Annotated in this window: 100 protein-coding genes, 4 tRNA genes and 1 pseudogene (2 of these 105 cut by a window edge); 64 read left to right on the top strand and 41 right to left on the bottom strand. The window is 35.1% G+C overall.

Features of this window, described 5'->3' with window-relative positions; all coding sequences use genetic code 11:
- The 3 genes from ACHRWY_RS18715 to ACHRWY_RS18705 form a co-directional block, all read left to right on the top strand.
- A protein-coding gene (locus ACHRWY_RS18715; RefSeq protein WP_395356705.1) for a PA2928 family protein crosses the window boundary here: on the top strand, nucleotides 1-770 show its 3' portion. 358 nt of this gene lie to the left of the window's left edge; only the last 770 of its 1128 coding nucleotides appear in the window; its start codon lies beyond the left edge, outside the window; it ends in the stop codon at nucleotides 768-770.
- Nucleotides 771-1098: 328 nt separating this feature from the next.
- Nucleotides 1099-1287: a SymE family type I addiction module toxin gene (locus tag ACHRWY_RS18710; RefSeq protein WP_395356704.1), complete on the top strand. Its 189-nt coding sequence runs from the start codon at nucleotides 1099-1101 to the stop codon at nucleotides 1285-1287.
- 282 nt (nucleotides 1288-1569) lie between these two features.
- Entirely contained in the window at nucleotides 1570-1977 is a 408-nt protein-coding gene (locus tag ACHRWY_RS18705; protein WP_395356703.1) for a hypothetical protein, read from the top strand.
- Between the two features lie 119 nt (nucleotides 1978-2096).
- On the opposite strand, the gene ACHRWY_RS18700 is transcribed toward ACHRWY_RS18705, so the two are convergent.
- From ACHRWY_RS18700 to ACHRWY_RS18685, 4 genes are all read right to left on the bottom strand, one after another.
- The gene (locus tag ACHRWY_RS18700) at nucleotides 2097-3257 is read right to left on the bottom strand and encodes a thiol-activated cytolysin family protein (RefSeq protein ID WP_395356702.1); all 1161 of its coding nucleotides are present in this window, start codon (nucleotides 3255-3257) and stop codon (nucleotides 2097-2099) included.
- Nucleotides 3258-3331: 74 nt separating this feature from the next.
- Nucleotides 3332-3814 (bottom strand): hypothetical protein, encoded by a 483-nt coding sequence (locus ACHRWY_RS18695; RefSeq protein WP_395356700.1) that lies wholly within the window; start codon nucleotides 3812-3814, stop codon nucleotides 3332-3334.
- Between the two features lie 243 nt (nucleotides 3815-4057).
- Nucleotides 4058-4471: a hypothetical protein gene (locus tag ACHRWY_RS18690; RefSeq protein ID WP_395356699.1), complete on the bottom strand. Its 414-nt coding sequence runs from the start codon at nucleotides 4469-4471 to the stop codon at nucleotides 4058-4060.
- 174 nt (nucleotides 4472-4645) lie between these two features.
- On the bottom strand, nucleotides 4646-5485 hold the full coding sequence (locus ACHRWY_RS18685; protein ID WP_395356698.1) for a hypothetical protein: 840 nt from the start codon (nucleotides 5483-5485) through the stop codon (nucleotides 4646-4648).
- Nucleotides 5486-5789: 304 nt separating this feature from the next.
- Between ACHRWY_RS18685 and ACHRWY_RS18680 the strand changes: the two genes are divergently transcribed.
- From ACHRWY_RS18680 to ACHRWY_RS18620, 13 genes are all read left to right on the top strand, one after another.
- The gene (locus tag ACHRWY_RS18680; RefSeq protein ID WP_395356696.1) at nucleotides 5790-6698 is read left to right on the top strand and encodes an arginase family protein; all 909 of its coding nucleotides are present in this window, start codon (nucleotides 5790-5792) and stop codon (nucleotides 6696-6698) included.
- 123 nt (nucleotides 6699-6821) lie between these two features.
- On the top strand, nucleotides 6822-7466 hold the full coding sequence (locus ACHRWY_RS18675) for a suppressor of fused domain protein (RefSeq protein WP_395356695.1): 645 nt from the start codon (nucleotides 6822-6824) through the stop codon (nucleotides 7464-7466).
- A 206-nt stretch (nucleotides 7467-7672) separates the two neighbouring features.
- Nucleotides 7673-8062 carry a DUF1801 domain-containing protein gene (locus tag ACHRWY_RS18670; protein ID WP_395356728.1) on the top strand — a complete coding sequence of 130 codons (390 nt, stop codon included), beginning with the start codon at nucleotides 7673-7675 and terminating at the stop codon, nucleotides 8060-8062.
- A 33-nt stretch (nucleotides 8063-8095) separates the two neighbouring features.
- Nucleotides 8096-8650: a hypothetical protein gene (locus ACHRWY_RS18665; protein WP_395356693.1), complete on the top strand. Its 555-nt coding sequence runs from the start codon at nucleotides 8096-8098 to the stop codon at nucleotides 8648-8650.
- A gap of 2 nt (nucleotides 8651-8652) precedes the next feature.
- The gene (locus ACHRWY_RS18660) at nucleotides 8653-9309 is read left to right on the top strand and encodes a DUF2306 domain-containing protein (protein WP_395356692.1); all 657 of its coding nucleotides are present in this window, start codon (nucleotides 8653-8655) and stop codon (nucleotides 9307-9309) included.
- A gap of 83 nt (nucleotides 9310-9392) precedes the next feature.
- Nucleotides 9393-10295, top strand: a complete 903-nt coding sequence (locus ACHRWY_RS18655; RefSeq protein ID WP_395356690.1) for a PhzF family isomerase — start codon at nucleotides 9393-9395, stop codon at nucleotides 10293-10295.
- Between the two features lie 38 nt (nucleotides 10296-10333).
- Nucleotides 10334-10765, top strand: a complete 432-nt coding sequence (locus ACHRWY_RS18650) for a GNAT family N-acetyltransferase (RefSeq protein ID WP_395356688.1) — start codon at nucleotides 10334-10336, stop codon at nucleotides 10763-10765.
- Nucleotides 10766-10776: 11 nt separating this feature from the next.
- Complete coding sequence (locus ACHRWY_RS18645) at nucleotides 10777-11736, top strand: hypothetical protein (protein WP_395356686.1); 960 nt, start codon at nucleotides 10777-10779, stop codon at nucleotides 11734-11736.
- A gap of 49 nt (nucleotides 11737-11785) precedes the next feature.
- Nucleotides 11786-12415: a hypothetical protein gene (locus ACHRWY_RS18640; protein ID WP_395356685.1), complete on the top strand. Its 630-nt coding sequence runs from the start codon at nucleotides 11786-11788 to the stop codon at nucleotides 12413-12415.
- Between the two features lie 12 nt (nucleotides 12416-12427).
- Entirely contained in the window at nucleotides 12428-12994 is a 567-nt protein-coding gene (locus ACHRWY_RS18635; RefSeq protein WP_395356683.1) for a DUF3592 domain-containing protein, read from the top strand.
- Between the two features lie 139 nt (nucleotides 12995-13133).
- Nucleotides 13134-13589 carry a hypothetical protein gene (locus ACHRWY_RS18630; RefSeq protein WP_395356682.1) on the top strand — a complete coding sequence of 152 codons (456 nt, stop codon included), beginning with the start codon at nucleotides 13134-13136 and terminating at the stop codon, nucleotides 13587-13589.
- Between the two features lie 10 nt (nucleotides 13590-13599).
- Nucleotides 13600-13989 (top strand): hypothetical protein, encoded by a 390-nt coding sequence (locus ACHRWY_RS18625; RefSeq protein WP_395356681.1) that lies wholly within the window; start codon nucleotides 13600-13602, stop codon nucleotides 13987-13989.
- Between the two features lie 23 nt (nucleotides 13990-14012).
- Nucleotides 14013-14426: a hypothetical protein gene (locus ACHRWY_RS18620; protein ID WP_395356680.1), complete on the top strand. Its 414-nt coding sequence runs from the start codon at nucleotides 14013-14015 to the stop codon at nucleotides 14424-14426.
- Nucleotides 14427-14610: 184 nt separating this feature from the next.
- On the opposite strand, the gene ACHRWY_RS18615 is transcribed toward ACHRWY_RS18620, so the two are convergent.
- Nucleotides 14611-17118: a M14 family zinc carboxypeptidase gene (locus ACHRWY_RS18615; protein WP_395356679.1), complete on the bottom strand. Its 2508-nt coding sequence runs from the start codon at nucleotides 17116-17118 to the stop codon at nucleotides 14611-14613.
- 215 nt (nucleotides 17119-17333) lie between these two features.
- Between ACHRWY_RS18615 and ACHRWY_RS18610 the strand changes: the two genes are divergently transcribed.
- Genes ACHRWY_RS18610 through ACHRWY_RS18600 form a run of 3 tightly spaced genes read left to right on the top strand, consistent with a single transcriptional unit; the run spans nucleotide 17334 to nucleotide 18961 of the window.
- Complete coding sequence (locus tag ACHRWY_RS18610; protein ID WP_395356677.1) at nucleotides 17334-18113, top strand: hypothetical protein; 780 nt, start codon at nucleotides 17334-17336, stop codon at nucleotides 18111-18113.
- A gap of 9 nt (nucleotides 18114-18122) precedes the next feature.
- Nucleotides 18123-18575 carry a cbb3-type cytochrome c oxidase subunit I gene (locus tag ACHRWY_RS18605; protein ID WP_395356676.1) on the top strand — a complete coding sequence of 151 codons (453 nt, stop codon included), beginning with the start codon at nucleotides 18123-18125 and terminating at the stop codon, nucleotides 18573-18575.
- A gap of 47 nt (nucleotides 18576-18622) precedes the next feature.
- A complete protein-coding gene (locus ACHRWY_RS18600; RefSeq protein WP_395356675.1) occupies nucleotides 18623-18961 on the top strand; it encodes a nuclear transport factor 2 family protein in 339 nt (112 codons plus the stop codon).
- A 55-nt stretch (nucleotides 18962-19016) separates the two neighbouring features.
- On the opposite strand, the gene ACHRWY_RS18595 is transcribed toward ACHRWY_RS18600, so the two are convergent.
- Nucleotides 19017-19250 (bottom strand): hypothetical protein, encoded by a 234-nt coding sequence (locus tag ACHRWY_RS18595; protein WP_395356673.1) that lies wholly within the window; start codon nucleotides 19248-19250, stop codon nucleotides 19017-19019.
- 756 nt (nucleotides 19251-20006) lie between these two features.
- Here ACHRWY_RS18595 and ACHRWY_RS18590 point away from each other — a divergent pair.
- The 13 genes from ACHRWY_RS18590 (at nucleotide 20007) to ACHRWY_RS18530 (ending at nucleotide 30378) form a co-directional block, all read left to right on the top strand.
- Nucleotides 20007-20903 (top strand): NmrA family NAD(P)-binding protein, encoded by an 897-nt coding sequence (locus ACHRWY_RS18590; RefSeq protein ID WP_395356671.1) that lies wholly within the window; start codon nucleotides 20007-20009, stop codon nucleotides 20901-20903.
- Between the two features lie 12 nt (nucleotides 20904-20915).
- Entirely contained in the window at nucleotides 20916-21830 is a 915-nt protein-coding gene (locus ACHRWY_RS18585; RefSeq protein WP_395356670.1) for a helix-turn-helix domain-containing protein, read from the top strand.
- Nucleotides 21831-21880: 50 nt separating this feature from the next.
- A complete protein-coding gene (locus tag ACHRWY_RS18580) occupies nucleotides 21881-22096 on the top strand; it encodes an ArsR family transcriptional regulator (RefSeq protein ID WP_395356668.1) in 216 nt (71 codons plus the stop codon).
- A gap of 9 nt (nucleotides 22097-22105) precedes the next feature.
- Nucleotides 22106-22786, top strand: a complete 681-nt coding sequence (locus tag ACHRWY_RS18575; protein ID WP_395356666.1) for an aspartate/glutamate racemase family protein — start codon at nucleotides 22106-22108, stop codon at nucleotides 22784-22786.
- Between the two features lie 17 nt (nucleotides 22787-22803).
- Nucleotides 22804-23502, top strand: coding sequence for a hypothetical protein (locus tag ACHRWY_RS18570; protein WP_395356665.1), 699 nt, complete (start codon nucleotides 22804-22806; stop codon nucleotides 23500-23502).
- 14 nt (nucleotides 23503-23516) lie between these two features.
- The gene (locus tag ACHRWY_RS18565; protein ID WP_395356663.1) at nucleotides 23517-24122 is read left to right on the top strand and encodes a hypothetical protein; all 606 of its coding nucleotides are present in this window, start codon (nucleotides 23517-23519) and stop codon (nucleotides 24120-24122) included.
- A gap of 72 nt (nucleotides 24123-24194) precedes the next feature.
- Nucleotides 24195-24563 carry a nuclear transport factor 2 family protein gene (locus ACHRWY_RS18560; RefSeq protein WP_395356662.1) on the top strand — a complete coding sequence of 123 codons (369 nt, stop codon included), beginning with the start codon at nucleotides 24195-24197 and terminating at the stop codon, nucleotides 24561-24563.
- Between the two features lie 216 nt (nucleotides 24564-24779).
- Nucleotides 24780-25826, top strand: a complete 1047-nt coding sequence (locus tag ACHRWY_RS18555; protein WP_395356661.1) for a serine hydrolase domain-containing protein — start codon at nucleotides 24780-24782, stop codon at nucleotides 25824-25826.
- A gap of 6 nt (nucleotides 25827-25832) precedes the next feature.
- Complete coding sequence (locus ACHRWY_RS18550) at nucleotides 25833-26258, top strand: DUF1801 domain-containing protein (protein ID WP_395356660.1); 426 nt, start codon at nucleotides 25833-25835, stop codon at nucleotides 26256-26258.
- Between the two features lie 8 nt (nucleotides 26259-26266).
- The gene (locus ACHRWY_RS18545) at nucleotides 26267-27364 is read left to right on the top strand and encodes an MBL fold metallo-hydrolase (protein ID WP_395356658.1); all 1098 of its coding nucleotides are present in this window, start codon (nucleotides 26267-26269) and stop codon (nucleotides 27362-27364) included.
- 208 nt (nucleotides 27365-27572) lie between these two features.
- Nucleotides 27573-28697 (top strand): lactonase family protein, encoded by a 1125-nt coding sequence (locus tag ACHRWY_RS18540; protein WP_395356657.1) that lies wholly within the window; start codon nucleotides 27573-27575, stop codon nucleotides 28695-28697.
- A gap of 160 nt (nucleotides 28698-28857) precedes the next feature.
- Nucleotides 28858-29394 (top strand): GNAT family N-acetyltransferase, encoded by a 537-nt coding sequence (locus tag ACHRWY_RS18535; protein ID WP_395356656.1) that lies wholly within the window; start codon nucleotides 28858-28860, stop codon nucleotides 29392-29394.
- A gap of 402 nt (nucleotides 29395-29796) precedes the next feature.
- On the top strand, nucleotides 29797-30378 hold the full coding sequence (locus ACHRWY_RS18530; RefSeq protein WP_395356654.1) for a TIGR00730 family Rossman fold protein: 582 nt from the start codon (nucleotides 29797-29799) through the stop codon (nucleotides 30376-30378).
- A 14-nt stretch (nucleotides 30379-30392) separates the two neighbouring features.
- Here the strand turns inward: ACHRWY_RS18530 and ACHRWY_RS18525 are convergent, their stop codons facing one another.
- Both ACHRWY_RS18525 and ACHRWY_RS18520 read right to left on the bottom strand, forming a co-directional pair.
- Nucleotides 30393-31226 carry a helix-turn-helix domain-containing protein gene (locus ACHRWY_RS18525; protein ID WP_395356653.1) on the bottom strand — a complete coding sequence of 278 codons (834 nt, stop codon included), beginning with the start codon at nucleotides 31224-31226 and terminating at the stop codon, nucleotides 30393-30395.
- 37 nt (nucleotides 31227-31263) lie between these two features.
- Nucleotides 31264-31455: a hypothetical protein gene (locus tag ACHRWY_RS18520; RefSeq protein ID WP_395356651.1), complete on the bottom strand. Its 192-nt coding sequence runs from the start codon at nucleotides 31453-31455 to the stop codon at nucleotides 31264-31266.
- A gap of 68 nt (nucleotides 31456-31523) precedes the next feature.
- Between ACHRWY_RS18520 and ACHRWY_RS18515 the strand changes: the two genes are divergently transcribed.
- The 6 genes from ACHRWY_RS18515 to ACHRWY_RS18490 all read left to right on the top strand — a co-directional run bounded on the left by ACHRWY_RS18515 (nucleotide 31524) and on the right by ACHRWY_RS18490 (nucleotide 35849).
- Nucleotides 31524-31706, top strand: a complete 183-nt coding sequence (locus ACHRWY_RS18515) for a hypothetical protein (protein ID WP_395356649.1) — start codon at nucleotides 31524-31526, stop codon at nucleotides 31704-31706.
- 5 nt (nucleotides 31707-31711) lie between these two features.
- Nucleotides 31712-32662 carry a polysaccharide deacetylase family protein gene (locus ACHRWY_RS18510; RefSeq protein ID WP_395356648.1) on the top strand — a complete coding sequence of 317 codons (951 nt, stop codon included), beginning with the start codon at nucleotides 31712-31714 and terminating at the stop codon, nucleotides 32660-32662.
- Between the two features lie 224 nt (nucleotides 32663-32886).
- Nucleotides 32887-34086, top strand: a complete 1200-nt coding sequence (locus ACHRWY_RS18505) for a tRNA modification GTPase (protein ID WP_395356647.1) — start codon at nucleotides 32887-32889, stop codon at nucleotides 34084-34086.
- 144 nt (nucleotides 34087-34230) lie between these two features.
- The gene (locus ACHRWY_RS18500; RefSeq protein WP_395356646.1) at nucleotides 34231-34698 is read left to right on the top strand and encodes an SRPBCC family protein; all 468 of its coding nucleotides are present in this window, start codon (nucleotides 34231-34233) and stop codon (nucleotides 34696-34698) included.
- A 95-nt stretch (nucleotides 34699-34793) separates the two neighbouring features.
- Nucleotides 34794-35156, top strand: a complete 363-nt coding sequence (locus ACHRWY_RS18495) for an iron chaperone (RefSeq protein ID WP_395356644.1) — start codon at nucleotides 34794-34796, stop codon at nucleotides 35154-35156.
- A 6-nt stretch (nucleotides 35157-35162) separates the two neighbouring features.
- Nucleotides 35163-35849, top strand: coding sequence for a mutarotase (locus ACHRWY_RS18490; protein WP_395356642.1), 687 nt, complete (start codon nucleotides 35163-35165; stop codon nucleotides 35847-35849).
- 120 nt (nucleotides 35850-35969) lie between these two features.
- On the opposite strand, the gene ACHRWY_RS18485 is transcribed toward ACHRWY_RS18490, so the two are convergent.
- From ACHRWY_RS18485 to ACHRWY_RS18470, 4 genes are read right to left on the bottom strand one after another with little or no spacing between them, the layout of a single operon-like run.
- Nucleotides 35970-36332, bottom strand: coding sequence for a VOC family protein (locus tag ACHRWY_RS18485; protein WP_395356641.1), 363 nt, complete (start codon nucleotides 36330-36332; stop codon nucleotides 35970-35972).
- 47 nt (nucleotides 36333-36379) lie between these two features.
- Entirely contained in the window at nucleotides 36380-37075 is a 696-nt protein-coding gene (locus ACHRWY_RS18480) for a VanW family protein (RefSeq protein WP_395356640.1), read from the bottom strand.
- Nucleotides 37072-37734, bottom strand: coding sequence for a class I SAM-dependent methyltransferase (locus ACHRWY_RS18475; RefSeq protein ID WP_395356639.1), 663 nt, complete (start codon nucleotides 37732-37734; stop codon nucleotides 37072-37074). Before ACHRWY_RS18475 ends, ACHRWY_RS18480 begins: the two co-directional genes overlap by 4 nt.
- A gap of 57 nt (nucleotides 37735-37791) precedes the next feature.
- Nucleotides 37792-39939 carry a cation:proton antiporter gene (locus tag ACHRWY_RS18470; protein ID WP_395356637.1) on the bottom strand — a complete coding sequence of 716 codons (2148 nt, stop codon included), beginning with the start codon at nucleotides 39937-39939 and terminating at the stop codon, nucleotides 37792-37794.
- Nucleotides 39940-40258: 319 nt separating this feature from the next.
- Here ACHRWY_RS18470 and ACHRWY_RS18465 point away from each other — a divergent pair, with 319 nt between their 5' ends.
- The 9 genes from ACHRWY_RS18465 (at nucleotide 40259) to ACHRWY_RS18425 (ending at nucleotide 52464) form a co-directional block, all read left to right on the top strand.
- Nucleotides 40259-41686 (top strand): L-serine ammonia-lyase, encoded by a 1428-nt coding sequence (locus tag ACHRWY_RS18465; RefSeq protein ID WP_395356635.1) that lies wholly within the window; start codon nucleotides 40259-40261, stop codon nucleotides 41684-41686.
- An 87-nt stretch (nucleotides 41687-41773) separates the two neighbouring features.
- Nucleotides 41774-42970, top strand: coding sequence for an SH3 domain-containing protein (locus ACHRWY_RS18460; protein ID WP_395356634.1), 1197 nt, complete (start codon nucleotides 41774-41776; stop codon nucleotides 42968-42970).
- A 49-nt stretch (nucleotides 42971-43019) separates the two neighbouring features.
- A complete protein-coding gene (gene panB, locus ACHRWY_RS18455; protein WP_395356633.1) occupies nucleotides 43020-43838 on the top strand; it encodes a 3-methyl-2-oxobutanoate hydroxymethyltransferase in 819 nt (272 codons plus the stop codon).
- 109 nt (nucleotides 43839-43947) lie between these two features.
- Nucleotides 43948-44298, top strand: coding sequence for a four helix bundle protein (locus ACHRWY_RS18450; RefSeq protein WP_395356631.1), 351 nt, complete (start codon nucleotides 43948-43950; stop codon nucleotides 44296-44298).
- Between the two features lie 78 nt (nucleotides 44299-44376).
- Entirely contained in the window at nucleotides 44377-45066 is a 690-nt protein-coding gene (locus ACHRWY_RS18445; protein ID WP_395356629.1) for an RluA family pseudouridine synthase, read from the top strand.
- A gap of 74 nt (nucleotides 45067-45140) precedes the next feature.
- Nucleotides 45141-46469 (top strand): aldehyde dehydrogenase, encoded by a 1329-nt coding sequence (locus ACHRWY_RS18440; RefSeq protein WP_395356628.1) that lies wholly within the window; start codon nucleotides 45141-45143, stop codon nucleotides 46467-46469.
- Nucleotides 46470-46592: 123 nt separating this feature from the next.
- Nucleotides 46593-47381 carry a hypothetical protein gene (locus ACHRWY_RS18435; protein ID WP_395356627.1) on the top strand — a complete coding sequence of 263 codons (789 nt, stop codon included), beginning with the start codon at nucleotides 46593-46595 and terminating at the stop codon, nucleotides 47379-47381.
- A 90-nt stretch (nucleotides 47382-47471) separates the two neighbouring features.
- Nucleotides 47472-51524, top strand: a complete 4053-nt coding sequence (locus tag ACHRWY_RS18430) for a PAS domain S-box protein (RefSeq protein WP_395356625.1) — start codon at nucleotides 47472-47474, stop codon at nucleotides 51522-51524.
- A 91-nt stretch (nucleotides 51525-51615) separates the two neighbouring features.
- Complete coding sequence (locus ACHRWY_RS18425; protein WP_395356624.1) at nucleotides 51616-52464, top strand: neutral zinc metallopeptidase; 849 nt, start codon at nucleotides 51616-51618, stop codon at nucleotides 52462-52464.
- Nucleotides 52465-52599: 135 nt separating this feature from the next.
- On the opposite strand, the gene ACHRWY_RS18420 is transcribed toward ACHRWY_RS18425, so the two are convergent.
- The 4 genes from ACHRWY_RS18420 to ACHRWY_RS18405 form a co-directional block, all read right to left on the bottom strand.
- Nucleotides 52600-52673: transfer RNA gene (locus ACHRWY_RS18420), tRNA-His, on the bottom strand.
- Nucleotides 52674-52739: 66 nt separating this feature from the next.
- Nucleotides 52740-53456, bottom strand: coding sequence for a bacillithiol biosynthesis deacetylase BshB1 (bshB1, locus tag ACHRWY_RS18415; RefSeq protein ID WP_395356623.1), 717 nt, complete (start codon nucleotides 53454-53456; stop codon nucleotides 52740-52742).
- Between the two features lie 130 nt (nucleotides 53457-53586).
- Nucleotides 53587-54654, bottom strand: a complete 1068-nt coding sequence (locus ACHRWY_RS18410; protein WP_395356621.1) for a chorismate-binding protein — start codon at nucleotides 54652-54654, stop codon at nucleotides 53587-53589.
- Between the two features lie 3 nt (nucleotides 54655-54657).
- A complete protein-coding gene (locus tag ACHRWY_RS18405; protein WP_055096087.1) occupies nucleotides 54658-55089 on the bottom strand; it encodes a PaaI family thioesterase in 432 nt (143 codons plus the stop codon).
- 234 nt (nucleotides 55090-55323) lie between these two features.
- Here ACHRWY_RS18405 and ACHRWY_RS18400 point away from each other — a divergent pair, with 234 nt between their 5' ends.
- The 3 genes from ACHRWY_RS18400 (at nucleotide 55324) to purL (ending at nucleotide 63185) form a co-directional block, all read left to right on the top strand.
- Nucleotides 55324-56841, top strand: coding sequence for a hypothetical protein (locus ACHRWY_RS18400; RefSeq protein ID WP_395356619.1), 1518 nt, complete (start codon nucleotides 55324-55326; stop codon nucleotides 56839-56841).
- 434 nt (nucleotides 56842-57275) lie between these two features.
- Complete coding sequence (locus tag ACHRWY_RS18395; RefSeq protein WP_395356617.1) at nucleotides 57276-59144, top strand: endonuclease; 1869 nt, start codon at nucleotides 57276-57278, stop codon at nucleotides 59142-59144.
- Between the two features lie 387 nt (nucleotides 59145-59531).
- Complete coding sequence (gene purL, locus ACHRWY_RS18390; RefSeq protein ID WP_395356616.1) at nucleotides 59532-63185, top strand: phosphoribosylformylglycinamidine synthase; 3654 nt, start codon at nucleotides 59532-59534, stop codon at nucleotides 63183-63185.
- A 57-nt stretch (nucleotides 63186-63242) separates the two neighbouring features.
- On the opposite strand, the gene ACHRWY_RS18385 is transcribed toward purL, so the two are convergent.
- The gene (locus tag ACHRWY_RS18385) at nucleotides 63243-63527 is read right to left on the bottom strand and encodes a hypothetical protein (protein ID WP_395356615.1); all 285 of its coding nucleotides are present in this window, start codon (nucleotides 63525-63527) and stop codon (nucleotides 63243-63245) included.
- 235 nt (nucleotides 63528-63762) lie between these two features.
- Here ACHRWY_RS18385 and ACHRWY_RS18380 point away from each other — a divergent pair, with 235 nt between their 5' ends.
- The 7 genes from ACHRWY_RS18380 to ACHRWY_RS18350 all read left to right on the top strand — a co-directional run bounded on the left by ACHRWY_RS18380 (nucleotide 63763) and on the right by ACHRWY_RS18350 (nucleotide 76626).
- Entirely contained in the window at nucleotides 63763-66168 is a 2406-nt protein-coding gene (locus ACHRWY_RS18380) for a TonB-dependent receptor domain-containing protein (RefSeq protein ID WP_395356613.1), read from the top strand.
- A 133-nt stretch (nucleotides 66169-66301) separates the two neighbouring features.
- Nucleotides 66302-66733 carry a hypothetical protein gene (locus tag ACHRWY_RS18375; protein ID WP_395356612.1) on the top strand — a complete coding sequence of 144 codons (432 nt, stop codon included), beginning with the start codon at nucleotides 66302-66304 and terminating at the stop codon, nucleotides 66731-66733.
- A gap of 167 nt (nucleotides 66734-66900) precedes the next feature.
- Nucleotides 66901-68679 (top strand): AMP-dependent synthetase/ligase, encoded by a 1779-nt coding sequence (locus ACHRWY_RS18370; protein WP_395356611.1) that lies wholly within the window; start codon nucleotides 66901-66903, stop codon nucleotides 68677-68679.
- 327 nt (nucleotides 68680-69006) lie between these two features.
- Nucleotides 69007-69465 carry an RNA methyltransferase gene (locus ACHRWY_RS18365; RefSeq protein ID WP_395356610.1) on the top strand — a complete coding sequence of 153 codons (459 nt, stop codon included), beginning with the start codon at nucleotides 69007-69009 and terminating at the stop codon, nucleotides 69463-69465.
- Nucleotides 69466-70094: 629 nt separating this feature from the next.
- Complete coding sequence (locus ACHRWY_RS18360; protein WP_395356609.1) at nucleotides 70095-71609, top strand: reverse transcriptase family protein; 1515 nt, start codon at nucleotides 70095-70097, stop codon at nucleotides 71607-71609.
- A 19-nt stretch (nucleotides 71610-71628) separates the two neighbouring features.
- Nucleotides 71629-74976, top strand: a complete 3348-nt coding sequence (locus tag ACHRWY_RS18355; RefSeq protein ID WP_395356608.1) for a WGR domain-containing protein — start codon at nucleotides 71629-71631, stop codon at nucleotides 74974-74976.
- Between the two features lie 3 nt (nucleotides 74977-74979).
- Entirely contained in the window at nucleotides 74980-76626 is a 1647-nt protein-coding gene (locus ACHRWY_RS18350) for an SWIM zinc finger family protein (protein WP_395356607.1), read from the top strand.
- Between the two features lie 69 nt (nucleotides 76627-76695).
- Here ACHRWY_RS18350 and ACHRWY_RS18345 read toward each other — a convergent pair whose 3' ends face one another.
- The 13 genes from ACHRWY_RS18345 to ACHRWY_RS18285 all read right to left on the bottom strand — a co-directional run bounded on the left by ACHRWY_RS18345 (nucleotide 76696) and on the right by ACHRWY_RS18285 (nucleotide 88907).
- A complete protein-coding gene (locus ACHRWY_RS18345) occupies nucleotides 76696-78417 on the bottom strand; it encodes a histidine kinase N-terminal domain-containing protein (protein WP_395356606.1) in 1722 nt (573 codons plus the stop codon).
- Nucleotides 78407-80953 carry a ribosomal protein L7/L12 gene (locus tag ACHRWY_RS18340; protein WP_395356605.1) on the bottom strand — a complete coding sequence of 849 codons (2547 nt, stop codon included), beginning with the start codon at nucleotides 80951-80953 and terminating at the stop codon, nucleotides 78407-78409. Before ACHRWY_RS18340 ends, ACHRWY_RS18345 begins: the two co-directional genes overlap by 11 nt.
- A gap of 7 nt (nucleotides 80954-80960) precedes the next feature.
- Nucleotides 80961-81659, bottom strand: a complete 699-nt coding sequence (locus ACHRWY_RS18335) for a hypothetical protein (RefSeq protein ID WP_395356604.1) — start codon at nucleotides 81657-81659, stop codon at nucleotides 80961-80963.
- 1 nt (nucleotide 81660) lies between these two features.
- A complete protein-coding gene (locus ACHRWY_RS18330) occupies nucleotides 81661-82791 on the bottom strand; it encodes an AAA family ATPase (RefSeq protein ID WP_395356603.1) in 1131 nt (376 codons plus the stop codon).
- A 37-nt stretch (nucleotides 82792-82828) separates the two neighbouring features.
- Entirely contained in the window at nucleotides 82829-83455 is a 627-nt protein-coding gene (locus tag ACHRWY_RS18325; RefSeq protein WP_395356602.1) for a hypothetical protein, read from the bottom strand.
- Nucleotides 83456-83701: 246 nt separating this feature from the next.
- Nucleotides 83702-84247, bottom strand: a complete 546-nt coding sequence (locus ACHRWY_RS18320; RefSeq protein WP_395356601.1) for an exonuclease domain-containing protein — start codon at nucleotides 84245-84247, stop codon at nucleotides 83702-83704.
- 162 nt (nucleotides 84248-84409) lie between these two features.
- Nucleotides 84410-84898, bottom strand: coding sequence for a hypothetical protein (locus ACHRWY_RS18315; protein WP_395356600.1), 489 nt, complete (start codon nucleotides 84896-84898; stop codon nucleotides 84410-84412).
- A 329-nt stretch (nucleotides 84899-85227) separates the two neighbouring features.
- On the bottom strand, nucleotides 85228-86325 hold the full coding sequence (locus tag ACHRWY_RS18310; protein WP_395356599.1) for a slipin family protein: 1098 nt from the start codon (nucleotides 86323-86325) through the stop codon (nucleotides 85228-85230).
- A 465-nt stretch (nucleotides 86326-86790) separates the two neighbouring features.
- Nucleotides 86791-86840: transfer RNA gene (locus tag ACHRWY_RS18305), tRNA-OTHER, on the bottom strand.
- A gap of 283 nt (nucleotides 86841-87123) precedes the next feature.
- Complete coding sequence (locus ACHRWY_RS18300) at nucleotides 87124-87909, bottom strand: hypothetical protein (RefSeq protein ID WP_395356598.1); 786 nt, start codon at nucleotides 87907-87909, stop codon at nucleotides 87124-87126.
- Between the two features lie 32 nt (nucleotides 87910-87941).
- Entirely contained in the window at nucleotides 87942-88511 is a 570-nt protein-coding gene (locus ACHRWY_RS18295) for a DUF5565 family protein (RefSeq protein WP_395356596.1), read from the bottom strand.
- Between the two features lie 230 nt (nucleotides 88512-88741).
- Nucleotides 88742-88814 (bottom strand) — tRNA-Asp (locus ACHRWY_RS18290).
- A 20-nt stretch (nucleotides 88815-88834) separates the two neighbouring features.
- Nucleotides 88835-88907 (bottom strand) — tRNA-Asn (locus tag ACHRWY_RS18285).
- 918 nt (nucleotides 88908-89825) lie between these two features.
- Here ACHRWY_RS18285 and ACHRWY_RS18280 point away from each other — a divergent pair.
- From ACHRWY_RS18280 to ACHRWY_RS18265, 4 genes are all read left to right on the top strand, one after another.
- Nucleotides 89826-92912: a DUF6493 family protein gene (locus ACHRWY_RS18280; protein WP_395356595.1), complete on the top strand. Its 3087-nt coding sequence runs from the start codon at nucleotides 89826-89828 to the stop codon at nucleotides 92910-92912.
- A 181-nt stretch (nucleotides 92913-93093) separates the two neighbouring features.
- The gene (locus ACHRWY_RS18275; protein ID WP_395356594.1) at nucleotides 93094-96198 is read left to right on the top strand and encodes a DUF6493 family protein; all 3105 of its coding nucleotides are present in this window, start codon (nucleotides 93094-93096) and stop codon (nucleotides 96196-96198) included.
- Nucleotides 96199-96204: 6 nt separating this feature from the next.
- Nucleotides 96205-97533 (top strand): SWIM zinc finger family protein, encoded by a 1329-nt coding sequence (locus tag ACHRWY_RS18270; protein WP_395356593.1) that lies wholly within the window; start codon nucleotides 96205-96207, stop codon nucleotides 97531-97533.
- Nucleotides 97534-97573: 40 nt separating this feature from the next.
- A complete protein-coding gene (locus tag ACHRWY_RS18265; RefSeq protein WP_395356591.1) occupies nucleotides 97574-98197 on the top strand; it encodes a hypothetical protein in 624 nt (207 codons plus the stop codon).
- Nucleotides 98198-98297: 100 nt separating this feature from the next.
- On the opposite strand, the gene ACHRWY_RS18260 is transcribed toward ACHRWY_RS18265, so the two are convergent.
- The 8 genes from ACHRWY_RS18260 to ACHRWY_RS18225 form a co-directional block, all read right to left on the bottom strand.
- Nucleotides 98298-103370 (bottom strand): DUF4132 domain-containing protein, encoded by a 5073-nt coding sequence (locus ACHRWY_RS18260; protein ID WP_395356590.1) that lies wholly within the window; start codon nucleotides 103368-103370, stop codon nucleotides 98298-98300.
- A gap of 368 nt (nucleotides 103371-103738) precedes the next feature.
- On the bottom strand, nucleotides 103739-104173 hold the full coding sequence (locus ACHRWY_RS18255; RefSeq protein WP_395356589.1) for a hypothetical protein: 435 nt from the start codon (nucleotides 104171-104173) through the stop codon (nucleotides 103739-103741).
- Between the two features lie 219 nt (nucleotides 104174-104392).
- Nucleotides 104393-105868: a tyrosinase family protein gene (locus ACHRWY_RS18250; protein ID WP_395356587.1), complete on the bottom strand. Its 1476-nt coding sequence runs from the start codon at nucleotides 105866-105868 to the stop codon at nucleotides 104393-104395.
- Between the two features lie 40 nt (nucleotides 105869-105908).
- Complete coding sequence (locus tag ACHRWY_RS18245; protein WP_395356586.1) at nucleotides 105909-106337, bottom strand: hypothetical protein; 429 nt, start codon at nucleotides 106335-106337, stop codon at nucleotides 105909-105911.
- Nucleotides 106338-106355: 18 nt separating this feature from the next.
- Entirely contained in the window at nucleotides 106356-107318 is a 963-nt protein-coding gene (locus tag ACHRWY_RS18240; protein WP_395356584.1) for a multicopper oxidase domain-containing protein, read from the bottom strand.
- A gap of 181 nt (nucleotides 107319-107499) precedes the next feature.
- Entirely contained in the window at nucleotides 107500-108567 is a 1068-nt protein-coding gene (locus ACHRWY_RS18235; protein ID WP_395356582.1) for a DNA polymerase beta superfamily protein, read from the bottom strand.
- The gene (locus ACHRWY_RS18230; RefSeq protein WP_395356726.1) at nucleotides 108564-108728 is read right to left on the bottom strand and encodes a hypothetical protein; all 165 of its coding nucleotides are present in this window, start codon (nucleotides 108726-108728) and stop codon (nucleotides 108564-108566) included. Before ACHRWY_RS18230 ends, ACHRWY_RS18235 begins: the two co-directional genes overlap by 4 nt.
- Nucleotides 108729-108861: 133 nt before the next feature.
- Nucleotides 108862-108942: a hypothetical protein gene (locus ACHRWY_RS18225; protein ID WP_395356725.1), complete on the bottom strand. Its 81-nt coding sequence runs from the start codon at nucleotides 108940-108942 to the stop codon at nucleotides 108862-108864.
- A 197-nt stretch (nucleotides 108943-109139) separates the two neighbouring features.
- Between ACHRWY_RS18225 and ACHRWY_RS18220 the strand changes: the two genes are divergently transcribed.
- On the top strand, nucleotides 109140-109541 hold the full coding sequence (locus ACHRWY_RS18220; protein WP_395356581.1) for a helix-turn-helix domain-containing protein: 402 nt from the start codon (nucleotides 109140-109142) through the stop codon (nucleotides 109539-109541).
- Nucleotides 109542-109692: 151 nt separating this feature from the next.
- On the opposite strand, the gene ACHRWY_RS18215 is transcribed toward ACHRWY_RS18220, so the two are convergent.
- On the bottom strand, nucleotides 109693-110529 hold the full coding sequence (locus ACHRWY_RS18215; RefSeq protein WP_395356579.1) for a thioredoxin family protein: 837 nt from the start codon (nucleotides 110527-110529) through the stop codon (nucleotides 109693-109695).
- A 112-nt stretch (nucleotides 110530-110641) separates the two neighbouring features.
- On the opposite strand from ACHRWY_RS18215, the pseudogene ACHRWY_RS18210 reads away from it, so the two are divergent.
- Both ACHRWY_RS18210 and ACHRWY_RS18205 read left to right on the top strand, forming a co-directional pair.
- Nucleotides 110642-110719: pseudogene (locus ACHRWY_RS18210) on the top strand (transcriptional regulator); the annotation flags it as partial.
- A gap of 265 nt (nucleotides 110720-110984) precedes the next feature.
- A complete protein-coding gene (locus ACHRWY_RS18205; protein ID WP_395356577.1) occupies nucleotides 110985-112010 on the top strand; it encodes an AAA family ATPase in 1026 nt (341 codons plus the stop codon).
- Here ACHRWY_RS18205 and ACHRWY_RS18200 read toward each other — a convergent pair.
- Entirely contained in the window at nucleotides 112007-114496 is a 2490-nt protein-coding gene (locus tag ACHRWY_RS18200; protein WP_395356575.1) for a S8 family peptidase, read from the bottom strand. The genes ACHRWY_RS18205 and ACHRWY_RS18200 overlap by 4 nt on opposite strands.
- Before the next feature lie 387 nt (nucleotides 114497-114883).
- Nucleotides 114884-115343: the final stretch of a hypothetical protein gene (locus ACHRWY_RS18195; protein ID WP_395356574.1), read on the bottom strand. It continues 692 nt past the right edge of the window; 460 of the gene's 1152 nt are visible here — the last part of the coding sequence; the start codon falls outside the window, past its right edge — the gene reads right to left on this strand; the stop codon is at nucleotides 114884-114886.

The raw sequence follows: 115343 nt of genomic DNA, 5'->3' as shown, positions 1-115343 counted from the left end.
CAACAGGAAAAATAGTAGCCGAAACGAAAGACCTGGAAAAAGAAAATCCCGCACAAAAAGAAAATTTTCCTTCTCGCCTGGACAAATACTATTTTAACGAACCTGAACAAGCTCTCTTCTTTACAGGCAATGATGCGTTAGGTTATGCGCTGAACCTAAATACACTAAAAACCACTGTTACTTCAAATAATAAAATACCACAGCGCATCCCGTTATATGACAATGTTTATTTAGATAATACTATTTGTGGATATGATACTGCAAGCGGAAAATTTATCGGCATATTGGGTGAAGTGGATAAAAAACAGCTAAAAAGCGGATACTATTATGGTGGCAGTACTGACGACAATGCACGACGTTATTTATACAAAAGCAGTTACACAGGGCTAAACAAAACAGGCCACGGATTTATTATGGATAGCCTGATAAAAATAAACGACGAGCCATTTATTTACGGTACTTTTTTAACCAGTACACCACTTCCTGATAATGTGGTACGCGAAAACCCACCTGTGCTGCACCTCGCCCATCCTGATGCTTATATAATGATACACCAAACAAGCCTTGCAACTGATGCCAAAATGCTGATTAGTATTGTACAACCCAACGGAAAAATAATCAGGACCATAAAAACGCCTTTGCAGGGAATAAGCAGTTATCATCTTTATAATACACACCTGGCCCTGGCAGGAACTCAAAAATCCGGAAAAATATCTGATCTCTTATACCTTGACCTCACCAACGGAACTGTAAAGGAATTTACTTTTTGACAATCAGAAAACATACGAAATACAGTAAGAGAGCGCTATGTAATCTTACAGATAAAACAAGGAAAAAATACCCTTTCAGGTAACAAAAAACGGCGAAGTAAAAAAATTGGTTATAATTAAAGAACAGCAATTAACATGCAACTTTAAAAAAGAACCTTGATGTAAATCCGGTTTGCGAAAGCAAGTCGGATTTTTTATTCCTACACATAAAATTGTTAATAAAATTACGGTTTGTCAGCATATAATCTGACAACATTCTAACCTATTCGTTAGACATTTGGTTTATTACAAATCATCGCTTTTGAATTAACAGTAAAGACCTGCGACAATGAAAAATCTTAGAAAACTAAAAATTCATACCAAATACAAACCTGGAATTCGTACCTATACCACAATTCCCGTAGTAAAACTGGAAGGAAAATGGCTTAACAAACTTGGCTTTAACGAAGGACAAATGGTAAACATCGAACAAAAGAATAAAAAGCTGATCATTACGATTGATAAACAACAGGAATAACCAGACCTGACCAAAGTCTGTCCCTATATTTAGGAATAAACTTCAATCTAAAAATGTTATTTGCTTTTTACGATCTAGTCCTATTTTAATATAAAATTGTCTTTTAAAACCTTTAATTTTTTTTAAAATACTTTATTTTGTTGTTTTATATTATCTGAAATAAAAGCAAAGAAGACCCTGAAAAATTAGATCGTATATTTCGGTTTCTAATGACGAAGAAACTTTAATTTTGAACTTATCGAATTATTTATTAAGATAGAAAAACCTTAAAATCAGAAAACAATGGCACATACTTCCTACTCTAACCTGGCATTTATTGCACCTTCTTCAAATGCAGACCTGACTCTTTTAAAAAATAATTTAGAAGCTTTTTATAACAGGCCGGTAATAAAAACCAAACCGGAAATTGTAAGCGATCATCACAAAATCACGATCACATTTAATGATGGTTATCGCTTGTACATTGTATTTAATGATGACGAATATGTCAATACAGAAGCAAAAGAAATGGCGGATATTTTTGCACTGGATTGGAATGATAACTCTTTTGATAAAGAAAAATTAAAAACCTGCAATAAAAGATTTGAAGTTTGGGGTGATAGTGATTTTGATATGGAATACTTCAATGATAGTTTGTTTGTACTAGAAGAAATAGAGCAATTCCATGATGTTGTTATATTTACCATGTAAGAAGAGATAAAGCACTATTGTATTATTTCTTGTAAAGATGTATTGCTATCATCATCTAAAATCAAAATATTTTAAAATACAAAGCCAATCTAATAGACTGGCTTTTGCATTTTAAATTCTTACTTCGCTTTTAGTTCCTTAAATTGCTCAGTATACATATCTTTTACTTCTACTTCGGTATTGTCTTTTAATCTGCGTATTTTATATGATATTGGGGCTGAAGACCCTACTAATGATGCATTATCAGGAGTTTGTAAAAATTTCACAAAGCTATTATAATCAGTTACTTTTCCGCCAAGTGAATTTGGTCCCCCAACAATCATAACTTTCACTTTATTTTGCGCAAATAATTTTTTAAACTCCTCAGAATAATTTACATCTACAGCAATATCGACCACTTTTAGTGCCACACCCACTGATGCCTTAACCATCATATTATTGTAAGCCTCATCTTTAGTTGTTTCAATGAGTATATAAGCAACCCGGCCATAATCTACATTACTTACATAAACAGGTTCATGAGATCCAAAGTTGTTCGCATTTATATCCCCATCTATCCAGTCTGTATAATATTTGGGGTCAATGGTCATACTGTACAAACGTTGCCTTACTTTTACCATTACATAAGACTTTGTATTGGTTGAGCCGCTATTTTGTGTGTAACCAAAATTTACTTTTACTAAACCGCCTAATACGTTTACATTTAAATGCGCATCAAGTGCTTTTTTAAAACTATTTTCTGTTGTAATCTCATCACTTTGATATTCATAGTAAGTTGGTATTGCATTATAATCAATAAGATTTTTATTTTTGTTGACTAAAATATTTGTAGCATTTGTTATCTCACTATACGTTGGCAGAATGTTCGCACTAACAGACAAATCACCTCTTAAAGACATTGATAAAGTAACAGGCTTAAAAGAGTTTTTAAGCACTAACGGATCATACGTTGCATTCATGAAACTTGAACCACGCAAAATACTTCCGGGATAAATTACGTCTAGATTTGCCTCGTTTATAATAGAAAGGGGCGAAAGTGTAGTTTGCTTTTCTACTTCTGTAAGATAAACGTATTCGTTGTTACCTGTTATAGGATTTAATTCCTGTAACCCGGTTTTTTTAGAACTAAGCACATTATCCGGTTTTGTTGCGAAAACTACGGGTTGCAAATCTTCTAAACTACCACCCGTAGCATTGTTTTTATCATCACTACTACAAGAAGTAAATAATCCGGCGCTAATGGCTAGCACTAAAATGGGCATTATTTGACTATTCATCATTATCAATAAATCGGATGCACTACCCGTTTTTGAAGACTGGCAAAATTACTTATCCACTACAGTTCAAAATTTAATCACACATCATTTATCGAAAAAAAATCATTCTCTTTCAAAAAAATGAACCACCTATCGTTATCGGCATTTACAACAATATTTTTATATTTAACACCAAAAACATAATTTATGATTAAATTATAAAAATCATCAAAGATATACATTGGCATGTCATTAAGTTCATTCTTGCTAAAAAGATAGACTTTTCCGTCTTGTTTACTCAGCATAAGTGGTTCATACAATATTTGCCCAATGCATAACCAAGCATCTTGCATTCCTTGTATTTCTGAAACATAAAATTGGTTATTAGGTATGCTATTAGTGTCCCAAAGGTCGATATCCCCACAACGAGCCCCATTGCATACACTAAGAAACTCACTATAGGCGGTGTAACTTTTCAACCCATCAGGGATACTGGTAGCCTTGTTTCCTAACTTACAAAACAATATTGACTTTGGTCTTTCGCTAAGCTTTTCTCTTACTGTGTCAATAATTTTTGGCAACTTATTACTCAAAATTCACATCCTTTCCTTCTACATCTAACACTCTAATTGTTATAGGAGTACTGGACTCAAGATTTCTTATCTGTGGCCATATTTGCAATGACCCAATATCATAATTAGTTTGTGAATGTAAGAATCTAAGATTAGATACATCATCCGACCCTCCCAGCTGAAGCTCCCAAATATGATCTGGTTGCATTTCACTTGTTACGCGTTGAAATCGGATCACTGCTAATGTTGTGTTCATTGCTTTAAAAAATTATTTTTCTGTGGGTCAAATAAAAAAACACCCTCTATATCTTCCAAAAAAGAAATAATATGAATTATTTGATTTGTATACTCTTTTTTATCATCAGAACCAAATACAACTCGAACTCTTTTATCAATTTTTGATACATCATATGCAATGTCACTGCCCGCATTTTTTTGAATTTCCGATGAGTCACTTTGCACAAAAATACCTTCTTCATAATGCACTCTAGTCTTCCATCCCACCCATTTCAGAAGTACATTTTTATTTTTTTTAAAAGGTATTTTTTCAAATTCCAATGAAAATTCATTATCATTTTTAAAAAACTCCTTAAGTTCAAAAAATAGTGACTCAATAGAGATTTTTGGCGATTTATCACTAAGTAACGCACACAAAACAAAACTCATAAAACTAATCCTTATTCATTTTTTCCATCGTTTAATACTACAGGCTCTAATTTGTCTAAAGCAGCCTGACTTCATCATTTTTATTGTTGTCACTACTACAAGAAGTAAATATTGCCGTGCCAATGGCCAGAGCCATAATTACATTTTTTTTCATTTGGTTTTTCATGTTAGTTATTATTTCTGTTTAATATTCAAATTGCTATATGTAATAATATTATCAGGTTCATGATTTCTTTTTTGTGTACTTTTAAGTTCAGACAATATCCAGTCAGGCACTATCTGGGGGCCTTTTTCAGTATTTACCTTTTCACTAAATGTCATCACAGTATTTATAGCAATATTTCCGTCATATTTTTTACCGTTGTATAATGCTGTATAACTATTTTGTTTAGTATCACTGTCTGTTAAGTAGAGGTCGTTGGTCTGATCTCCATCATCAATAGTAAATTCGTAATAACGGCTGTGTTTCGAACTTGAAAACATCGTCGAATTATCTGTTTGCACACTTCTGGTATAAGCTTCGATTTTTACTGCAGAAAACAACATTTCCTGCGTAGATGCAGCAACATATTTATTCGATTGCATCTTATGAAGGGCATATCCCTGCACAAAATTTCCGGGTTTTAAAATCGAAACAAAAAAAGAAGAATTTGCTTTTTTAAGAATAATGCTGTCCCGCGTTATTTTAGCAACAATACTGTCTTTTACCAAGAGACCTGAAGGAAGTACTTTTATTTCTTCCTGAAAATTATAATCAATTTTGTTTTGTTGGTGTTTGGTAGCATCTGTCGTTATTGGTTTTAACACATATACTACACCCGCTGACGAATCGAAGTCTTTGATTTTAAGATCAAATTTTAAAACTTCTCCTACCTGAATGTTGTTCCAGGCTGACCGTTCACTATTTTTAGATATAGTAAAATTGGCTTCGTTTTGATGAATAGTTTCTGATGAACTATTTTCCTCGCTACAAGAAGCAAGGCAGACAAGGATAAAAATAAAATATTTTTTCATATTACTTTTTTTTCTTACAAATTAAACCCTTTACTATATCGTTTTCGTTCACTATAAGTTTTTAAAGTAACAGAATAAGCTTTTTTTTGAGGTGCTTGAAAAATGCATGTATGACTTATTAAAAATAAGTACACTTTACGATCATACACATCGGGGTCTACAGCTACAGATAATTTTAAAATTAGAAAGAGACACAATTTGCTTTTACAAGTCGGTTTTCTTTTTTTAATTTAACCTTTATTTATTTTCTATAATTTCTTCCCAAACTTTATTTTCATAACTTTATAACGCAATACACAAGATTATGAAAGAGATAACCATTGTTGAATTTCCATCAAATTTGGGTTTAAAAGAACCTCAACCGGGCAAAGAACCCGGAGTAAAAAATTTACCGGATTGGTTATGGAGACATAATTTACATAAAGCTATTTATCCTAAAAACAGCATCAGACTTGATCCGCCCAGGTATAGCCATGTTCGGGATCATCAAACTCAAATTCTCAATGCCAATTCGCTGGTCGAGTATGCGCGCGAACAAGCCTATTTAATCAATAATATCCTGACTCAGAATAAATTTCCGTTTGTATTGGGCGGCGATTGCAGTATTCTTCTGGGGCCTGCGATCGCTTTAAAACAAAAAGGAAACTACAGCGTATTTTACCTCGACGGCCATACAGATTTTATGGATGTTTCTTTATCCGAAACCGGGGGCGTTGGCGGAATGGCGGCCTCAATCGTGACTGGAAACGGACCGGAAAAACTAACCAATATTCTCCATTTATCGCCTTATATAAAACAAGAAAATCTTTGGTGCGTGGGCAACCGCGAATACGATGACGAATACGAAAATGAAATCAGAAATTCGGCTGCTACTTATGTGAGCCTTGATCATTTGCGAAAACAAGGTATTTTGAATACCGTACAATCTTTCCTGTTACAAATAGAAAATAAGAATCTCGATGGTTTCTGGCTTCACATCGATGCAGATGTTTTAAATGATGCCATCATGCCCTGCGTAGACAGCCGGACACCAGACGGGCTTACTTATGCAGAATTCAACGAACTTACCTCCTATTTGTTTCAAAGCCCAAAATTAACCGGGCTCGAAATCACCATTTTAGATCCTGACCTCGACCTTACAGGACAATACACAAAAGATTTTGTGGCCAATATTACCACAACTTTCAAAAAGCATTTCGATACTTTATTCTGATAAAGGATAAGAAATCCTTCTTTGGAAAATCAGGATATTTCAAATTTTATTTTAAATTAGTTCACCGAATATCTTTCTCCAAAAAGATATTTTATACCATTCTATTATCTAAACTTAAAAAACATGACATTAGACGAATACAAAAAAGAATTTTCAGAAGATGATGCTGTGGGCTGGTTAGCTATAGACAAACAGCTCGACGAACTTTATCCCAATCAGGAACCCAAACATTTTGCTCCTCCAATACCGTATATGCTGGGCGGAGAAGATCCGCTTGACGGAATAAGTATCTACGAAAGTAAAAAGCAAACAGATCATTTTCATTTTGTGACTTACGGCTTTTCAGAATTGTATTATGATGAAGAAAAACTAGAAAATGAATTTAGCAAATGGGGGTTTGAACTCACTTTTCGATTAAAACCTTTTCAGGACGACAGCGAAACTCCGGGCTGGCCTATTGCACTTTTGCAAAACATTGCCAAATATGTTTTTAGCAGTGGCAACTGGTTCGAAGAATTTCATTATATGCCCGCAAACGGCCCTATCAGACTCGAGACCGAAACAGAAATAACGGCTTTATTGTTTGTAAATGATCCTGAACTGGAGAAAATACAAACACCACACGGCGAAGTTTCTTTTTTGCAAATCGTAGGCATAACTTCAGCCGAATATGACCATTTAAAAGAAAACCCGGAAACGGCCGAAGCATTATACCACAAATTAAAAGAAAACAATCCGCTATTAATTACCGATTTGACCAGAAAATAAATAGCCGCATTTCCATCCCAAAATCCGATTTATGAAAATAAGTCGGATTTGTTTTTTGTACATGTCCTAATTGTATTTCGCCAGAACATCTGCTCAGGTTTTACCTTTTTATCATAAAAAAGAGTATTTTAGCTTGGTAATAGTATTTCAAAATAAAAATAAGGCGGCCCTGTTCAATCCCTTACAAAACCTAAAAGGTCATTATGATGAATGCAGAAATACAAGAATATAACCATTTGCAAAATAGTGCCGATACAGAAATCTGTGATCTCTTAGCCACTATAATCGACCAAAACCTGCCCGAAGCCGAAAACAAAATCTGGCACGCGCACCCGGTTTGGTTTTTAGACGGAAACCCTATTGTAGGTTATAGTAAATTGAAAAACTGCATTAGGTTATTGTTCTGGAGCGGGCAATCGTTTGATGAAGCACAACTGGCCAGCGAAGGCTCTTTTAAGGCTTCGGAAATTCGTTATACAGCAGTCGAACAAATTAATAAAGACGATGTAAAGCGCTGGCTCAAAAAAGGACAGGAAATACAATGGGATTATAAAAATTTAATCAAACGCAGAGGCGTTTTAGAACGATTAAAATAATTTATTTTAGAACTAAAACAGTCTATCCAATTTATGAGCAGAAGACATAAAAAAAACATCTCGAAAAAAAGCACAAAGAGAGAGACTCTTATTTTTACGATAAAAGTAATCTCCATTGTACTTTGTCTGGTTAGTTTCATTTATTTACTCCGACATTATAATAATTTTGTAATTATAAAATTCGAATTTTTACTTTACATCTATCTGATTGCTGGTTTGTTCTTTGGGCTTTTATTTTATAAATATCAAAAAAATTACGAAGGCAAGAATTTTAAAATAATCGAGTATTTTGTTTTAATCCTTGTCGTCTATGGCTCAATTTCGTGCTCCGTTTTTTTTCTGTCCAACGAATATTTATCGACCAGCAAAGAGTATACGGTACTTTCTCCTATTCTGGAAAAACACGAAGCCTACAAAAGATCTCCCAATAGCATTCTTGTAAATATTGAAGGGACCAAAAGAGAAATCAACATTCATAATTATGACTTTAAGGAAATATGCCTTTACAGTTTTGCCGAAATAAAAATAAAGAAAGGATATTGGGGTTTTCCAATTATACTGGAAACCAAACTAAAACTGGACAAGTAAGCATGGGGCATGAAAAAACAATACAAATATTGATTTATTTTCACGCGCTGGTGGGTGGTATTGCCCTTATTTCGGGTTTGATTGCCTTAGTGGCCACAAAAGGAAAAGTGGTTCATAAAAAATCCGGCAAACTCTTTTATTACGGCATGCTTTTATCGGCATTGACAGCGTTAATCATTGCCATCCTGCCCGGGCACGAAAATGCGTTTTTAGTGGCAATAGGCATTTTTAGTTCTTATTTTATGATCACGGGTTACCGGGCTTTGCGGTTTAAAAACACAGAAGTCAACTTAAAAACCGATAAAATGATCTCCTGGATTATGATCATTACCGGCATATTGATGATTTTGTACAATCCGTTGGTACATCAAAAAATCAATATTGTTTTAACTGCTTTTGGCGTTATCGGACTCTTTTTTTCACTGCGGGATTTAATGCTTTATAAAAACCGCAATAAATTAAAGAAAGACTGGCTAAAACTGCATTTAGGAAAAATGATGGGCGGTTATATCTCTGCGACAACAGCATTTGTGGTTGTAAATGAATTTTTTCCTGGTTTGTACGGCTGGTTTATCCCCGGAACATTAGGCGCAACTTATATCCTTTTTCAGATAAGGAAATTAAATAAGCAACAACAGTTACCAATAAGAATAGAATAAAATTATTATGCAGGAAGGACAACAAATTATTGATAAAAAGTATACTTCTTCCCTAAATTAAATTTAGCTCCCTGAAAACTATAATGAAAAAACGAATAATATATCAGATAGATTCTTTTACAAAAGAAAAATTCAAAGGAAATCCCGCAGGAGTTGTGGTAAATGCAGAAGGACTGAATGATAATGAAATGCAGCAAATTGCGAGAGAATTAAACAATTCTGAAACTGCATTTCTTTTTCCTCCGGATAGTAATGACTGTGATGGCGTAATACGCTATTTTACACCCAATACCGAAGTCCCAATTTGCGGGCACGCTACGATTGCAGCCATGTATGCCAAAGCTATCGAAGAGAAATTAGATTCCTGCATTTTAAGATTTAAAACGAAAGTAGGTATCCTGCCATTTGAAATAATCAGAGAAAACGAAGATTATCAGGTTTTAATGACCCAGGGAAATTTTGAACTTAGTCCGGTATTTAATGATTCTGTCACACAAAAAATGTTAACTGCATTAGGATTAGAAAAGGCTGATACTGACCGTAAATGTCCCATTCAAATCGCTTCTACAGGGCATTCTAAAGTAATGATAGGCATCAAAAGCAGAACAAAACTCAACGATTTAACGCCTAACTATCCTGATTTAGCAAACTTAAGTAAAGAGATTAACTGCAACGGTTACTTTGTTTTTACATTTGATTCTAATGACCCGGACATTCTGACTTACGGAAGAATGTTTGCCCCTGGAATTGGGATCAACGAAGATCCTGTAACCGGAAACGCAAACGGACCTCTGGGCGGTTATCTGGTTCAAAATAAAATCGTTGATTTTGATGAAAATGAATTTGTTTTTAACGGAAAACAAGGTGAAAAAATAGATCGTCCGGGTGTCATAAAAGTTAAGGTCGCCATTGAAGATAACAAACCAAAATTAATTCAAATAAAAGGGAATGCTGTTGTTGTTTTTAAAACCGAAATAGAAATTTAAAAATACAATTCATCTCTTTGCCTGATCCAATAGTGATAATGGAAATAATCAAAATCAGAAAATCAGATCATGATATTTTAAGAACGTTATTCTTAAAAGAAAGGCAAAGGACTTTTTCATGGCTGGATCCTTCAGAATTTCAATTGAAAGATTTTGAACGCGCTACAAAAGGGGAACTAATTCTGGTGGCGATAATAGAAGGAATTCCGGTTGGGTTTATTTCGATTTGGATGAAAGATCATTTTATTCATCATTTATACATTGACCAGAACTATCAGGGCAAAGGCATTGGAACCGCCTTATTGAAAGCCGCAATTGACAAAACTGGTTTACCTATTACGCTAAAGTGTCTGGAGCATAATACCAAAGCGGTTATTTTTTACGGGAAAAAAGGCTTTATTTGCATTGAAAGAGGACAATCTGAACATGGAGCTTATATTTTATTTGAATTAGAAGCGCCTATACACTAAACCTGAAATACATGAATCCTGTTTTTAACAAAATACTTTCTTCTATTCTGATTTTACTTTGTCTTTTTTCTTGTAAAAAAGTACAGCCTATTTTCTTTGATAATGATTCTCACGCCAAAATTCATGAGGAAATGGACAAGATTTCAGATGAAATTAAAAAATTTGATGCGCAATTAGTTTTGCTCTATGCAGATGCAGAAAAAAATCCGGAACAAGTTATTGCAAAGGCTGATAGCTTATTACTAGTGAACAGCAACGAAAAAGACAAATATAAATCTCAAATAAAAAAGAATATAGAAAGTAGTTTAAACTACCTCAAAGCCGAGTTATATTACAAAACGGGCAACTACAGCCAATCTATAAAAGAATTACAAAAAGAAGAATATCATAATATGGATTATGCAGCTGCACTTGCCGCCAATTATGCCAAACTCAAAGAATTTGATAAGGCTAAAGTTGCTATTGACAGCATTGGAAAAGGGTTTTACATTTACGATTATGCATTTGGCAATTATAATGAAGTCATTGGAAATAAAACGGAAGCCTTAAAGATATATTCAGAAATAAAAAACAATAAAGAGATTAAGCATTACGCCTATTATCCGCTGGCAGTAGCACGATTGGAAGAGCTTAGTAAAAGTAATCCGAAATTGTTAGACGAAATATATTTTCCGACCCAAAACCCGGCATTTGATATCGCAGATTCTGATAATACCAACAGAAACAAAATTTTTAAAATGATTTTTGATATGCCCGAAGCCAAAAAGAAAGCTGTTTTTATTTTTGAATCCCCGCAAACCAATGACAAAGATTATTATTGGGTTAAAGTTGGAGAGCAAACAGGTTATCAGCCCGAAGACTTTAAAGCTGAGTACAGCTTTTTTATTTACCCAAAAGATTTTCAAATAAAATATTATGACGAAAAAAACAATAAGGTAATGAGCATCGAAGAATGGCGAAAATCAAAATAAAAATGAAATACTAAATCCCTTAAAAATAAATCCAAAACCAACCCAACACATGAATACAACCGAATTACCTGTCGACCTTAAAAAAATAATTGAAAATGAAAAAATCGACTTTTTAATTAAAGCAAAAAGAAAATACCCTCTCAAAAAAGCATTAGGCACAATCGCTTTAGGCATAGGCATGGCAGCTTTTGTAAGCCTTTTTGTTTTTGGCTTTTTCGGGCCATTATTTAGCCATGACGAAGTTCATTTTAAAGTAAACGGAAATCCGGTAACGGCAACCCTGGAAGATTATGACGAATTAATAATACCGGGGATTATTATAGGCTTTTTTGTACTGGCGGCACTATGGGTAAACCTTTACGGAATTTATTTACTGGTAAAAAAAGGAGGTTACTTTGTCGCAACAGAAACCCGACTGATCCAATATCAAAACGGAAATGCTATTATGACCGATTGGGAACAGTTTACCGGGAACGTAAAAATAAATGCTAAAAACAATTTTGGCAATTTAGAATATGAATTAAGAACCGGTAGAATAGAAGGCAGAAAAAATCAGCCGGATAAATTTGTTCCGGATATTATTTATATTGCAGGCATTGAGAATGTTTATGATATTGAAAAAAAATGCAAAATCAGGATCAAAGAAAATGATCCGACCCCGGCTGTTTTACCCTATTAAAAACTTAAAACAATGAATTTAAACAATTGGGATCAGGGCGTTCCGGCAACTGTATTTATATGCGTTTTTTTTCCAATTTTCCTGTATTTTACCTACTGGTTATTTATTTCGGGCACGATTGGATTGTACCGAATGATAAAAAGCAAAAAATGGAAATTTACAATTGGAGAAGTAATCCATGCCGAAATTAAATTTAAAGAGTTTACCTCAAACAGGGTTGAAAATTTTAAATTTATAATGGAAAAAGAATACCGTTACACCGTTGCCGGAAAAGAGTATCAGTCCAAACAAAGTTTACCATCTGATTCTTTGTATTCAAAAGACTTTAAACCTATGAGCCAATTTCCGGAAAAATATGAAGTTGCCCCAAATCACGTAAATTATCTAAAAAGAGAAACTGAAGTAAAAAACGAAATTGGTAAACAAATCCGGGTCTTTTATGATCCCAAAAAACCTCAAAATGCCTGTTTGATTCCGGGAGTTCAAAACGAAATTTTTCTTCCCATTTTTATGGGATTCATTTCATCCTGCGGCATTACCTATGTCATTTATCATTTAACCAAACCTTTGTTTGTCTAAAGCTTTTCTTTTTTATCACTCAAACAAAACCCCTATATTTTCAAACATAATCCCGTTTATTTAATAAAATACAAAATAGTAACGCAACCATTTAACAAAATTTATATCTATTAATTAAACCAATATAATTTTTGAACCAATGAAAAAAATTTTACTATTACTTATTCTGATCATTGTAAGCTCCTGTAGCAGTAATGACGATAATACAACTAAGAAAGTGGATGCCCTGGCCGCAAAAACACTACAAGGCAAATGGACTCTGATTAGCACCACTAACGGAGTTGATAACACTATTAGTACACCAGCCTCTACAAAAACAACCGTTTTACTGGAATTTTCAGGCTCTAATTTTAAAAAATATACAAACGGGGTTTTAACGATCAATACCACATTTAAAGTGTTAACACAATCGTATGCCGGAGAATCTAAGCAAACTATTGTTATAGGCGGGCCTAATACGATTACGAATTATTCGATTGTGAGTGACGTAAGTTTTGAAGCTTTCAAGATAAAAGACAACGTACTAACTTTAAACATGTTATGCAATAAATGCAACAGTTCTTCCTATACACGAATTGATCAGTCTTTTTACTAAATACCATACTATGAAAAAATATTTTTTAATACTGGTGATAGCTTTCTTTAGTTCCTGCAATAGTGATGATGCTCAGGTTGGTACTGAAAAATCACTACAAGGCAGATGGAGCTGGAAGGGTTCTACCGGAGGGATTGCCGGAACAACCGACACGCCAAAATCGACAGACAAGGTCATATATCTTGAATTTTCAGGGGCTAATTTTAAAACATACGTTAACGGAAAACTAACTACTGAGAGCCCCTTTACCATAAAAACCCAAAAATCTGTTTTTGGTGGCGAAAGGCCCATGATAGTTGGTGATTTTATGACGATGTCTTTTGAATTTAAAGAGGATAAACTATACCTGAATGAGGAATGTTATGACTGTTACGGGTCAAGCTATATTCGTATAAACTAACTATTTAACACTAGATCAAAACCATGAAAAACATCATTACTTTACTATTAATCGTTTTTACATTTACGGGTTGCTCCAATGATAATGACGATAAAATTAATAATCCGGTTGTTGGAACCTGGAAATTAATCAAAACCAGAAATTTAGTTGCAGGTGTGGGGGATAATCACGATGTTTTTACGGATTATTCAGATCAAAATAAAATTTACAAATTTGATGCAAAATCAAATCTGACTATAACAACGGGTTCTAATGTCGAGAACTATAAATATGAATATAAAATTGATTATCTTATGGGTGATGCTTCTACCGGAGGTACAAAATCGCCTATTGTAGTTATTGACGGCGTAAAGTATGGTTATCTTTTTATCGACGGACAAATGATATTAGAACAATCATACGTAGATGGCGAAGATTTATATCTTAAAAAGCAATAACTATTCTGGCCTTATAAATGATAAAAACCGTACTTAGCCCCGATGGGAGCGGCATCCTTTTTCCGGTTTCTTTAACCGGGAAAAGATATAGCAGACAGCGGGACAGGTGGTCCTTATAAAAAGTATTTTTTCTGCTCCTAAAAAAAAACCGCTTTTCAGATAAATTTGAAAAGCGGTTTTTTTATTAATTGATTAAAAACAGGGAATTGCTGAATAACAAAATCCCGTTTTCCCAGAACCCCCGAAACAGCGGATTATCCATCATATAAATTACCGTTCCGTCGCCTCTTTTGTCTACGGCAAAACTCACCGTTTCGTTTAGTTTTTTTCTGATATCGTTTCCAACAAAACCGTAACTCAAATACTCTTTTGGAATATATGCCACATTTATGGCATTTTTGAGCAGTGAAAATGATCTTTCGTTGCTTTTAAGGCTAAAATAAGTGTTTCCTAACCCAAATGCCATTGGATACGTTTTATCTAATTTATTCTCGATGATCGCACCCGGAATAGAACCTGAAATGTTTCTTCGTTCTGAGCCTTCAAAATCTAAAAAGCGTTTTTTAAGTTCGGTTTCTTTTTGCTCTTTCTCTGATTTTTCTTTGTCTTCTTTACTCGCAAACAAACTCAAAGCATATCCGTCGCGGTCCTGAAATAACGAAATGGCATTGCTTATCGCAATTACTTTTCCGCCATTTTTAATCCATTCGTCGATTTGCTTTTTCTGGTCTTCGGATAAGTCATAACTCCCGTCTGAAAGTATCAGAGTATTGTAATGGTACAATTTAACCCTGCTAAAATTAGCGGTTTCCACAATACTCACCGGATAACTAACGGTTTCGTCCAGATAATACCAGGTTGACCCAAACTCTGTCGAAACAATTCCTTTGCCGGAAAGCATGAGGATTTTTGGCGCTTTAAGCAGCCTGAAATTTTCTCCGCCAATATCTTTAGAATTGGTCGAAAATCCGGTAGTTATAAAACTATAATCGGTTTTGATTTTGATGATATCGCTTACCGTTTTTTCGAAATCGGTTATTTTGGGATTATCGGCACGACTTATAATTAATCCGCCCGGTTCGATAGAAACCGTTCCAAAAACCGCCTTTTTCATTGCTGATCTTACTTTTATGCCAGCCTGATGCAATAAGGAAACCACCTGGGCCGAAGTCCTGTTGTTCCAGGGCACATAAAAAGCATAAACGCTTGCCGGAACCGTTTTTTCGGCTATTTCAATTTTAGATTTTGTTTTGATCTGAAGGTTATTTTTTACCGCATAACCTTCGACCCCGTAGGCCAAAGGCAATGCCCAGGCCGTAATATCATACGATAAACTGTCGTTTAATTTTTGATTTGGCTCCAATAAAACCTGAGCCAGAACAGATCTTGGCTGATCTGCTTTTATAATCAAATCATTCGGTTCAACTTTAAAACTTTCGTTTTTCTTAGTCTGATAATGAAACCCTGATGCATTGGCCGAAGCATCTGCGTAAGTAAATTCAATATCGTTTCTCTTTAGCATTTCGGTCAATTGTTCCAGCTTTGGATTGCTTTTCAAAACATACGTATTGTAAACCCCTTTTGCCTTTATTCTGGCATTGGTATGAAAATCCCGGAAACCTTTTAGCAATACATCTTTTTGCGAGGCGGCACTTTCTACGACCGTTAAAACGGCTGTGGCATGATGCGTTAACCGGTCTTTTATGGTCACATTTGTACCGTTTTCCATCGTAACTTCGCGCCCCGCTCCTATTCCGCCCTGTTCCAGCGTCAGGCCCACTGCGCCATTGTAGGTGGGGTATGTATCGCCATAACTCGGGTAAAACAAATCAAATCGTTCGCGGGTATTGTACATCCAGTTTTGTTTGTCGAATTTTTGTGCAATATTGTTACCTAAAACAGTATAAAAATCTTTTTGGTACTGCTCAATAAATTCATGCAAAGGTTCTGCTGCCGGAGGAAAAAAGTATGGCGAATTATAACTCATTTCATGCACATCGGTATGAACCTGCGGCATCCATTGGTTATACAGTTTAATGCGCTGTTGCGACTCGATTTGAGTTTGCCACGCCCAGTCCCTGTTTAAATCAAAAAGATAATGATTGTATCTTCCGCCTGGCCAGACCTCCATGTGTTCCCTGTCGTATAATCCCGGATGCGTTTTTTTACCGGAAATTTCCCTTAGCCAGTTGCCGTATCTCGAATAGCCATCAGGATTGATACACGGATCCAGAATTACAATAGTGTTTTTGAGCCATTGTTTTGCAGCTTCGTTTGACGGATTCAAAAGTTCGTATGCCACAGTCATAGCGCTTTCGGTTCCGGCAAATTCATTTCCGTGAACGTTGAAGCTCAGCCAGACAATAATTTTATCTTCGACCCCCGTATTTTTTTTATCAGATAATCCAATGGCGGCCAGATTATTATTTCGGATTTGCTCCAGATTGGCCAAATTTTCAGGCGTCGAAATATAATACACATTTAAATCACGCTGTTCGTTTGTTGCGCCGTATTGCTGCTTCTTGATCGATTGCGATTGTTCTGTGAGGTACTTAAAATAATCCTCCACCTGATGGTAATAACTAATTTGTTTTCCGTAATTCGGAATAAATTCAGAAGGTGTTTTTAGTTGTGCAAAAACAGAAAAAGAAACGGTTAACAGCAACACTGCAGCGAAAAATGTTTTCTTCATAAGTAAGTTGAATTGGATAGAGATTAAAAATAACAATTAACTTTATACCATTTTAAAAATCGTACTAAATATTATTTTATATTTAAATCCTTTTACTAAAACCCAAAAAGAGACTTTAAAAAAAATATCACATCAAAGAAATACCTTACTTTATTTTATACTTTTACGGGCCTTAAAAACCTCATAGTCGTAAAATAAAAAACTAATCGTAGACCATGGAAGAAGCAGCAATCGAAAAATCAGTTTTTGAAGAAATACCAACAGGAAAAATTTATACCGAAAAAGCAATTCAGTCCGGAACATTCCTGGGCGGGCCATTAGTTGCCGGTTATCTTATGGCAGAAAATTTTAAAACTTTTGGTGATTTTAATAATGTAAAGAAAACCTGGATTATTGCCATATTATCCACTATCGTGGTTTTTGGCCTGATTTTCCTGATCCCTGAGAATATCAAGATTCCTAATGTCATTTTTCCGCTTATTTATATGGGAATTGCAGGTTATCTGGCCAAAAAATATCAGGAACAAAAAATAAATGAACACCTGAAAAATGGCGGCGAAAAGTTTAATGGCTGGCGTACTGCCGGAGTTTCTCTTATTGGATGTGCCGTGACTGTTGGTGCAATATTGAGTATTTCTCTTTTGAATGAAGCCGGCAGCGGAAGACTTACTGAATCGACCAAAACATACGGTTCAGTAAAAAATGAAATCGTATATCAAAATAATATCAATGAAAATGAAACCGACAAAATTGCCCGTTCTTTTGAAAAAACAGGCTTTTTTGACGACTCCCTAACCAAATATATTTATTTGGAAAAGCTGGACAACAACTACGAAATCTCTATTTCCTGCAATGAATCCGTTGAGAATGACTTAACCGTTTACCAGTCATTTGTTCAATTAAGGAAAGACATGCAACAGGATTTTCCTAACAATAAAATCATTCTTAAACTAGTGGTAAATGATCTTGATAATGTGGTAAAACGAATTGAGTAAATTTTAAGTATGCGTTTTAAAAATATAAAGGTATATCACCTCTTTTGGTTTCTTACAGTGATTGTTTTATTAATCGGAATATGCAAGCCCAACGAGACATTAGACATTAATATTCATGATACTTATTTTGTAATTGCGCATCTTCATGTCGCGATCGCAGTATCTCTATTTTTCTTCTTAAACGGATTGGGATATTGGCTCGTTCAGAAAGTATTAAAAAGAAAACCCGAAAAGTATCTGACCTTAATTCATGCGGGTATCGTTATTGGAAGTTTTGCTATTTACCAGATGATTATTTTTTACAATACTTGGTTTCCTGCCAATCCTGATTTTCCTTTATTTGACGATTATCAACTAATGAATATCTTTTTGGTTTCCAGCACTATCCTAAATATTTTTGTTGCATTGCCGGTTTATATTACCAATTTATTGATTACGATATTTAAGCTGCGTAATACCTAGTAATCTCAAAGCAGAACCATAACAGATTAAAATAAACCATATAAAAAATGACAATAGAAGAAATTATTGATGCCCAAATGCTGGCATTTAATAACAAAGACATAAAAAGCATGATGCCATTGTATACCGATAACACCATGATTTATAATTTTCAGGATCATACCCCAATAATCAATGGCAAAAAAGAATGCGAAGAAATGTTTACAACACTTTTTGAACAATCTCCCAACTTGAATGCCGAAATAATAAAAACGATATTTTTTGACAATAAAGCCATCGTTCATGAATATGTTTACGGTCGAAATGGAAATAACGAAAAGAAAGAACAAGTGGTTATTTTTGAAATTAAAAATCAAAAAATAAGCCGAATGGATTTAATAAAATAGATTTTAACAACAAAGAAAAAGCCACTGTATCAGTGGCTTTTTTTGTATTACGTTTTTATTCAACCTCTAAATAAGGGTTTAAAATTTCGGCCAACTTATTCAGCCAGTAAAAACCATTCTCAAGGGTTGGTCTTTCAGATTCAATTGTTTCGCCTTCTCGCATTAAGCTCAAAGCAAGTACATAATTTACTTGTCGGATTGCTTTTGCCATGCTCTCAGGATCAATTGATTTGTTGAAAAAATCTATTAACCTCAACTCAGTTTCTTTTGAAAGGGTGTTTGTACTCATAGCTTAAAGGAATATAAAAAACCGTATAGCTAAGGTGTCCTACGCTGTTAAGGGAGCGTACGGTTGTTTCCAATACCGTCACCATACTATACGGGCAATTTTTTTTCTGATCTCATAAACTTAACTATAGGATAGCTAAGATACCTAAAAACACATATAATTATCCTACACATTTTATAAAAAAGTTCCATAGGAACGAATCATATTTTAGGGATGGATTTTAATCCATCCTACACAAACAGAAGCCATACTATTGTGGTAAGATGGCAAAGATTTGGCCGGTTTAAAGAGATTCTTTGCTTTTTACGTCGTGACAAAATGAATTACTCTCGACAAAGATTACAATTACTTTGCGGAATTTCTTGTGTGATTCTTCGTTCCTCAGAATGACAAACTGTGCCTTTTTTGTTTTCGGTCGAAATAATTGTGGTGAGACGGCACAGATTTGGCGGGTTTAAACAGATTTTTTTGCTTTTTACGTCATGACAAAATGAATTACTTCTCGACAAAGATTACAATTACTTTGCGGAATTTCTTGTGTGATTCTTCGTTCCTCAGAATGACAAACTGTGCCTTTTTTGTTTTCGGTCGAAATAATTGTGGCAAACCAACAATCCAACAATCCAACAATCCAACAATCCAACAATCTAAAAATCTAAAAATCTAAATTTCCCCGTTTAGACTACGATAATAATAGTTTTGGCTAAATCTGTTCTTTGAATCCGGCGCAACTTTGTAGTCTAAAAAATGAGACAAATGAAAATTACAATTACAGGTTCTTTAGGGAACATTAGCAAGCCATTAACCCAGGAGTTAGTGCAAAAAGGGCATGAGGTTACGGTGATTAGCAGCAGCGTTGAAAAACAAGCCGAAATTGAAGCTTTAGGAGCTTTGACAGCGATTGGTTCTGTCGAAGATGTTGCTTTTTTAACCCAAGTTTTTACAGGCGCAGATGCCGTTTATTGTATGATTCCGCGTGCCAATTATTTTGATCCTAATCTGGACCTGGATGCTTTTACACGCAAAATCGGGAATAGTTACGCTGAAGCTATTCAGAAATCGGGTGTGAAACGTGTGGTATTTTTGAGTAGTATTGGGGCACACTTAGAGGCGAATTCAGGAATTATTCAGCGTTATAATGAGATCGAAAGTGTTTTGAACCAACTCGGGCATGTTTCGATTACGTTTATGCGCCCTACTTCGTTCTTTTATAATTTACTGGCGTATATTCCGGTGATTAAATCGCAGGGGATCATTGCTGCCAATTACGGTGCTGACGGACTGATTCCGTGGGTTTCTCCCAATGATATTGCCGCTGCCATTGCCGAGGAAATCACAACTGCGCACGAAGGGAAAAAAGTTCGTTATGTAGGAAGCGAAGAACTTACAGGCGATGAAACAGCCCGTATTTTGGGAGAAGCCATAGGAAAACCGGATTTAAAATGGGTTTTAATCAGCGATGAAGAAACGTTGAACGGTTTGGTAAACGTGGGGATCCAGCCCAAAATTGCCGAAGGTTTGGTCGAAATGTACGCCGGACTTTACAACGGTTTATTGGGAGAAGACTATTACCGTAACCGACCTGCCGAAATGGGAAAAACAAAACTGGCCGATTATGCCAAAGAATTTGCTGCAATTTTCAACCAGAAATAAGTACCTTAGACTATGGCAAACCATCAACCGCATAAAATTAAAACCATAAGCGAATTTCACGAATTTCGGGATTTGCCCAAACCGGAGCATCCGTTAGTAAGCGTTTATAATTTTGAGGATCTCAAACGTTTAAACGAAGACGAACCAAAGAGTTTGATGCTTGATTTTTATTCGATTGCCTTAAAACGCAGTCCCAATGCCAAGATGCGCTACGGTCAGCAGGAATATGATTTTAATGAAGGGGTTTTATTGTTTATTTCGCCGGGGCAGGTTTTCTCTATCGAAGGCAATGCAGAATTAGAACATACAGGATGGGCATTAATTGTTCATCCTGATTTTTTGTGGAATACGTCGCTGGCCAAAAAAATCAAACAATACGAGTATTTTGGCTATTCGGTTCATGAAGCTTTGCATCTTTCGGACAAAGAAGAAAAGATGATAATTGCAATCATGAAAAATATTCAGCAGGAATATCAGTCGAATATCGACAAATTCAGTCAGGACGTGATTATTGCCCAAATCGAATTGCTGCTTACCTATGCAGAGCGTTTTTACAACCGCCAATTCATTACCCGAAAGATTAGCAACCATCAAATCCTGGCCCGTTTAGAGAACTTGCTCGAAGAGTATTTCAGCAGTGATTCTTTATCTAAAAACGGCTTGCCAACGGTTCATTATATCGCCGAAACACTCCATGTTACCCCCAATTATTTAAGCGGATTGCTAAAATCGCTTACAGGTCAGAGTACCCAGCAACATATACATGATAAATTAATTGAGAAAGCCAAAGAGAAACTTTCGACAACCAACTTATCGATAAGCGAAATTGCTTTTGAACTGGGATTTGAACATCAGCAATCTTTTAGCAAATTGTTCAAAACCAAAACGAATGTTTCGCCTTTAGAATTCAGGCAGTCTTTTAATTGATAAGGTTTATAATTTTCATAAATTCGTAGTAATGTTAAACTAATTTCAAAATGAGCGAAAATTCAAATACCGGAAAACCGGCAAAAATGTGTTACGAACATCTTGGCGGAAAATTGGGACAATTACTAAAAGAGACATTTACAGAAAAAGGCTGGATCGCCAAAAAGAACCCTACAGATAAACATTTCTACATTACTGACTTAGGTCAAAAAGAATTTGAAAAGTTAGGTGTCGACCTCTCACAAATAAAATCAGAGGATTTATAAATGCAGCAAATGAAAAAAGTTGGACTTGTAGGCGGAATCAGTTGGGTTTCGACAATTGATTATTACAAATTAATTAACGAAGGCGTAAATAAAAAATTGGGCGGATTGCAATTTGCAGAATGCCTGATTTATTCCTTAAACTTTGGTGATATTCAGGAAAAAAGCTGGGCTAACTCTTACGAACTATTATGGAACGCCTGCCTAAGTTTACAAAAAGGCGGCGTTGACGCTATTGTGCTCTGCGCCAATACGGCACACCTGTATGCAGATCAAATCGAAAAAGAAATTGGTTTGCCAATAATTCATATCGGGACTGAAACTGCAAAAGCCATAAGGCAGGAAAACAGTAGCACAATTGGACTTTTAGGAACTTCGTTTTCTATGGAAATGGATTTTTATAAAGACCGGCTCAAAAGTTTTGGCTTAAATGTCCTAATTCCTGAAAAACAGGAAACACGGGATTATATACAGCACGTTTTAAAAGAAGAACTGGGAAGAGGCATTATCAACCCCGATTCTAAACAAAAATATATCGAAATTGCCAAAGAACTCATTACCCGTGGTGCCGAAGGCATTATTTTAGGCTGTACCGAAATTCCGTTACTTATAAGTCAGGCAGATTTTGACGTTCCGGTTTTTGATACTACAAAAATTCATTCGGAAGCGATTGTAAGCTTTATGCTCTCTTAAACTTAAAATTGTAACTTATGGGCTATTTTGGCGGACTGGGTTCCGGAAAAGGATGGAATAAATTTAATTTCATACTTACACCCAACGAATTTCAATCTATTTTTACGGATCTTAAATTCTACTTTGTTATCACAAATACAAGAGTTGCTATAGATTATACAGCAACGGATAAGTCATACGTATTTGAAGGTTATCAAGATTTTTTTAACGAAGTAATCATTGGAAAAAAGGAATTAGACAGAAAAGAACATTGGTTTTATGAGGATAAAATCAGGATATCGATTACCGGGGATATCAATAAAATAAGCTTTAAAGAAATTATCGACAAAAAAGGAATCGTTTCTAATGATTATAAACGAGTTGATCCAACTGAACCGGTAATAAATATCAGTCCATTCTATCTTTATTTTTTAAAAGACAAGGAAAGTTTAAGTGTTGCTTATATGAATGCAGAAGGGACCATTGGATTAGAATTAACGTATCCTAAATTTGTAAGTTTTTTAACTGATGAAGATAATTCTATAATCGATGCCCATGCTTTTAGAACTTACAATTTATATAATGATCTGGTCAAAAATATAAAAGCAATATCCAATAAGGCAAAAGTACAAAGCAACACCAAACTATATCGCCCGAATTTCTGGATTAGCCCGGAAGCAAAAAAAGCAATTAATGAAAACCGATATTTAAAAGTTAATGCCTTAATTATTTCGTAATACTATAAAATCAGATGAAAAAGAACCTGAAAGCATTTCTTCTTTTATTACTATCCGTTTCATTGTCAAACTGTGCTTCTTTTTCTAACAAAGATTTCAAGAATGAGTATCGTAAAATAACTAAGAGCGAGATAAATTCATTGAATGGAAAATACAGTTTCTTCCCTATAAAGAAATTCGACAAAAAAAATGGCAACTCCAATTATGAAATTTCGAAAAACATTATTAACTCCTATAGTTATACCACAAATGATATTTTAAAATTTGAAGATCAGGATTCCATTCAAAATATTCATACCCTATATTCTGTTGAACTAAAAATCACTAATGATACAGAATTAAACATTGAATTGTTTAAAAATAATTATAGCGTAAAAAAGCAGCAAATTAAAGGCAAACTCAAAAAAGACGGCTTGTTCTATCTCGATAATAAATACCTGAAATGCACCGGAATCCCCTATCTTTTTGGCGGCTGCAGCAACAATAAAAGACGAATTGCCATTTCGAAAAGCAATACTCTAATGATAAATGAAGCTGTCGATAATACCGGGGCATTGTTATTCCTTTTTTGGGCCGGACCAAGTTATAACAGTACTTATGAATTTAAACGTCTGGAATAAAATTATTAAGGGCTTTTTAATTTCCCGACTACTTATTTTTCATAACTTAGTTAGCTTTTAAATTTTAAAATTATGACTAATAAAGAAATAGCCCGGGACTTTTTAAAACTCGCTGCAAAAGGGCATTCGCACGAAGCCTTTCGTCTTCATGTTGGTAAAAATTTTAAACATCATAATGCCCATTTTAAAGGTGATGCCGATACCTTAATGCTGGCAATGGAAGAATCAACGAGAACAAACCCAAATAAAATTTTTAAAATTCACCATATTCTCGAAGACGGCAATCTTGTCGCTGTACATTCTCACTTAAAACAAACTCCTGTCGATCCGGGTTTTGCAGTCGTTCACATTCTTAAGTTTAAACTCGATAAAATTGTTGAACTTTGGGATTTAGGACAACCTGTTCCTAAAGAATCCATTAATGAAAACGGAATGTTTTAATTTTTAACCGCAAAGAACGCAATGTTTTTTTACTTACGGAGTTTTATAAATTGACAAAGTTCTTAAAGCGAAATCAATACAAAGGTTTGTGAACTTTGTGTTTTTAAACTTTCTGACTGATTAAAAAACTTAGCGTTCTTTGCGGTTAATTCGCAATCAAAACAACAACAAAATTTACACCCAAGACTGAAAAACCTGAAACCTGAAACAAAAAAAATGACTTCCAATCTTCGAATTACCCTTCTCCTATCCTCTATTCTTCTCTTTTCAAATTATAACTCATTTGCTCAGAAAAAAAACAATTATGCGTCTCAAATTGATAGTTTGATAAGCGTTAGCAATCCAATATTTAATGGCGTTGTACTGATTGCTAAAAACGGAAAAACGGTGTACAATAAAGTATACGGCTTTACCAATTTTGAAACCAGAAAATATTTAAAAAAAGACAGTCAGTTTGAAATAATGTCAAATACAAGGCAAATCACTGCTGTTTTGATCTTAAAAGAAGTAGAACAAGGCCGAATTAATTTGCTGGCACCTGTAAAAAAATACTTACCCCAATTAAACCAGACCTGGGCAGATTCTGTTACGGTTCATCAATTGCTGAATCATACGCATGGAATAGTTGATTTGAAAAAGCCTCTTTTATTCAAACCGGGAACTGACTTTAAATATGGTGATTTAGGATATAGTTTACTGGGAAAAATAATCGAATCGGTTACTAAAAAAAGCTATGCCGAAACAGCAAATGCATTTTTTAAAGAGCTAAAAATGAAAAATACGCTTTGCTTTTCTGCAGCTCCAATAAAAAATTTAGTTCCCGGGTATATCAATAACAATAACTCTTTTAAAATGGTATCAAAATCGATGATTACTATAGAAAGTACTTCTTCTAACGGAATTGTTTCAACTGCCAATGATTTAGCGCTTTGGAATGAAAATCTTCATAAAGGAAAACTGCTGAAACCGGAAAGTTATCAATTAATGTTTAAGTACACCATATCTGCACAAAACAGTCTCTTTGGAAAAGAAAAAGTTGGCTACGGATATGGTTTTAGAATTGTCGATAAAGAACCCCTAAAATATGTTGGTCACACAGGTCTTGGTGATGGCTTTTCTTCAGTAAATTTGTATTTTCCTGAAAGCGATGTAAGTTTGATTATTTTAGAAAATCAAATGAATCAAAATCGTGATTTGTTTTATGCTGCTGAATTGAAAATTAAAAATATCCTGCTGAAAAGCAATTTGCTAAACAAAAAATAAAATACAATGGCAAAGAATAAAACTACCGAAACAGAAAACAGTGTTGCTGATTTTATAAATGCTTTCGTCGAAGATGAAAACAAAAGAAAAGACTCGTTTGAGCTTATCAAAATCACTCAGGAAATCACCCGTTTTAAACCCAAAATGTGGGGACCAAGCATTATTGGTTTTGGAAGTTACCATTATAAATATGCCAGCGGCCATGAAGGCGATGCCCCACTTGTGGGATTTTCACCAAGAAAAGCGGCCATTTCGCTTTACATTTATACTTCGCCCGAGAACAGAGAAGAAATCCTTTCTAAACTAGGGAAACACAAAGCCGCAAAAGGCTGCATTTATATTAAGAAACTAAGCGATATTGATGTTGACGTTCTCAAAAACATGATTTCATTATCTTTAGCAGATCTAAAAAATCTATATCCCTCAAATTAAATACCACCATGATCATTACCCTGCTGATTCTTTTATTCGCCCTTCTTATTTTTGTTTTTCAACATCCCCGATATGGTAAAAGACCTTCCGGCGAAAGATTGGAGTTCATACAAAAATCACCACAATACAAAAACGGAAAATTCGAAAACGTTAACTTCACGCCTGAACTGGCAGAAGGCTACGGTTACTTTAATGTAATTTCTGAATTTTTGTTTAAAAAAGTAGATAGAAAAATTCCGACTGATGATATCCCGACAATAAAAACAAACCTCTTAGATCTTGCTATTGATCAGGATGTTTTGGTTTGGTTTGGGCATTCTTCTTATTACATTCAGCTTGAAGGAAAACGATTCCTGATTGATCCCGTTTTTAGCGGCAACGCCTCTCCAGTTTACGGCACGACAAAAGCATTCAAAGGAACTGATATTTACATCGCTGATGACTTTCCGGAAATCGATTATTTACTAATTACACACGATCATTATGATCATCTGGACTATAAAACCATTATGGAATTAAAACCCAAAATTAAAAAAGTAATCTGTGCCCTTGGCGTAGGTTCTCATCTTGAATTCTGGAAATTCCCTAAAGACAGTATCATCGAAAAAGACTGGCATGAAAAAATAGAACTCGATCAGAACCTGACCCTTTATACCACGCCATCCCGACACTTTTCGGGCAGAAGTACGAAACGCTGCAATACACTCTGGACGTCTTTTGTACTGGAAGCCAGGGACTTTAAAATGTATCTGGGCGGCGACAGCGGTTACGATACCCATTATGCTGAAATTGGAAATACGTTTGGTCCTTTTGATCTTGCCCTTATCGATAACGGTCAATATAACCCTGCCTGGAAATACATTCACAACTTGCCCGAAGATGTGATCAAAGCGATGAAAGATCTAAAAGCAAAAAGAGTATTTCCGGTACATTCTTCTAAATTTTCACTGGCACTTCACCCTTGGGATGAACCCCTGAAAAAAGTAACCGAACTGAATGCAGCTTCAGAAAATCCTATTCCCTTAGTAACACCAAAAATTGGAGAATTAGTGGATCTGAGAAATGAAAAACAAGAATTTCAACAATGGTGGAAAGGGGTTAGATAATTTTAGATTGAAAACTCTGACTCTAAGCGTTCAGTATGTTATTTCGACCTAAGGAGAAATCACATACAAACTCCATAATGAAAATCACGAATCCTGGTCTAATGACAAGTGTGGTTCCTCGTTCCTCAAAATAAAAATCTGGGTGCAAATAGTCGCGTAAACCTGAAACGAAAAAAAAATAAACCTGAAACAAAAAACTAAAGAGACCATGAAACAAAAGATAACCTTTTTCACGATTGCCCTTCTCGTAACTTTTAATCTGTTTTCTCAGAATACCTATGTCTTTTTAGGAAGTTACAACCGTGATAAAACGGCAGAATCGATTCAGGTCTATCAATTGGATACTGTAAAAGGAAAATTGACCAAAGTAACTTCAGCAAAAGACATTATCAATCCATCGTATTTGACTTTGTCGCCAAACGGAAAATATTTGTATGCCTGTACCGATACCAAAACACCAAATGCCGGAAGTGTCAGTAGTTTTGAGTTTAATGCCGAAAATAAAAGCCTGACTTTTTTAAACAAACAATCCAGTGGAGGCGAAAATCCGGTTTATCTTTCGGTCCATAAAAGTGGTAAATGGCTTGTCAATGGCAATTATACGGATGGAAGCGTAGCCGTTCATCCGCTTTTAGAAAATGGCCAGATCGATTCGATAGCACAGAATTTTCACTATACTGACGGGAGTGTCCATAAAGAAAGGCAAACGACATCCCATATTCACTCGGCTGTATTTTCTCCGCAGCATGATTATTTGTTTCTGCCGGATTTAGGTGCCGATAAAATCCGTTGTTATCGTTTTGATGCCACTCAGAAACAACCTTTAGCAGAAACAAAAAATCCCTTTACCAAAACCGATCTCGAAGCCGGACCGCGACATTTTACTTTTCATCCTAACGGAAAACTGGGTTATTTAATTGAAGAAATAGCAGGAGCAATAAGTGTCTATCAATATGAAAACGGAACTCTAAAACAAATTCAGCGTATCAATACCCATCCGGATAAAATTACATCCGGTTTCGAAAGTTCCGACATTCACATTTCACCTGACGCAAAGTTTCTCTATGCGACAAACCGTGGAAAAGAGAACAATATTGCCATTTTTTCTATAGCTGAAAATGGCCTTTTGAAAAACATAGGCTACCAATCGACTTTAGGGAAACATCCCAGAATTTTTGCCATCGATGAAAGCGGAAAATTTTTGGTTGCTACAAATGTCCTTACCGGAAATGTGGTCGTTTTTAAAAGAAATTCAAAAACCGGATTGCTTAAAAAAGTGGGAAAAGAAATTAAAATGGAAAATGTTTCCTGTGTGCAGATCAGGAACATATAATGCACCCACAGATTTTACGGATTGAACCGGTTTTCGCAGGTTCTATCTTTATACCTGATTTAAATCTATTGATCTTTTTAATCTGTGGCAAAAAAATCATCCAATTTATTTTAAATTCGTGCTCATTATCTCAAGTAGTGGCAAAATAAAAACGATCAAAATGACAACATTCAATTTACAGCCTGAAATTTTAGAAAACGAAATCACAAAATTGGTCCCGTTGAAAGAAAGCGATTTTGATGCCTTATATAAAGTAGCTTCAGACCCTTTAATTTGGGAACAACATCCTATCAAAGACCGATACAAAATTGAAGTCTTCAGACCTTTTTTTGATGCGGCCATCAACTCAAAAAGCGCTTTTTTGATTTTAGATAAAAACACCAATGAAATTGTAGGCAATACCCGTTATTATGATTACAATCCGGAGAAATCCAGTATTGCAATTGGTTTTACCTTTATTGGTCGAAAATTCTGGGGCGGATTATATAATAAATCCAATAAAAAACTATTGATAGATTATGCTTTTCAATATGTAGATTCGGTATTATTTCATATTGGTACAGATAACATACGTTCACAAAAAGCAGTATCAAAATTAGGTGCTATAAACATTGGCGAAGTAAATAGTATAGGTAATATTCCAGTCAATTTACCTCATTTTGAATATGAGTTAAAGGTTGAAAATTATAAGTTATAAGATATAAATAAACATTTATAAATTATGAGTTATGAATTATTATTTGGGATTTTAAAAAAAAATTAGCTTTGAAACGTGCCTTTAGGCACGAAATATTGGTAGAAAATTTGGGTTCAAAATTTATGGGCGTGCCGTAGGTACGCAACAAAAATATCCAATTGCGTACCTACAGCACGCTAAATCTATTCTAATCCATATTGGTACCAATATTTAGTGCCTAACGGCACAAAATACAGATTTTTAATCTTCGATTTTCATTATAACTTTCAACATTTAACGAATAACATATACTCAACAATCATTTCACTTCTAATATTTAACCCTTCACTAATGAGGAATAACAAATAACTAATAATCATTTCACATCTAAACATTTAACGAATAAACATATACCTTTTAACAATGAAAAGAATTACGGTTTTCTGCGGCTCCAGTTTTGGTACCGATGAAATTTACAAAGAACAGGCAACATTGCTGGGACAAACCATGGCAAAACAAAATATAGAATTGGTTTACGGCGGCGCAAACGTAGGTTTAATGGGTGCTGTAGCGGATGGTATTTTAAATGAAGGAGGAAGAGCCATTGGCGTTTTGCCTAACTTTTTAAGATCAAAAGAAATCGCGCATTTAGGTTTGACCGAATTAATTTTGGTAGAAAGCATGCACGAAAGAAAAACCAAAATGAACGATTTATGCGATGGCGTCATTGCGCTTCCGGGTGGCTTTGGAACGCTTGAAGAACTTTTTGAAATGCTGACCTGGGCACAATTGGGGCTTCACAAAAAACCAATCGCTATTTTAAACATCAACGGTTTTTATGATGCCCTTATCGAATTGACAAAAGTTATGGTTAAAAAAGGCCTATTGAAAGATGTCAATCAGCAAATGCTTTTGGTGAGTGATAATATTGACGATTTACTTGATCAAATGAAAAATTATATTCCGCCAACTGTTGGAAAATGGATTGATAAGGATAAGGCTTAAACGATCCTAAAACTCTAATTTCTAAACTGCTTTTTAAAGTCACTTGGATTCAGTCCTGTATATTTCTTAAACAAGCGATTCAGGTGGCTGGCATCGCTAAAACCAAATTCGTATACAATCTCATTGATTTGCATATTGGTAAATTTCAGTCGGGTTTCTATTAGTTTTATTTTATAAGCCATCACATATTGCTGAATGCTTTGTCCCGTTTTGGTTTTAAAATATTCACTGATATAGGTAGGTGAAACATGAAACACTAAAGCCATTTTTGCAGCTTTTAGGGCTTCGGGCCGATAAATATTTTGATGTACATAATTCAGTAAATCCAAACTGGGTTCTGTATTAGACGGATAAGGCGTAAATGGCACCATAAGCGATATATTCCTGGCAGCAATTGTGATAATGGTATTCAAAATCTGCTTTATAACTTCTTGCTGCTGCGGAAAATTACTGTTTTCTTCCCGAATCAAAGCCTCGATCATAGCCCTTAATAATGGTTTATCGGTAACGGTTTTTAAAATGCAGCCCGGTAAATGATTGTGGTTATGAAATATAAATTCCAGTTTCTGGATCCAGTTGCTGCTTTGTGTTTTGAGATAACTGTCATGAAATCTGATAAAGAAAAATTTAGTTTTTTCAGTCACTTCAAAACTGTGGGTATCTTGCGGAAAAATCAAAAATAACTTATCACAGGCATAAGGCAATCTGTGGTCATTTATAATCTGAGTTCCTTTTCCTTCCAAAACAAAAACCATTTCAAAAAACGTATTCCTGCGCTCTTTGGCTTCGTATGCTGAAACCTCCAAAAACTGAAGTTCAAAAGGATGGTATAAATTTCTAATTTCCATCTGTCAAAAGTACAAATTATTCCAATGATTGTACAAATTAAGAAAAGGTATTCTTCTCAACTTTGTAGTATAAAATCATACAAAATATGGAAACAACATCTTTTTTATTAGTACGTCTTGCCATTGCCATAAGCATGTTTGGCCACGGATTGGTACGTCTCCCAAAATTAACGGCTTTCAGCAACTGGATGGTGGGCAGTTTCGAAAATTCTATGTTGCCTAAAATCATCGTAACGCCTTTTAGTTATATGCTGCCAATAGCTGAATTTGGGGATTGGTTTACTCTTATTACTGGGGTTGTTTACAAAACCCTCTTTAGTAGCAGGAGGATTTGTTATGCTGGCATTATTATTCGGAACTTCCATGATTGAGAACTGGGAAGCCATTCCGTCACAACTAATTCACATCGCCTTTTTTGCTTTGTTATTGCATTTTATCGATTATAACAGTTGGGCAATAGATACTTTAATCAAAAAATAACCACCATGAGTTCAAGAAGAAATTTTATTAAACAAACAGGAATTATTGGAATGGTTGGCATGATAAATCCAATAGAAACCTTTGCAGAAGTATCACAAACAACATCATTTTTAACTTCACAGAAAACAAAATGGGCAGATGGTTCACGATTAGTCGTCTCGATTTCGATGCAATTTGAAGCGGGCGGCCAACCGGACAATGCCGAAAGTCCTTTTCCTCAAAATATACAAAAAGGATATATTGATCTTCCTGCCGCAACCTGGTACCATTACGGCTATAAAGAAGGAATTCCGAGAATGCTGGACAATTGGGACAGACTCGGTGTAAAAGTCACCTCACACATGGTAGGAACAGCGGTTTTGAAAAATCCCGAACTCGCCAAAGAAATTGTACAACGCGGGCACGAAGCCGCGGCACATGGCATGAACTGGAGTACCCAATATACCATGCCTTATGAAGAAGAAAAGAAATTCATAAAAGACGGTGTTGATGCCATTAAAAATATAACAGGCTTTACTGCTGTTGGTTATAATGCCAACTGGCTGCGTCGCGGTACAAACACACTAAACATTCTGCAGGAACTGGGTTTTAAATATCATATTGATGATATCAGCAGAGATGAGCCTTTTATTATTCAGGTAAAAAATAAAGATTTTGCTGTGGTTCCCTACACACTTCGATGCAATGATATTGTACTGATTGAAGGAAAAAACTTTTCAGCCGATCAATTTTTGCAACAGGTCAAAATGGAATTCGACCAATTGTACGCCGAAAGCGAAACGCAACGCCGGCAAATGTCAATTAGTTTTCATGATCGTATTGGCGGAACTCCCCAAATAGTCAAAGCTGCAAATGATCTTATTCAGTATATGCAACAGCACAAAGGTGTGAGCTTTAAACGCAAAGATGAAATTGCCGAAATGGCGCTGCACGATAAAACTACAATAAGGGAATAAGATCAATATTACAATTTGAATTTGAAGTCCATACAGATTAAAACCTGTGTGGATTTTTTTTTGGCAAAACACCCTGAAAATCTAATCTGTGATCACAGGACCAGATTAAAAATCATATTTAAAATAAAAGAATCAATATTTAAATATCTATACGTTTTTATACGGAAATACTTATATATTTGCGCATTAAAAATTCAAGCCGAAACTCTATTATTAAAATCAAAATGAAAAAATTTTTATTACTATTTTTTACGTTCTTAACCTTTCATTCTTATTCGCAAATTGTTTTTGAAAAAGGATATTTTATAAATAATAATGATCAGAAAACAGAATGCTTAATTAAAAATCTGGATTGGAATAGTACACCTACAGAATTTCAATACAAGCTGGACGAACAAGATCAGCCGATAACTACGAATTTACAACAGGTAAAAGAGTTTGGAATCATTAACGAGGCCAAATATGAAAGACATACCCTTAATGTTGATTTATCCAGCAATAATGTAAATGAGATAGATTATAATAAAGCCCCTAAATTTAAAGAAGAAAAAATTTTCATGAAAGTACTGGTTCAGGGGAAAGCAAATCTTTATGAATACAGCAAAAACAACTTAACGTTTTATTTCTTTAAAACAGATACAATTCCTGTTAATCAATTAATTTATAAAAGTTATAAAGTTTCTGAGGACCAGGTTGCAAAAAACAAGCAATACAAACAGCAAATTTGGATGGCTTTAAAATGTGACAACATTTCACTTAAAAACATTGAGAGCTTAGACTATAAGCGAAACGAATTAATCAATGTATTTGTTAAGTATAATGAATGTAACAATACGGAGTTTACCAACTTTGAAAAGAAAGAAAGTGGCAAAAGTTCATTTCATTTAAGTATAAGACCCGGAATAAAAAACTCAAGTTTAACGGTAACAAATGCATATTCAGCTGAACGCGATAGAAAGTTTGACAGCAAAACAGGGTTTAGAATAGGTGCCGAAGCCGAATATGTTTTACCTTTTAACAAAAACAAATGGGCATTAATTTTAGAACCAACTTATCAATCTTACAAAGCTGAAAGAATAGACTATGGTGATAAAAAATCAGAAGTTAGTTATCAGTCTATTGAATTTCCTATAGGGGTTAGACACTATTTCTTCTTAAACGATAATTCTAAAATTTTTATCAATGCGCAGTATATTATTGAAGCAGCATTTAGTTCAGAAGCAAAAATTTTATTCAACTCCTACATTAAAGAAGATGCGAAAGTTGAACCGCAAAGTGGTTTCGCAGTTGGTGCAGGTTACAATTATAAAAAGAGATACAGTACGGAATTACGATATAGCCATAAAAATATTATAGGAAATCATGAGTATCTGAGTTCAAGTTACGGAACCGTATCTCTTATCTTTGGATATACGCTATTTTAAAAATATAAAAATTTTAAGTTAAAAGCTTTACAGTTGATTGTAAAGCTTTTTTTATGCCAAAAAAATTAAGTTCAGATGATTTTCATTAAATTAGTAACCCTCAAAACAGAACATATATTTTACAAATAACATCTCACCATAAAAATGAAAACAGAAAACAACCACTTCGCAAAAGCCGAAATGCTGATTAGAAAACCTGTTTCAGAAGTTTTTCAGGCTTTTACAGATCCGGAAATCACCCGCAAATTTTGGTTTACAAAAGGTTCCGGAAAATTAGAGCAGGACACCACAACCGAATGGACATGGGAAATGTATGGGTTTTCGCTAACCGTTACAACCCATGTTTTACAGGAAAATCATAAGATTGTAATTGAATGGGGAAACCCTGATGAAACGACTTTGGTAGAATGGATTTTTAGTCCGTTAAACGAAACTGAAACATTTGTAAGTATTACCAACTCAGGTTTAAAAGGAGATGCCGATAAAATTATCGATCAGGTCCGCAATTCAACCGAAGGTTTTACCTTAGTTTTGGCCGGAGCAAAGGCGTATTTAGAACATAATATACTATTGAATTTAGTCCTGGATCGATTTCCTAAAGGACTTGCATAGAAAAGTTTCAGTTTTCAGATTCGCTCAAACAACCTGAAACCTGAAACTTGAAACCTGAAACCCGAAACTTGAAACCTGAAACCTGAAACTAAAAAATGATAAAACCCGAAAATATCGACGAATACATTCGCGCATTCCCTAAGGAGGTTCAGGTGGTTCTGGAAAAAGTCAGAACCACGATTCAGAAAGCGGCTCCGGATGCGAAAGAAAAAATCAGTTATTCGATGCCGGCTTTTGAACAAAACGGAATCATCGTTTATTTTGCGGCTTTTAAAAATCATATTGGGTTATATGCTTTGCCAGGCGGTCATGAAACTTTTCAGGAAGAACTTTCGAAGTATAAGTCCGGAAAAGGTTCTGTACAGTTTCCACTTGATCAGCCAATGCCTTTTGACTTAATTACCCGAATTGTAAAATTCAGAGTAAAAGAAAACCTCGAAAAATCAAAAAAGAAATAATTTTAAATGGATTTAAGCGAACATTATAATAACCTTTATATTGAATCTTCTAAAGCGATTTTAGAAGGCAATTATAAACCTGATACACAAATAAACAACACATCAGATTCCCGGTTTGGAATCACGTTACTTATTCGTCCAAACGAAATAGTAAAAGCAAACATCCGGTTATTTCTAGAGGATTTAAAAACGATTGAACCCAATCAATATTATTATCCGGATTCCGATATTCATATTACGGTAATGTCAATTATTTCCTGTTACGAGGATTTTTCTTTAGATCAAATCACCATCAGGGATTATATTGACGTCATTCAACAAAGTTTGGTGCATTTAGATAAAATCAAAATTGAGTTTCGGGGCGTTACAGCTTCTGCATCAGCCATAATGATCCAGGGTTTCCCAACAGAGGATTCGTTGGATAATTTCAGGGATAAACTTCGTGAGAATTTTAAAAAATCGACTTTAGAACAAAGTATTGATAGTCGATATAGCATTGCAACAGCACATTCTACTGTAATGCGATTTCAGGAAAAACCTGAAAACCCCGAACAGCTCATACAAGCTGTAGCAAAATTTCGTGATCATGATTTTGGAGGATTTCAGGTTAAAAATCTGGAATTAGTTTATAATGACTGGTATCAGCGCCAAAAAAACACCATTCATCTAGCCGATTTTTATATAGCAAATTAAAAAACAGCCAAGAATTTGCTTCGCCTGTCCGCTATCGCTCGGGTCACGAATTTTACTAATCGAAGTTGCGGTAAATTCAAAAAACTTTGAGCCTGTATGCCTTCGTGGCAAACCAGACTTTTATTTATTAAATTTCCCAAAGTGCCATAAAACCCCGGACGGATCGTGCAAAAAGCATTCGCTTCCCCAATCAAAATGTCGGGTTGGCGTTAATTTTACGCCATATTTTTCTGTTAAGTTTAAAGCCAATAACTGATCGTAATAATAGTCAACATCTTCAACTTCCAGAAAAACCATCGTGTTTTCGTTCCAGCTTTTATCATAATAATCCTGAAGATAAAAGGCCAAATCGCCTGTTTTAAAGACAGAAAACTTAGGATCTAATACTCCTTCTTCAAAGCCTAAGTCTTTGTAGAAATTTCTGGATACTTCAAAATCTTTGGCTCCAATAAAGGATCGGATGGATAGGGCTTTGTGTTTCATTTTGATTCAGATTTTATAACTTTTTCACACATTAGAAGAAAAGAACATTAAATCATTTTCAGATATCTGGATTGATTCAGCAATTTTCTGTCACTATTTAAAACATTAACAGTAACAAAGTTTTCACACAATAGAGATTCATAAAGCAATTTGTTTTCTTCTATCTTTTTTTCGCTCCGTAAATTTACATAAATAAAATTTTCTATTATTTCAATTTCAAATGTAACAGGAAACGAAAAATTGTTTTTGATTCTCAAGTCTTTATAACCATACACAATTGTTGCATCACAACCCAGCGGTGCAAATCGGGTTTCATCAGTATAAATATCAACAGAATGGTTGTGCCTTTCTAAAATTTCTAAACCGGCAATTAGGCTAACCTGGTATACAATTCCGGATACCTGGCACATTCCGCCGCCATTCTCCTCTACTAATTTCCCTTTTACTAAAGTTCTGCTTTTCTTAAAATCCCGGTTTGGATTCCCTACAATTTTGAAAAAAGAAAAAATTTGATTCGGTTCCAGCACATGGGAATTTATTCTTTTTGAAGCCAATTGAATATTGTGCAACTTATTTTCAAAAGTCTCACCTGGTTTTATTTCCTGTGCTATTCGTATTGCATGATCAAAAACAGAATCGTTATGACTTTCTTTAGAAAAACGAAACAGGTCTTTACTAAAAAAATCATTTTTAAATCGAATCAGTAATTTGACCGTAATCCTGAGTTGTTTCCAGATTTTCATTTCTTCTCTAATTCAATGATTAAGTAAGAACTATATTCTTTTAAAAATGAACTGGCCAAAAATGAATCCAGTGGCAACAAAAATTTTCGACAAAAATCAGGGAATCTGTGAATGGGAAAAAACAGGAATCCAAATGTTCTTTTTACTTTAAAATTTGGATGTACTTTAAAATCATTAATACTAAAACTACTTGCACCGTGCCAATTTGCTTTTTTATAGCCAAATAAATTTCTCCTTTTACGAGATGGAATATCAAAAATAATTCTGCCTTTCTTTTTTAAAATCCGGTTTGATTCTTCCAATACCTCATTGATCTTACTGTGATCCAAATGCATAAAAAAATGAAAACTGATAACGGTATCGATACAATTGTCTTCTAAAAGTATATGACCGGCTTCGCTTTGCAGAAAAGTCTTTTCAGGAAATTTTCTTTTTGCCACTTCAATCATTTCAAAGCTTGCATCAACACCAATCGAGGCATAATTTAAAAGTCTTCCGGTACCACAGGCTAAATCAAGAATTTGTTCCTTCTGGTCCGTTAGTAGTGTATCGAGAATTTTTCGCTCCTGAAAGTCAATAAATCTTCCATAAGAATTGCTAAATCGATTCTGATCATAAGTACTTGCCAGATCATTATAATATTGTATAATTTCGTTCATTTTTAATTCTTAATACAAAAACCAAAAATAATAAAAATCCTACTTAAAAAACAAGTTTTATCCTTTCTTTAAAATATTACCCAAACCTCGGCCAATTTGTTCGATCGCTTCAAGCCCTTTTGTTAATGGCGTAGCAGTAAAATCTTCATAGGCATCCATCGAAGTCCCTTTGCGGTCGTCTTGTGCATAAACCAGAATCAGATTGTTCTCATTGAATGATTTTTCAAATTTTTGAGGTAATTTATCAAAGATCGACTGGTATGAAACAGAACCTTTTCTGGCAAGGTTAAAAACAATCAAATCGGTTGGCTTAATTTCATCCGAAATGGCTTCAAAATTGTCCCAATCCAGAATACTTTTAAAACCAAATTTAGCATTTAGTTTCAGGTTAACAGCAATTTGCTGAATCGCCTGATGCGTTTTATATTCAGCGTAAATCACAATCGGAATACTTAATTCCTGCGATAAACGGCAAATTTTTTGTAACAATAAATGAAATCCAATGCCTCTTTCAGAAAAAGGCGGACAAACAAAAACCAGTCTTTTTTCTTCTATAAATGTTTTTTGAAATCTACAGATAAACAAACTTTTACCAACATTATTGATAATGGAATCTACGTTTTCTCCAAAAATTTTATCCAGAAAGCCTGTTTTTCTAGGCCAGCCCACAATCACAATATCCGACATGATTTCTTTAGAAGTCCTCGCAATTCCACTCGCGGGATTATGATCAATTCTGGCAATCGTATTTATTTTCACTTCAGAAGCTGATCCCTGAATAACGAATTTGTCAACTGCTTTTCTATATTTTAAAATATTTTTTTCGGCCTGGTCATTATTCGGAACAATCGTTAATAGGGTTACCGGATTGGCTGATTTTTTATCTTTTATCAAAAGAGCAAAATCTAATAGACTGGCTGTCGCCGAAGTTTTGGCTAACGGGATTAAAATGTGCTCGTCTAAAATTTGATCGCTGTGTGCATCTTCATGCGAAACTTCTTCTTCGCAAATCGCAATTTTTTTAGCTGCTTTTTCAGTCGCAAACGATGCAACAATACATGTAATTAAGATTAGGATAATCGTTCCGTTTAAGATATTTTCGTCCAGGATCTTGGCTTTAAATCCAACCAGAATTACGGCTAAAGTGGCGGCTGCGTGCGCACTGCTTAACCCGAAGATAAGTTGTCTTTCGGTTTTGGTATATTTAAAAACAATCTGGGTAAAAAAGGCTGCAATCCATTTTCCAAAAATAGCCACAACGCTTAAAGTTCCAGCTACAATTAATGCCGTTGGACCGCTTAAAATAACGCTGATATCGACTAACATTCCTACCGAAATCAGGAAAAAAGGAATAAACAATGAATTCCCAATAAACTCAATTCGGTTCATTAATGCCGATGAATGCGGAATTAAGGGATTTAATGCCAAACCGGCAACGAATGCACCAATAATAGGCTCTACTCCGGCTACTTCGGCTAAAAATGCCGCAAAGAAAACAACAGATAATACAAAAATGTAATGCGCATGTTTTTCACTTTCCAGCTTTTTAAAGAACCATTTTGCAATTCTTGGAATTACCAAAAACATAATAGCAGAAAAAATAGCCAGTGACACCGTTAATTTTATCCAGAAAGCCTGATTCAGATTCCCCTGACTGCTTCCCATGATAACCGCCAGAATAATCAAAACGGCCGTATCCGTCAATATCGTTCCTCCTACTGTTATGGCAACTGCCTGATTTTTTGCAATTCCAAGTTTACTCACAATCGGATATGCCACCAAAGTATGTGTAGCAAACATACTGGCAGTTAAAAAACTGGCATTAAAATCATAATTTAATAAATAAAAACAAACGGGGAAACCAATGGATAAAGGAAAAATAAAGGTAAAAAATCCAAATAACAAACTCTTATTCCGGTTCGCTTTGAACTCATTCATATCCAGTTCCAGACCTGCAATAAACATAATGTATAAAAGTCCTATTGTTGAAAATAAATCAACTGCTGAGTTTTTTGCCAGAATATTAAGCCCGTGTGGCCCAATAATAACGCCGGAAATAATAAGACCAATAATTCCGGGAATATTTATCTTTTTTAGTAAAATAGGCGACAAAAGAATAATGAAAAGTATTAACGAAAAAATCAATACCGGGTTGCTTAGTGGTAATTCGAATTCTTGTAAAAAATGCTGGAAAAATTCTATCATAATGTAATTTTATCTTCTTAGTGGTATTTTAATTTTTCGAAAAAAGAGGTATCAAAATAAAATGAGATGTAAGAAGTTATTATTTTCCGGATGTATGCTAAAAAACAGTAAAACCGGATTCCTTAGTGATTGCTTCATTACAAAAATACCTAAAAAAAACACGAACTTTTCACGAAAACCGCATATTAAGCAATTAAATTTGTTTCGTTGCCAAATTATTAATATTTAATATTTATTTTAACAAAACTGCAACATTTACAAACGAAAATAAAAGTTCATTGCATTATTCAATTATCTTTGTCTTAATAAATATTGCACAATGGAAGAATGTATCTCTGTTTTTGATATGCTTAAAATTGGCGTTGGTCCCTCAAGTTCCCATACTTTAGGACCATGGAGAGCCGCAGAACGTTTTTTAGACGAGTTAAAAGACGAATCAATTTTAGACCAGATTAAACGTGTAAAAGTCGATTTATACGGATCACTTTCCTTAACCGGAAAAGGTCATGCTACCGATTTATCGGTCATGTTGGGTTTAAGCGGACAGGATCCTGAATATATTCCGGTCGATAATATTGCCGGAATCATTAAAACCATCGAAGATACAAACGAAATTATCCTGGCTAACGAGTATAAAATTCCGTTTTATTTTCTTCAGGATATTGTATTTAATAAAGAGTTCCTTCCCTTTCATGCAAACGGATTAAAATTCACGGCTTATAAAGCAGATGATTCTGAATATGAATCTACTTTTTATTCTATTGGAGGAGGTTTTGTGGTAAAAGAAGAACGTACCAATGCCAAAATTAAAGAGGTAATTAAATGCGCCTTTCCCTTCCCGATTCAAAATGCGGTTGAGCTTTTAAATTATACGGTTTCAGAAAACAAATCCATTTCGGAAATTGTGTATGAAAACGAAAAATCGATGCGTCCGGAACCTGAAATTCACTCTGAATTGATGCGCATCTGGAACACGATGTTAGAATGTATGTACATTGGCTGTCATACCGGAGGCATTCTTCCCGGCGGATTAAACGTTCGCAGAAGGGCTTTTGATATGCACCAGAACTTAATAGGTTTATCAAATTATTCTAACCCGCAAACATGGTTAGAAGAAATCAGAAAAACCGAAGTAAAATTTCGTCAGATCCTGAAATGGGTAAGTTGTTTTGCACTTGCCGTAAATGAGGTCAATGCTTCTTTAGGCCGCGTTGTAACCGCACCTACAAACGGAAGTGCCGGTGTAATCCCTGCTGTTTTAATGTATTATCTGGTAATTGAAAACCATAATGCAGGCGAAAAAGAAATCAAACAATTTTTGATGGTTGCCGGAGAAATTGGCAGTATCTTTAAAAAAGGATCCACAATTTCTGCTGCAATGGGCGGTTGTCAGGCCGAGATTGGTGTTTCATCCTCCATGGCGGCAGCGGCACTTTGCGAATTAATGGGCGGAACTCCTGCTCAGGTTTTAATGGCTGCCGAAATTGCCATGGAACATCATTTAGGATTAACCTGTGACCCTATTGGTGGCCTGGTTCAGATTCCGTGTATCGAAAGAAACACCATGGGCGCCATAAAAGCCATAAATGCAGCTGAATTGGCTCTTGAAACCGATTCTAAAAATGCCAAAGTTCCTTTGGATAAAGTTATCAATACCATGTGGCAAACTGCAAAAGACATGAATTCTAAATACAAAGAAACCTCTGAAGGAGGATTGGCAATTGCTGTAAATATGGCTGATTGTTAAAATAATTATTTACCACAGATTAAAAAACATTTTTTTTTTAATCCTTTTAATCTGTGGCAAAAAAACTAGTCCTCCAAAATATACTCCATGAAAAAATATTACTTTCTTATAGCAATAGTATTTTGCTCTGTTTTATTACATGCTCAGGAAACCTTATTCATTAATACAGATACACGCTTATATACTGCCCCAAATGCTTCTGATTTTTTAGGCTATTTTAAATCTGGTGCCCAGGTGCAATTATTGTCAGAAAATAAAAATGGATGGACTAAAGTAAAAGCAGATAATTTCACTGAAGGATATGTTCCCAGTAAATTTATAGCCAAATCATTAAATGGCAGTTATTTTAAAACTACAGACAAAGAAAATCCTATTATTTTTTCAACTGACCACTACCATGGCAGCAATCATCTTTTTGTTTTAGTAGCAAGTTTGAAAGCAAGAGCACAACCAGATAAAAATTCAAAAATTAAAGAAATTTTGTTTACGGGCGATCCTGTCAGTATTGATTATATCCCAAAAAATGAAGACGAATGGGTTAATATTTCCGGAAGTTTTAGCCCCGAAGCTGCCATGTTTACTTTAAGAAAATTCATTGGCAAAAGACCGGATATGAATGCTTTGCTAAAAGATTTTGACCAGTTAGAGGTAAACAACATTACAGATCGCAAAACAATAAGCGAGCGCATTGTACAACTCGCCTGGAATGATGACAAAAGTACTTTAGAGCCTGCTTATAAAAGATATTATGAAGTGGTAAAACAATTAAATGACCCCAGACTTCTTGCAGAAACGGAGCTAAATATGGCTATAGCCAAAGGTTTGATTAAAGGAAAATCATTAGAACAAATTAATGCCCTTTCTAAAAATGCCGAATTTCTTTTGAAAGAAACCAAAACAAAAACACTTTATTTTACTCAGAAACAATTAGTAAAACTATTTGGAAACCCAACTAAAAAAGCCACTGTTGATGACGGTTGCGGTATCTATTTAAGTGACTTATTTTATTACTATCCGGATTTGGAAGTCTCTGTAGACGAAAAGAAAAATCAGGCAGAAATTGTGAAAGTTTACGTCAATGAACATAACAAATTTGTTCTCAACCCAAATGCCATTTTAGATAATTCTTTATCCGAAAAAGCTTTTATTGAAAAATATGGCACTTATATACAAGCTTCTATAAAGTCACCACATATTTATTCTATCCTCTTAGAAGACAGCCAATTTATATTAGAATTCAAAGATGGAAAGTTTTTTTCTGTCGAAATATTCTTCTCTTGCTGATTTCAATCTATAATTATTCAATACTTTTACACCTTCAAAAAAAAACAAAATGTCAGTAGCAAAAAAAGATTATAAGAGAATCACAACAAAGTCATTAATCGAAATGAAAAGCAACGGAGAAAAAATCTCTATGTTAACAGCTTATGATTTTACAATGGCAAAAATTGTTGATACCGCAGGAGTCGATGTGATTTTAGTGGGTGATTCAGCATCAAATGTTATGGCGGGTCACGAAACGACATTGCCAATTACTTTAGATCAAATGATTTATCACGCTTCTTCTGTAGTTCGCGCTGTCGAAAGAGCTTTGGTTGTGGTAGATTTACCTTTTGGAAGTTACCAGTCTGATCCAAAAGAAGCTTTGCGTTCTGCAATTAGAATCATGAAAGAAAGTGGCGGACATGCCGTGAAACTTGAAGGAGGAAAAGAAATTAAAGAATCAATCAAAAAAATATTAAACGCAGGAATTCCGGTTATGGGGCACTTGGGCTTAACGCCACAATCGATCTATAAATTCGGAACGTATAGCGTTCGTGCCAAAGAAGACCAGGAAGCCGAAAAACTAATCGAAGATGCAAAATTGCTTGAAAAAGTAGGCTGCTTTGCTGTTGTTTTAGAAAAAATCCCTGCTGATTTAGCTCAAAAAGTAGCTGAAAGTATTTCAATTCCTGTAATTGGTATTGGTGCCGGAGGTGGTGTTGACGGACAGGTTCTGGTAATTCACGATATGTTGGGAATGAACAATGAATTCAGTCCGCGTTTTTTACGTCGTTATTTAAATTTATACGAAGAAATGACAAAAGCAATTGGCCAATATGCCGCTGATGTTAAGTCGAGTGATTTTCCTAATGCTGGGGAACAATATTAATTTAGACCTGCTTAGACTTCTTAGATTTTTAGACTAGCTTAGATGCTATTCTTTTAAAATAGTTAATCTAAGAAGTCTAAGCCAATCTAAAAATCTAATTAATCTAAAAATGCATCAATTCAAAGAACTTTTAATTTGGAAAAAAAGCAGGTTATTTTGTTCTAAAATTTATAGTGCAACAGCTACATTTCCGAGTGAAGAAAAGTTTGGAATAACAAATCAATTGCGAAGAGCTTCGGTTTCAATTCCTTCAAATATTGCGGAAGGTTCTTCAAGAAATTCAAATAAAGATTTTGCCCGATTTTTAGAAATTGCTATTGGTTCTGCATACGAAGTAGAAACACAACTTTTAATTTCATCTGATTTGGGATTTATCAATGAAGAAAGTACAATTGAATTAACAAATATGTTAGAGGAAATTATTAAAATGACATCAAGATTTAGAGCAACTTTATTATAGTTTTTCAAAAAAATCTAATCTAATCCATTCTAAAATCTAAGAAGTCTAAGTCAGTCTAAAAATCTAAGCAAGTCTAAAATGAAAATAATATCAGATAAAAACAACCTCCAAATCCTCCACGAAGACAACCATATTATTGTGGTGAATAAACGCGTAGGCGATATTGTGCAGGGTGATAAAACGGGTGATAAGCCTTTATCTGATGTTGTAAAAGAATACATTAAAGACAAATACAATAAACCTGGCGACGTATTTCTGGGCGTAATTCATCGATTAGATCGTCCTACAACCGGAATTGTTGTTTTTGCCAGAACCAGTAAAGCATTAACACGAATGAACGAAATGTTCAGCAATCGTGAAACTCAAAAAACCTATTGGGCAGTTGTCAAGAATAAACCTCAGGAAACAACTGCCAAATTGGTTCATTACCTTAAAAGAAACGAGAAAAACAATACTTCAAAAGCCCATTTAAAAGAGGTTCCCGATAGTAAACTGGCCAGTTTAGATTATACTGTTTTTAAGGAACTTCAGAATTATGTAGCTCTCGAAATCAATTTGCATACGGGTCGTCATCATCAGATTCGTGCTCAGTTAGCGGCAATTGGTTCTCCAATAAAAGGAGATTTAAAATATGGTTTTGACCGAAGCAATCCTGATGGCGGAATTCATCTTCATGCCCGAAAACTGGTTTTTATTCATCCGGTTTCAAAAGAGAATATTACTATCCTAGCACCAACTCCCGATGAGACCATTTGGAATGCCCTTTGATTTTATGATACAATTGCGAATTTTTTAATTTTTATCGATTAACTTGCATAGGCAAAATCAAGGGACTCATAAAAATGGACTATAAAAACGACATCGGATACAGAAAAGAAACGCTGAAAAAATTGTTGTATAACATTCAAAAAAGCGAAGACTTAATTGTAAAAGCGTTATACGATGATTTTAAAAAGCCCGAATTTGAAGCTGTTTTAACCGAAACCAATTATGTCATTTCGGAACTAAAAGACACTATTAAAAACATCAGTAAATGGGCAAAACCAAAACGTGTTTTCCCTTCCCTTCTTAACTTTCCTTCTACCGATTATATTTTTAAAGAACCTTACGGAAACGTATTGGTCATCGCACCCTGGAACTATCCTTTTCAATTGGCATTATGCCCTTTAATTTCTGCGGTAGCGGCCGGAAACAGAGTAGTTTTAAAACCTTCGGAACTTACACCGCATACCTCTGCTATAATCGCTAAAATCGTCGAAAAAACATTTCATGTCAATCACGTCGAAGTATTTGAAGGCGGGGTCGAAGTCTCCAATAAGCTCTTGGCACAACGCTGGGATTATATTTTCTTTACCGGAAGCGTGGCTGTTGGAAAAGTAGTCGCCAGGGCCGCAGCCGAAAATTTAACTCCGGTTACCCTTGAACTGGGCGGGAAAAATCCCTGCATAATTGATGAAACTGCCAATTTAAAACTAGCCGCAAAACGCATTGTCTGGGGAAAATTTATTAATGCCGGGCAAACCTGTATTGCTCCGGATTATATACTGGTCCAGAAAAACATGAAGGTTAATTTTATTTCCTTTCTAATCGAAGAAATTATAAAAGCCTATGGCAAAAAAATCGAAAAATCCCCGGATTTAGCCCGTATTATCAATACAAAAAACTGGGTCAGGCTTGATAGTATGATCGAACGCGAAAAAGTCATCTATGGCGGAGAAACTGATGCAAACACGCTTTATATTTCTCCAACGTTAATTGAAGAACCTGCTTTGGACAGCCCCGTAATGAAAGAAGAAATATTTGGTCCTATTTTACCTATTCTGGCTTATGAAACCGAAGCCGAAATTCATAACATTATCAGCCGGTATGAGAAACCTCTTTCATTTTATGTTTTTAGCGAAAATAAATCATTTGCAAAAAAACTAATCACAACATACTCTTTTGGCGGCGGATGTATTAATGATACTGTTGTTCACTTTTCAAATAAAAGACTTCCCTTTGGCGGTGTTGGCCATAGTGGTATTGGTGCTTATCATGGCCCGTTAAGCTTTGCTGTTTTTTCACATCACAAAGCCGTCGTAAAAAAAGGAAACTGGCTCGATCTGCCTATGCGATACGCCCCATACAAAGATAAATTGACTTCGTTAAAACGATTATTGGACTGGATGTAGCAAACAAAAACAATTTCGTAATGTTTTTGAGATTTTCATACGGAATTGATTAAAAATATTATATTTACGTTTGATTCATCATCATAAATCGCAGAAACATAAAATAACTCTACCAAGCCAAAAATGAAATCCATTCCAGATCAAATCAAAGACATTAAAAATCACGGTTATGCCTTAGATTTTTCAAATGTCCTGAACTATGCTTTTGAAAATTATAAAAAAATAGCCCTTTACGCAGGACTAATATTACTAGTTTTTTCAGCATTCTTTGGCTTCATCGGTTGTAGTATTTTAGCGGCAATTTTTGGTGTTGAAAAAATAAGCAATCCAAACTTCTTTAATATCCAACTCCAGCATTTATCGCAGGTTCAACTGGTTTATTATATATTGGGAACGGTATTTATCTCTGCTATATTTAGCCCTTTTACTGCCGGATTTCTAAAAATGGCAGACTGCGCCCAAAAAGATGAGGAATTCAAAGTTGCTACCATTTTTACCTACTACAAAACACATCATTTTTTTCCGATTTTCTTTGCAACTTTTATTATTTCATTGATAAGCTCCGTATTATCTACATTTTTAGAACTTCAAAAATTAAATAATTTAGGGTTAGTCATTTCCCTTCTCATTACATTTTTTACCTTTTTAACGATTCCGCTTATTGTATTTGGAAACTTAAAAGCCTTAAATGCCATAAAATCAAGTTTTATCTTAATCGCCAGACAGCCCTTAGTATTATTAGCCTTAATGATTACCATTATAGCAGCATTAATCGTTGGTTTATTCGGATTTTGTATTGGAATACTCTTTACACTTCCGTTTAGTTATTCAATGACTTACGCTATCTATTCTGCCATTTTTAAAATTGATAAAGAAGATCCCATTGACACTATCGGAAAATCGGATTTTTAAAAAATAGAAGATTCTGAACCACAAGAGCCTAACCTACTCGGTCTGAATTTAAAAAAAAATATTTACTAAAACCAAACATAACCAAATTCTATGGTAGCAAACTGTAGTTTTTTAAAGTCGTTGATTTCAGGAATTACCGCAACCGGTAATGTCCTAAAATCAATTATTACAAACTGGTATGTTTTCAATTCCGAAATAATTTTTTACAACAATCCCAAACTTATCATCTTAGGATTGTCTCTCTTTGGTTTTTTGAGTATTCTGGTCTATCAATTCTTTAAAATAAAAACCAGAATAGGTTATTTTATCGAAAAAAAACTAGAAACCGAAACAGCAAACAGAGAATATCAACTTTACATTTTATTTTTTGGTATTGCTGTAATTGTCATTGAAATTATCAATGAAATTTTTAAAATCCGGCCCAAGAGTTTATTAATCACAAATGTCTCTATTGGCTTTACAGTATTGCTTATTTATTTTGTAACCGATAAAGTCAAATTTTTACGGGACAGGGTACAGCCCATCTTTATCTTTTTTTTCTTTCTGTATATTTTCTACGTGGGGCACAATATAATAGTTCTTTCTAATGATATTGTTCCCATTATTGTTTTTTTAATCTCATTTTACTTCTCGTACGGCATCTTAAAACCCATAAAAATATACTGGCTTTTTGTTGGTTTGGTATTCACGTTTCTCATTGTAACCGTTGCTTTACATTTAATTTCTGTAAAATCATCTATTTTACTCATCAACTTTTGTATTCTGATTTTTATCATCAATCAGGTTAAATATGCCGTTTTAATAAACAATCATGATAATTTCAGGTTTACAAATGAAATTGTGCACAAAGGAAATTCACTCACTATTGCGACAAACAAAAAAAATGAAGTCTTGTTTTGCAGCGAAACAATAACATCTATCTTAGGTTATCTGCCGGATGAAGTCATGGGATTAAAATTTTGGAAACTGACCAAAGAAGCTGACTTTATAATCAATTCGAATACGCTGAATTATCAGGAGAACAAACTTTATATCCGGAAATTAAAAAGTAAAAACGGGGAATATAAATACGTTCAGTGGAAGGACAAAAAATTCTCCGAGGATCTCATTATCAGTATTGGCCAGGATGTTACCGAACAAATTGTAGTACAGGATCAATACAAAAACCTGATTCAAACGGCCACCGATATTATTTTTGAAATTGATTCTGATGGTTATTTTACTTTTATAAACGATTTTGGATTCTCGATTTTAGGCTACGCCGAAAACGAAATTATTGCACAACATTATTCCAATTTCATTCATGAAAATTACCAACGAAATGCGGTTGATTTTTATGAAAATTTAGAACTTAATGAAAACAACTTTCCTACAATTGAAATCCCGATTTTAAAGAAAAACGGTAAAAAAATATGGATTTCCCAAAAGATAATAGTTCGCAAAAATGATCTGGGGCAAACTATAGGTTTTGCCGGAATAGCCCGCGATATTACGGATATCAGAAACATTGAAAACGAGAAAAAAAAGAGGCTTAAAAAAATTGAGGCCTACAACAATTCCACCAATAAATTATCAACTACAGATTTTAGTAAATACGATAATTTAAACACCGTTATTGATTTTATTATTAAAGAAGCTGCTACTGTCACTAAAACCAACAGGGTAAGTTTCTGGAAATACTATAAAGATTTGATTAGCTGCAAAAACCTGTTTAGTGTCGATAATCAAAACTTAAGTGATAAAAACATTCTGGACAAACAATCTTATCCTATCTATTTTGAAACATTAAAAAGCAAAGCCATAATAAATGCGCCTGATGTTTTTAATAAATTAGAAACATCCGAATTCCAGCGCCTTTACTTTACCAAAAACCATATCAAATCAATGCTTGATGTTCCGATTTTCTTAAACGGGCAATTAGCCGGCGTGGTTTGTTTTGAAAGTACCGAAGAAAAACGGGAATGGGATAATGAAGACATCAATTACGCCCGGACGATTGCCGATGTTATTTCGCTGGCTATTTCATCACAAATGCGTCTGGAAGCCGAGCGAAGATTAGAATTTAAAAGCCAGTTATTGTCTGCCTTATCACTTTGTACCGAGAAATTTTTGCTGAGTAAAACAACTCACGAAATGTTCCAGGAAACCTACGATTTAATAGGAAAAGCAGCCAAAGTAGATCATATGTACTATTACGAAAAAGAATTTATTACAGATACCGTAAGTCAAAAATACAAATGGTCGAGACAAGGAATAGAACATCAAATTACCAAAATACAACCTCTGACCAAAGATGATTTACAGGAGATCTACGAGGCTGCAGCCCATAAAAAAATTGTCAATACCCATACCCGAAAACTAGACGATACCTTTTTTAAACAATTATTAATTGCGAACGAAATCAAATCGATCCTGATTTTACCGCTTTATATTAATGATATTTTTACCGGATTTATTGGTTTTGATGATTGTACCAAAGAAAGAAAATGGTCTGAAGAAGAGATTTATATTTTTCAGGTTCTGGCCAATAATATTTCATCAGCCCTTGAAAGAAACCGTAATGAAAACAAAATCCTCGAAAGTGAAGAAAAATTCAAATTAATCGCCAACAATATTCCGGGCACTGTTTATTTATCAAAATTTGATGCTTTCTCAACCAAAATATTCCTCAATGACGAAATCCTAAATCTGACCGGTTATTCTAAATCAGAATTTATAGAGCATAATTTATCATTCCTGTCGCTTATTCATCCTGATGATAAAGATGAAGTCATCAACAGTCAGATTGATAATTTACAAAGCGGTACGCCCCTGCATAATGTATACCGTATAAGACGAAAAACAGGTGAATTTATCTGGGTAGAAGAGTTTGGGGATGTTATTAAAAAAGGGGACGAGATTGAATTCGTGGGTGGAATTTATTTTGACATCACCAATAAAAAAGAAACCGAAGACGCGATAAAGGCCAAACAACTCGCCGAAGCTGCCAATAAATCCAAATCGGACTTTCTGGCCAATATGTCGCATGAGATCAGAACACCCCTAAACGGTATTATTGGTTTTACACATTTATTGATGAAAACGGAACTGGAAGAAATCCAGGAAAAATACATGACCACCATCAACCAGTCAGCGCATTCGCTGTTGGAAATTATAAATGACATTCTGGATTTTTCTAAAATTGAAGCCGGAAAACTGGAACTTTTTATCGATTTGTACGATATTAAAAAAGTGCTCGGCCAGGTTTTTGACCTGATTGTTTACGAATCCAATCAAAAAAACCTTCAGCTAGAGCTTAATGTCGATCCTGATGTTCCCAAATACATCTGGACTGATATTGTCAGAATCAAACAAATTTTAATCAATTTACTTTCAAACGCAGTAAAATTTACTAATGAAGGTTCCATCAAATTAAATGTTTCTGTTTTAGGAAAAGGCAAAAACAACAATTGTACGATTCGATTCTCTGTTATTGATACCGGGATTGGAATTCTCGAAAAAAACCAGAAGAAAATTTTTAAAGCCTTTTCTCAGGAGGATAGTTCCACAACGAGAAAATTTGGAGGAACCGGATTGGGACTAACTATTTCCAATCAGTTGTTAGCGTTAATGGACAGTAAATTGCAGCTGGAAAGTAAAATTGACATTGGAAGTAATTTTTATTTTGATTTAAATTTAAAAACAAGCAATCAAAGTATCAACGAAAAATACAATGCCGAACTTAAAAAAATCAATCAGGAGTTAAGCGCCAACAACCTCAACTCAAACCATAAAAACATTACTTTTTTAATTGTAGAAGACAATAAAGTAAACATGCTGCTTTTAAAAACCATCATTAAAAACTTATACAGCAGCGCTTATATCTATGAATGTGAAAATGGTTATGATGCTGTAAGCCAATTTGAAAACATCAATCCTGATTTGGTTTTTATGGATATTCAAATGCCCATCATGAACGGTTATGAAACTACAAAAGCCATCCGGAATACCAAAACCGGAAAAGATATTCCGATAATCGCCGTAACTGCCGGCGCAGAGAAAGAAGAGCGAAATAAATGTTTATCTGCCGGAATGGACGATTACATTTCCAAACCTATTATGAAAGGCATTGTCGAAGAAGCTTTAGTAAAATGGTTAAAATAGTTAAAACTAAATTAAAACTGTAAGGTGTATTTCCTAAAAAAAATATAAATTCGTACAACAAAAAATATAATAAACTAAAATACAATATAGTATGAAGTGGATAGGCAGAAGACAAAGTGATAATGTTGAAGACCGAAGAGGTGTTTCCGGTGGAAAAGTAGCCGTTGGAGGTGGAATTATTGGTATTGTTATTTTACTACTTAATGTTTTTGGCGGTGAAACCGGCCAGACCATAGGAAATGTTTTGCAGCAAGTACAAGGCGGACAAAATCAAACTGAAGCTGCTGCTCCATTAAGTAAGGAAGATGAAGAAATGGGGGCTTTTGTAAAAACAATGCTAGCATATAATGAGGACACGTGGAGCAAAATTTTCACAGAACATGGCATGACGTACGAAAAACCCAAATTAGTGCTTTTTAGAGGTTCTGTACAAACAGCTTGTGGCGGGGCATCATCAGCATCTGGACCATTTTATTGTCCTGGAGACCGGAAAGTTTATATGGATCTTGCTTTTTTCGAAGAATTAAAAACAAAATTTGGTGCAGAAGGAGGTGATTTTGCCATAGCCTATGTAATTGCACATGAAATTGGTCATCATATACAAACTTTACTCGGAACGTCCGAAAAAATGCATCAGGAACAGCAGGGAAAAAGTGAAGCAGAAGCTAATAAACTATCAGTCGCATTAGAACTACAGGCCGATTTTTATGCTGGAGTATGGGCTCATGATAATCAGAAAGAACTGGAATCAGGAGATATTGAAGAAGCCTTAAGTGCTGCCAATGCGGTTGGTGATGATGCCATTCAAAGCAAAATGCAGGGACATGTTGTTCCTGATTCTTTTACACATGGAACGTCGGAACAAAGGATGTACTGGTTTAAAAAAGGATTCCAATCCGGAGATATCAAACAGGGAAATACTTTTGACGAAATAAGATAATACTTAAACCAAATATAATAAACCAAATGAGCATGACTTAATCGTCATGCTTTTTTTGTTTTTCCTATATTTTATAGTTCATAAACTAAGGCGCACAAAAAAAGCCCTGAATTTCTTCAGGGCTTTAAATTTCTGGGTGGCTGACCGGGTTCGAACCGGCGACCCGCGGCACCACAAACCGCTACTCTAACCAGCTGAGCTACAACCACCATTTTTGCTTAGCGAGTGCAAATATATAACAAAGGTTTACTTCTACAAAGAAAAAAATGAAAAAATTACATTAAATTTTCTAAGCTATTGACTGCCAAACACCTTTCAACAGTAAAACCTTCGGCAAAATCCTTACCTACCAGCCTTCCTAAGTCCTGCGCACGATAATTTAAGCTTTCAAAAAAGTTTTTACTCGTAATTGGTGTTACAGGTTCTTTTGAATTTGGATCATAAAACTGCGTTTTATAGGCCATAATCGCTTCTACTTTTTTCTTTTCAAAACCTGTAATATCAACGACAAAGTCAGGCTGGATGTTTTTCCACTGAATATAATGATACACTACTTTTGGTCTCCACGCTTCCTGATTCTCTCCATCAATCGAAGTTTCGATTTTCATTAATCCCGATAAAAAGCAGGCATCAGAAACTAATTTACTTCCTTTTCCGTGATCAATATGGCGATCGTCAATAGCATTGCACAATACAATCTCCGGTTTATATTTTCGGATCATTTTGATTACTTCCAACTGATGTTTTTCGTCGTTTACAAAAAAACCATCGCGCAGACCTAAATTTTCACGCACTAAAACGCCTAAAATCTTTGCAGCATCTTTCGCCTCCTGATCTCTCGTTTCAGCCGTTCCACGCGTTCCTAATTCACCACGCGTTAAATCAACAATACCTACTTTTTTCCCAAGAGATATTTCTTTTAAAATGGTTCCTGCACAACCCAATTCTACATCATCCGGATGTGCCCCAAAGGCTAATATATCTAATTTCATATTTTTCAATGTCAATGTCAAAAATCAATTTCAATTTCAATAAAAAACTAAATTGACTTTTTATTATCTATTCTCTTTACTCTTTACTCTATTCTCTTTACTCTATTCTCTTTACTCTATTCTCTTTACTCTATTTTATCTTCAGCACTCTTTTCATCGTCATGGATTTATTGACGCTTTCCTCCCATTCTTTTTCAGGAATACTTTCTTTTGTAATGCCACAGCCCATATACAGAATGGCTTTATGATCCTGAATTTGCATGCTGCGTAAATTTACAAATAAATCAGAACTACTATCGCTATAGGCAAAACTGCTGTTTAATTCCCCCAGAAAACCGGTATAAAATGTCCTGTCGTAATTTTCATTCTCTATGATAAAGGCTTTTGCTTTTTTCTTGGGCAAACCACAAACCGCAGGAGTTGGATGCAAAGTATCAATTACTTCTTCAAGGGTCGAATTGTCATTCAATACTCCCGAAATATCCGTTTTAATATGCCAGATGGATCCTGCTCTCAGACTATACGGTTCTGTAACATTAACCGAAGCGGCAACCTCACGCAATCTTTTTACAATAAAATCAGTTACGTATTGCTGTTCGTCTTTTTCTTTTTGCTGCCAGAGGATTTCAGTTTCAGCAGTTGCTTTTTGTGTTCCTGCCAAAGCCGTAGTTTCAAAAACATTTCCGTTTGCTTTTAGCAGTTGTTCCGGTGTTGCTCCCATCCAGAAACCAATTTGAGGATGAAAAAAGCAATACGAAAAAGTAGTTGGATACAATTCCGTCAAATGCTGAAAAGTGGCTACAAAATCAAATTCAGTCAAATCTACACTTTCACTTCTGGACAAAACAACTTTCTTGAATTCTTCGTTTTTGATCGCCTCAATTCCTTTAGCAACTAAAGTTTCATATTGAATTTTAGCTGCAGCATCAAAACCTGAATCTTCAATTTCAATAGTCGCAAAAGACAGATTCTCCTGTTCCGTCGTTATAACCTCAGATTCATTTTCCGGAATTAAAATGAGTTGCTTTTCATCAAAAGAAGCGAAGACAAAACCTTTTTCTTTATAATTAGAAATTTTATGTAAAACATCGTTTTGCTGTAAAAGTCCAAAAATGCTGCTGGAATTAGGTTTAGAATACATTACAAAAGGCAAATGCTTTTCGTAATGTTTTTTTATTTTAGAAAAAAAGTCATTCATGTGCTATTCTGTTTTCTTTTTCTCCAAAACCATATTCGTCAGTTTACAAAGCGAAATCAGGTTTCCGGCTTCATCGGTGATTTTAATTTCCCAAAGGTGGATACTTCTTCCTTTGTGAATGATTCTTGCCGTTCCGAAAACCCAGCCTTCACGAATACTTTTTAAGTGATTGGCCGAAATTTCGATGCCGCGTACCTCCTGTTCTTTTGGATTAATAAAAAAAAATGATGCTGCACTGCCTACACTTTCAGCCAAAGCTACTGAAGCGCCTCCGTGCAAAAGTCCCATGGGTTGATGAACTGACGGATTTACCGGCATTTTTGCTGTCAAAAAATCTTCGCCAGCGTCTATATATTCAATTTTTAGCGTTTCCATCAGCGTGTTTTTGGAAAACTCGTTGCAACGGGCTAAAATTTGCTCTTTTGTATAATTCATTTAAATTAGGCTTTAAAATCGTAAAATTAAAGAAAAGAAGAGATACAAATTAGAAAATCCAATTCAAAATTAAAAATCATCGGTAAACATGTAAGTTTTTTGTTATTTTTACAAAAAAGAATCAATTACAGGTCTGGGGCGGAAACAGCTTTCTTTGCCACCGGTTTCATAGATTAATACAGATTTAGGTTCATACAGCCAAAATCTGCAGCAAAAAAAACTAAACCCATTCAAATGCGTCAACATTTTGTATTTTTCATTTTCGGAATAATTATAGTTTTCAGTTCTTGCCGTACTGATTTTGATACCGTTGCCAGTTCCGGGGATTTAAAGTTTTCAAAAGATACCGTTTACCTGGATACTGTTTTTAAAAATATTGGTTCGGGGACCTACCAGCTTAAAGTTTACAATACAAGCAAAAACGACATTTCGATTCCGACAATTCAACTCAAAAACGGCTTAAATTCAAAATACCGAATGACCGTTGACGGAATGAGCGGAAACAGTGGAAAAATATTCAAAGATGTCACACTTTTGTCAAAAGACAGTTTGTATATTTTTATAGAAACCACCGCAGATATCACAGATGCAAATCCAACAGACTTTTTATATACAGATCAGATTCAGTTTGACAGCGGCGCCAACCTTCAGGAAGTCGCTTTGGTCACCTTAATTCAGGATGCTGTTTTCCTGTATCCAAAACAAAATGCTGATGGAACTAAAGAGAAAATTCAAATTGACGGAAAACCAGTGGATGGTTTTTATCTGGATGAAAATGATCCTGTAAACGGAAATGAATTACTATTTACCAACAAAAAACCTTATGTCATTTACGGCTTTGCAGGTGTGCCCGAAGACAAAACCGTTACTTTTGAAGCCGGGGCAAAAGTCTTTTTTCATGCCAATTCAGGGCTTTATGTAGACAACAAAGCCTCACTTCAAATAAATGGAGCTGCTTCAACAACGGATAAAGCAGAAAACGAAGTAGTTTTCGAAGGAGACCGCCTGGAATCACTTTACGATGATATTCCCGGCCAGTGGAATTCGGTTATTCTGGCAAAAGGAAGTAAAAACCATTCGATAAACCATCTTACTTTAAAAAATGCCATCACCGGTTTAAACTTTAAAAATCCGGATCATACCACGACAATTCAGATCAAAAACACACAGGTTTACAATTGTGCCGAATATGGAATCTTAGCTCAAAATGCCCATATTAACGGAGAAAATATTGTTATTAATTATGCAGGTTTAGCAAGTTTATCCTGTGTCTATGGCGGAAATTATATTTTTACCCACTGCACTTTCAATAACAACTGGCAAACCAATGCACCGTTTGCCGTTAATTTAAGTAATAGTCTGGCTGGCGCGACTCCGGAAACCAATGCGTTAACACAAGCCACTTTCAATAACTGTATTATTTATGGTTCAGCCAGTAACGAATTTAACCTGAACAAAAACACCAGTACCCCATTTGTGTACCAGCTGAATAATTGTTTATTGAAATTTAGCAGTTCCGGTACCAATCCGGATTATCAGTTTAAAACAGATGCGGTGCATTACAACCAGATCATTTTAAATGAAAACCCGAAATTCTATAATGTTTCTAAAAACAAATTCAATATCGATAATACTTCTGCCGCTTTCGCGAAAGGGAATCAGGCGTATATCATCACACAGGACATTATTGGAAAAACCAGAACTTCCCCTCCGGATTTAGGTGCTTATCAAAGTGCCGCCTTCCCTAAATAATTTCTTTTTTCACCCCTATCCTAATATGTGATATTAGAAAAATTAAGCCTTTTATCCTGCTAATGAGCTGGTGTTTTTTTTACACCAAAGATTAGATTTTCGCTGCGGAGTTACAGACAGAATGTGTCCTTATACAGAAATCACATAAAATGAGGAAAATCTTTTCTATCACTTTTTCACTGGTTTAGAAAAAAACTTTGCGACTTCGTATTTTGCCGGATCATTCTAAAAACACTCGTCAAAAATGAACTTATATCTCGTATATGGCAAAAAAAACCATGCGTAAGAAAATTTTTCTAAAATTAAACATCACTTAACACAATGTATTCTTTAAAGTAGTAAATTTGATACAATTAACAAATTAAGAAACTGACATTCAATTTATTGAATATTTTAATTTATAAATTTCATCAACCCAAATCTTATCATTTACTATGAAAAAAAACTACTCTTTACTCTTATTGATGTTTGTCACGCTGGGATTTGCCCAAATTCCTTCCGGTTATTACAGCACGGCGACCGGAACAGGTTATACGCTGAAAACTCAATTGTACAACATTATTAAAGACCATACCAATAACGGATATGCAGGTTTGTATACTACTTATCAAACTTCTGATGTCGACAATTTTTACGAGAATGACGGAAGTGTTTTAGACATGTATTCTGAAAATCCATCCGGAACAGATCCATACAATTACAGCACAGGAAGTACACAACGATGTGGAAGTTATTCTGCAGAAGGCGATTGTTACAATAGGGAACATATAATCCCACAATCGGTTTTTAACGAACAATCCCCAATGGTCGCTGATGCACATTTTATCACTCCAACAGATGGTAAAGTAAACGGAATGCGTTCCAACTATCCACACGGAACCGTAAGTTCAGTAACTTATACTTCTCAAAACGGAAGCAAATTAGGATCAAGCGCTGTATCCGGGTATTCAGGAACTGTTTTTGAACCTATCAATGAATTTAAGGGCGATATTGCCAGAATGTATTTTTATTTTGCTACCCGTTATGAAAATACTGTTGCAGGGTATTCTTATCCCATGTTTGATGGTTCAGGCAACAAAGTTTTTACAACTGCTTTCCTAAATATGCTGTTAGCCTGGAATACACAGGATCCGGTAAGCGCCAGAGAAATTGCACGAAACAATGCGATTTATACACGTCAGAATAACCGAAATCCATACATCGATCATCCGGAATATGTAAACCAAATATGGGGTGGTACTGCTCCTTCCGGAGATACTCAGGCACCAACTGCTCCAACGAGTTTGGCTTCTACATCAAAAACAGCAGTTTCTATTACAGTTGCCTGGAATGCTTCTACAGATAATGTTGGGGTTACAGGCTATAACGTTTATGCAAATAATGTTCTAAAAAGTACGGTTACCAGTTTAAATTATACCATTACAGGATTAACTGCTTCAACAAGTTACAGTATTTATGTTACGGCCAGAGATGCCGCAGGAAATACTTCATCATCCAGCAACACCATTGCAGTTACAACAAATGCCAGTGGCGGAACTGGCGGAACAGCTACCGAGTTGCTATTCTCTGAATATGTTGAAGGTTCAGGAAATAACAAAGCCTTAGAAATTGCCAATAATACGGGAAGTGCCGTGAGTTTATCTGCCTACACTGTAAAAAAACAAACCAATGGTGCCGGAGCATGGAGCACTGGTTTAACTTTAAGCGGAACATTAGCAACCGGAAGTAAATTTACGATTGTAAACAGTTCAATGTCTTCCAGTTGTTTTGCTACGAGCTCAGCAAACATTTCCACAACAGCAACCGAACTGACTTTTAACGGAAATGATGCAGTGGGTTTATTCAAAAATGGCGTCTTGATCGATATTATCGGAACTTTTAATGGCGGAACAGCCAACTTTGCAGCTGATGTTACTTTAAGAAGAAAGTCAACCGTAACAGCACCAAGCACTACTTTTAATCTGGCCTCGCAATGGGATTCATTTGGTACAGATACTTGTTCAAACTTAGGGGCTAAACCAGGCGGAAATGATGGAACTCTTGAAATACCGGAAGAAACTTTTACAGAATTAAAAGGACTGTTTTTATATCCAAATCCGTCTGACGGAAATTTCAATATTTATTTTAAAAATAGCTCATCACCTTATTCTATCGAGATAATTTCAATATTAGGTCAAAAAGTATTTGAGAAATCAAACACCACAGATTCATTATCGACGATACATAATTTGCCAAAAGGCATCTACATTGTTCGTATTAATCAGAATGCTGAAACTTTTGCCAAAAAGATCATCATCAACTAATTAAGAACGAGTGCTTACTAAACTAAAAGCGGCAATATTGCCGCTTTTTTTGTTTTCTAAAAATGTTTTTTTTTCAAACAGTCGACATTAAGATAGTTTACGCACTGTACTAATTTTGCACGCAAAGACACAATGGCGCCAGGTTTTTTATTTACCAAGCTTAAAAAAAATAAGCCTTTGCGCCTTTGCGTCTTTGCACGATTAAAAAAAATAAAACTTACGTTTTCCGGGAAAACCTTCCACACAAGAAGACGCACAGCAATGCATCTCTACACATATGACCCAAAAAACGCCCGGACTTTTTTTCAAAAGAGTTTCTTTTCAAATTTGCGCTTGCTATTTATTTACACTAAATTTGCACCTCAATACAACAAACTACACATCACAATGATCCATTTCTTTGAAAACCAAAGCAAAACTGTTTTTGCCGTACAAACGCAAAACGAAATTTCGGCTCAAGACATTTCAAAACTAAACTGGCTTTTTGCCAACTCTAATAAGATCGAAAAATCCGCACTGACGGATTTTTTTGTTGGTCCCCGTGCCACTATGATCACACCCTGGAGTACAAATGCTGTAGAAATTACTCAAAATATGGGTATTCCGGGCATTATCAGAATTGAAGAATTTCATCCGGCAACGGAAGATTTTACTGATTTTGATCCAATGCTTTCACAAAAATTCAATCAATTAGATCAGGAGATTTTCACGATTAATGTTCAGCCGGAACCAATTTTGGAAATCGATGATATTGCCGCTTATAATAAAGTAGAAGGTTTAGCCCTTAGCCAGGAAGAAGTTGATTATTTAGACAATCTTGCTGTAAAACTGGGAAGAAAACTAACCGATTCTGAGATTTTTGCTTTCTCACAAGCCAACTCAGAACACTGTCGCCACAAAATTTTCAACGGAACTTTTGTAATTGATGGTGAAGAAAAAGAGACTTCTCTTTTCAAATTAATCAAAAAAACATCACAGGAAAACCCTAACGATATCGTGTCTGCTTACAAAGACAACGTTGCTTTTGTAAAAGGGCCAAAAGTGCAGCAGTTTGCACCAAAATCTGCCGATAAACCTGATTATTACGAGATAAAAGAATTTGATTCGGTTTTATCTTTAAAAGCAGAAACACACAATTTCCCAACCACAGTTGAGCCTTTCAACGGAGCTGCAACTGGTTCAGGAGGAGAAATTCGTGACCGTTTGGCTGGTGGTCAGGGTTCTTTGCCATTAGCAGGAACTGCAGTTTACATGACTTCCTATTCTCGTTTAAACGACGACAGAAAATGGGAAAATGCTGTTGAGGAAAGAAAATGGCTGTACCAAACTCCTATGGACATTTTAATCAAAGCTTCAAACGGAGCTTCTGATTTTGGAAATAAATTCGGGCAACCGCTTATTACAGGTTCGGTTTTGACTTTCGAACATTCTGAAAATGACCGCAAAATTGGTTACGATAAAGTAATTATGCAAGCGGGCGGAATTGGTTACGGAAAACTAGATCAGGCAATCAAAAAGAAACCACAAGAAGGCGACAAAATCGTAATCTTAGGTGGAGAAAATTATAGAATCGGAATGGGTGGAGCTGCGGTTTCTTCTGCAGATACAGGAGCTTTTGGTTCAGGAATTGAATTAAACGCAATCCAACGTTCGAATCCTGAAATGCAAAAACGTGCTGCCAATGCCATTCGTGGTCTGGTAGAAAGCGATCATAACCCAATTGTTTCGATTCACGATCATGGTGCAGGTGGACACTTAAACTGTCTTTCGGAATTGGTGGAAGAAACCGGAGGATTAATCGATTTGGATAAATTGCCTGTTGGAGATCCTACACTTTCTGCAAAAGAAATTATAGGTAACGAATCTCAGGAAAGGATGGGATTGGTTATTGGTCAAAAAGATATTGATATTTTACAAAGAATCGCCGACAGAGAGCGTTCGCCAATGTATCAGGTTGGAGATGTAACGGGAGATCACCGTTTTACTTTTCAATCAAAATCAAATGGTTCAAAACCGATGGATTATGCTTTAGAAGATTTCTTCGGAAGTTCTCCAAAAACGGTTATGACAGATAAAACGATCGACAGAAAATATGCTGATGTTTCTTATTCGGCAAATGATTTCGAAAGTTATTTAAAAGACGTTTTACGTTTAGAAGCGGTTGCCTCAAAAGACTGGTTAACCAATAAAGTCGACCGTTGTGTAGGCGGAAAAGTAGCCAAACAACAAAATGCGGGACCTTTGCAATTGCCGTTGAATAATGTTGGGGTTATGGCTCTTGATTATTTAGGAAAAGAAGGAATTGCCACTTCTATTGGCCACGCTCCTGTCGCCGCTTTAATTGATCCGGTTGCAGGAAGCAGAAATGCGATTGCAGAATCGTTATCAAACATTATCTGGGCACCAATTAAAGATGGTTTAAAAGGAATTTCATTATCTGCAAACTGGATGTGGGCTTGTAAAAACGAAGGTGAAGACGCTCGTTTGTATGCTGCTGTTGAAGGTTGTTCGGATTTCGCAATTGAATTGGGAATCAATATTCCGACAGGAAAAGATTCACTTTCGATGAAACAAAAATATCCAAACGACGAAGTAATTGCACCGGGAACGGTTATTATTTCGGCTGGAGGAAACTGTACCGACATTAGAAAAGTAGTAGAACCGGTTTTACAGAAAAACGGAGATTCTATTTATTATATCAATTTGTCTCAGGATGATTTCAAATTAGGAGGTTCGTCTTTTGCACAAATCAGAAACACTATTGGAAATGAAACTTCTACTATAAAAGACGCTTCTTTCTTCAAAAATGCTTTTAATACTATTCAGGAATTAATCGGTGAAAATCAAATTCTTGCCGGACACGATATCGGAAGCGGTGGTTTGATTACTACTTTATTAGAATTGTGTTTTGCTGACGTAAACCTTGGAGCAAAAATTGATTTCAGCGCTTTCGCGGAAAAAGACGTATTGAAAATCCTTTTCGCAGAAAACATCGGAATCGTTTTCCAGGCAAAATCTGACGTTGCTGTTGAAGCTAAATTGAAAGGAAATAATATCGAATTTTTCAAATTAGGAAAAGCGACAACTACTGAGACTTTAGACCTTGGACTTTGGACTTTAGACATTAAAAAATACAGAGACATCTGGTTTGAAACTTCTTATTTGTTAGATCAGAAACAATCTAAAAACGGAAGAGCTCAGGCACGTTTCGAAAACTATAAAAATCAGGTTTTAAATTATACTTTCCCGGCTCACTTTACAGGAAAAAAACCAGTAATCGATGCTTCGAAAGCAAAACCAAAGGCCGCAATTATCCGTGAAAAAGGAAGTAATTCTGAGCGTGAAATGGCAAATGCTATGTACTTAGCAGGTTTTGATGTAAAAGACGTTCACATGACCGATTTGATTTCCGGTCGTGAAACGCTTGAAGATATTCAGTTTATTGGTGCAGTTGGCGGATTCTCTAACTCAGATGTTTTAGGTTCTGCCAAAGGTTGGGCCGGAGCTTTCTTATACAACGAAAAAGCAAAAACAGCTTTGGATAATTTCTTTAAAAGAGAAGATACTTTATCTGTCGGGATCTGTAACGGCTGCCAGTTGTTTATGGAATTGGAAGTGATTAATCCGGAACATGAAGTTCACGGAAAAATGTTACATAACGAAAGCCAGAAACACGAAAGTATTTTTACTTCTGTAAAAGTACAAGAGAATAATTCGGTGATGTTATCGACATTGGCCGGAAGCACTTTAGGCGTTTGGGTTTCTCACGGAGAAGGAAAATTCAATTTACCTCTTGCCGAAGAAAACTATAACATTGTTTCTAAATATGCCTACGAAGGATATCCTGCAAATCCTAACGGTTCTGATTATAACACAGCAATGCTATGTGACAAAACCGGAAGACATTTGGTGATGATGCCTCATATTGAGCGTTCAACTTTCCAATGGAACTGGGCGAATTATCCAAAAGACAGAAACGACGAAGTTTCGCCTTGGCATGAAGCTTTTGTTAACGCCAGAAAATGGATTGAGAAAAACTAAAATCAATATCATTATACATAAAAAAAATGCCCCAACACTATTTGTCGGGGCATTTTTTTATCGCTTAAAAGAAGAAGCAATACCCGTTACAATGCTGGCAGAAGCAAAAGCAACCAAACCTGAAGCAATCGCCACCTGCCCTGCAAAAAACTGATCTTCTAAAATTCTTCCCTGAAACAATGTTCCTCCGGCTAATCCTGCAATTGTCCCCAAAACAACAGCACCAATGTACCACCATGGTTCCGGATCCGGCGGCGGTGGCGGGATTTTAAATAAACGTCTCCACCAACCCGGATACAATGTTCCGCAAATACCCAGTACTGCATAAAAAAATGTTGCCATAATAATCAGATTTAAAAATAATGCCTACTCATTTACTTTTCGGCTTTCGCAATTAATTCATTTCAAAACTACTGCGTCTTTAAATAGATTTGTTTATGCTTTTTCCTGTTTTTATTAGGGTAAAAAAGCCCTTTTTTCATCCAGCCTATTATTTTAAATATGATCTAAGACTAATTTAATACGATCTTAAGACAGTTTAAGCAAGCGTATTTATGGGGATAAATATATTTGTCTTATGAAAAAATGGAAACAAAATCTATCGCTTTTAATGGTCTTATTTTTTATAAACCAACTTTCTTTTGGTCAAAATTCTTCCTCTGTAAAAGGGAATATTTCTGACGGTAAACTTCCTTTAGAATTTGTCGATGTTATTTTAAAAAGTGTAAATGATTCTACAAAAGTTGCTGCTTATTCTGTTACAGATACTTCAGGAAATTTTGTTTTAGAAAACGTACCTACTGGCGATTATCAATTGCAATTCAAATTAATTGGATTTAAGACTTTCACTCAAAACATACAATTTACCGGTATTTCAATTACTATCGGAAATATAACGTTACAAAGCGACACGAACTTACTGAATGCTGTGGTTGTCAATTCTCAAAAAAAACAAATTCAGAAAACAGACGAAGGTTTTATTTTTAATGCCGTTTCGAACATTTCACAATCCGGGGGAACAGCTACAGATGTGCTAAAAAGTATGCCAACTGTTGCCGTTGATGCTGACGGAGCAATAACTTTGAGAGGAAAATCACCTATGATTTTAATTAACGGAAAAAACTCGGCGATTACCAATATGGACCAAATTGCCGCAAGTAGTATTGAAAGCATTGAGGTAATTAGCAATCCAACTGCCAAATATGACGCTAATGCCGAAAGCGGCATTATTAATATCAGGCTTAAAAAAAACAATCAAAGTGGTATGAATGGAGCGGTAGTCTTAGGTGGCGGATTTGGCGCAAAAGGAAGACTAAACAGTTCTGTGCTTTTAAATCAGAAAACAGAAAAATGGAATTTTGGTTTGGGATATGACAATCGTTTTGCCGGCAGAACCAAAAAAATAAAAAGCGAAAGAACCAATAATTTTATTGACGATGAACATTTTATCAATCAAAACAGAAATGACGAGCGAACAGAAGGTTTACAAAATCTAAAACTCAATATTGACTTTTCACCCAACGAACGAAACAGTTTTTCATTGGAAGCTTTAGGAAATATGGAAAGTCAGGATAATGACGAGACTTTGCACACACAAGTCAACACCAGTGCCCATCAGTTTTTTTCTAATAATGTGAGACATTCTTTAGAATTAGAACGTTCTAAAGTAGGCGAACTTGCTTTTAGCTATGATAGAAAATTCGCTGATGACCGTAAAAGCTTAAATGCAGCTATTACTTCTTCTTTCAATAAACACAGAGAAAACACAGATATCGACACTTACAATTACGATCAGTATGCTGCACAAACTGGCGATGCTTTTTTGCAAAGGACACACAATTATGAACATGAAAATATATCAAACGCAATTGTAAATTATGCGCTTCCTGTTTCTCAAAAATCTATTATAGAAACAGGTTACAAAGGAACATTTCGTTTTTTTAATTCAGATTTTCAAAGTGCTGACAAAACTAACGGTGATTATGTCGTAAATCCACTGTCGAGTAATTCCTTTACATTTAACGAACAAATAAATGCCGTTTACGGGCTTCTCAATTCGTTTACAGGTGATAAAGAAAATCCCAAATGGAAATACAATCTGGGATTGCGTGCAGAACAGGTTTCCAACAATGGAAAAACACAAAACAATAGCGATAATTTTTCCAACCACTATTTAAAACTTTTTCCTTCGGCATCCCTGCAAATGAATTTAGCCACAGATGAATTTGTAAAAATTGGCTATAGCAAACGCATCAACCGTCCTGATTTGGATGATTTGAACCCGTTTGTCGATATCACAGATGCATTGAATCCTCATGGTGGAAATCCGTATTTAAAACCTGAAATAATTCATATTGCCGAAATGGGTTACAATAAAGAATGGTCGAAATACTCCTTTTCAGCCAATGCTTTTTACAGAAACGCTACTGACGCTATCAGGCAATATGCAGTACTACAAGACAACGGGGTCATTTTATTACAGCCCCGAAACATTGGCAGCACGGTTACGTATGGCTTAGAAACTATTTTTAGCTTAAAACCCGCTGCTTTTTATGATGCCAATATCAGTGTCACTGCTTTTCAGCAACGCATTGATGCTTCTAATTTAACACAAGACGTAGTGAATAATGCTTTTAACTGGTACGGAAAAATCATTAATAATTTTGTTCCCTGGAAAGGCGGAAAACTACAAATAATTGGCAATTACAATTCGGCACTGGCCACGGCACAGGGAAAAAGAATTCCTGTTTATAATGTTGACATGGGTTTCCAGCAAAAATTAGGCAAAGGAAATGCCCGTTTAGGCTTAGTGGTTACTGATCTGTTTAACACGCTCGAAAGCGGTTATAAAAACAATACTTTACTGTTTACTAATAATCGGACTTCTAAATCAGATACACGTGCGCTGATGATCACTTTTGCTTATACTTTTAAATCTGATTTTAAAGAAAAACTATTAGAAAATCAGTTTTCGACAGAGTAATATTTGATTTAAATAAAAAAAATCATTCTTGTAATTGGGATTCATTTTTCTATGGAAATTTGAATTATATTCGCAAAAAAAATATCCCACAGATTTTTTTTTGCGTTTCCAAAAACACTTAAACCTACATAGAATGAAATCAGTACATTTATTACTTATTACCTTGTTTTTTGTTGCCACACAATCGCATTCACAAGTTCACGTAGATCAGATTACTTACAACGGCCGTGATCATTTTATTACCACTACTATTGGTTATCCTGTTCCGGGAACTTATATTCCAACGGGTCAAAAAGAACCTATGACGTTATTAAATCCGGATGGTACCGGTGTGATCCAGTCAGATGATTTAAGTAAAAAGAAAATCAATTGGGGAATCGAATGTACTGATGAAGGTATTCCGGTTTTTAAAGAAGGGTTCAATAGTGCGTCTTACACATTCTGGTACAGAACAAACGATAGCGATGCCTGGGTTTATTCACAATTCTCTATTCACTTTACCAAGAAAAAAATGTTTTTAATGGGCGAAAGAGTAAAAGAATATGTTGACTATAATGTACAATAAAACGGCTTCGAATTAAACATTTCTTTGTTTTTTGAAAATTTACTACAAAAAAGAAAACGTTTTCGTAGAATTTCTATATTACCTATAATTTTTCCCATAAAATTGTATAAAATTAAAAATTATACCTATTTTTTATTTAATTTGCGGTAAAATTCAATATATTAAACATGGTTTCAATCACACGCCTTTTTGATTTTCCCTATTATCAACAAGAAACTTATAACCTTCAGGTTGCCTTAGCAACTAAAAAAAACGGAGTCTGGGAAAAAACATCTAGCCAGGAATATATTGCAAAGGCAAATGCTGTTTCGAGAGCATTATTGCGCATGGGCGTTCAGAAAGATGATAAAATTGCCTTAATCACTTCTAACAATCGTACGGAGTGGAATATCATGGATATTGGGATTTTGCAGACCGGTGCGCAAAACGTTCCTATTTACCCTACTATTGCCGAAGAAGATTACGAATACATATTAAACCATAGCGGCAGTATTTACTGCTTTGTATCGGATGAAGAAGTACTTAACAAAGTAAACGCCATCAAAGCAAACGTTCCTACATTAAAAGAAGTTTTTTCTTTTAACGAAATTGGAGGCTGCAAACACTGGACAGAATTATTGACCCTTGGCCAGGATGAAAGCAATCAGAATGAAGTAGATGCCAGAAAAGACAGTATTCACACAGATGATCTGGCGACCATTATTTACACTTCAGGAACAACAGGAAAACCTAAAGGCGTTATGCTTTCGCACAAAAACATTGTGTCGAATGTTTTAGACAGTGCACCAAGAATTCCTTTTGATCCGGGAAAAAGTACCGCTTTGAGCTTCCTGCCTATTTGCCATATTTTTGAAAGAATGATTTTGTACATCTACCAATATTATGGTGTATCTGTGTATTTTGGAGAATCAATTGATAAAATTAGTGATAACCTGAAAGAAGTTCGGCCAACTGTTATTACAGCTGTACCAAGACTTTTAGAGAAAGTTTACGATAAAATTTATGCCAAAGGAACTGAACTGACAGGCATCAAGAAAAAACTGTTTTTCTGGGCTATTGATTTAGGTTTAAAATACGAACCATACGGAGCAAACGGTTTCTGGTATGAATTTCAGTTAAAAATTGCCCGAAAACTTATTTTCAGCAAGTGGAAAGAAGGTCTGGGAGGAAATTTAGAATTAATGGTTTCAGGTAGTGCCGCATTACAACCCCGTTTAACGAGAGTTTTTGCTGCTGCCGAAATTCCGGTTATGGAAGGTTACGGTTTATCTGAAACATCACCTGTAATTGCCGTAAATGACCAACGAAATAAAGGCTTTAAAATTGGAACTGTTGGAAAAGTAATTCGCAACGTCGAAGTTAAAATTGCCCAGGACGGTGAAATTCTTTGTAAAGGGCCAAACGTGATGTTAGGCTACTTTAAAGATCCTGAAAAAACAGCCGAAGCTTTACAGGATGGCTATTTCCATACCGGAGATATTGGTGAAATTGACAGCGAAGGCTTCCTGAAAATTACAGACCGTAAAAAAGAAATGTTCAAAACTTCAGGAGGAAAATACATTGCTCCCCAACTGATTGAAAATGCCATGAAACAATCTCGTTTTATTGAGCAGATTATGGTAATTGGGGAAGGCGAAAAAATGCCGGCAGCTTTTATCCAGCCAAATTTTGAGTTTGTAAAAGAATGGGCCAAAATTCATAAAATCACTTTAGGAAGCTCTAACAAAGAAATTGTTGAAAATCCTGAGGTTATTAAACGTATTGACAGTGAAATTGAGGAAATCAACAAAAAATTTGGACACTGGGAACAAATCAAACGTTTCGAGCTAACTCCGGATGTTTGGTCTATCGATGGCGGACAACTTACCCCTACTTTAAAACTGAAACGTAAAATTATTAAAGAAATTTATAAAGATCTTTATCTTAAAATCTACGATCATAATTAAATCAAAATAATATAACCAAACGAAAACGGCTGTCTCACAAAGACAGCCGTTTTTTATTTTACAAGTATTTCTTATTACTAAAACCCTAAACAATGAATCAGGTTAAAGATCTAGAAATTATATCCGAAAAAAATGCGAAAGTTAAATTTGTTTATGAATTAAATTCTAAATTTAAAAATAAGGTTTCGAACACTTATGGCATCTCTCTCGTGATCGCAAAGTATTTTTAGTAGAAATCAGTTTTGTTACTAATCTTAGGAGAGCTGGTCTTCGTTTCAGCTCAATAAAAAATTGACTTATGTACGTACAGTTTGTATTTTTGCCCGTATGAATGATAACTTTATAAATGAATATTTTGGGATAGGAATTCAAAATGGTAAAACACCTGAAAACTTGGGTGTTTTGTGGCGATCTGCTCAAAATTTAGGTGCTACTTTTATATTTACCATAGGCAATCGATATGCCAAACAAGCCTGTGATACCCATGATGCGGTAAAAGCAATTCCTTATTTTCATTATGATACTTTTGAAGCTTTTTTTGAAAATTTACCTAAAGGAGCGCGATTGGTTGGGGTTGAATTAGACGAAAAAGCTTCCGATTTAGAGACCTTTGAACATCCAAGGCGTTGTGTTTATTTATTGGGAGCAGAAGATCATGGCCTATCCAAAAAAGTAATGGATAAATGCCATCACTTAGTAAAATTTAAATCAGAAAAAAGTTTAAATGTGGCTGTCGCAGGAACTATTATTATGTACGACAGAAACTTGTCCAAACCACGTTCTTAAAACTGTGCACGAGCGGGACGTTTGCGACAGCAGGGAACGTTAAATTTGTTTATGGGTATTAGCTCCTTCAAAGAATTAAAATTATTTACCATTACCTTATTTCAATTATAAACCGCAGTTTCAACTTTGGGGTCCGGATGGTGCTGATTCATATTCTCCCACAGTTGACACTGTTGGCAATGTTTTTTTAGAATTATCTTTTTTTTTGCCTGATCATTCGCTTTTGTACCCTGGTTTAAGCGCCTTTTTTTCAGCTGCGATCAATAGTTAAAAGAGTTGATGGCTAAAGTAAAAAAAAGAACCATCTATTTTAATTTTAGTAGTATTCAATCAAAAGTTTTTTAGTATGTTTGTTTTGAGTTTAAGAAATACCTTGCTTTTCTTGTATAAAGAAAATGATGATGTTTCGTCATCGGTGTAAGATTATTTAACATTCAGCACTACTTCTATCTTATGGATGAGAAAAGGTACTAGACGTACAGTTTCGGTTCCGCCTCCTCGAGATTAACTGTACGTCTAGTACCTTTTCTCGGGAGTTGATAGACATAGTCCTTAGAAAATACGAAGGTTTTAAACTTTAAGCCCTATTGCTTCAATAGGGCTTTTTAATGTAAAATAGCGATTGTAATATGTCTGAACAGCTTAGTAAACAACAAATTTATGATAGAATAAGAGCTACCTCAAAAGATAGCTACATATTAGAAGAAATGCAACGTTTAGGATTTTGGCAATCCGGAACAGAACCTACACTTTCTGAAATTCTGATCCGTCAGGAAGCAACGATTGAAAAGGAATTAAATGAGCTTTTAGCAAAAGACAGGAAGTTTAGCAACAGAGAAGCAATGGTTCTCGAAATGCGCAAAGCACGAATGAAACTTGCTAAAGAAAAAAGGGCTGAGACCAAATTAAACCAGGAGAAAAAACGTCTGGATAAGGCCGAAAACTGGAAATTACTGCAACAGCAACAAATTTTGTATTTAGGCGAGGCAGTATCCAAAGGACTGGGTTCTAAAGAAACCGATTCTAAAATTTCAGAAAAATACAATTTGCCGGTTTTCAAAGATGCCCTGGCATTGGCCAAAAGCATGCAAATAGACCTGAAAGCATTGCAATATCTTGCCTATAATAGAAAAGTTTCTAAAATTAACCATTACCATACTTTTGAACTTGAAAAAAAATCAGGCGGCAAACGTAAAATATCAGCTCCAAAACCTAAGTTAAAAGAGCTTCAAAACTGGATTTTAGAAAATATACTTCACAAAATACCTTATACAGTTGAAGCACATGGTTTCATCAAAGAGCGGTCTATTGTAACCAATGCACAGCCACACCTTAATAAGGACATTGTGGTGAATATCGATTTAAAAGATTTTTTCCCTACCGTAACCTATAAAAGAGTCAAAGGCTTATTTCATAAAATAGGCTATTCAGAAGAAATTGCTACCATTTTAAGTTTACTCTGCACCTACTCTGAAATTAACGAAACCACACTAGACGGCGTTACCTACTATGTGCAATCCGGTGAACGCAAATTACCTCAGGGTTCGCCTGCCAGTCCTGCCATAAGCAATATGATTGTCTATAAAATGGATCAAAAAATCAATGGATTAGCAAAAAAATTAAATTTCAGCTACACCCGTTATGCAGACGATATGAGTTTTTCTACCCATCAGGAAAATAGCCAAAATGTTTCCCGATTATTATATTTTACTAAAAAGATCATAGAATCGGAAGGTTTTGTCATTCATCCCGACAAAGTACATGTGATGCGAAAAGGCATGCAACAAAAAGTTACCGGAGTTGTGGTAAATAAAAAACTTAATGTAGACAGGATTCAATTGCGAAAATTTCGTGCCGTACTTCATAACATTGAAAAAAATGGATGGAAAGACCAAAAATGGGGAAAAGCAATTCATTTAATCAATGCCATAGAAGGCTACATTAATTATGTGTATATGGTGAATCCTGAAAAAGGAACGACATTCAAAAAGCAATTGAAAAATATTATCACCAAACACGGTCAGCCTCCTGTAGAAAAAATAATTATTCCTGAAAAAGTGGACCCAATCGCTATTGCTGTTCCGGATGAGACAAAAGAAACAGCAACGGACCAGAAGCCGGAAAACTGGTGGAATATTTTTTAATTAATACCCTTTTTCAACTATGAAATTAATTAAACAGATTAAACTTTTCTATAAAGAAGGGAATTCAGATAAAGTATACGAAATAGACTTGTGCGCTATTGATGATACTAATTATGTGGTCAATTTTAGATACGGAAGAAGAGGAGCCGTTTTGAAAGACGGAACCAAAACACCGGAATATGTTTCGGCCGAAAAAGCACAAATTATTTTTGATAAGCTTGAAAATGAAAAAAAGGCCAAAGGCTATGCTTCAGAAATAGAAACACTGATCGATCTTCCTTCCTTAGAAAGCACAGAACCCGACTCCATAAATGGTGTTATTCTGCAGCGTTTAGAAGATGCTGTTATGGGCAAACAAACTTTTAAGACGCCATGGAAAACCAGCCGTGTTATCTGGAAAGCGGGTTTATTAGAGATTAAAGAAGCGATTCCGTATATCATTAAATTAGCCTCAAAAGGAGATGACCTGCAAACCTATTCTGCTATTTGGGCTTTAATAAAGCTTAAATCTGCTGAGGCAACAGCGCTTTTTAAATCAAACGCCTTACAGGGCAAACAAAAAGAATACATTCGAAATCTGGCCCATGAGGGATTATTAGAAATCCTAAAAGACGAAGAATTACAAAAGCATATTACAACAATTCTGGAGACCCTGCCTCAGGAAGCACGATACTATATCGATAAAAAAGATTACGATGAGCTAATCATTTTTCTAAAAGAAGAACTGGCAAACCATTCGATCCAGTATCTGACCGCTTTGTACTTAGTGGCAAAATTTGATCCCAAACTACATGAAATTGTTGTTTTTCTATTAGAAGCTGTCCCCTTCAGGCCTCCTTATTTTAAGCATGTCAGGGCTATTTACAAACTGGCCCACATTCGAAATGATGCTGATGCAATTGCAGTTCTTGCCTATCGATTTGAAAATGAAAACCCCATGTTCACCAGAACCGTTTCATTAGAAAGCGAATACGATAACTGGCAATTTATTGCTGCTCTCAATGAAAATGTAAACATCGGAAAAGAACTTAGGGGAAAAGACAGTAAAATTGCATTCTCCAACTTTACAAAACATTATTTTCAAAAAAACAGCCTTCATTTTTTGAAAGGAATGAAGGCTCAAACTGATGCCAAAAAATACCTCAGGTTTGCCGTGTCAATTTTATTAAAGTACACAGAGAATGATTATAGTAAAGCCGAAAAATTACCTCTCAATACATATGGGCAATACAATTACAATGACAGAAAATATTATTATACCGTAGTAGATTACCCGGAATGTTCTAATTTACTATTATTGTCCACGATCTTATTTGGGAATGATAATAAACGGATTTTAACTTCAAAAATGAAGTTCATTTTAAATCAGGAAATTTTCTCCAGTAAAAACTATTATTATTCCGAAAATGAAGTAACTAAGGTAAGCAGTGGCAAAACAACTTCTCAGGAAGGGAATACAAATAACGCTACTAATCCGGATTCAGGCTCTGTGCTTGATAAGGCTAAAAAAGTATTTTCAACTTTTTTTGGTAAAAAAGAAATAGAAAAAAATACGCCCAGTCTGATTGTTCCCGAAGAAGAAAAAACGATCATGGAAAATACCCCAAATCGTTTAGAATTATTTCCACAGCACTGGGATGCTTTTCCGGAAGCTTATATTCAGCTTTTAATGGAAGCCCAAATGAATGTCATTCATCAGTTTGCGTACCATAATGTAAAAGCCAGAAACGATTTTAATACTTTGATCCACCGTTTTGATGAAGCAAACATTTTAAATTTACTGAATAGTGATTTTGCCATACCAAACCATTTAGGGTTCGAAACAATAGTGCTTAAAAATGCTGTCCTTTCGACTCAGGTTGGCTTTATTGGCGAGGTACTGAACTCTAAAACCGAGGTGGCAAGAAATTGGGCAAAAGACCACCTGATATCCAATCCGGCATTCTTTCTTAATGATACAGAATGTGTTGCAAAACTCATATTTAATGAAATTCCTGATTTACGGACCTGGATCACGAGCACGTTGGAAAACTTTGTCTTTACTGAAGATAAGGCCAAAGCCATTACGGGAAAAGTAATCGTGGAGCTTCTTACGTTCGAAGAAACCGCTGCCAACAATACCTTAGCAACATTAGCCATCGAAAGGCTTAAAAAAATAGCTACCCCACAACTTGAGCAATTGAGCTGGGACATTGTAGCCCGTTTAATTTCTTCTGATTTAAAAACTAATAATCTACTGGCGAGTACGATTTTAATCTTAAAATCTGAAAAAATAGCTTCAAAGGAAATTCCGTTTTCACTGATTGTACTCTTTTTAGAAGATGAAAGTACTGCCATCAGAAAAAACGGTATCCAGCTGCTCAATAAGTATCAGGAGGATTATTTACTGACCAATAGCGCATCTTTATTAGACGTATTAAATAGTGAATACCAGGATGTCCTTGAGACTGTTCTGGAGCGTATTACGCAGTTGGGCAAATCACATTCTGACATACTTGACATTGCGCTGCGCAATACAGTGTATGCCATGATTCGAAAAGAAAAGTTTGAAGGCGCTCATTTGATTTTCAAAAAATTCATATCAGAAGAAACAACGCAGCAATGGAATACAGCATTGGAACCAAGAGATGTTATCAAATTAATTCATGCCCATTACAGAGAAAGCCAGTTAACGGGTTATGAGATACTAAAGAAATATACCCGTAAAGAGGATTTTACAATACGCCAGATTATTTCGTTAGGAAACCATGAAATCCTGGCCATTAGACAATGGTGCTGGAATTATTTTATGGACAAAAAAGAGCGCATTCGTTCTGAAAGGAATGATGCCTTAGCCCTATTAGATACCACTTGGGATGATACCAGGGCATTTGCCTTTCATTTCTTTAAAACCGAATTTGATGAAACCGATTGGGATTTAGACTGCCTGATCAGTATTGTCGATTCTGTGATACCTGCTGTTGAACAATTTGGAAAAGAAATGATTACCCGATATTTTAAACCGGAAGATGGCATAACGTATTTAACAAAGTTGAGCCAGCACCCTGGTGTAAACATTCAAATTTTTGTGACGAATTACCTCAACACTTATGCATCAGATAATCTTGCTAAGTTGCAAGAACTGGATTTTTATTTCCGTTCTGTATTGACCCGCGTGCATAAAGCCCGAATTGCAAAACAGCGTATTTTTCAATTTCTACATCAGGAAGGAAAGAAAAGTGAGGCCGCAGCAATTTTTGTAACCCAGATTATTGATGAAGTTTCCGCAACCGTTTCTGTTCAGGATAAGGCGAATTGTATCGCTATCCTGACCAGCTTAAAAACGCTTTACCCGCAATTGCATACCCATCTAATCCTTAAAAACTAAGTTATGTTATTTGATTATAAATACAGCGGAAGCACCATTGTAAATAACACCTCTACCAGTACCGGCATGAGTTTTTCGCCGGATACATTGAGGGAACCTACCTTTTTTGTTGGAAAACTAAATCAAAAAATAGCTTTTAGAGAAGCCATTTCTGCACTGCATGATGTGGTGATTTCGGATTTACGTTTTTTTCCAAAGGATAAAGAAGCCTACAAATTATGGGCGGCCGAACAAGAAAAAATATGGCTGAGCGAATACATGGCCGATTTTCAGATTGAAAATGTCCGCGCTCGCATTCAGGAATTAAAAGAAGAATTAAATACGGTTCAAAAAGAGAAAAGAACAATCCTGGGGCCTTTTAACAAGGCTAAAACGGCTTATTTTGATTATCTGTATAAAAATGATAAAGATGCGTGGTACGTATTAGATCCTGTTATTACAGTACATCCCGATGAAGTCTTTTTTGAATGTTTCAGTAAAGACGAGTCATCTTATGGAAAATTAAGCTGCAATTATAATATATTCACAGAGATTAGCGACTTTAAATGCGGCACGACCAATATTGATTATTCGGAAGGATTATATAATGAATTTCAAAAAATAAGAAATTATAAAGAAACCGAATTCAAGATCGATCCTTCTGGTTTTGAAGCCAAAACAACAAATGAACAGGTTTACAAAGAGGTCAAAATAGATTTACCGGATTCGTGGGTCAGGGGATTTTTGCAGGTAAGTTCAGCAATGACTTTACCGGCAACCGTTCTGGATTTGCATCCTATGGATATTTTTAGCCTGTGCCAGTATTTACGCCGCTTCAAAGAAAAGAAAGGACCAAGAGCTTTACGATTTGTACTGGAACCGGACAAACCTATTAAAGCCATATTTGAACCTTCGCATGACGAAATCGTATTTCATCGTTCTCTTTTTCAGGGAAATGAAGCCAAAACAATCCGTATCTGGGGAAGACGCCGATTATTAATTCTGGAAAGGTTAATTCCGGTTGCCCGAAATTTTAAAGTTGTTTTACTGGGATCTGGCTTACCTTCTTTTTTTATCGCCGATTTAGGGGATATGTCGTACACTTTAGGGTTATCCGGCTGGACTAAAAACGACTGGAGTACGGCTGGAAATTTTGATTTAATGGCACCAAGAAGCCATGTCGATTTATTTACACAGGAAAAAGTTTTCAACGCTTTAAAAGAAAACTGGTTCGATACATCGGATCATCTGGCCAAAAAACTAAACCTGGATCCTTCAGTAGTTTCGGCATCATTAACGGCCTACACACAAGCCGGACGAGTAATTTATGATTTAAATTTAGGATTGTATCGCGTCAGGGAACTGACACAGGAACCCCTGAATATGAAAACATTGCGTTTTGCAAGTCCGCAGGAAGAGGTTGCCAATCAATACCTCACCGAAAATCGCGTAAAAATTACTCCGACTGTAAAAGCAGATCAATTGCAGATCAAAGGAAAAGTAACCGATAAGAATTTCACTTATAATACGCTGGCCGTTTTAGATAAGGACAATCGACTGATTGAAGGCCATTGCGAATGTTCGTTTTACCAATCCAATCAATTGCGAAAAGGGCCTTGTGAACATATTCTGGCCACCCGCATGGCCTTGCATGCCAAAATCACATCATAACAAAAGAAGCCATCCCGGTATTGGGAGATGGCTTCTTTTGCATTTTGCCTGAACCCTGAAAAAATAAGTTTACTTTTTGAAATGAAGTTTATACTTCATCACATCTTTTAGCAGTAACCTATTGTCTTTATTAAAATTCAATAGTTCTGAAGCAATCTCTGGATTTTGGTCAATTCTTTCAGCTGCAATTTCGTAAGCCATATTTTTAATCATTTCTTCAAGCTCTGCATGTTTGGTAAATTCATGTTTTAATAAATGAAGAAACACCGCCCTATTTTCGCCGGAAACCCTGTTTTTATAAACATCACTTATCGCGTATGCTAATTCTTCGGCCGAATGAATGTTGGCAAAATAATTATTTAAACAGTTTTTGGCATCTTTATTCGTTTTCCAGCCTTCCAAAAGCAGTTCCTGCGCTTCGGTTATATCGTTTATCTTATTTTTATAAATTAAGGAAGCTTTTATATACTGATAATTCGTTTTATAGTACTCCGCGACTTTATTAAAATGATGGTCTGCTTTTGGCTTGTCTTTTAAAATGGTGTACAAATCCCCTGCCTTTTCATCCTCATTGAGTTCTTTATAGAGTTCGATTGCTTCTTTGTAGGCATGGCCTTTCTCATAACATTCTGCTGCTTTATGTTTATTTTGATCATACTTTAAATAAATCGCCGCAGCTTCAGGATACAATTCGCCTTTTTCAAGGACTTCGGCGGCTTTTTTGTGATTTGACAGTAATTTCAAATAAATATGAGCTGCTTTATGATAGTCTTTATTGGCCGCATATTCCTCGGCCAGCTTTTCATAGCGACTTTGCAAAGTAGCAAATCTGTCCGAATCTATAAGTGCTGAACCTCCTGATTTTGACGTATTATCAGCCGAACTGTTTCCGGAAAAAAGCGATATAGCAAGTACCACCATAATGACCAGAAGCAAGAATATAAAAAAAGATTCAGATCCGGAATGGTGCTGTCCCATCTTAAAATTTCCGGCAAGTACAATTAAAACTACTATAAGGCCAAATTTGAAAATTTTTGAAGATGAATTTGTTGTTGGCAAAAAATTAGACATACCGCTCCCGCCAAAAGAAAACTGTCCATCATTACCCCCTCTTGACGTTCCTAAAGTATCCAGCGGAATCGCTAATTGCAATGCTAATTTTGGATTTTTTTCCAGAAAGGCTAAAAACTTATCCATTTCCTTTTGATTGCCTTGCATCAGTTTTTGCAGATCAAAGGGCAGTTTTGCGATCCTCTCTTCTTCTGAAACCGGATTTTCAATTTCTTCCAGAATCTTTTCCTGATCTACCTCAACACGAAGCGAAGTGATCAATTGCGGAATTGAAACTGTTTTTGACGGCTCTGTTATCTCTATTTCTTTTGGCACGGGCAACTCAAGCAAATCGCCCCAGTTGACTTCTTCTTTTAATTCAGCCAAACCAATTTCGGGATGCAAAAAATGACACGCTTCCGAAAATAATTTATGCCATTCTGCTGCTGTTAACTGAGGGGTCACTATTGTATTTTCAGGAATAAACAACTTATTTTCTACCAATTGGTAAAAGTTATTTTTCCCGATATCAGCTGTTTTAATCACGCTCTTATTGAATACGACCAAACAGCCAAATACTTCATTGGCACGTAAACCCGGAACAGGAAAAACGGTAATAGCATCCAGCGTTAAACCCATATTCTGAATTTCGCGAAGCCATACTTCCGCAGCGGCACTTTTGATAAAAATGCCGGCCTTTGGGAATGTGTTTTTTGAATGTATTTTTAATTTAAGCTCCATGATGTACAATATTCAAAATAAACGGTTTTACATATTTTTCCATAAACACTTCTTCTGTTACACTTTCTTTAGAATGATCCGGATTAAAATAATCGTTTCCGGTATATTCCTCAGCTGTCGCCATAATAGTCCGCATGTTAATTACAAAAGCAATATAAAAGGTATCAATTCGTTTATCACTGCTTTCAAAAACCAAAATTCCGTCCTTGTTGGTAATTTTACTGCCATCCTCAGACCTAAAATATTTGGTTTCCAAATAACAAACAGCCCCGCTTTCTTCCAGTGTCTTTTTCAGTTTTTCGGCAGCTTCTCTTGTTTCATTTTGTAAAATAATGCTAAAAGGCTCATCCACAATTTCTTTGGCTTCTTTTAATGATTTACCTGCATTCGATTGTATGCTTTTTACAATCGTTACGGGAGACAGACCCCTGTTTTTTAAAATAAGATCAACTCTTGCTTCCAATTTGATGGCATCTCTAGGCAGCCTCATAGACGATTTGTCTTTTTCAAGTATCAGATTTGAAATACCATAACCATTTAATCTTAACGCATTTTCATTTATTGCAACACTATCCAGCCTTTTAATGACATTGTATTTTATTTTACTGCGTTTATAATTTTGAATAAAAGAAGTTTTTTCGTCCAGACTACTATTAAATACCTGTCTTATAGTTTCATTTCTTATTTCGTTTAAGTTGAAATCATCATCAATCTGCCAAAAAACAGGCGCAAAATTTTCGCCACTAACAAAATAAAAATGGTTATGATGTTCAAACACTTTAACCGGGTTACCATTGACTTTTTCATCAAAATCCCGGTGTTTCTTGACTTCTTTAGTACTCAGATTTATTGTACTGGCATGCTGTCTCAAATCATAATGATGGCACCACAATATTTTCTCTCCTTTGCTATTGGTCCTCAATGCAAAATTGCCATTACCAAACGGAAGATCTGAGGCTATTTTCACAAATCCTTTATCGAATTTATCATTAAAAAAACGGAACAAATTGCCATACATATACATGTAAAACTCATTCTCGTGACCAAATATATGCGGATTAAATCGTTCCACCGGATACAATACTGGCAGACTTTCATCGGCTGTATTTTTAGCTTTCTGTTTTTTGTTCGTATAGCCTTTTGTCCATAATTCATCTAAAGGCAGTATGATCTGCTGCAGCATTTTTTTGCCTTTATTTTGATTTTTGTAAACCCCAATATGCTGCATACCTGTTGCAAAAACATATTTTATATCTTCAAAATAATCGCTCATTGCTTTTTGCATCGGAACCAGTTTTAAGCTTTCTTCAGAAGAAAAAAGAAAAACTTCCTGATTTTTACTATTGATTTTATGGTCCGCAAAAAAAGCATCCAGTCCGGCTGAACAATCCAGTTTCCCGCTGAGCTCACTTAAGGCATGGATCACTTCGTCTACACTTTGAACAGCAATGGCTTTGTATTCTTCTCCCACGACATACACCTCGCACTCAATGTCTGTTTTTGGATGTCTGGCAATGGCGATTGCCGAAGCAAAAGCCAGGATCTTAGGATTTCCCCAGTTTTTTAAAGTATGGTCCAGTAATAAAATACGTTTAAACTTATCAGCTTCCGGCGGCACTTCCCGCTGGATATAGAGTGCTTCATTATTGGCAATTCTGGACATAAAAACATCATCATCGTAAGCAAATTCAGAAATAACGAGTTTATCAAAATCCCCTTTATTGGTTAAATCTGAAATTCCTCCCAACGGCTGTTCGCTTGGATGATTGTGATGCAGCGGAATGTTTAATCCGGACCAAAGTCGTTTAATCAGGCTTCCAACATGAAAGGTTTTATCTTCTTCAATAAGCTGGTCTACAAAATCAGTAACATGATCTGACAGGTTTTTTTCTTCTAAAATTTCCTCACTCAGTTGATCCTCCAAATCCTGATGCGGAATACTTTCCATTGCATTCAATATAGACTGTACTGTTGGATACTTTATCTTTAGCAAAGCCAGTGTCCTGAAATCTTTTCTGTAATTAGCCTCATTAAAAGGATCTTTGACAGACGTTCGCACTAAATGATGCCTGTTATTTTTATATTCATCCAGCATATTTCTTGCTTTTTCTGATGAAACTCTGTTATGGCACTCATGAAAAATAGTCTGAAACAGCTTCATTCTGTTTTTACCCGCTTTGTACTGATTGGGTAAACCGGAAAGCATTTTTAAAAAATCAATGCTGGCCCCCAGCCTAAAGGACTGAGATTGTGGAAAAGCGGTTACTACATTTTTACTTTTTACCAGATTATGGATCATTTCAATCGCCTGCTCATTTTCAGGGTTTGTAGCGATAATAGCCAATAACAAAGTCCCAAATGGCGGAATACTGTCTTCAGAAAGGTATTCTAAAATTTCAAACACAAATTTTTCGTAGCCAATAGTCTGCCCATTCGGAATTGTTATAGACTCAAAGACACTTTCTTCAGAAAATACCTGATTGTCCCATTCCCAGAAATAGTCCTCGTACGATTGAAAATATTTTTGAAACTCCATTTTTATTTTATGAAAAAGTTAAGCGAAATGAACTAATCGATAGTTCTTTTAGAGTTGTTTTTGGAATTACCGTATAGCTGTTATCCTGATTCCAGAGTATGATGTTTTCTTGTAACGGATTTAATTTTTCCTGAAGGATCCGGGTCAAAGCAAACCATTCAAAATTATATCCGGTTGGAATTAAAAAATGGTTATCAAACCAATATGTACTGCCTTTTATGGGCAGCAACGGGTTTCCGATAATCAATATTTTTTTTCCTAAAACCACCCAGTTTAGAGGTTGCAGTCTGTACTTTGGTGCCCATTCGATATACGGTTTCAATTCCTCATAATCTACTAAAAGCCCGAAAGCTTCTTTGACATCTTCAGAAGGTTTTAAGACCACTTTAAGCTTTTGGTCAATACCAAAAAAATTATGGTTGAATCCAGGCAAAGAAACCGGCAGAGCACGCAAAATTGGAGCCCACAGCAATCCCTGGGGCATTTTTTTTGATGGCAGCCGTTTGTCTTTTTCAAACAATAGATTTTCCTTTGCTTCATATACGGTTTTGTACGGAAGCTGCTGAATTTCTGCTGAATTTAACTGTTCCGGAGAAAAATCCTTAATCCAGATATTATCCGTCTCAAAAGCTACTTTGAGCTGCTCCCAATGCCTGATGGATCCCAAAAATTCTTTGTGTTCTTTTTTAATTTCTAAAAAATACATATTAAATCGTTTGAAGTATTTTTTGCCACAATGATTCTATATGCTCCTGAATGTATTTTTTCTGTTCTGCATCTTTAATCCAGTCGCAACGGGTTTGTATGTATCGAAGCTTGTCTTTAATGACATTTTGTTCTTCAAACGAAAGGGTGTCGTCCTGCCATTTTTCGATCAGGTAACTGACTTCTTTCATCACACTTTCTGCATCCGGGGTTTTATTGTACAATGCCTGAGGATGGGATTCTGCCGAATTATCTTTTTCGATAATCTGATTGATTATTCCTTCCAGGATTTCGATTTGTTCTTCATTGTCCCATATGTATTTTAAAACCCATAAATCAGATAAAATAGCCACATTTCTGCCGCACATTAAAGCACTTGCTGCAATAAGGTTCTGCAATTTTACCGCACGTCTGTCTGATACTTTTATACCGGTATTTCTAAGACTGTGAATGATGTCCACATATTCATTTCGAATGGTGTTTAAATCTACTTTACGGCAAAGTTGTTGCAGTTCGCGAATTTCATTTGCTGTAATTACGGGTACTTCTCCGCTTCCGGAACTTTCTAATTTCCATCCCGCCAATAATACTTCATGCAGTAAATCCGGCTCAACATAATCACATTTTATACGAATTAAAAAACGGTCTAATAAAGCATTTAGCGCTTCATCTTCGGGCAGGACATTACTTGCTCCCACAAACATAAGCGCCGGAAGTTTTTTCGTTTCTTTACCACGACGGAATATCTTTTCGTTAAGCGCCATCAGCAAACTATTCAGGATTGCCGAATTGGCGTTAAATATCTCATCAAGAAATACCATCGAAGCTTCGGGCATCATCCCTTCAGTATTGGTGATCAACTCGCCTTCTTTCAGTTTACGGATATCAAACGGTCCAAAAATTTCATTGGGTTCCGTAAATCGGGTTAAGAGGTATTCGAAATTTTTTCCCCCTTCAATCCCATTGGATAAAGCCCTGATGATAGCACTTTTTGCCGTTCCCGGAGGCCCTAGCAAAAAGGCATTTTCTCTCGCCAGCAAACCTATTCCCAACAGATCAATAATTTCATTTTTTCCAACAAAGGTTTCTTTAATATGCTTTAAAACACTATTTAATTTATCAGTAGCTTTCATGTACTTGCTTCTATTTTTTATTTATTCGTTTGATACTTTACAGTTGCGCCCAAAATATTTTTTTGTAATCCCCAAAACCTATTTCCAGCTGTTTTTTTATAACATCAGACTGGGTAAATTTTATTGCTTTTCTCTCTACGATCCGATCGATATACAGCTGTTGCAAACAATCATTTGTTGTCACTATATCAAAATGTATCTTTTCTGTTTCGATTTCAAATCCTATAGCCGAATAATGAAACTGTAAGATGTGCTTTTCTAAAATCGCAATCACCAAATCATCGGGATCTATTCTTTTCATTTCGGCTATAATTTGTGGCAGGAAACGTAAACAAATATCTGCTGATAAAATCGCCGATGCATCTGCTTTTCCGTTATAATCAGGCAAAAGCATGACCAGGTCACTAATTTTATGTTCCCGATATAATAAAAGCTGTGCTGCTAAATATACCGTTTTGGCTGCCCAAACCGCAGCATCCGGATTAAAATCCGGTGCTATTCCCGGATATTCCAAAACTTCTTTTTCGTACTCTGTTTCCAGAAACAAAGCTGTTTCGGTTTCTTCGGCTTTAGAAATGGTAATTAGTTTATCGTACAAAATAATCTGCTCGATAGTCCTGAGATGATAAATGGTCTCCAAAAAAGGTATTTTCGTTTTATTCATAGTGACAGATTATGCCTGTTAGAATCTAATTCTGTTTTGTCATTATTCCTTACAGGCACATTCCTGTAAAATGCATACTCACAAATATATCATTAAATCTCAACTTTGTTAGGTTATTATTTGAGTACTGAAAGTACTGAACAATGCTTTACTGGTTTAAAAAGAGAAACCGCAAATACAAAATATCTGCAGTTCCCTTCTGTAGCTATCAACTGTTCGTTAAAGGCTGCAAACAACAAAAAAACTCTAATTCTTCAGGCACCAATTTAAAATTTTGGCGATGTTTTTTGCATCATCAATTCCTCTGTGATGCGTTCCTTCTAATGGGATATTCAGTAAATGCAATGCCCCGTTCATTCCGGTTGGTTTGGTTAAACCAAATTTTTCGCTAAAATGGGTTTTTACATTGATATGCTCTTCTGCCATGGGATAAGGAATCCCAAACGATCTGCATTGTTTTCGAATCATATTCAGATCGTACTGGCCGTAACTTGCCCAGGTATACAAATCGGGTTGATACTCGTCGACCAGCTTTTCAATTGCTTCTTCAAACGTTACTCCGTTTTTATCCAATAAATCCTGGGTAATAGTGGTGAGTTCTGTACAAAACGGACTCACGCTGGAACGTTGCGGCTGAATTAAAATGCCCTGGTTCTGGCTAATTTCACCTGTTTGTGTATCTAAAACCGCTAATCCGATTTCGATAATTTCATTTTCCTGCCCCTTTGGGACTGCGCTTTGCCAACATGTGGCTTCTAAATCGATAATAATTATTTTATCTGTAGTTTTCATTTTTTAATTTTTTAAATATTTTATACTTCTCTAATGTGCCCCTAAAAGAACTTCTCACACCTTCATCGCATAGTGAAACAGGATTATTTTTTGCCTGCCATTGGGACGTTTCCGCCACCCGAAATGGTGATTGTTTTTCCTGAAAATATTTCTGAGTTATTCCTAAAAGAGATAACTGCAAAATCTTAAAAAAAGATTTCGTTGTTTAAGATATTTTCCCGGCTTTTCATTTTCTACGCCAATTCTCTTGATTTTATCGGCACTTTTAATCTGTTTTTCATGTTCACTTCTATACTTCTCATTAAACTTTTTGAAAGGGCGCGGCTGAAAATCAACCAAAATTGCAGCCATATTTATGGCATCAATATTAGACGGGTCTGTTTCCCCTTTAAAGAAGGTTTCGATAGGTCTGAACTTATCTTTTTGTTCCTTGAACTTTTTCTTTTTGGTATGATCAAAATCTAAAGAAAACAGGTTCTTAAAAACATTTAAATCATCCTTAGTTGGGTTCCCTTCGAAAATAAGCCAGCAGAAATCACGTAGTTTTCCACGAGAAGGGCTGTACAAATAATCAAAGTATTCTCGTTCTTTTTCTATCTCATATTTATTTTTAATCGCTTTTTTATATTCTTTTAATGTATTGTTACGCATGGTAATTTCTTTTTAGAAATTCTTGAGAATCTCACGAAAAAACACAGGGATTCCGGGAATCCGACACCTGCAAAGCCTTAAAAACACTGATGCTTTGCCTGACAAATATCACCTGGATGATACACAATATCCCCGAAACTTGCCTTCTCATTCCGTCGTTTAATGAGCTCCAAATCCGTTTCTTCTACTAGAGCAAACGGACGCTCACTAAGCCTAATTATATTGGTATGACCAAAATAATGGTCACACGCAAATACTATTTTTTGATTCATTCTTAAATTTTATTTTTTAATAAACCCTTCCACATATACTGCTTATGGTTTCTTTTTTTACTTCACGAAGATTTCCTTTAACTGACCAATGACGTTTCCGCCTCCTGAAATCGTAATTTCACCAATTTTATCGGCGATTTTTTCTACGTATTCCATCTCTTTCAATTTCCACAACATTTCGTTTTCTTCCATCAGTTTTGCTGTGTTTAGTAAACTTCTGGTTGCAGCGGTTTCTTCTCTTCTCATAATGCTGTTAGCTTGCGCTTTTTTCTCGGCAATCAAAACCTGGTTCATGATTTCTTTCATATCTCCCGGTAAGATTACGTCACGAATTCCGGCATCAGAAATCACCAAACCCAACTCGCTGACTTTAGTTATTACTTCGGTCAGAATTGCTTCGGCAATGGAGTCTTTTTTTGCTAATAATTCGTCTAGTGTCAAACCTCCAACAAAAGCTCTTAAAGCCAATTGCATCGCTACATACAATTGTTTATCAAAGTCTTTATTATCAACCAGCGCTTTGATGATATCAACAACCTGATATCTCACAAAAAAGTTGATCCTCAATCCTGCTTTGTCTTTCGTTAACAATTCCTGACCGGAAATTTCTACCTGCTGTTGTCTGGTATCGATTGTTTTAACTTCGATTGTAATCGCGTTATTCCAAAAGTAATGTGTTCCGGCTTTTAATTCTTTTACAAAATTTCCATTCACAAACAACAAAGCTTTATCATTGCTGGACACCATAAATTTTCTGACAAAATATTTCAATTGAGCATGCTCCAATAAATTAAATGGAATATTCTCTGTGATCTCAATTTTAGAAACATCCGCTTTTGTGAATTCATTTTTTACAATTCCTTTCCAAAAAGCATATCTGCCCGGAGTTAAAACTCCTTTAAAATTTCCGTTTACAAATTGCAAAACGATCTCATTATCCGCAACCTCAACAATTTGTAACATAGAGGCCAACACCTGATTTTCTAATAAAACACTTAGTTCAAAAGGAGCTTTAAATGCTGTGACAGTATCATATAACATTACATTCTTGTTTCCAAAAATCCAATGTAAACCTTCCTGTAATACCTTAGTTAATTTTCCGTTTTCGAAAACCAAACCCACTTGGTATGCTTCGATTTGAATTCTTTTTATCATAATATTTTTTGTTTCAGGTTTTCTTTGTTTCAAGTTGAAAGCAACGAAATCTATATTCTTTCCTCTATCATCTATCATCTATTCCTCTATCCTATATCCTCTTTCCTCTTTCCTCTATACTCTATCCTCTATTCCTAAATAAAAAAACGTCATTGCCTCTCTCCTCAAAGCAAAACGGACGGACAGTTTGTAACTTGTTTACTCCTATTGTTCTGCAATTGTGTTTTATAGAAATGATCCCCAAATCATTTGTACAATCAAACCGAAAAGAAAAAGCGTATTTCAAAATACATTGCTGCACGTGCAGGTTTTATCATGAGTTTGAAATTTTAGATTCGAAAATCTTAGTTTCACTGACAAAGACAACTTCGTTTTTTCCTGATCATCTTTTTAAGAGTGATGTTCTCTGGAAATACAGATTTTTAGTCTGTTGACTTTGACCGGACTCGTCCAACCAATCGAAATTGGTGCAGGATTCGAACCTGCGTATTTTCTACTGTTCTACCAACTGAACTATTGCATTGCTGCAAGTGGGACTCGAACCCACGACACATAGATTGTAATCGTTTTTTGGAAAACCATCAAAACCTCCAAATCAAGTTGCATAGAAAAACATAATTCGCTTTCGCGGAAAGTTTCCTACAATGGTGCTATACAGAAACACGCAACAGGACTTGTCTGATATCGTAAATCAAAGTTTCCTCTGATGTTTTTCATTTTTTTTAAAGAACGTTTTCTATTTCTTAAAACAAATATTCAAATTACACTACGCAATTATTTTGCGTAGTGTTCATTTTTTTAATTAATCCAATCTATAACAGTCGATAAGTACACTTCTCTGACTTCCTCAAATCGGGTTATGTTAGGGATATGATTTACTTCTAATAAATACCTGGATCCATCTTTTGCCACGATATAATCATTCCCAATCATATCCATATTTAAAGTGTTTTTAATATGCAAAGTATCGGCCAGTAATTCAGGATCAACTTCCATAAAACCGGCATCATCAGGATGAATCGATTTTAGCCATGAATCGCCTTCCAGTTTAATTTGCCAGTAAACATCGCCTATGATCATAATACGAACTGCTTCGCCTTCAAAATAAGGTTCGGTAGTGGCTGTAAATTCGCTTTCCCATTCTCCCGTAAAGCGGTGTTTATTTTCTCCACAATGCCAGTTTCCCCATTTGGCAACCGTATCACCCGTTGTGGTAACAGTAGCTCCCGCACTAATAAATCCCCGTGGGGCACTAAAGGCCGAATGTGACAAAGCTTTGACCAGACACGGAATTTTAAATCGGCAATCTAACATCGCCGCTGCGTTAGGGTAACAAGCGCCTCTCCAGATGGCAAGACCTGAAATAAAATCAAAATCATTATCATAAATTCCGTAATACACCACCTTATCAACAGGTAACATTCCAATTCCGTTTGATTTTTCCATATACAAAACCTCATCTTTAACCACTATTTTTGGTATCGACTGATGCCAGATAATATGTCCTGAGTAGTTTGCTTTTATGTGATCGTATTCTTCCTGTTCAATTCCTACAAGAGCAATTCGGTTGTAATCTTGTTTCATGATTTTAATTTTAATGTTATTTACTTTTTACTTTACACTGCTTCCAGATCCAATCGTTTAATTCCAAAATCAGATTTTCTCAATTTGCACATTCTTCCATCTGAAGCATGATGAAACACAATTCCTTCTATATCATTTTCTGCTAAGAACTGCTCCAGATCGTCAAAGTCAAAACTTACAAAGTCCAGTATTTCACTACCGTGCTTCATTAAAGTGTGTGCCCTTAATTTTTCAGGATTTCCCTGCACTTTTGGTCCGCACAATTCGTATGTTCCGTCTGTTTTGGCTTCTAAACGATCAAACCCTTCAAAGAAAAACTGATCTGCCGATTTTAAACGATCGCATTTTACCCAGTGCGGGTGATGTCCTGTTATAAGATCTGCTTCCTGGCAGGGAATTGCGTTTTCCGGAATTGTCCTGCCCTTTTTAGCATCGAATCGTTTAAACAATTCTCCCCCAATAATAGCTACGGCTGTACCGTCAAATTTTCTGGTCGCGATTGCTTCGCCATTTAATACCCATGCATTTTCAGCATTTATCTTATTGATTACTCTTGCTAAATCATTTGGATTTTTAGCAAATAATGTACTTATCTTTTTCATTTTATACTTTTTAAATTACACCTTTGATCTGCTACGAAGGCGCTAAGTTTATTTTATTCTTTTTTTACGATGCTGCGAGAGCTTGACAAAGCATAGCGAATGATTTTTGCGCAAAGTCGCAAAGCCACAGAGTAAAGGATAAAAAAGATCCTAAAAAAATCTACTAAATCTGCGTGAACAAACCTTTGCCCCTTTGTTCCTCTGAACCTTTGAACCTTCAAAAAAAAAAGCGGCCCATACGGGAGTCGAACCCGTTTCTCCCGAGAGACAGTCGGGAAGGTTAGCCAGTAACCCCAATGAGCCAGTTCCTTCTAGAGAACATGCGATTTCGGAAGGAATTGAACCTTCAACCTATTGATTAACAGTCAAGCGCTCTGCCAGTTGAGCTACGAAATCATTTATTTCTGGGCATAAAAAAAGCACCCGGTTAAAGGTGCTTCATGAGATTTAATAAGACATATTTATCCTATTGCCTGTATTCATGCACCTGTATTGTAAAACTTCCCGGATAGAATCCCGAAGTCTTTAGTTGTTCGTTATGTATGTTATATTTGAAATCCATTTTATATGCTGTATTATTATATTTTGAAATCCTGTATGTTTGAAATTTTGTCTTCCAATTTTCTTCGGCAAAGATAAAGTCGAAAAAATCAATTATCCAAATTATTTTCAAAGTTATTTTACTGATTACCAATTACTTAATCAATAATTAAAACCATAAAAATCCCTGTCCGCATACTTATGCAGATCGCTGTTTGTATCAAATGACTGTCTCTCATCAGATTACTTTTCAAAATTATATTTCACTATTTAGTCTAATCATTAAACATTTGGTCCGTTATTTTTTTAATTATTTTTAGTTAAAGGTTATTTTTTAATCTTTTTTAAGTCATCCTGAGCACTTTTTTATCGGTTTGAGCGCGGTCGAAACGCTCAAAAAACTACTTTAAACAAAAAAAGCGTCCCGATTAAAGGACGCTTTTACATATTTATGTTGATTTTGTAACTACAAATTACATTTCAATTCTATACAATACATACCGCATCCAGAGCCGTTAGATGGAAAAACTCCTTCTAAACGGTCATAATTTTGTTTTACTGAAAGCATGATATGTATTAGTTTCTTATTCATTTACGGTGCAAATGTAATTTTTTTCTTTTAAAATACTACACCTAAATATTTCGAAATCAAAAATATTCCTTTTTTAACACCGTTTACGCTAAAACTTTAGCTTCAAAATGAGGTAAATATTTATAATAATCTTATTTTTGAAAGAAAATAAATACAATATATTTAAAAAAAATCAGATTAAAATGAAAAAACACCTAAAATACATCAATGAAAACTCAGACAAATTTTGGCAAATTGAAGTTACAGGATCTGAATTTACTGTGACTTATGGCAAAAACGGAACTTCCGGAACCTCTCAGACAAAAAGTTTTGCAACGGATGATGAATGTTTAAAAGTCGCAGAAAAACTACTCGCCGAGAAAATAAAAAAAGGATATTCTGAAAGCGGTGGTGTTGCCGTGGCTTCCAAACCAAAGACAGCTAATAGCGCTAAATCAGATGAAGTTCTGGAAGAATATGACGCTATCATAAAATCTAAAAATATAGATTTGCTTTTGCCTTTTCTAAAAGAAAAATCAAAAGGAAATATTGAAGCACTAAAAAAACTCATCAGGAAAAGTAAACGTTATTTTATGACGTATACTGACCTTACAAAAGATCCGGGTTATGTAAAAAAAGACAAACACGAGTATGGCCGGGGAACCCGTGGCGATAAAAAGCAAAGTGACATTATTACCCTTAGTGCCATTGCTTTATTTGATAAAACCGATATCAATTCCTGGGATGAAGCGTTGAGTTTATTGAACGAAATAGACGAAAAACCTCAGGTTCTGGAGGTTTTATTGTGGGCAAAACCCAACTGGCTCGAAACTTTTATTTTAGACAAAGTAAAAAGACAAGATTGGGTAGATTTCAATTATTACATTCTACGCCAACTTGAAGACCATAATTTAATACACTTTAATCCAGAATTATTTGCCTTAAGTTTAGCTAGTACTGTAAACATGGAGTGGCGATATAAAATAAAAACAAAATTTTTTAGTGATATAGTACTCAATAATAAAACAACCTATCAGAGAGATATTCCCGAGTTATTCAAGTACGAAACAAGTCTTCATGCTGTTAATAATACATGGGATGTTATTTACAAATCTTTATTAGATGAAAAAAAGATGGATCGCGCGTTTTTTATCGAAAATGCCATCCTGATTCAATCTAAAGAATGGAACAATAACCTGAAATCTTTCTTTAGAAAAAGAATCGAAGAATTTAATGTCACCGCCGATGAACTTATTATTCATCAGGAAAATATATTCTCTTTTCTGCACCATCCGTACCCTCCGATTACGAGTTACGGAATTGAATTAGTGAAGAAAATTTACGATCACCCAAAATTCAAAACCAAGTCGTTTCTGGAATGGCTTGAACCCTTAATGATGCGCAGCGATTGCAAAGCCGCCATTAAAAGTGTATTGCCTCTTTTAGAAAAAATCACCAAAGCAAACCCAAAACTTAGCGCGACAATTGCCTCAATCATTGCCGATGTTTATGTCATTGCAGACCTTGCATTGCAGGAACGCGCCAGTAAAATCATCACCAAAATTGCGAATACAAAAGATAAAATCCTGAAGGAGAAATTATCATCGTATGTAACTTTAATGCAGGGAAATATAAAATCAGGATTAACCCAGTTTTTAGACGAAGATGCTCTGGTTGTTGATGATGCTGCTCATGAAGAATATACATTCGAACCTCAACAAGAATTATTCCTTATTGAAGAAGTTCAGTTGCCAAAGGATTGGAATGATGTTGTTTTTCAGTTTGGAAATTTCATCAATTCAGAAGAAACTTTAGATTCTGAAATTCTAATGAATATTTATATTTCACAAAGAGATTTGTTTCCATTAGATAATAGTGCACAATTACAACCGTACTTTAAACAATTACAAAAAAGTTATTTTGAAAGTGACCATAAAGATTTTGTAAAATCATTTGTGATGGGAAAAATTGTGGACATAGAAAGTAAATTTGATAACAAGCATAAACATTATTCAAAAATAAATACCCTTTTATTAATGCAATCCTTGCTGCAGAAAGTACAGCAAAAAACAGACACCAATTCTGCTTTGCCACTGCTCTCTTTGCCCAGTCACAAGCCGTATTGGGTGGCACCAAAGGTTTTAGTAGAAAGGATTATTACCTATCAAAACACCAAAGAAGAAATTGATTCTGTTGATTTGGCCATTGCGATTGCGCGTATGCCCAGAGAAAATGTAGCCGAAGCCATCCCGTTACTAGATAAGGTCGAAGGCGAACTCCAACAGCTTTTATCATTTTGTCTGGGTGTTGCAGAAAAAATGGAATTAGATGAGGAGTCCTTATCTTCAAAACCATTAACAAGAAGGGGCAAACCCAACCAGGAAACAGGAAACCTATCGCTTTGGGCAGTTGCGGCAAGAACTTTTTATCCTAACGATACTTTTACTGAATTTGAAAATACGTATTTAAAAAATATTCCGTTTGTAGTAGCTCCTTTTAAACCTGAAGTTACCTTTAAAGAAAAATGGGACGAATGGACCAATTATCAAACCAAAGAAAAAGAGCGAACGCCATCCTGGTACGAAATGAAGTTTGATTTGCCTAATTACTCAGAAGGTGGCATGCCTAATTACGCAGAAATTCCAAATTATTTATTGTACAGTCTGGATATTTACAACAGATCAAACACTTGGTATCATAATCTTAATTATGCCGGAAATACTTATTTCTGGCACAGTCTTACACCACAAAATTCAGATGCGCTGGCATTGACTTTATTAAATAATTGTAATATTGCCGATGGTGCAAAACCGGAATTAAAAGGTTTTCTGGGCGTTATCAACCGACCTGAATTTCGATTCTCAGATATTAGCCTGCTTTTGTTTGCCGTTTGTTTCTTTCAGGAAAAGAAGGATCTTCGATTAATGGCATCTGAAGTATTGATTAATTTAATTGAAAAACAGGCTATCGATGTCGAAAAATTAGCCGAAAAAATCGCCTTGCTTTCCTCTGAAAAATATGGCGTGTTTGTAAGAATGGCCGATGCATTGATTGCCATAAAAGATGTTTCGCCATTGCATAACAGTGCTTTGCTGCAATTGCTAAACTCCTTTTTTGCCAATCTCGATTTAAAAGAAAAACTGCCAACGAACTTCAAGAAAATAGCAGAAGGTTATCTTGATGTTTTAACCAAAACCAATCAGAAACCTTCGGCAAAAGCAATTCTTTTCTTTGAGCAATGGAAAGATCATACAGCGCTTAAATCATTGATTAAGCAAATTTTAAAATAAAGAAAATGACAGATCTCGAATATATCTTTTAAATGATAATAAGATGTAGCGTTTTTAGAACAAAAGATAATGTTGGCATAAAAATTTTAACCAAAATTTTCACTTAAATAAACCCGCTATACCTGAATAATTTTATATTTTTGAGAATATACGCACACTTTAATTCAGTTTTTAAAATAACATGAAAAAGAACCTCAAATACATAGACGGAAACTCAGACAAATTTTGGCAAATTGAAGTTACAGGATTTGAATATACTGTGACTTATGGCAAAAACGGAACTTCCGGAACCTCTCAGACAAAAAGTTTTGCAACAGATGATGAATGTTTAAGAGTCGCAGAAAAATTATTGGCCGAAAAAATAAAAAAAGGATATTCTGAAAGCGGTGATGTTACAGTCGCTGCAAAACCAAAAACAACTAAAAGCTCTAATTCTCAAGAAATTTTAGAAGAATATGACGCCATTATAAAATCAAAAAATATTGATTTGGTATTGCCTTTTTTTCAGGAGAAATCAAAAGGTAATGTTGAAGCTTTAAAGAAACATATTAAAAAAAATAAAAAATTCTGGACGCAATATATCGATTTATCAAAAGAACCGGAATACCTCAAAAAGAACAAAACCAATAACAATTGGGGATCTTCGTGGGGAACACGCGGAGATCAAAAACAAAAAAATATTATTACCCTTAGCGCCATCGCATTATTTGATAAAACCGATATCAATTCCTGGGATGAAGCGTTGAGTTTATTGAACGAAATAGACGAAAAACCTCAGGTTCTGGAGGTTTTATTGTGGGCAAAACCCAACTGGCTCGACACTTTTATTTTAGACAAAGTAAAAAGACAGGATTGGGTGGGATTTAATTATCATACGCTGCGCAAACTTGAAGATCTTGGCTTATTGCAGTTCAATCCTGAATTGTATGCTTTAACCCTGGGAGCAACAAATGAATGGCGTTCAAAAATAAAGACCCGAAAATTCATTGAAAATTCATTAAATGACAAACTAACCTGGCAAAGGGATATTCCGGAACTGTTTAATTATGAAACGATTCTGCACAACAGTTTCTTTAGGGATAATGATTCTCAAAAACACGACGAATTCCAGACCTGGGCGATTATTTATAAATCTTTATTAGAAGAAAAAAAGATGGATCGTTCGTTTTTTATCGAAAATGCCATCCTCATTCAAACCAAAGAATGGAACAATAACCTGAAATCTTTCTTTAGAAAAAGAATCGAAGAATTTAATGTTACTGCCGATGAACTTATCCTGTATCAGGAAAATATATTCTCGTATTTACACCATCCTTACCCACCGATAACGAGTTACGGAATTGAACTGATCAAGAAAATCTACGATCATCCAAAATTCAAAACCAAATCGTTTCTCGAGTGGCTCGAACCTTTAATGATGCGCAGCGATTGCAAAGCCGCCATTAAAAATGTGTTGCCTATTCTGGAGAAAATTACCAAAGCAAACCCGAAACTAAGCGCCTCAGTTGCCTCAATAATTGCCGATGTGTATGTGATTGCCGATCTCGCTTTGCAGGAACGCGCCAGCAAAATCATCACCAAAATTGCAAATGCAAAAGACAAAGTCCTGAAAGAGAAATTATCTTCGTATGTGACTTTGATGCAGGGAAATATCAAATCAGGATTAACCCAGTTTTTAGACGAAGATGCTCTGGTTGTTGATGATTCCGCTCATGAAGAATATACATTCGAACCTCAACAAGAAATATTACTTACAGAAAAAGTTCAGTTGCCAAAGGATTGGAATGATGTTGTTTTTCAGTTTGGGAATTTCATCAATTCAGATGAAACGGTAGATTCAGAAATTTTATTGAATATTTATATCTCGCAACAGGATTTATTTCCGGCAGATTATGCGGCGCAATTACAGCCTTACGAAAAACAATTGCAGAAACATTATTTTGAAAGTGTTCACAAAAATTTCGTGAAGGCATTTTTACAATCTAAAATCACCAATATCAATAACAAATTCAACAGTAAAGTCAGTCATTATTCAAAGATCAATACGATACAATTGATGCAGCCTTTACTCGAAAAAGTGCAGCAAAAAATAGACACCAATTCTGCTTTGCCCCTGCTCTCTTTGCCTAGTCATAAACCGTATTGGGTGGCACCAAAAGTTTTGCTCGAAAGAATTATTGCGTACCAAAATACCAACGAAGAAATTGATTCAGTCGATTTGGCTATTGCCATCGCACGTATGCCGAGAGAAAATGTAGCCGAAGCCCTTCCGTTACTGGATAAGGTCGAAGGCGAACTAAAACAGCTTTTATCGTTCTGTTTGGGTGTTGACGAAAAATTAAATCTGGACTCGACTTCGTTGTTTTCGAAACTATTGGCCACAATGGGCAAAACGACCAAAGAAACCGGAAATCTATCGCTTTGGGCAGTAGCCGCAAGAACATTTTATCCTAACGATACTTTTACTGAATTTGAGAATACGTATTTAAAAGAGATTCCGTTTGTGGTGGCTCCTTTTAAACCTCAGCTTCAGTTTAAAGAAAAATGGAACGAATGGACCAATTATCAAACAAAAGAAAAAGAGCGAACGCCATCCTGGTACGAGCTAAGATTCGACTTGCCGAATTATGCTAAAATTCCAAATTATTTATTGTACAGCCTGGATATTTACAACAGATCAAACACTTGGGATTATAATCTTAATTATGCCGGAAATACCTATTTCTGGCACAGTCTTACACCGCAAAATTCAGATGCGCTGGCATTGACTTTATTACATAATTGTAATATTGCCGATGGTGCAAAACCGGAATTAAAAGGTTTTCTGGACGTTATCAACCGACCTGAATTTCGATTCTCAGACATTAGTCTGCTTTTGTATGCCTGCTGTTTCTTTCAGGAAAAGAAAGATTTACGATTACTGGCTTCTGAAGTTTTGATTCAATTAATAGAAAAACAAGCTATTGATATTGAACTTTTTGCTCAGAAAATAGCGTATCTCGCTACCGAAAAATATGGTGTGTTTTTAAGAATGGCCGACGGATTGATTGCCATAAAAGATGTTTCGCCACTGCATAATAATGCTTTATTGCAATTGCTAAACTCCTTCTTTGCCAATCTCGATTTAAAAGAAAAACTGCCAACGAGTTTTAAGAAAATAGTAGAAAATTATCTGGATGTTTTAACCAAAACCAATCAGAAACCTTCGCCAAAAGCAATTGTTTTCTTTGAGCAATGGAAAGATAACGCCTCGCTTAAATCATTGATTAAGCAAATTTTAAAATAAAGAAAAATGACAGATCTCGAATATAATTATAAAGGAATTTCGACCTACACTAAATCGAAAGGCATTAACAATCTGGTTTTGGCGCACCAGACCGAAATTGAAGAAGTCAACAATATTCCGTGTTTTTTCTGGGGAAGCCTTACTGATCATTATGTTACGGCAAAATGCTGGAGCACGATTGCCAAAGTGGTTCGTTCGAGTTTTGGGCCAATTCCACCCAGTTTGCGCGATCCTATTGTTTCGGCAGGATCTGAGCGATTGCGTTTCGAAGGTTTTTCGTCCTGCAACGGCGTTTATGTGCGACTGGACATGAAACCCGAAGCCATCGACGGCGAATTTATCGCCAACGGAACTACGAATGTCGATTTTAATGACCCAATGCTGAATGCTCTGAATGCCATTCAGAAAAACGAAAAAGTAACCCTTGCCGTTGGTCAGCAGGATGTTCAGGTCATTACCAGCAAAGCAAAAGTGACCGAGAAAAAAGTGACTTTGCCGATGCGCTGGATCAAAGGTTTAACGAGCGTACAGTTGTATCTGGCCGATATGGATGTGAAGTTTGAACTGAATAAAATTCAGACGATCCAGTTGTTTCAGAGTTTACCAAAAGGAACCGTAAAAGGTGATTTTTTTATTACCAAAAGAGCCGGAAAATTTATGTTTTCGACTTTGGCTACAGCCGACAGCGTTAGAATTGGCGGCGTACAGCGTTTGCGTTTGTTAGAAGGAATTCTGGCTATTGTCGATAAAATTTTCATTTACGAATCGTCGGACAAACAGACTTGTGCGATTGTCGCCGAATTTGGAAAAATGCAGCTTCTTATGGCTTTTTCTCCCGATTCGTACCGCGGATTTTCGGGCGAAGGAAATGTACTCGAAACCATGACCGAAAACCTGCCAATCGAATGGGTTTACGGTTTAAACAGTTTATTAAAATCGAATGAAACGTTTGACCCCACGATGCTTTCTATCGAAAATGATATCGATTTTGGCACGATGGACAATCTGACTTCAAATTTATCCTCGATGGGATTATTGGGTTATGATTTAAGCGAAAAAGCCCATTTTTACCGCCGTCTCCCTTTTAAAACCGAACGTATTTTATCGCTCAACCCAAGACTTAAAAATGCAAAAAAACTAATCGATAACGAAGACATCGAAATCGTCGAACGAAGAGCCGATTATATCGAAGCCAAAGTAAAAGGGTCCGGAGTTGTACACAAAGTGATTATCGACAATGCTTCGCAAAGATGTACTTGCGACTGGTTTACGGCTTATCAGGGGAAAAGAGGGATTTGCAAGCATATTTTGGGAGTAAAAATGATGATTTCTTAAATTTCTATATCATAGTACTAATAATCTAATTGTATAAAATATGGCAACAATCGAAAGTAAAATTGAAGAATATAATGCTACTGCAAATGAATTATTTGATGGTGCAGATTATGCTTTACTGGCTACTATTGAACCGGCAACTGATGCCGATTTACAGCAACTTAAACATCTTATGAATTTTGAATTGCCCGATGAATTGATACAGTTTTATAAAACCTTTGGCGGATTAGAAAATATAGGCAATTCTGAAAGTTATTGCTTCTCTATTAGCGAACCCAAAAAACTGATTACAATAAATGACTACCAGGGTTCTCCCAAAATAGCATTGGGTTTAATAGAAATGATACAATACAGCTGGCCTTTTGACCGATGGGAATTTGATGAAGGCGAAAATTTTACAGCCGAACAAATAAACCAATTAAACGCTAATTATAAATGTATAGGATGGTACAGAGACGACACAATCTTAGAAACTGCTTATTATATTTTTTTTGACCAACATGGAAATTTTGGAGAACTATATTATGATCAGGACACTTTTCACGAGACATTTAAAGTACTCAAAAAACTTCTCGCAAACGACTTTGAAAAAACTACCTTAGAAAGCATATTGGTAAAAGCACTGGAACAAACTAAAAATACCATGATCGAATGGAATGAATAATTGGTTTTGTACCTCACAAAAAAAATTGAAAATTGCTATCAAACAAAATCGCCCTGATATCAGGGCGATTTTTATTTTTTGAGGTTTATAAACTTTTATTTTAAGCGTAAGTTTTATCAATCTGGCTTAAAATAGTAGGGTCTTGTATGTCATTGTCTTTGGCAAACAACAGAACTTTAGACATTACCTCAGCCGATTTTGGATCATCATCTGCAAAAGGCAGGAATAAACGTCCCCTGTGTTGCGAATGAATGGGCAGCACAGATAAATATTTACCCGGAAGCTGATGCACTACTGCACTTCCTAAGTGAACACTATACTCTGCCAATTGTCCTTTTATAATCGCGTGGTTTCCGGTAATTTCTACATTCTTCACTTTAAACAGGCGCAACGTTTCTCTCAATAAAACAGCTCTCATTTCGATCGAAGAATGGCTGGCTTCAGGATCAACGCCTCCAACATGGGCAACACTTACGACCAAATCAAGATCGCGCATTACCTCTGAGAAAATCCTTGGGTTCACGTCTTCAAAGGCAATGTTTTTATACTCTTTTAAAGAATGGAATTCTATTGTTTCTAAGGTTGGGCTCTCTACATCTGCCGGAGAAAACCAATCGGCCATGGCGTACATTTTTACCTGATAGCCTTCTTTATGGAAAACTTTCTGCAAACCTTCTTCATAATCGACTTTCCACCCTCTTGTTTTCAATAAAGCCAAAGTCTGGTTAGGCTGCACCTGATGTCCGGCATAACGTCTTGAAACTGATTTTTCTTTCAATTCATCCGGTGTTGGAACATACAATTCCCTGAATACCTGTTTAAAAGGCTGTTGCAGTTTATTATCAAAACAATAGGTTTGATAATCGGTCCAGACGTTGTTTTTATGCAGGTCATAGCAATGCGCAATTCTAAAAGTCTGCTTGTCGTTCAGCGCGGTAACTTCACCTAAAGCGGTTACCAGGTTGCCGTCAATATAAAAACCAATTTTATCATCACTTGATACAAAAACCAGTTTTTCCAGATGTTTAGAGATTATCGGATGTTCAAAAAGATTTTGCATTTCGGCAAACAAAAATTCATCGCCCCGAATCATACTTTCTTCCAGTCCTTTTCTTGAACGTGTCCATTGTTCGCGCATGGTTTTGCGATAATGGGTTAATTCCAGAATGGCTTTGTCTTTTTTATATTTTGGTGGAATTGCTTTTATCTCTTTATCTCCTTTAAAAGTAACCAGATCTGCTTTTCCCTCTTTATTGATCACCAGACTTACGGTTACGTCATCCAGTTTTACTTCGGTTTCTTTGGATAAAATATTCTGAACCTGTTTGGTTTCCATCGCCCAGGTCAGACGAACCGGGTCCGGATAACCTGCATTTCGGGCTAAGTTTTCAAGCGCAACTCTAATCGCCAAACCTTCGCTGGCTTGTTTCATAGAACCAAACTCTTTGCTCTCTTTTTTAAATTGCTGTAAATATTCATAACGTGCCAGAATATCCTTTTCCGGACTTGTTTTACTTAAAGGCACTAATCCGTATACCCTTAAATAGTCCTGATCGCGTTTGTCTTTTACTTTGGCGGTCACTTCCCTGATTTTCAAATCTCCTGTAATTGTATCTGCATACAAGCGGGCGCGTCTATGCCCGTTTCCGTCTGTTACATATTTGGCTGATTCGTATAAAAGTTCCCATTTGGCTTTGCCTAATTGCTTGTAAGCCGATGTAAACCAGTTCTTGTCAACTGCCCCATCTTTAAAATCCTGCAAATCGATTGAGGAGAATTTAGCCATTTCGCTTTCCAGTTCTGAATTTACAGCGCTATACGTTGCTGTTTTCGTATGGGCATGAAACCACCAGATTCCTTCGTCTAAACCTTTCCAGTCTAAATAATTACTAATTAACTTTTGCCATTGCGGTGCATATATAGCGGTCTGGATCAGTCTTTCTTCGGATATTTTTGCTTTTTTAATGGCTTCGTTAAAAACTTCCTGTGTATCTGAAGCTAACGGGTAGCATCTTTTTAATAAATAACTAAACAGTTTTTGTTTGGTTAATTCGGTATAACTCCATGAATAAATATAGCCTTTGTATAAACTTGCTTTACCCAGCGCAGACAAGATTTCTACCAAACGGTTTATACCAAAAATCTTCTGGAAACTCTGAACCAAATGCGTAACCCCGGTATTTGAATCGCCTCTTTTTACTTCAACATCCAAAAATGTTTCGCGGATTTTATCGATCATAGGAACCAGAAATGGAAATCTTTTGAGTAAATCCTCACTTCCAAAATGTCTGTAATGTTTGGTTTCACTGGTTAAAACAGAAATTCTTTCGCTTTCTAAAATACCTTCGTACAATTCGCCTTCGGTAATTATTTTTTGTTCGAACGCCACACCATACAAATACATTGGTGGTTTATTTAAAGAAATATTACGTTCTAATCCGTTTAGTTGTCTCCACCTGTACAAATTCCAGATTTTATTATTCTGTTCGTCCGTTGCAGCTGTTAAATTGATTTTGTTCAGATAGATATCGAAAAAATTCTGATTTTGCCAGCCATTTCCGTAATCTGAATTGTAATAGTATTCATCTTTCGCGGGTTTGTACTCAAACTCTAATACTGATTTTGGAAGATCAGCATACAAAGTACTACAGGCATCAATTAAAAAATCTGTTTTTTCCTTAAAGGTATATTTTAATTGCAAGGCATTCAGAATATTCAAAATGGCATTGTCCCAGTCGTAGCCTCTTTTGTTTTGGTGGGGCAATAATTCTTTATAATAAAAAATATGTTTATCCAGAAAATCGCGCCATATTTTTCGGTCACAACTGCTAATCAAAGTCAGTAAAAACAAGTCTCTTTCGGCTAAACCTGAATTTTCAAACCAGCCTGACCAAACCTCATACAAAGGATAATTGACTGCCGCTTCTTCCGGATCTTTTTCGTCTTTCAGGTTTTTTATTTGTCTAAAAGTATTGCCCAGTAATACGGTCGATTTACTGTTATCGTAATTTTCGATTTCATATTCGTAATTTCGATTGTCTTCATACAATTTATACAATTTCGAAATTTCAGTTTTAATATGAGACATCGATTTTGAAAAACCATATTGTTCCGCTTTAACCGCTTTGGCATACAAAGAATCTGCCTGAGGTTTTGGCAGTGCATAGGCTGAAACTTCATTTGGCGTATAAAAACCAAATCCGTTTTCGGCACTCAGGATATTTTTCTTTTTTGACGGTTCAAGCTGCTCAATAAATTTCGTTTCTTTCTCGGTGATTTTTGGCCTGGCCGAATACTCTTTGACCCAGTTATTTACTTTTTCAGTCAGTTTATTGTTTTTCTGAAGCTGCAGCATCAAATCCAGAATAGACATACGTTGTTCGAGATCACCTTTTTCTAACGTTTTTTCTACAAAAGACGTTATCTTTTCATCTTCCTGTTTCAGTAAAATGGCGGTTAGGTTTTTCTTTAAATTGGAGTTTTTACGTTTGAATAATTCCTGAAAAATCGTAAGTTCTTCTTCGGTTAAGTTCAAATTATTTAAAGTAGAAATAGCCGAAGCCACCAGAGATTCTCCTCTGTCTTTTAAAATTCGCAGGGCAAAATTTCTTTGAAAATCCGTAGGAATCTCTTTTTCTTTGCCACTATTGCTTTTATAGCTGTAAAAAGAATAACAATAATGATCTCCTAAAATTTGTCTGGTCAGTTTCTCTCTTAAATTGAGCGAAAAACCTTCAAAATGATTCAGAATAATTTCTAATCTTTCGTCATTATCCCCAACCAGATTAATCGCAGCAGAATACAATGCATCTTTATCAAACCTGACATTGAGCCACGAAAATACTTTCCCTTCAAAAGTTTTTTCTTTTTGGGTTATCTTCTGTGCGAGATGGTACACTTTATCGAAGAAGTTTGGATAATCTGTATTTTCGGTATAATATTTCGATTTTGCATTGGCGTCTAAAAGTGCATTTAATCTTGGTAATGCAAAGGCCAGAACTTGCAGGTTTTCATCGTCGAGAGCTTTAAAATACAAGGGCATTTCGATATAGGGATCGTTTGTTTCTCCGGCGAATTTCAGGGCCAGCGATTTCTTTTCGATCGAACCTTTCCCGACTAATTCATGCAGGTAGGGAACGGTTTTTTCGACATCAAAAACTCCCTGAACCCAAAGCGCCATGTAGGCTTCATTATTATTCTTGCTTTGAATTCCGGCCGGAATCGTTTCCGGATTCGAGAAATACCCCGAAGCCAGCTGGATGATATTTCGAACCGTAGTTTCTTTTTCAGAATCCCAGCCCAAACCGGTCCACGTATCAATTCCGCGTACTACCGAAGAAAAACGCGTTAGTTTATTGTCGATAATAACCCTGATCATATAGTGCAAAGCGCCGATACTGGTTTCGTCAAGCGCTTCCAGAACAGTCTGGCGCAGACCTTCCTGACGCTGTGCTGCCAGCAATAATTTTTCGACCAGTTCCCAGCTTTCTTTTTTCTCGCTGTTTAAAAGGGCTTTGATAATATTTCGCGACACTTTTGCTCTTGGGTCTTTATTGAAAATAATATCTTCAAAAAGCTGATACAAATTTTCTTTATTCAAATCAATTGCTGCCGACCAGATCATAAACTGATTTTTGGAATTTGAAACTTCGGTATCAAAACGAATCTGATCTTCGATATTCAAATCATAATAGACCGTATTGGCATCCTGATAGCTGTAAATTTGCGGACTTTGAAGCAACGATCTTAAAAAGTTTACCTGATTTACGAGCAGGTATTTTTTATTGTTGGGAGCCCTGAAAGAACGTCGGGCATAACCATCCTGATACATTTTTTGTGGCAGTCTGTTCCAGGCCTCTTTGACATAAACGGCATTTTCTTCGCCAAAAAAGTAAATTAGCAGGTCGTAGTAGTTTTTATCTTCCCAGAGATCTTCTTTTACCCATTTTTCGAATTCCTTTACTTCTTTAGAACCTAAAGAAACATAAGTACCGTAATAATTGTCTTTTAGTTGTAAAAGCTCCAGCCCCAACTCGGCGGCTTCTTTTTTAAGCTTTGTTTTAGATAATAATTTAGAAACTATATTGCTGTTCACAATTTCTTCAAGTTCCTTTTTAAATCTCTTAATTGGATTCTCCATTATCTTACCCTTGAGTAAATCTTCTATCGTCATAGTTTTTTTTATGAGTTATGGTGTTCTTTATTCTTTGTTCTTTATTCTTTACTCTTTCCTCTTTACTCTTTATTCTTTCCTCTTTACTCTTTATTCTTTCCTCTTTCCTCTTTATTCTTTATTCTTTACTCTTTATTCTTTATTCTTTACTCTTTATTCTTTCCTCTTTATTCTTTCCTCTTTACTCTTTACTCTTTACTCTTTACTCTTTATTCTTTCCTCTTTACTCTTTACTCTTTGTTTCTTGTGCGGTACGGGGTTGGATGTGTCTATAAAATGTAAATTAAAAGTGTGTATCAAATCAGTTATAAAAAAGCACAAACTGAATTTTTAATTCTTAATTTTTAATTGATTTCTGATCTTAAAACCTACCAGTAGCTTCCTGCCAGAAAGGTCAGTCTGATAAAGGTGATGTTTTTGTTTTTGGATAAATCGATTTCTTCGGTTAGGGTTTCGAGTTGGTCGTCGCCATAAAAAACGGCATACAAACCGTCTTCAAAAGCCAGGAGGGCATTTTCCTGTGCCGTGGCAACATTTACCTGATTGTGGTTGTAAATGGCACCAAAACCTGCTTTTCCGGTATCGGTTAAAATAGGCAGGTAATTTTCTTTTGGCAAATGAATGGTGTCCTGATCTTCCCATTCAAATGAAGCCGAATGAAACAGCTCTACCTGATGTTTTACAATTAATTCTAAGAAAGTACGAACAGAAACGATTGAAGTGGTATTATCCAAACTGATGGTTTTTTCCTGAAGTATAGGGTGCTTTCGCCCTAATTGCTTGACTGATATGCTTATATTCATTTTTTACCGGCTTTTATTTAAAGATGTAAAATAATAAATTATAAAATATGCCAATACAAAAATGACGTATTTTAATTGTTAAAAAAAAACTTATAACATAATCTTGAATAAATGTAGCATTTGATTTTAAAAAAATACCCTGCAAATTGGTATTTGCAGGGTTTGGGTTTTTATTGGTCTGATTTTATTCAGATTGTTTCTTAAAGTTCAAAAACAGGCTTAGTTCACTTTTGATACGCTAATTTTTTCCAGTGTTACTTTAGCATCTCCGGCTCCGGTCTTTTTTATAATAATCTCGAAATCAGTATCTGACTTTGATAAATCATCTGAAATATAGTATGAGAAATTAAGTTTTATTCCGGTTTCTGACAGGGCATGATTTTCTTCCATACCATGATCATGCGCAACACCAAAGAAAGTCATTACCCCAACATATTGATCTTTTTTTCCCGGATAATGAAGGTAAACAGTATAATAATCTTCCGGCTCTTTATAAACTACCACATCTAAATTTAGGACTATTACAGAATTTTGCTCACTTGTAAAAACTTTATTGGTGCTTTGTGCCAGTTTGCTGGTTACTTTATGGGCAAAAGGAGTGCCGCCAAGCGTTTTACCTATTTTTTGCTCCCAGATAATTTTCTCTTTGGTATCCTGAAGTGAAATTTCGGTTTTTGCTTTTAATTCATTAGCTGCCAAGACCGGAGTTTTGGATCCATAAAGCAAATTGTCGTATTTATAATCTAAATTGAATACTATTTTGTATACCTCTTCCATCGTATAGGTGATACGCTGTCCGTTTGGCGCTATAAACTCATAAGGCCACGGATTCGCTTTTAGCTCTTCTAATGAAGGACGTTTGCCATATACTGAAGCATCCCAGGATTCCCAAATACGATCGACCATACTATGATGCAGCCAAAAAATAGGGTCAAATCCTGCCGAATTAACATTTGCCATTAATCCGGACATGTTTCTCTGGTAGATCTGATTATAATAAGTCTCTTTTGGGCTGGCATATCCTCCGCCTATAAGATTGTGCATAAAACCATGCGGCGAGCCTTCCAGTTTTTTACTAAATCCATAATCGCCTGCAAATCTGGGATTTGTCCTTAATTCATCAAGTGCCAATTGAATTGCCTCTACCTGACTTGATAAAATTGGTTTTCCAGCATTCAGGATATTATATCTGGCGGCTTCATACAAAGAACTAGATTTGTCTCTTGTACCTTGTGCCATGATATTATCATCTGTTTTTACGCTCCCGTAATTCCAGTATGGCAAAGCAAAATCTTTCTTTCCTGATAATTCGCGAACAATTTTTTCTAAATGCCAGGTATACAATCTGTGCCATAGCAAAAAATTTAAAGAGGCATTTTGTGTTCCGTTATGCGTACAGTCTGCCCAGGCCCACAGTTTATCCTTACTGCTTTGATACTTGGCGCAAAGTTCATTTTTCCCGTTAATTTCAGTGGGAATATTGTGTATGGCTCCCTGATAATACCAGCTTAGTCCATTTTCGCATCCCATTTCGCGCATTTTTTTAAAGGCCACATTCATTGCCTGAAGATCTGCCTGCCCTTCGGCAGTATTAACATTGTGCCGGATATATTTTACATTACTTTCACTCTGACCATAGCCATAGCCCGAAAGTGTAATTAAAATAATAAAAGATAAAATTGTAATTTTTTTCATTTTGTTTGTTTTTAGGTTTATAATAGGGTGTTTATGGGTATTAGAGGACTTCGACTTCGAAGGTTAAAATTTTAGCATAATTGGGATTTGCCTTGTCATAAATTTTAAACTTTACGGTACCGTTTCCTGTTTTATTTTCAGGAATTACATGAATGGCAATAAATCCCTGCTGGTCTGCATTGAGTTTATTAAAAGCAGAACCTTTTGGGATCCCGATCTGGCAGGCTCCGTGCTGGCACATCGAACAATCCCATTCTTTGGGAAAAGTATTCGATACCGTTTCCCAAACCAGATAAATGGGTTTATTGGATACGTTTTCGACTTTGATTTTAGAAATATCCAGTCGTTTATTTTTGAGTACACTCTCTTTATTGGTTGCATTGCCCACGACCGAAAAAGTGGGTTTACTTTGTGCAAACGAGACCGAAAAAGAAAGCAGCATAAGGAGATAAAAAAGTATTGTTTTCATGGTTATGGGGTTTAAATATTAATAAAAGACCGGAATCACAGCTTTGTAAACTGCCTTTTTAGAAACGGGATCTGTAAATTGATAACTTATGAGTTCCTTGTCCGGAACATTTTCTAAAAAAACAAGTAATTCAAGGCTTTCGCCAGCATGAAGCTGTATGTTGTATCCTTCGGGCAATACCCTTAAACTGGTTTCTTTTCCTGAGATTAACTGAAGTTTTGCCTTTGATGGAAATCTTATTTCATGAAGGTATAATCCTGAATTGACCAAACGAAGAAGCACGGTTTCTTTTTTGCCGGCTATCGATTGTAAACCTTTGTTTTTGAGGACTGCTTTGCCATTAATCTGAAAATAAACCGGTTTGTAATCCGGAAGTATTATGGGTTTGTTGCCAGCGTCGTATTCTGTGCCCATAATGGCGTCTGTGTGCCATTTTGGGTCTATTTCGTAGCTACACCACAATACTTCGGCAGACGGTTTTACTGCCATAGTATCATGTTCTTTTGGGCGTATAAGGATTATGCCAAACATGCCTGCCTGAAGGTTGAAAGGATAATTTTCCGGACTATAGTACAGATATGTTCCTGCTTTTTTGGCCTGAAAGGAATAAAAACCGTGTTCCATGTGATGAACCGGTTCTTTTTTGTTCATGATTTCGTTTTCTTTATTCCGTTGCACAAATTCAATTTCTTTGCAATACAAAGAGACGGGATTGCCCTGAGAGATATTCCAGAAATCGATAGCGACCTCATCTCCTTCGCGAACATCGATAGGATATCCCGGTAAAGTAATTTGTCCCGAAAGCGAGCCGGCAAAACCAAATGTCCTGATTGTTACATCGTTTTTGACCCACAATTTTCCTGTTGTTCTGCCAATGATCAATCGCTCATTTTGAGAAAACAAAAAAGGGGTAACGAATAATAGAAAAACGACGAGCCGGATTTTATGATACGCTTTCATTTCTAAACTCAAATTACTCAATATCAGTTTGTTTGATATTGCAATTCAAATGTAGAGCTATTGTAAATCACACAACAGCGTATAAATACGTGTTTTTGTAGTAAAAAACTGAAACAGTGATGATGGAAGGTGAAATTATGGACGCGGATTTTACGGATTCGCTATCGCGAAGACGCGGATTATTACGGATTTTTTTGTAAACTTATAAATCCTGACGGTACAATTTCTCCCTGATTTGAATTAGGGTTTGGATGGCTTTTGCTTCATCTGGTTTTTCCGGTAAAGATGATGTTGTATAATGCTTTTCGATGGAAGTGATTAAATCGTCTGCCATTTCGAGTAAAACATCGTATTCTTTGTTTCCGGCTTTTATGTCTAACAATTCTTCGCGATTGGGAACTCTGATGTTTAGTTTTCCGGTGGACAGTATGTTATTAGCGGTTTGCAGCAGCCGAATGGTGTGCATCATGTTTTTACTGTCGTAATTCCTGCCGTGTTGCTGATTGGTGTTATAACGGTCTTCGTTGCGTTTGTCGATCCAGTTCCAGTAATCGGTGTATTCTTTGCAGTATGTAGAATAACCGTCCTGATTGCAGGATAAATACCCCACCAGCTTTTCGCCTTTTGGAATCGACGAAACCGAAACTTCATTCGAGGTTTCTTTTTGAATGATCCCTTTGTAGCCTAAACTTTTATTTTCGTCATAAAACAAAGCAAACATGCCTTTTGAATTGGGAATATTGACCAACCCAAATTGTTCTTGTTTCAGCTTATTTTCGGTTAAAAAACTATTGACCGATACGGTTTCATAACCTTTTAAGACAGCACAAAAATCCAACAGGCTCTTTTTTTCCTTTGGCATTGGGTTTACGATTTTCTTGTTTAATCCTCTCGCCTTTTTGATTTGCGTAACGGCATAACCGGCAAAAGAATCTTTGCAGAGTTTCGATAGAAAATCTTCTATTTTTAATTGCTCCATTAACGGATGTTGGTACAAAATACAATCCTTTGGCGAAGCCAGAATTTCGAGGATGTTGGGATTATTTTTGATAAGCAATTCTACAAAACGGCCAATTTCGTAATAGACCTCATCGTTGGTTTCATTACTGATTTGCGGAATATATTCTAACCCAAAGAATTTTTCTTTTGGCAGATAATAAACGCCTTTAATATCGGTATCTGATGTTGGTGTATTTAACCCAAAAGATTTACTTCCGGAAATGGCTTCAAAAAGGATCAGGTTTTGGGATTTTAGGTCTTGAATGGTCATGGTTTGTAAAATTGTTTTGTAAGGTAAAAAACGATGTCGATAAAAAATAAAGTTCCCTGAAAAGTCAAAACATTTTCGTCATGAAGATCTTCGGGAATAATTCCTAATTCGGGATTAAAATAATCATTATTTCTAGTGTTACCAAAACTGTTTGAGGCCAGAAAATATTTTACGTTTTCTGATGCTGTATCACGATCAGATTCAACAAACTTCTGCTCTCATAAAAACCAATTAACGGATCGGCAGTATCCGGGAAAAATAATTATTTAATACTAAATTATTCAAATAATCTTCCTACGTTTCATAATAAATACTATTGTTTAGTTTTATTACTTTGTGCTTTTTTTGAAGATAAACTTTTTGCTCTGCTCCCATATAAAGATTTTAATATTCTTATTTACCTGGCAAAACAACGCGCTCGCCCAAGTTCTGCAAAAATAGCTCTTTAATTAAAGTAAGAAAAAGCATATATTTACATTGCGTAAAATAACACCTAAAATTGTATTGTACCAAATCAAACGTGTTTGTTACGGATCACTATTTTTTTAAAATTTTTTAAATACCTTTGAATTATGAGCACAGAAACCAGACCCAGAAATATTGGCCGAAATATCAGCCGAATAAGAGAACTTCGCGGCATGAAACAAGGAGCACTTGCTGATGCCATTGGCACAAGCCAGCAGACTATTTCCAGCATTGAAACCAGCGAAACTGTCGATTTTGAAAAATTGGTACAAATTGCAAAAGCTCTTGGCGTAACAGTAGAAGCTATTGAAAATTTTACAGAAGAATCTGTTTTTAATTTCTTTAATAACTTTTACGATAATAGTGCTAATAATGGTGCTCAGGGAAACACAACTAATAATCATTGTAATTTCAATCCTCTTGATAAAGTGGTGGAGCTTTACGAACGTTTGGTTCAGGTTGAAAGAGAAAAGGTTGAATTTATGGAAAAATTGATGAAAGGGAAATAATATTCCTGATAAAGGATTTCTTATAATAAAAATGCGCCAGGTGATTTGCGCATTTTTTTGTTTTTTATAGACATTACCGCTACAAAACCGGAAGGTTTCGCAGTTGAAAGATTCAACGGAATATTAAAGAAGAATTAATTCATTGTCCTTTTTATTTTTTGTAGAACGAATAGAGTTGATCTGCTTTGTTTATAACACTTCCTAAATCTTTGTTCCTCAGGTTCTCTTCGATTTCGGTTGTTGTTTTTGAAGTTCCTTTTACGGCCAGATATTTTAGAAACCAGTATGAATACTCATTTATAGGATCTATTTCATCGATTTTAAACTCTGAAATTTTTTTATTTAATTTATTAAATTCAAAGTTATACGCCATATCATACAGTTTATACAGATCTAATTTTTGTTTCTGTTTAGCAAAATCTTTGTCTTTTTTATCTAATGTTATTTTGTAATCATTAAGATAGGCCCTCGATGTGTTTACTATTTTCTTTTTTACGTTGGGGTCTACCAGTAAAGAATAATCATAATATTTCTGGGCAATTTTGATTGTAGTCCCAAAGTTTTTAGCTTTATAGTAATTCATTAAATCTGTGGATAAAAACTCCGTAGATAAATTTAATTTTTCTATTTCAGATTTCAGATTTTGAACATTTTGATATCCTAAAACATTATGAACCACTTTTCCATTGGCATCTATAATTAGGATATTTGGAATTCCGTTTACGCCATATTTACTGGCTAATTCTCTATTGGCATCGATATCTATTTTTAGCTTTACAAATCCCTGCAGTGTTTCTTCGAGCTGGTCATCGTTCCATACATTTTTGTCCATTTCCAGACATGGGCCGCACCAGGTTGCCCAGAAATCAATAATAATAAATCTGTTGGTAGTTAATGCCATTTTTTGGGCATCTTCGTACGAAGTAAGCCAGCTGGCATGACTGATTTGAAAGGAAAACAGGATTAGTAGTATGATGTATTTTTTCATGGCATATAGTTTTGTTTAGTTGAGATAAATATAATACAAAACTTACATATAAAGATGTTAGTTTAGATAAATTGTTACTTTAATGCCTCTTATACTTATATTACAATCATAATTTAATCCTCTTGATCCAGTTGTGGAGCTTTACAAACGTTTGGTTCTGGCTGAAAAAGGAAAGGTTGAGTATTTATAGAAGTTGATGAAAGGGAAATAATATTTTTGATAAGAGAATTTTATATATATAAAAATGCGCAAAATCTATTTTGAATTTGAGCATTATTTTTATTGAAATTGTTACTGAGAAGTAGGAAGACGTCGCAGAGCGGGTTATTAATCTAATCATGTAGATATTTGCAGTTTTTTTAGTTCTTTTAGGATTGAGTCTTTCGATAATCCAATATTAATTTTAAGAGCAATTTTATAACTAAACATAAAAAAATAACTACTTTTGCTATCAAATGAGTCAATCTAATTACATAAAAGATATTGCTAAATACGGTCTTGAAAATGATCAGGAGAAACTATTATCTGTACTTAACGAATTAATTGAGCATTCAAAAAATACCAAAAAATTAAATTTCGCCATTCAACTTCAATCTATATTAAAAGATTCAATAAGATTACAAAGGAATAATAACTTGACAAAAGTTGGCTCTGATTCTTATTTTAATCGAATAGAAGATAAGGAAGTAGGTGATTTAATTTTAGAGAAACTTACATCTGATTACAGATTAAATAACATTATAGCAGACAAAGATGTCATTGATAATTTAAATCATTTCATTGAAGAACATCATAAATCAGAAGTTTTAAGAAAATTCGGTTTACCTATAGCAAATAAATTATTACTACATGGACCTTCGGGTTGTGGCAAAACTTTAGCATCATATGTAGTTGCGGGAGAACTTGAAAAAATGATGGTTGTAGTTAATCTTGGTGCAATTGTTTCTTCAAAATTGGGTGAAACAAGTAAAAATTTATCTAAAATATTCCGTAAAGCAGCAGCTGAAGATTGTATAATTTTCATTGATGAATTTGACTCTTTAGGAAAAATTAGAGATTATAGTCAAGATCATGGAGAAATGAAAAGAGTTGTAAATACAATTTTACAATTATTTGATTATCTACCTCAAAGTACTATAGTTATTGCTGCAACTAATCAAAAAGAGATGCTTGATGATGCACTATTAAGAAGATTTGACTTTTCGATTGGATTTAATTTACCTACAGAAAAAGAAATAAAAGAATTAATTTCGTTAACTCTAAAAAATGGTAATTTTACTTTTGATAACAAAGCAAAAGCAAATGCTATAATAAAAAAATCACTTGGACTTTCTTATTTCAGTATTCAAAAAACTTTAGTTACTGCAATTAAAAGAAGTCTATTCGCAATAGAAAACCCAGAATTAACACTAAATGCAAAAATTAATACTTCTGTTTGGCAAAATTTAATTGAGATAGAAAAAAAATCGATGAGTATTTAATAATTTTCTGCTTCAAGATCTAAATCATTAATTACATCTAAGGAATTAATAAGCTGCATTTCTTCATATAATCTATTTGAAGTTTTATTTTTATACGGAAGCTCTTCTATTGTTGTAACTAATGAAAACTTTACTGGTACGTTAAGCAATCTTTCTTTTTCAATAGAATCTAAAAGTTTATGCAACTTAGAATTTATTGCAATTTTCACCTTTATATTTCCATCTGTATCAATATTTTTTTTCAGAAATTTAAGCGTTAACCTAAATTTAACTTTTTGGGAATTACTTAATACTTTAGGTTTATAATAATAATCTTGTGACCAAGAATTCTTTAATTTAATATTTTCCATTTTATTATAGTTAATACCTAAAGACTGAGCAGGTAATCCATTTAATGTTTTTAATATTTTACCATTTCTATCTCTTTTATAATCTTCCAACGGTATATTATCGAAAAAACCAAATGCCATATGTATTGGACAGTAGGTAAATTGGCTTTTATTTAAAGGTAAAAAGCTAAAACATAAAGTTGAAGTAAATTCTAATATTGATTGAGAATTCATCAAACCTAACAAATAGTTAGGCAATTTTAGAGAAAAACTTTTAATCGTTTCAGGCTCTATCTCATCTTCTAAAATAAATGTTATCTTGTCTGTCGAAGAATTTATTGCAAATTCTTCATTAGGAAAACCGTTTCCAATGATTGAGTTTTTTATACTTTCTATTTCAGGATTTCTTTCATCAGTTTCAGAAGAATTAATTATCAATGCTTTTATTGTTTGTATATTCTTTGATAACTCAGGATATTTTTTAAGTATTCTTGCCGCTAAATTTGCTACAAAAGGAGCTGAATAACTCGTACCTATTTCTTTACTAAAAAAAGATCCTCTTTCTGTTGTTAAAACTTTTAAACCAGTTTTATTAATATCCATCCAATTATCATAATCGCCACCATGAGAAATCACATCTGGCTTAAATAATAGCTTATTTGTTCTTTTATGATTTATGTTTCCTTTTATATCTTTAAAAATTTTCACATCCCAATTTATATGAAATGTTCTACTATAAATAGCAGGAACTAAACCTAAAGGAGTAATTCTATCAATTTCATTATCTTCTAAATTTGATGCAAAAGCTCCAACCGTCAAATTATTCATGCTTTCTGCCGGACTGCAAAGATTAGTATCTTCAGACAAAAAATGCAATGGAAATAGAGATTTATTAGTAATGGAATCTAAAAAATATTGTGACTCTCGAACGTTTGAAATTGAAATAAAAACGAGTATATTAAGCTCATGTGATAATTTATCTAATGCAAATGCATAGCTAGATATGCGCTCATTATATTTCTTACAATCATTATATCCGATTGTAAGGGTAAAAATTTGGACATTATATTCTAATTTTGCTTTTCTAATTAATTCTATAACTTCACTTTCAAATATTTGACCAGAGTTATTATCCAATGTTTTAATACTTAAAAGTTTTGCATCAGCTTCAAAATTTCCCAAATGGTTTGGATACAATTTATCTCCTAAAGCAGCAATAGTTGCAACTGCAGTACCATGGTCAACATTATCAATAAATGAAGACGTATTTGTAAGATTATAAGATGCGTCATTAATTATTATAGTATTGAGTGGAGATTTATTTTCTATTCCTGTATCTATAATACCAATAATTGGCAAATTAACATCACTATTTATAATTTCAAAACCATATGATTTTTCTGTTAAATTATAAATATTAGGCCTAACAAAACCTGAACTATAGGAATTAACAGATTGTATAACATCAAAATTATCAACTATTTCTATAATTGTTTCCTCATCAACCTTAATTACTTCAATAATATTAAGTTCTACATTATTCTTGAACTCAATATGATTTTCATCAAGATATTTAATCAATCTATTTTCTATTTTATTTTTAATTGAATCGAGCTCCAATGAGTCAATTAAGTTTATTATCAAATGATTTTTAAAAGTTTTACAATCAATTATTAAATCTCTAGATAAAAAATCAAAGTCCTTAATGAATTTTACATTGAGATCATATTCAGGATTATTATGATCATCTGTGTTTATAAAAACTTCTAATTGTTTTATAAAATTGTCAAATCTCTGATAATTAGAAATAGCAAAAATAGCTTTTGTATTCCAATCAAAATAAGCAATTATATCAAGCCCGAAGGTAGATCTATAAATATTTTCAAATTTAGATGAATCAAAAATATCATGGAAAGTAACTGTTATTAATTCAATTACCTCAGGAACAGCAATTGTTTTTCTTACTGCTCTATCTTTTCTTTTCTTATTAAAACTTCTTAATGATAGTATAAAATCTTCAGTTTTTGGCGTATAATCTTTTTCTATCTCAATATTTTCCTCTTCCATTTCAGAAGAATTTGGATTATAGCGAGATTTCTGCTTAAAAACCACTACACCCTCTTGAGGATTTTTAAAATAAAGATGTTCCTTTTTCATATTTTTTTTTAAGCTCTGCTTTCTATCTAAAAAAAACAATTCTAATTTCTTTTTTCATGTTTTTTAGTGTTGTAAATTACTAAAAATTTTCTGATTAAATAAAACCTCTTCTAATAAAAAAATAGCCAACGTTTTTAAATGTAAATACTTTTTATGTCCCGTTTTGTATTAAAAATTACCTCTATCAAATGTGCATAAAATTCTATTAATTATTTTATGGTTTTCCATAATCTTATAATTATAATAGTTTAACATTCTTCGTCTTCAAATATAAATAAACAAGAAGCCTTTAAACCCAGTAAAAACACCTGATTTAAAAGCCGTTTTTTTGCCGCTAAGGCGCTAGGACGCAAAGTTTTTTAATCTTTGTACTTTGCCCGTAAATAATCAATAATCTTCATTATCAGGCGGAGCAGTTTTATTGCGAGTTGTGATTTCCCAATTCTCTTTTTGATATGGGTTATCTATTTTATCAATTTGAACTAAAAACCTCAATTGCCCTTTGCGGTTGTCATCTTTATCAATTAAAACTCTAAATCCGTATCCTTTTATCTTTTCGATATATTCGTTGTCTAAAGGATTGTTCTGATAATAGTTTATTGCCACATTAATTTCTTTTGAAAACTGAGTATTCCCAGCCAAAAATTCTAATAATTGTAAAGCAGTTTCTTTTTTAAATTCAGTATCATTTATTTTATCCGGTTCTACTTTATAAAACGTATTAAACTCTAATATTAAATTATCACAGCCCCCTACACTTGCATTAATTAGGGTATCATTGTTTTTATATATTTCTTCGATAGTTTCGGTATAATTATGCATTTCGATACTTCTGGTACGTTTTTCA

The sequence above is a fragment of the Flavobacterium sp. FlaQc-48 genome, assembly GCF_044007335.1.
GTDB lineage: Bacteria > Bacteroidota > Bacteroidia > Flavobacteriales > Flavobacteriaceae > Flavobacterium.
This window is presented reverse-complemented; position numbering and strand designations above follow the sequence as displayed.

Bases quoted from the DNA above. Each gene is read 5' to 3' on its own strand.
- ACHRWY_RS18300 (WP_395356598.1), bottom strand. From the start codon at position 87,909: ATGAAACAAGATTACAACCGAATTGCTCTTGTAGGAATTGAACAGGAA.
- ACHRWY_RS18385 (WP_395356615.1), bottom strand. From the start codon at position 63,527: ATGGCAACATTTTTTTATGCAGTACTGGGTATTTGCGGAACATTGTAT.
- ACHRWY_RS18260 (WP_395356590.1), bottom strand. From the start codon at position 103,370: ATGACGATAGAAGATTTACTCAAGGGTAAGATAATGGAGAATCCAATT.
- ACHRWY_RS18430 (WP_395356625.1), top strand. From the start codon at position 47,472: ATGGTAGCAAACTGTAGTTTTTTAAAGTCGTTGATTTCAGGAATTACC.
- ACHRWY_RS18580 (WP_395356668.1), top strand. From the start codon at position 21,881: ATGAGCGAAAATTCAAATACCGGAAAACCGGCAAAAATGTGTTACGAA.
- ACHRWY_RS18270 (WP_395356593.1), top strand. From the start codon at position 96,205: ATGACAGATCTCGAATATAATTATAAAGGAATTTCGACCTACACTAAA.
- ACHRWY_RS18470 (WP_395356637.1), bottom strand. From the start codon at position 39,939: ATGATAGAATTTTTCCAGCATTTTTTACAAGAATTCGAATTACCACTA.
- ACHRWY_RS18675 (WP_395356695.1), top strand. From the start codon at position 6,822: ATGACATTAGACGAATACAAAAAAGAATTTTCAGAAGATGATGCTGTG.
- ACHRWY_RS18330 (WP_395356603.1), bottom strand. From the start codon at position 82,791: ATGAAAGCTACTGATAAATTAAATAGTGTTTTAAAGCATATTAAAGAA.
- ACHRWY_RS18490 (WP_395356642.1), top strand. From the start codon at position 35,163: ATGGATTTAAGCGAACATTATAATAACCTTTATATTGAATCTTCTAAA.
- ACHRWY_RS18520 (WP_395356651.1), bottom strand. From the start codon at position 31,455: ATGATTTTAGGCAACATAGAATTTTCGAAACTGCCCACCATCCAGTTG.
- ACHRWY_RS18380 (WP_395356613.1), top strand. From the start codon at position 63,763: ATGAAAAAATGGAAACAAAATCTATCGCTTTTAATGGTCTTATTTTTT.
- ACHRWY_RS18670 (WP_395356728.1), top strand. From the start codon at position 7,673: ATGAATGCAGAAATACAAGAATATAACCATTTGCAAAATAGTGCCGAT.
- ACHRWY_RS18570 (WP_395356665.1), top strand. From the start codon at position 22,804: ATGGGCTATTTTGGCGGACTGGGTTCCGGAAAAGGATGGAATAAATTT.
- ACHRWY_RS18640 (WP_395356685.1), top strand. From the start codon at position 11,786: ATGAATACAACCGAATTACCTGTCGACCTTAAAAAAATAATTGAAAAT.
- ACHRWY_RS18225 (WP_395356725.1), bottom strand. From the start codon at position 108,942: ATGGGAGCAGAGCAAAAAGTTTATCTTCAAAAAAAGCACAAAGTAATA.
- ACHRWY_RS18620 (WP_395356680.1), top strand. From the start codon at position 14,013: ATGAAAAACATCATTACTTTACTATTAATCGTTTTTACATTTACGGGT.
- ACHRWY_RS18630 (WP_395356682.1), top strand. From the start codon at position 13,134: ATGAAAAAAATTTTACTATTACTTATTCTGATCATTGTAAGCTCCTGT.
- ACHRWY_RS18560 (WP_395356662.1), top strand. From the start codon at position 24,195: ATGACTAATAAAGAAATAGCCCGGGACTTTTTAAAACTCGCTGCAAAA.
- ACHRWY_RS18505 (WP_395356647.1), top strand. From the start codon at position 32,887: ATGAAAAAATTTTTATTACTATTTTTTACGTTCTTAACCTTTCATTCT.
- ACHRWY_RS18595 (WP_395356673.1), bottom strand. From the start codon at position 19,250: ATGAGTACAAACACCCTTTCAAAAGAAACTGAGTTGAGGTTAATAGAT.
- ACHRWY_RS18425 (WP_395356624.1), top strand. From the start codon at position 51,616: ATGAAGTGGATAGGCAGAAGACAAAGTGATAATGTTGAAGACCGAAGA.
- ACHRWY_RS18700 (WP_395356702.1), bottom strand. From the start codon at position 3,257: ATGATGAATAGTCAAATAATGCCCATTTTAGTGCTAGCCATTAGCGCC.
- ACHRWY_RS18345 (WP_395356606.1), bottom strand. From the start codon at position 78,417: ATGGAGCTTAAATTAAAAATACATTCAAAAAACACATTCCCAAAGGCC.
- ACHRWY_RS18600 (WP_395356675.1), top strand. From the start codon at position 18,623: ATGACAATAGAAGAAATTATTGATGCCCAAATGCTGGCATTTAATAAC.
- ACHRWY_RS18340 (WP_395356605.1), bottom strand. From the start codon at position 80,953: ATGGAGTTTCAAAAATATTTTCAATCGTACGAGGACTATTTCTGGGAA.
- ACHRWY_RS18215 (WP_395356579.1), bottom strand. From the start codon at position 110,529: ATGAAAAAATACATCATACTACTAATCCTGTTTTCCTTTCAAATCAGT.
- ACHRWY_RS18325 (WP_395356602.1), bottom strand. From the start codon at position 83,455: ATGAATAAAACGAAAATACCTTTTTTGGAGACCATTTATCATCTCAGG.
- ACHRWY_RS18445 (WP_395356629.1), top strand. From the start codon at position 44,377: ATGAAAATAATATCAGATAAAAACAACCTCCAAATCCTCCACGAAGAC.
- ACHRWY_RS18275 (WP_395356594.1), top strand. From the start codon at position 93,094: ATGAAAAAGAACCTCAAATACATAGACGGAAACTCAGACAAATTTTGG.
- ACHRWY_RS18540 (WP_395356657.1), top strand. From the start codon at position 27,573: ATGAAACAAAAGATAACCTTTTTCACGATTGCCCTTCTCGTAACTTTT.
- ACHRWY_RS18245 (WP_395356586.1), bottom strand. From the start codon at position 106,337: ATGAAAACAATACTTTTTTATCTCCTTATGCTGCTTTCTTTTTCGGTC.
- ACHRWY_RS18365 (WP_395356610.1), top strand. From the start codon at position 69,007: ATGAATGATAACTTTATAAATGAATATTTTGGGATAGGAATTCAAAAT.
- ACHRWY_RS18355 (WP_395356608.1), top strand. From the start codon at position 71,629: ATGAAATTAATTAAACAGATTAAACTTTTCTATAAAGAAGGGAATTCA.
- ACHRWY_RS18235 (WP_395356582.1), bottom strand. From the start codon at position 108,567: ATGACCATTCAAGACCTAAAATCCCAAAACCTGATCCTTTTTGAAGCC.
- panB (WP_395356633.1), top strand. From the start codon at position 43,020: ATGTCAGTAGCAAAAAAAGATTATAAGAGAATCACAACAAAGTCATTA.
- ACHRWY_RS18535 (WP_395356656.1), top strand. From the start codon at position 28,858: ATGACAACATTCAATTTACAGCCTGAAATTTTAGAAAACGAAATCACA.
- ACHRWY_RS18645 (WP_395356686.1), top strand. From the start codon at position 10,777: ATGAATCCTGTTTTTAACAAAATACTTTCTTCTATTCTGATTTTACTT.
- ACHRWY_RS18405 (WP_055096087.1), bottom strand. From the start codon at position 55,089: ATGAATTATACAAAAGAGCAAATTTTAGCCCGTTGCAACGAGTTTTCC.
- ACHRWY_RS18295 (WP_395356596.1), bottom strand. From the start codon at position 88,511: ATGAAAAAGATAAGTACATTATTTGCTAAAAATCCAAATGATTTAGCA.
- ACHRWY_RS18575 (WP_395356666.1), top strand. From the start codon at position 22,106: ATGAAAAAAGTTGGACTTGTAGGCGGAATCAGTTGGGTTTCGACAATT.
- ACHRWY_RS18360 (WP_395356609.1), top strand. From the start codon at position 70,095: ATGTCTGAACAGCTTAGTAAACAACAAATTTATGATAGAATAAGAGCT.
- ACHRWY_RS18685 (WP_395356698.1), bottom strand. From the start codon at position 5,485: ATGAAAAAATATTTTATTTTTATCCTTGTCTGCCTTGCTTCTTGTAGC.
- ACHRWY_RS18375 (WP_395356612.1), top strand. From the start codon at position 66,302: ATGAAATCAGTACATTTATTACTTATTACCTTGTTTTTTGTTGCCACA.
- ACHRWY_RS18530 (WP_395356654.1), top strand. From the start codon at position 29,797: ATGAAAAGAATTACGGTTTTCTGCGGCTCCAGTTTTGGTACCGATGAA.
- ACHRWY_RS18205 (WP_395356577.1), top strand. From the start codon at position 110,985: ATGAGTCAATCTAATTACATAAAAGATATTGCTAAATACGGTCTTGAA.
- ACHRWY_RS18500 (WP_395356646.1), top strand. From the start codon at position 34,231: ATGAAAACAGAAAACAACCACTTCGCAAAAGCCGAAATGCTGATTAGA.
- ACHRWY_RS18370 (WP_395356611.1), top strand. From the start codon at position 66,901: ATGGTTTCAATCACACGCCTTTTTGATTTTCCCTATTATCAACAAGAA.
- ACHRWY_RS18310 (WP_395356599.1), bottom strand. From the start codon at position 86,325: ATGATAAAAAGAATTCAAATCGAAGCATACCAAGTGGGTTTGGTTTTC.
- ACHRWY_RS18485 (WP_395356641.1), bottom strand. From the start codon at position 36,332: ATGAAACACAAAGCCCTATCCATCCGATCCTTTATTGGAGCCAAAGAT.
- ACHRWY_RS18550 (WP_395356660.1), top strand. From the start codon at position 25,833: ATGGCAAAGAATAAAACTACCGAAACAGAAAACAGTGTTGCTGATTTT.
- ACHRWY_RS18705 (WP_395356703.1), top strand. From the start codon at position 1,570: ATGGCACATACTTCCTACTCTAACCTGGCATTTATTGCACCTTCTTCA.
- ACHRWY_RS18635 (WP_395356683.1), top strand. From the start codon at position 12,428: ATGAATTTAAACAATTGGGATCAGGGCGTTCCGGCAACTGTATTTATA.
- ACHRWY_RS18395 (WP_395356617.1), top strand. From the start codon at position 57,276: ATGAAAAAAAACTACTCTTTACTCTTATTGATGTTTGTCACGCTGGGA.
- ACHRWY_RS18615 (WP_395356679.1), bottom strand. From the start codon at position 17,118: ATGAAGAAAACATTTTTCGCTGCAGTGTTGCTGTTAACCGTTTCTTTT.
- ACHRWY_RS18435 (WP_395356627.1), top strand. From the start codon at position 46,593: ATGAAATCCATTCCAGATCAAATCAAAGACATTAAAAATCACGGTTAT.
- ACHRWY_RS18480 (WP_395356640.1), bottom strand. From the start codon at position 37,075: ATGAAAATCTGGAAACAACTCAGGATTACGGTCAAATTACTGATTCGA.
- ACHRWY_RS18320 (WP_395356601.1), bottom strand. From the start codon at position 84,247: ATGAAAACTACAGATAAAATAATTATTATCGATTTAGAAGCCACATGT.
- ACHRWY_RS18650 (WP_395356688.1), top strand. From the start codon at position 10,334: ATGGAAATAATCAAAATCAGAAAATCAGATCATGATATTTTAAGAACG.
- ACHRWY_RS18680 (WP_395356696.1), top strand. From the start codon at position 5,790: ATGAAAGAGATAACCATTGTTGAATTTCCATCAAATTTGGGTTTAAAA.
- ACHRWY_RS18625 (WP_395356681.1), top strand. From the start codon at position 13,600: ATGAAAAAATATTTTTTAATACTGGTGATAGCTTTCTTTAGTTCCTGC.
- bshB1 (WP_395356623.1), bottom strand. From the start codon at position 53,456: ATGAAATTAGATATATTAGCCTTTGGGGCACATCCGGATGATGTAGAA.
- ACHRWY_RS18440 (WP_395356628.1), top strand. From the start codon at position 45,141: ATGGACTATAAAAACGACATCGGATACAGAAAAGAAACGCTGAAAAAA.
- ACHRWY_RS18660 (WP_395356692.1), top strand. From the start codon at position 8,653: ATGGGGCATGAAAAAACAATACAAATATTGATTTATTTTCACGCGCTG.
- ACHRWY_RS18335 (WP_395356604.1), bottom strand. From the start codon at position 81,659: ATGTATTTTTTAGAAATTAAAAAAGAACACAAAGAATTTTTGGGATCC.
- ACHRWY_RS18460 (WP_395356634.1), top strand. From the start codon at position 41,774: ATGAAAAAATATTACTTTCTTATAGCAATAGTATTTTGCTCTGTTTTA.
- ACHRWY_RS18555 (WP_395356661.1), top strand. From the start codon at position 24,780: ATGACTTCCAATCTTCGAATTACCCTTCTCCTATCCTCTATTCTTCTC.
- ACHRWY_RS18250 (WP_395356587.1), bottom strand. From the start codon at position 105,868: ATGAAAAAAATTACAATTTTATCTTTTATTATTTTAATTACACTTTCG.
- ACHRWY_RS18665 (WP_395356693.1), top strand. From the start codon at position 8,096: ATGAGCAGAAGACATAAAAAAAACATCTCGAAAAAAAGCACAAAGAGA.
- ACHRWY_RS18545 (WP_395356658.1), top strand. From the start codon at position 26,267: ATGATCATTACCCTGCTGATTCTTTTATTCGCCCTTCTTATTTTTGTT.
- ACHRWY_RS18495 (WP_395356644.1), top strand. From the start codon at position 34,794: ATGATAAAACCCGAAAATATCGACGAATACATTCGCGCATTCCCTAAG.
- ACHRWY_RS18265 (WP_395356591.1), top strand. From the start codon at position 97,574: ATGGCAACAATCGAAAGTAAAATTGAAGAATATAATGCTACTGCAAAT.
- ACHRWY_RS18510 (WP_395356648.1), top strand. From the start codon at position 31,712: ATGAGTTCAAGAAGAAATTTTATTAAACAAACAGGAATTATTGGAATG.
- ACHRWY_RS18255 (WP_395356589.1), bottom strand. From the start codon at position 104,173: ATGAATATAAGCATATCAGTCAAGCAATTAGGGCGAAAGCACCCTATA.
- ACHRWY_RS18605 (WP_395356676.1), top strand. From the start codon at position 18,123: ATGCGTTTTAAAAATATAAAGGTATATCACCTCTTTTGGTTTCTTACA.
- ACHRWY_RS18655 (WP_395356690.1), top strand. From the start codon at position 9,393: ATGAAAAAACGAATAATATATCAGATAGATTCTTTTACAAAAGAAAAA.
- ACHRWY_RS18610 (WP_395356677.1), top strand. From the start codon at position 17,334: ATGGAAGAAGCAGCAATCGAAAAATCAGTTTTTGAAGAAATACCAACA.
- ACHRWY_RS18400 (WP_395356619.1), top strand. From the start codon at position 55,324: ATGCGTCAACATTTTGTATTTTTCATTTTCGGAATAATTATAGTTTTC.
- ACHRWY_RS18710 (WP_395356704.1), top strand. From the start codon at position 1,099: ATGAAAAATCTTAGAAAACTAAAAATTCATACCAAATACAAACCTGGA.
- ACHRWY_RS18315 (WP_395356600.1), bottom strand. From the start codon at position 84,898: ATGCGTAACAATACATTAAAAGAATATAAAAAAGCGATTAAAAATAAA.
- ACHRWY_RS18350 (WP_395356607.1), top strand. From the start codon at position 74,980: ATGTTATTTGATTATAAATACAGCGGAAGCACCATTGTAAATAACACC.
- ACHRWY_RS18450 (WP_395356631.1), top strand. From the start codon at position 43,948: ATGCATCAATTCAAAGAACTTTTAATTTGGAAAAAAAGCAGGTTATTT.
- purL (WP_395356616.1), top strand. From the start codon at position 59,532: ATGATCCATTTCTTTGAAAACCAAAGCAAAACTGTTTTTGCCGTACAA.
- ACHRWY_RS18200 (WP_395356575.1), bottom strand. From the start codon at position 114,496: ATGAAAAAGGAACATCTTTATTTTAAAAATCCTCAAGAGGGTGTAGTG.
- ACHRWY_RS18280 (WP_395356595.1), top strand. From the start codon at position 89,826: ATGAAAAAACACCTAAAATACATCAATGAAAACTCAGACAAATTTTGG.
- ACHRWY_RS18565 (WP_395356663.1), top strand. From the start codon at position 23,517: ATGAAAAAGAACCTGAAAGCATTTCTTCTTTTATTACTATCCGTTTCA.
- ACHRWY_RS18590 (WP_395356671.1), top strand. From the start codon at position 20,007: ATGAAAATTACAATTACAGGTTCTTTAGGGAACATTAGCAAGCCATTA.
- ACHRWY_RS18410 (WP_395356621.1), bottom strand. From the start codon at position 54,654: ATGAATGACTTTTTTTCTAAAATAAAAAAACATTACGAAAAGCATTTG.
- ACHRWY_RS18465 (WP_395356635.1), top strand. From the start codon at position 40,259: ATGGAAGAATGTATCTCTGTTTTTGATATGCTTAAAATTGGCGTTGGT.
- ACHRWY_RS18525 (WP_395356653.1), bottom strand. From the start codon at position 31,226: ATGGAAATTAGAAATTTATACCATCCTTTTGAACTTCAGTTTTTGGAG.
- ACHRWY_RS18220 (WP_395356581.1), top strand. From the start codon at position 109,140: ATGAGCACAGAAACCAGACCCAGAAATATTGGCCGAAATATCAGCCGA.
- ACHRWY_RS18690 (WP_395356699.1), bottom strand. From the start codon at position 4,471: ATGAGTTTTGTTTTGTGTGCGTTACTTAGTGATAAATCGCCAAAAATC.
- ACHRWY_RS18585 (WP_395356670.1), top strand. From the start codon at position 20,916: ATGGCAAACCATCAACCGCATAAAATTAAAACCATAAGCGAATTTCAC.
- ACHRWY_RS18475 (WP_395356639.1), bottom strand. From the start codon at position 37,734: ATGAACGAAATTATACAATATTATAATGATCTGGCAAGTACTTATGAT.